The following is a 100727-nucleotide window of genomic DNA, read 5'->3' as shown; positions in this document are numbered from 1 at the left end:
CGGAGCTTGTCGAAGCATCTCTGCCGCTTCGTTGCTTGAGTCAACAACAACGAAGCGGCAGAGATGCTTCGACAAGCTCCGCCTGACGTTCTTTTTTTCTTTCTACCTCAAGCAGCCCCTAGGCCCCCTAGCCCTTGTAAAACATCCACTTGCTCAGCTCCTTGTAGCTGACCTTCTTGCCGTACATCAAAATACCCACCCGGTAGATGCGCGCCGCCACCCACACCGTGCCCACGAAGCCCAGCACCAGCAGCCCCAGCGACAGCGCCAGCTGCCAGCCCGGCACTCCAAACGGCAGCCGAATCACCATCGACACCGGCGAGGTAAAGGGTATCATCGACATCCAGAAAGCCACCGGCCCGTCGGGGTTGCGCAGCACCACCGAGAAGCCCAGGATGTAGCTCAGCAGCAGCGGCATCGTAATCGGGAACATGAACTGCTGGGTATCGGTCTGGTCGTCCACGGCCGCACCCACGGCCCCGAACAGCGCCCCGTAGAGCAAATACCCCCCTAGGAAGTACGCCAGGAAGCCAAACACGATGGTCCAGATGGGAATGTCGAGCTTCTTCACCTCATCCAGCGCCTTGCCCACCAGGTTCATGCGCTGGGCCGGGTTGGCCGACTGGCCCATAGAGCCCGTAGCGCTGTTCATGGCCGATTTCACATCATCGGGCTCGGCCGTGGCGCGGGGGCGGGCGGCCACCTCGGTGCGGGCCGCGTTGCCCACAAACAGCGGCGCCACCACGGCCGTGGCCCCATAGGAGAGCAGCCCCCACAGCAGAAACTGCGTGAGGCCCACCGCCGCAATGCCCAGCACCTTGCCCATCATAAGGTCAAAGGGCTTCACCGACGACAGCATCACTTCCATCACGCGGCTCGACTTCTCCTCCCCTATCCCGCGCATCACCTGCATGCCGTAGAGGAAGATGAAAATGTAAATGGCCACGGCCAGAAACGAGGCCACGCCCGTCGTCACGCCCGAATTGCTGCCTTTTTCGTGGCCGGCCTCGTCCATGCTCACCGCGTTCAGGTCTACTTTGGCGCGCAGCTGGTCGAGCTGGGTTTGCGAGAGGCCCACCTGCTGCATCTTCAACTCGGCGAAGGCATCAGTCACGGCCGCTTTCACGCGCAACTCCTTATCGAGGCTCACGTTGCCGAGACCGAAAAATTGCACGCCCTTGGGGTCTTTCGGGTCGATGCCGGCCGGCAAGTACAGCAAGCCGGCGTGCTTATCGCGCTGAAACGCCTTCTTGGCCTCCGCCAGCGAACCGGTGACGGGCAGAAACTGCAGCTTGGCCGTCGAGCCCTGCGTCAGGCGCCGGGCAATATTAAGGCCGCTGTCGTCGCGCACGTCTATCACCTCGGCCGACGAGTCGCTGAGGGCAATTTTGCCCACCACAATGCCAAAGGCGGCGATGAGCACCGGCACCAGCAGCGTGAGCACCACAAAGGCCCGCTTGCGCACCCGCGTCAGGTATTCGCGCTTGGCAACGAGTAAAAACTTGGAAGTCATATAGTTATTAGCAAGAAGGCGGTCATGCTGAGCGAAGTTGAAGCATCTCTACCGCGCAGTTTGTGAATCGTTCAATGTGGTGGCAGAGATGCTTCGGCTTCGCTCAGCATGACCGCCTGTTTTTATGCTTGCGAGGGCCCTAGGCCGTTTCCTCTACCAGCGTTTCGGGCATGGTTTCGCGCACGCGGCGGATAAAGATTTCCCCGATGCTCGGAATCTGCTCCTGAAAGCGATGCACCTCCACCGCGCCGGGCCCAATGAGGTAGCGCAGCAGGTCGTTGGGCGTAGTGCGGGCGTGCAGCTGAATGCGGGCGTAGAAAAAGCCATTTTCGCGCTCCTGCTGCTCCACCACCTCAAAGTCGGGGTGCACCACCAGCAGGCGGCCCTGGCCCTCTACCTCAAACGTATTGGTCTTAAACTGATTGCGAATGAGCTTCACCGGCCCGTCCAGCACCTTGTGGGCGCGGTTGATAAGGGCAATGCTGTCGCACATTTCCTCCACCGACTCCATGCGGTGCGTCGAGAAGATGATGGCCGCGCCCTCCTGCTTGAGCCGCAGAATCTCGTCCTTCACCAGGTTGGCGTTGATGGGGTCGAAACCCGAAAAGGGTTCGTCGAGGATAATTAGGCTGGGCTCGTGCAGCACCGTGGCCACGAACTGCACCTTCTGCTGCATGCCCTTCGAGAGGTCTTCCACGTTCTTCTTGGCCCAGTCTTTTATCTCGAAGCGCTCCAGCCACTTCTTGATGCGCTGCACGGCATCGGCCCGGCTCAGGCCGCGCAGCTGGGCCAGGTAGATGAGCTGCTCGCCCACCTGCATCTTTTTGTAGAGGCCGCGCTCCTCGGGCAGGTAGCCGATGTGGGCGATGTGGCTGGGATTCAGCTTCTCGCCCCGAAAAAAGACCTCGCCCGCGTCGGCGGCCGTAATCTGGGTGATGATGCGGATGAGCGAGGTTTTGCCCGCGCCGTTGGGCCCTAGCAGGCCAAACACGCTCTGGGCCGGCACGCTCAGGCTGACGCCGGCCAGGGCCGTGTGCTGAGCATACTGCTTACGCACATCGCGCACTTCCAGGATGGGGGTTGAAGGAGAAGCCATAGCCATTGGCAACAAGTAAGGTGTGGTGTAAAAGTAGTGGCCCGGCGCAACCAGCCGCCGCCCTAGGCCTCCAAGCGGCCTCAAACGGCTCCCAGGCAGTGAAAATGGGTACTTAAGTGGTCAGCTCGCCCTCGTTCAGCTCGCGCAGCTGGCTTTCGAGCCGGTCGAGGTGGCGGCCGTAGAGGCGCTGCAGGTACCAATGCGTGAAGCGAATGACCCCTAGCTGAAAAAGCACCCCCAGCAGTAGCGTTGCCCCAGCCACGTAGCCTATTAGTGGCCAGCGGGGCCCGGCGGCGCGCGCCAGCTCGTGCCCCAGGTAATAGCCCAGCACCACTAGCAGCGTCAGCGGGCCCGTCCAGATGGTGAGACGGTAGTAGAAAAGTAGCAACTGGCGCAGCCCCGCGCACAGCACCTGCAAGTGGCCTTTGATGCTCACTTCGGCCTGCTCCATCTGCCGCAGCAGCCGCAGCTGCCGGGCATAATACGCTCCCATGATGGCCACCAGCACCACCATCACCCCTATATATAGCCATCGAAAGAGCCCCCCCGGCAGCAGCAGCAGCGGCAGCAAGACAAATACCGGAGCGGCGATAATCTCGGCCCAGGCGTTGCGGCGCATCCGCTCAATAAGCCCTAGGGGAGCTTTGCCTAGCATGTGCGCTAAGCTGGCGGGCGGCGCCGGCTCGGACTGCTGCCACTGGCGGCGCAAATCATCAAGTTCCATAAATACAAGTAGTTAATGAGTAGACGCGGGCACCAGCAGGCGGCGCAGGCGCTCCTGCACGCGGTGCATTTTCACGCGCACGTTGTTTTGGGTAATGCCCAGGATGTCGGCCATTTCGTCGTAGGGCCGGTCCTCCAGGTACAGCAGTACGAAGGCTTTGTCCACGTCCGAAAGGCGGTTGATGGCCGCGTAGAGAGCCGCCATTTCTTCGGGTTCGTAGGCGCTGCTCTCGGTGGGCTGCGCCAGCGAGCGGGCCGCGTCGTCGTCCAGTCCCACCCGCGCCGGGCGGCGCGTGCGCTGGCGCAGGTTGCTGATGGCCACGTTCAGGGCAATGCGATAGAGCCAGGTGCTGAGCTTGGCATCGGGCTGGGGCACGTAGCGCGGCCAGGCCCGCCACAGCTGCAGCACTATTTCCTGAAATAAGTCCTGCCGGTCGTCGGCATCCTGGCAGTAGAGCCGGCACACGCGCCGCACCAGGGGCTGGTACTCGCGCAAAGCCGCCACAAAGTCAGGCGAGGGCGTAGCAGTAGGCATGGGGCAGCAGGCGGTGATGTCAGGGAGTTATTCGCCGCCAGCAAGGTATCATTACATCGCAGATTTAACGGATTTAACGGATTTCGCAGATACGGCGCTAAATTTCTTGACTATCATATAGTTAATAATCCTTACTGCTGCTAGCTAGAAGCTGCGGCCGTCTGGATGAAATGTGCCAGAGCACTCAGTAACTCCTTGCCATCCAGATAACTGCAGCTAGCAACACAAAAAAAGGCTGCCCTAGGGCAGCCTTCTCTCTACATCGCGTAGTCAGGCGCGACAGCGCCGTATCCGCGAAATCCGTTGAATCCGTTAAATCTGCGATTAAGCGAAGTACTCTTTTACCTTCTCAAAGAAACCCTTCTCGTTTTTGCCGGGGTGCGGGGCGAAGTTCTCCGAGTCGCGCAGCTTCTCCAGCAGCTCGCGCTCCTGGTTACTCACGTGCTTGGGCGTCCACACGTTGAGGTGGATGAGCTGGTCGCCGCGGCCGTAGCCATTCAGGTCCTTAATGCCCTTGCCGCGCAGGCGCAGTATTTTGCCGGGCTGGGTGCCGGGGTCCACCGTAATCTTCACCTTGCCCTCGATGGTGGGCACCTCCAATTTAGTGCCTAGGGCCGCATCCACGAACGAGATATACTGCTCGAACATGATGTTGTTGCCGTCGCGCTTCAGGAACTCGTGCGGCTCCTCCTCAATCTGAATCAGCAGGTCGCCAGGCACGCCGCCGCGCTCGGGGAAGTTACCTTTGCCGCTCATGCTCAGCTGCATGTCATTGGCCACGCCCGCCGGAATGTTTATCGGAATCACTTCCTCGTGCAGCTGCCGGCCCTCCCCCTTGCACACGTCGCAGGTCGTGCTGATGGTTTTGCCCTCGCCGTTGCAGGTGGGGCAGGTGCTACTGCTCACCATCTGGCCCAGCATGGTGTTCACCACGCGCTTTTGCTGGCCGGTGCCCTGGCAGGTGGCGCAGGTTTTCAGCTCGGTGCCGTTTTTGGCGCCCGTGCCGCTGCAGGGTTGGCAGGCCACGTAGCGCTTCACCTTAATTTTTTTCTCAACGCCGTTGGCGATTTCCTCCAGGTCGAGCTTCAGCTTGATGCGCAGGTTGGAGCCTTTCTTCACACGCCGGCCGCCGCGCTGCCCGCCGCCAAAGAAGCCTTCGAAGCCGCCGCCGCCGCCGAAGATGTCGCCAAACTGCGAGAAGATATCCTCCATGCTCGGGCCGCCGCCGCTGCCGGCGCCACCCACGCCCTGGTGGCCAAAGCGGTCGTAGCGCGCGCGCTTGTCGCTGTCGCTCAGCACCTCGTAAGCCTCGGCCGCCTCCTTAAACTTGTCCTCGGCCGTAGGGTCGTCGGGGTTTTTATCCGGGTGATATTTAATCGCCAGCTTGCGGTACGACGACTTAATCACGTCGCCTTCCGCGTTGCGGGCCACCCCTAATACTTCGTAATAATCGCGCTTTACGGTTGCCATTTTAGTAGAATTATAATGTCATTGCGAGCCCTAGCGAAGTAATCGCACCAGAACGAGATTTGATGCTATCGTTCTGGTGCGATTGCTTCGCTAGGGCTCGCAATGACAGAAATACATAGTGCTTACTGCCCCAGTACCACCTTGGCGTGGCGAATGACTTTATCGCCCAGGTAATACCCTTTTTCAATCTCCTCAACAATCTTGCCGCGCAATTCGTCGCTCGGCGCCGGAATCTGCGTGATGGCCTCGTGCAGCTCAGCGTCGAAGTCGCCACCTTTAGCATTCATGGGGGCTAGGCCCTTCTGCTGCAAGGTTTTAGTGAGTTTGTTATAGGTAATGTCCAACGCATTTTGCAGCGCAGCAGGGTCGACTACGCCTTGCGTGTGCTGCCGGGCACGGTCGAAGTCGTCGATAACGGGCAGCAAGGCCACCATTAGCTCCTGATTAGCGGTTTTGAAGAGGTCGGCGCGCTCTTTGGTGGTGCGGCGCTTGTAGTTCTCAAACTCGGCGGCCAGGCGCAAGTACTTGTCTTTGAGGTCGGCCAGCTCGCTGCTAGTCGTATTGTCCTCGCTCACGGCATTGGCGTCGGAGGTGGCGGCCTGGTCAGCGGCACTGTCGGTCAGCGGCTGGTCGGTGGGTTGGGTGTTATTGTCGTCAGTCATTTTCTGGAAAAAATGGCGGAATTTGCTAGCGAAAGAATTTCCCATACGGGCAGCCCGTCAGGGACAAGGAGTAGGCCAAAGGCCCTAGGGGTGACAAGTTGGCACGAAAGCTACTTCAGCTAACCAATTTCACAGCATCCATGCAATCGCTTCATCTAGATTTTACTACCCTTAATCAGCAGGCTAGATACGAGGCTTGGAACGATACCTTTGCTTATTGGCTGCTAGTGCTACATGACACTAGCAACCTCTACGCTCGGGATGCCGACGAGGCTCAATCTGCCATGTCATTACAGTTTGATGTAGAAGAACAAGCGGTAGCTGCTGAAGGAGTTGCCAGTAATGAGGAGTTGATTCCAACTGTTTTCGTGCCTATCGCGCCGGTAACGCTAGCACTTCGCTGGTCGCCATTTCCAGCCGCTGTCAAATCATTGGGTGCACCGGTCTATGCAGATAATAAGCGCGGCGATAGTCTGGCGGTTTTCACACCCCAGACACTACCCGCAGCATTTGATTCAACGCCAGATGAACAGCACTTTAGCTTCCTGCTTCGCCAGGCTTGTACTCATGCGATTAAAGCGAATGCATTAGTAATGTTAGTGGGTTCGCCGGGCTGGGACTACGATGAAGACGGTTTGTTAGCAGAAAATCCTGTTAGCCAGCAAGCAATGCGTGATTTTGGCTTTGTATACACTCTGCGCAAGCCTTCTTTTAGTTAGCATTTATACAGCGCCCACCAAATTATATCCTTCAGCGGCTAGATTTTTTTGCCAGTAATGCTGAAAATAAAGATAGTAGGCGGCACACCGGCCCACTACTCCACATCTACGTCGAGGCTGCCGGCCGTGATGGCGGTTGTCAGCTGCGCGTTGCTGGGGGCCACTGCCAATAGCTCGAAAGTGCCTTGCAAGGTGCGCTGCGCCGGGTCCCAGGCAGTGATGGTCAGCTGATTGACGGCCCCAGCGATAGGGGACTGCGGCGCTTGCGCTACTAAGCCGGTGGGCGTGGCTGCGTACTCCTGGTACATCGTGCCGCTGTAGTAGCGCCCTACTTGCAGCGCATAGGTACCCGACCCCCGAAACTTGCTGACTTGTAAAGTCAAATCGTGTTGCGGATAGCCATCAGGTTGATTTCGGCTGTCGATGGCGCGAATAGTCAGCGTACTATCGCCAGCTAGCGTCGCCGTTACGGGCAGCTTGGCCCCAAAAAGCGCGACGATAAACGTGCCAATATCGGCCGAGTTATTGGCTACCACGGGGCTGCCATTGGCACGGTACACGACCGTGGAGCTGCTATTGAAGCGGCCGGTGGGCAAGGCCGGCTCCACCTCGGTGGAGGTGAGGCGGCAGCCGGCCAGCGCCAGTAGCGCCAGCCCTTGGCCATACAGAATAGAAATGCGCACGGTGCGGGCGTGGTTAAGGGGTAACGGTATCGCCAAAGTGGCCGAGCCAGAGCGTGAGCATTCCGCCGAAAAGCGTGCGCTCGGGGTTGAAATTGGCTTGAAAGGCCAGTCCGAGGCGGGCCTGCTGGCGCGGCGGCGATAGCCAGCCTATTTCCAGCGGCAGCCCTAGGGCCTGGTAGTCGCGGTAAGCGTAGTAGTAGGTGCGCGAACCGACGAGGCCACTGTAGGCGGCCGTGTAGCGGCAGTCGCCCAGGTGCCGGCCGTAGAGGTAGCTCAGGCCGGTGCCGCCGTAGAGCAGCGTGCGGCCCAGCGGCACGCCGTAGCCGGCCATGGCAGCCACTTCCAGCTGCCGCGACTTCGTGTTTACGTCATCCAGAAAGCTGGACCCCGGGCCCGAGCCGGGCCGCCACCAGCGGTAGCGCACCCGCGCCAGCGCCAGCCAGCCCCGCTGCTGCCGCCCCGCGTGCACCTCCACGCCGTTGCCGACGCCCACGCCACCGCCCCAAGCGGGCGCATTCTGGGCTAGGCTGCCCAATGGCAGTAAGCATAGCAGCAAGTACAAGTGCTTCATCGTGGCGTCAGGTTAGTGCGAGTTAAAGCTCAGGCATTACCTTGATTCACGCAAGCTCAAAATGGTTGCTATCAGACTTCAGCTAGCGCGTGCGTGACCCATGCAGAAGCTGACTATTAACCAAATAGCCTGTTCCTCGCAAGACTTTGGCGCCGCTGCCTAACTATGCAGCGCCCGCCAAATCATATCCTTCAGCGGCTGAATGTTCTTGCCAGTAATGCTAGAAATGAAGATGGTGGGTGGCACATCGGACGGCAGCGAGGCGCGCATTTCGGTTTCCAGCTCCTCGTCCAGCATGTCGGACTTGCTGATGGCCAGCAGGCGCTTCTTGTCGAGCAGGTCGGGGTTGTGCTGCTCCAGCTCGCCCAGCAAAATGCGGTACTCAGCGGCGATGTCGGGACTGTCGCAGCTTATCATAAAGAGCAGCATGGAGTTGCGTTCAATGTGACGCAGAAACCGGGTCCCTAGGCCCTTGCCCTCGGCCGCACCTTCGATGATGCCGGGAATATCAGCCATCACGAACGACTGGTAGTCGCGATAAGCGACTACCCCTAGGTTGGGCACCAGCGTGGTGAAGGCGTAGTCGGCAATCTTGGGCTTGGCCGCGCTCACCACCGAAAGCAGCGTGCTTTTGCCGGCGTTAGGGAAGCCCACCAGGCCCACGTCGGCCAGTAGCTTCAGCTCCAAAATCACCTGCTCCTCGATGCCGGGCTCGCCGGGCTGCGCATACTGCGGCGCCTGGTTGGTGGCCGACTTGAAGTGGTCGTTGCCCAGGCCGCCGCGCCCGCCGGGCGTGAGGATGAGGCGCTGGCCTTCCTCGGTTATTTCCAGCTTCACTTCACCGGTTTCGGCATCGCGGGCCACCGTGCCTAGGGGCACCTGAATAACAATATCTTCGCCCTGGGCGCCGGTGCGCAGGTTTTCGCCGCCGCCCTGCCCGTCCTGGGCAAACAGGTGCTTGCGGTATTGCAGGTGCAGCAGCGTCCAGAGCTGCGAGCTGCCTTCCAGAATAATGTGGCCGCCGCGGCCGCCGTCGCCGCCGTCGGGGCCACCGTTGGGCAGGCCCTTAGCCCGGAAGAAGTGGTGCGAGCCCGCCCCACCCTTGCCCGAGCGGCAGGTGATTTTGACGTAGTCGATGAAGTTGTTATTAGCCACTTCTTGAAAATTAAGTCGATAAAAAAGAACGTCATGCTGAGCTTGCCGAAGCATCTCTGCTGCGCCACCGGGGGATGCCCCAACGACACCAAGCGAGATGCTTCGGCAAGCTCAGCATGACGTTCTTGCACATTATATAGGCAGTAAATGCCCCTACGCTTTCACCTCCTTGGTAGCGGCGGCCGGCACGTCCTGGTCGGTGCTGGGCTTGTGGCGGTCGATGATGGCCGAAATCTGGCCGAAGATGTCTTCAATCTCGCCGATGCCGTTGAGAGAGTGGAACTTACCTTGGCTGGCGTAGTGGCCAGCTACCTGGGCGGTTTCGGTGTTGTAGACCTGCACGCGGCGCCGAATCCTGCTTTCGTCCTGGTCGTCGGTTCGGCCGCTGGTTTTGCCGCGCTCCAGCAGGCGCTTCACTAGCTCCTCCTCCCCTACTTCGAGCGCCACCATCGAAGCCACGCCGGTGCTGTGACCAGCTAGCAATTTGTCGAGGCTCTCGGCCTGGGCCACGGTGCGCGGAAAGCCGTCGAAGATGAAGCCGGCGGCGGCTTTATTTTTCTCCAGGGCATGGCCAATCATACCAATAACCACTTCGTCGGGCACCAGCAGGCCTTCGTCCATCAGCTTTTTGGCGCGCAGGCCCAGCTCGGTACCTTCGGCAATTTGGGCCCGCAGCAGGTCGCCGGTACTCAGGTGCACCAGGTGGTACTTGGCGATAAGCTTCTGGCTTTGCGTGCCTTTGCCCGCGCCGGGCGGGCCGAAGAGAACGATATTGTGCATGGTGATAAAAGAACAGCGTGAGCACCACGGCAGGCCGCGGCAGCGCATGGGGTGGAAGCTTTGGTGGTTGACGCGCCGGCTAGCAAGCGCCTAGGCCGCCACGTACACGTCAGGCAGGTTGCGGCCCAGGCCGTCGTAGTCGAGGCCGTAGCCCACCACGAAGTCGTTGGGGATTTCTAAGGCAATATAGTTCAGGGCCAACGGGTAGCGTAGGCTGGCCGGCTTGAAAAACATGGCCGCTATTTCGATGGAGGCGGGCTGGTTGGCTTGCAGCGTGGGCAGCAGGTGGTTCAGGGTGGTACCCGTATCCACGATGTCTTCCACCAGAATGATGTCGCGCCCATGCACGTCTTCGCGCAGGCCCATTATTTCCTGCACCTGGCCCGTGCTGCCGGTGCCTTCGTAGGAGGCCACGCGGATAAACACGATTTCGCACTCGCCGGCAAAGCGCTTCAGCAGGTCGGTGGCAAACATGAAGCCGCCCGTGAGCACCACCACGAACAGCGGCCGGCGGCCGGCGTAGTCGGCGTTAAGGCGCTCGGCCAGGCGGTCGATGGCCGCGCTAATCTCGGTGGCCGACAGGTAGGGCCGAAACGACTTGTCGTGGAGCGTAATCAGGGAATGACCCATGCAGGTAAATAAGCGGCCTAGGGCCAAAGGGGCTGCAAAGATAGACCGCAGATTTAACGGATGTAACGGATGGCGCCGATACGCCCGCTAAAGCGGACTGACTACGCGGGCGGCGGGCGGGCTTTTGCGTGCGCATTGGCCCTAGGCTCGGGGGCGGGCCCAGGGCACGGCTGACCGCTGGCTAGCCGCCCTATAGGCCACTTATGCTCGCGTAAACAGTTCGTGCGGCGGGCGCAGGCGGCGCCATCCGCTCCGGCCGTTGCAGTTGCGGCCGGGCCATGCCGCGCTCGGCGGGAACCAGCCGGGCAATGTGCGGGGCAATGACGAGCGACACGATGCTCATGAGCTTGATGAGAATGTTCATGCTCGGGCCGCTGGTATCCTTGAAGGGGTCGCCCACGGTGTCGCCGGTTACGCTGGCTTTGTGGGCGTCGGAGCCCTTAAACTCCATCTTGCCATTTACTAGCACGCCCTTCTCGAACGACTTTTTGGCATTGTCCCAGGCGCCGCCGGCGTTGCTTTGGAACATAGCCATGAGCACGCCGCTCACCGTGACGCCGGCCAGCGTGCCGCCCAGCACCTCGGGGCCAAAGATGAAACCAATAATAATAGGCGAGAGCAGCGCAATGGCACCCGGCAGCACCATCTTCCGAATGGCGGCCTCGGTGCTGATGGCCACGCACTTCTCATACTCGGGCCGCCCGGTGCCCTCCATAATGCCTGGTATCTCGCGAAACTGGCGGCGCACTTCCTGCACCATCGCCATGGCCGCCTGGCCCACCGCCGTAATGGCCAGCGCCGAGAAAATGAACGGTACCATGGCGCCCACGAACAGCCCAGCCAGCACGCGCGCGTTCGAAATGTCGATGACGTCGATGTGGGCCGTGCCCATAAAGGCCGCAAACAGGGCTAGGGAAGTGAGCGCCGCCGAGGCAATGGCGAAGCCCTTACCGGTAGCGGCCGTGGTATTGCCCACGGCATCCAGGATATCGGTGCGCTCGCGCACTTCCTTGGGCAGCTCGCTCATTTCGGCAATGCCGCCCGCGTTGTCGGCAATGGGCCCGAAGGCGTCGATGGCCAGCTGCATGGCCGTGGTGGCCATCATACCGGCCGCCGCAATGGCCACGCCGTAGAGGCCCGCAAACTGAAAACTCAGGATAATGCCGCCCGCCAGCACCAGGATGGGCAGCACCGTGCTTTCCATGCCCACGGCCAGCCCCCCAATCACGGTGGTAGCGTGGCCGGTGCTGCTTTGCTGCACAATGCTGCTCACCGGGCGCTTGCCCATAGCCGTGTAGTACTCGGTGATGATGCTCATGAGCGTACCCACCCCTAGGCCCACCACCACGGCATAAAAGATGTGGTTGGCGTCGAACGTATTGCCGCGGATAGTAATGTCACCCGCCGGCAACATCCACTTTATCAAGACATACGAGAAGATGCCCGACACCACCACCGAAATGTAGTTGCCCAGGTTGAGGGCGCCCTGCACGCTGCCGCCCTCCTTCACCCGCACCGACAAGATGCCCACCAGCGAGGCCACAATGCCCAGGCCGGCAATGGCCATGGGCAGCAAAATGGGCGAGAGGCCGCCGAACTTATCGGCGTTACCCAGCTGCACCTCGCGGCCCAGCACCATGGTAGCCAAGATGGTAGCTACGTAGGAGCCGAACAAGTCGGCGCCCATGCCAGCCACGTCGCCCACGTTGTCGCCCACGTTGTCGGCAATGGTGGCCGGGTTGCGCGGGTCATCCTCCGGAATGCCGGCCTCCACCTTGCCCACGAGGTCGGCGCCCACGTCAGCCGCTTTGGTGTAGATGCCGCCGCCCACGCGGGCAAACAGCGCAATGCTTTCGGCCCCGAGCGAGAAGCCGGTGAGCACTTCCAGGGCCTTTTCCATCTCGGGGCCGGTGGCTAGCATGCTCGGCACGAACAGCTTGTAGAATACGATGAATAGCGACCCTAGGCCCAGCACCGCCAGCCCGGCCACGCCCATGCCCATTACCGAGCCGCCCGAAAACGACACGTTGAGCGCCTGCGTAAGCGAGGTGCGCGCCGCCTGCGCCGTGCGCACGTTGGCCTGGGTGGCGATTTTCATGCCGATAAAGCCCGCCGTAGCCGAAAACACCGCTCCAATTAGAAACGCGATGATGATAATGGGGCTGGACCGCTCGCCGGTGAAGCCCAGGTAGCCCAGAAACAAGCTGGCAATGAGCGCAAACAGCGCCAGCACCTTGTACTCGGCCTTGAGGAAGGCAATGGCCCCGTCGGCGATGTAGCCGGCAATGGTGCGCATGTGCTCGCTGCCGGCGTCTTGGCGGGCCACCCAGCCGGCGCGCACCCAGGTATAGAGTAAAGCAAACAGGCCCAGCGCGGGCACCGCGTAGAGGAATGGCGTCATAAGCCGTAAGGGTTGAGTGGGAAAGAGTTAGGCGGTAAATGTAAGCGCATTTACCGACCAGAAAACAATTTTTTCCCCTAAAAAACCCTATCCTTTAGCTACTGCCCTAGCCCTCGGCAACGATTGGGGGCTGGGCCCATACTATTCGCCCGGCCGCGCTTTGCGAAAATCGCCCCGCGAGAAGTACTTCTCGATGAGGCAATATAGCATAATGAAGAAGTAGCGGCTACCCATCTCCTTGATTTTCAGCTTCGACTCGCCGTATTTACGATTGGTCCAGGAGTTGGGCAGCACGGCGTAGCTGTAGCCCCGCACGATGGCTTTGAGCGGCAGCTCCAGGGTAAGATTGAAATGCGGCGACAAAAAAGGTTTGAGGCCTTCCATGGTGTGGCGGCGGTAGAGCTTAAACGCGTTGGTGCAGTCGTTGTATCGCAAGCGGAACACCGTCTTTACCAGCGTATTGGCCACGCGGTTGAGCAGCTTCTTGTGCACCGGGTAGTCTACCACGCGCCCGCCGCGCCCCCAGCGGCTGCCAAATACGCAGTCGTAGCCCTCGAGCAGCTTGCGGTAGAAGCGCACCAAATCGGCGGGGTCGTCCGAGAGGTCGGCCATCATCACGGCCACGCAGTCGCCCTGGTAGCGCTCCAGGCCGTAGCGCACGGCGTAGCCAAAGCCGTTGGGGCCGGGGTTGGTGTAGTAGCGCAGGGTGGGTAGCTCGCGGCTGAGCGCCTGCAGCTGCCCTAGGGTATCGTCCTTGGAGTTATCGTTGGTCACCACAATCTCGTGGTCAATCTGCTCGGCTACCAGCGTGGCGTAGAGCGCGCGCAGCGTTTCGGCGATGCTTTCGGCCTCGTTGTAGGCCGGAATAACGACGCTCAGTTTCATGGCAAAAAGGCGAAAAAAGGGCCCTAGGCCAGAATGGGCTTCAGCTGCGCCTCGTGGGCACGCAGCCAGCCATACACGTCTTCCACCAGCTGCTCAACCGAGCGCCGGGGCTGCCAGCCCGTCAGGGCCGTCACGCGGGAATTGTCGGTGAGGTAGAGGGCAATGTCGGCCTGCCGGTTCTCGGCTTGCGAGCTGATGGGCACCGTGTGGCCCGTCACGCGCTGGCACAGGGCCGTCAGCTCCTGCAAGCTCACGCTGGTGCCGCGGCCGCCGCCCACGTTCAGGGTGTGGCCATTTACCTGCCCCAGGTGCTGCAGCTGGTACTCCACCAAGTCAAACAAGTCGTCGATGTGCAGCACGTCGCGCACCTGCTTGCCGGTGCCCCCAAAGCCAAAGTAGCCCAGCGGCTGCTGCCAGAAGTGGCGCGCCACCCACAGCACCACCACCCCCTGGTCGACCTTGCCCATTTGCCAGGGCCCGGCCAGCACGCCGCAGCGATTGATAACGGTGCGCAGGCCGTAAAAATGGTGATATTCCTGAATCAGGTATTCCGAGCACAGCTTGGTAGCGCCGTAGAGCGAGCGGTAGCCCTCGAGCGGAAAGCCTTCGGCCAGCCCGGCGAGCGACACCCCCCCTAGGGCCTGCTCGGCGCTGATTTCAAACCGGGTGGCGGTTTCCTCTAGGCGTATCTGCTCAATTTGGTTGATGGGATAGATGCGGCTGGTTGACAGAAAGATGAACGCCGCGCCGTGCTGCCGAGCATAGTTGAGGCAATTGACGGTGCCACCCAGGTTGGTATTAATCAAGTAGTCGGGCGCCGAGGTAAGGCCCGCCAGCACCGACGGCTCGGCCGACGCCTCGATGAGCGCCTCCACGGGCGGCAGCGCATCAAAATCCTCCTTGGCGCGCACGTCGCCGTGCACAAACTCGACGCCCGCCGCCCGCAAGCGCGGCAGGTTCAGCTCCGAGCCGCGCCGCTTCAGGTTGTCGAAGGCAATGACGCGGCAGTCGGGGTGGTTTTGCTTGAATTGCAGGGCCAGCGCCGAGCCGACGAAGCCAGCGCCGCCGGTAATAAGTAAGGACTTCACTACTAACTAGTTGCTACGGTATTTACCCACAAAGATACGCCGACTGGCTGGGCGGCCGCCGCCTACAGCTCGCGCAGCAGCACCTGGTAAAGGGCCAGCATACTGGCAATGTCGGCTTTGTGCACTAGCTCGTGGGGGGTATGCACGTTTTCTTCGGGCGCCCCCACAAAGCACCAGTCCCAGGCCACGTCGGCGCGCTGCAGCTCCCGGCCATCCGAGCCGCCGTGCTCCTCCACTTCCAGCTGGTAGGGCACGCCGGCCGCCTCGGCCAGGCGCCGAATGCGCTCAACGTAGCTGCGGCGCGGAATGGCCGAGTCGCGCCGGGAGATGGCGCAGCCCTGCCCCGGCCGCACGCCCTCGCTAGCCCAGGTAATGTCGCAGATAAGAGCCTGCCGCACGCCGTACTGCTCATAAATAAAGCGCGCTAGGTAAGGCACCGAGCCGCCGCCGTGCTCCTCGCCGCACGAGAACGCCAGGATGCCGTGCTCCAAGGTTTCGGCCAGCTTTAGGGCCACCCACAGCCCTAGGCGGTTGTCGAGGTAGCAGCTCTGCACGGTGGTGTCGGTTTCGCGAAAGTCGCAGGCAAACGTGAGGCTGGTGCCCGGCGCCACCGCGCGGCTGAACTCATAGCCTAGGGCTTCGGTTTCGTCTCCGTCCTCATCCTCGGTTTTCGTCACGGCCAGCGTGCACGCTATTTTTCCTTGCGCATCCTCCCCCACCAGCTGGTAGCCGATTTCGGTTTCGGGCCCGCCAATGGGCACCAGCCCGCGCCCGTAGCGCACCATGAAGCCGATGCTATCGAGGTGGGTAAAGACGGCGGTGCGCGGCTGCCCAAATACCAGTACCAGGCAGTCTTGCAGGCGGTTTTCGTCGTGTACCACCAGCGGCGGCTGGCGCCAGCCCGGCCCGTGCTCGCGCACGTAGTCCAGCACAAATTGCGTGAGGCCGGCTTCCTCGCCCGAGGGGGCCGGAAACGCACACAGTGTCTTCAGTAAATGCATACCCTTAGCGCCGCTTCGGCGGCTTACCGGCCAAAGCTACCGTCGCTGCCGTATTTTCGCCAAGCTGAGGCGGGTCCACCCAGGGCCGGCCGGGGGCTTTCTTCTGCTTTGGCTGCTCGCTTAGTTATTCGTTTTTGGCTGTTGCTGTGGCTGCCGCTGGTTTTGCCGCTGCTAAGCCACGCCCAGCAGCCCACCCCCGCCCCGCGCGATACCACCATTCACCTGCGGAGCGTTGAGGTGCCGCCCATGCCCACCGTGGCCCTCGATACGCTGCAGGTGCTGCCCGGCGCCGTGGACTACAGCGGCTGGCTGCTGCTGGATAAGGACATTCAGCTGGAACTGGATGGCGCCGTGCAGAACCTCTACAACTGCAAGTACGACAAGGCCGAAAAGCAATTTCGCTCGCTGCGTCGCCGCTACCCCCACCACCCCATGCCCTACTTTTTGCTGGGCCTGAGCACCTGGTGGAAAATCTACCCTACCAACTTCCACGCTACCGAGTACGACCGGCTGTTCTACGCCTACATGGACACGGCCAATACGTACAGCGAGCGCCTCGTGAAGGCCGACCCGCACAACTACGAGGCATACTTCTTCCTGGCCGCGGCCAATGGTTTCAGTGGCCGCCTCAACTCCGAGCGCCACAACTGGGCGCGCGCCACGTTCAACGGGCGGCGAGCGCTCACCTACCTGCAAAAAAGCCGCGAAGCCAACGGCCTCAGCCCCGAGTTTTTATTTGGGGAGGCCCTCATCAATTATTACTCCCCCTGGATTTCCGAAAACTACCCCCTGCTGCGACCGGTGCTCCTATTCTTTCCTAAGGGCAGCAAGCAGGAGGGCCTGCGCCAGCTGCGCCAGGTGGCCGATAACGGCTTTTACACCAAGATAGAAGCCGAGAATTTTCTTATGAAAATTCTCTACAACGACGAGCACCAATCGGCCCAGGCTTTTCCCATTGCCCGCCGCCTAGCCCTGCGCTATCCCGATAACGGCTATTTCGCCCGCTTCTACGGCCTGCTTTGCTTCCAGAAAGGCGAGTTCGACGAGTGCGAGCGCGTCAGCCGCGACATTCTCACCAAGCTCAACGCGGGCATGCCCGGCTACGAAGCTACTAGCGGCCGCTACGCCAGCTACTACCTAGGCTACCTCGCGCAGTATAAATATAAGGACGTGGCCAAGGCTAAGGATTACTACCAGCGCTGCATCGTCTTTGCCGAAAGCAACGGCGATACCGACGGTGGCTACTTCCTCTTTGCCAACAACAGCCTGGCCAAAATCGCCGCCGCCGAGCACGATAATGCCGCCGCCCGCCGCTACTTCAATGTAGTGGCCGACAAAGCCGACCGCAAGTCGGACCAGTATAGGGAAGCCAAGGCGTGGCTTAAGAAGAATAAGGCGTAATTACGAGCAGCTATGGAATTACAGGACCTCTTCTTGACTCCTTTGTATTTAGGATTGTTTTATGCGCTGGCCTATGCCGTGCGCCCCCGGTTCACTAACAGCTATACTAAGAAATATTTTATCCCAGCCCTTACGGTCAAGTTTATCGGCGCTATAGGATTGGGATTGATTTACCAATTTTACTACACTGGTGGCGACACCTATAACTACTTCAACCAAAGCAAGGCAGTTTATCAGGCTTTAACAGAGGAACCCGCTGCTGGCCTGGCGCTGCTGTTTAATTCCAGCGGCAAATACACTCCTGAAATAGCTAAATATGCATCACAAATAAATTGGTTTAGCGCGCCTACCGAGTTTTTTGTTATTAAAATTAGCGGCTTTTTTAGTTTACTTTGTTTTGATACTTATACGGTTGTTGCGCTTTGCTTTGCCGTTGCAAGTTTCAGTGGCATGTGGGCGATGTATACTGCATTCGTTCGTATCTCGCCCGCAGCTTATAAGGAATTAGCAATTGCCGTTTTTTTCCTTCCTTCAGTCTTTTTCTGGGGTTCTGGCCTTATGAAAGACTCTTTGTGCATCGGGGCCCTAGGCTGGGTTTTCTACGGCTTTTACTACGGTATTATTCTTAGGCAGCACGTTGCACGCTCGTTACTGACCGGCGCTATTGGCATCTACTTTTTATCGCACTTGAAAATCTATATCCTCTTATCCTTTTTGCCACCCGCACTATTCTGGGTATTTAATGAATACAATCAAAAGATTCGCTCTTCCCTAGCGCGCAATTTAGCCCGCCCGCTGTTTATAGTATTTGGCTTAGGCGCTGCCTACTTGGGGGCTACCCGGCTTACTGCGGGTGATGAAAAATATGACGTAAATAAGATAGGTGAGCGCACAAAGATTAACGCTGCTTACCTCACCACTCAGGTTAGCAATGGCTCGGCTTACAATATTGGCGTTCTGGATGGTTCAGCTAGTTCACTCATAAAGGTGGCACCGCAAGCCATTATCGTCAGCATCTTTCGCCCTTTTTTATTCGAGGCCCGCAACCCCGTTATGCTCTTGTCGGCTTTAGAAGCCACGTATTTTTTATACCTGACTATTACTTTATTATTTCGAACAGGTATAGTCAAAAGCTTTCAGCTTATTGCCTCGCAGCCAATTTTGACGTTTTGCTTCATTTTTGCCATTGTACTGGCCATTGGAGTGGGCACTAATAGCGGCAATTTCGGCACCTTGGTTCGCTACAAAATTCCGCTGATGCCCTTCTACCTAGGCGCGTTGTTTATTATGCGCCAATTGCAGCTTACCCAGAAATCCCACTCCGGCCGCAAGGGACTTGCGGCGCGAAGTATCCGGCGCCTGGCTTATAGCTAAAAACTATATCACCGCCTGCGAAAGAAATTCACACTGGGGCGCTCCGTAACATAGTACAGCGCATAAGCAATGGCTACAATAATTGGTAGAATCCCCCAATAAATTCGGCTGTAAATAAATAGTTTACCGGTGTATAAAACTATCCCGGCGTAAAACAGCAGAAGTAAGGGATAGTGGTAGAGATAAAGCGAAAAGCTGAACTCGCCTATTTTGTGCAATCCCCGCACCAGCAGGTTATGGCTCCTGATGTGTCCGGCCAGCAGCACCGATACCGCCAGCACGGCCAGTACCCCCGCCACTACGGTGGAAGCTGTTGTTAGCTTAAGTAAGCTGAGGGCCACCAGCCCCAGCAGTAGCCCCCCTAGGCCGGGTAGCATCAGCCAGCGCGGCATTTTGGCTACCCTGGTCAGCCAGGTTGTGGTTATAACTATATCATACAGGGCAATGCCCGCCGCGAAATAGGCATTGTATGTTACAGCGAAGTGCGCTAACTCATTTACCTGTACGTCCCGCCAGTCGAGGTACAGCCCTACTATGAACAACCCCACCGACGCCGCATAGTACCAGCGTATCCACCTCAGGGCCAACGGTACCAGTAAATAAAAAAGCCCTTCGGGCAGTAGCGACCAATACACCACGTTGTCGCCCAGAAAGTGTTGGCCCAGTCGCACAAACCCTAGGGTTCGCACCGCGCCGGCCAGGTCGAAAGCCCGCAGCTCGGCCCAGGCCTGGGCGAGGGTAGTATTCAGCTCGCGGCTGGCGGTAGTAGTCAGCACTTGTGGCACTTGGGTGGCTAGCAACGTGAGTACGCCAGCAGCCAGCAGCAGCGATGTGATAAATGGCGGGTAAATTCGCTCGACGCGGTTGAGGTAGAACGCGCCGGCCGAGCGGTGCTTTTTATGCTGGGCATAGCGGATGAAAAATCCCGACAGCACAAAGAAGAAAATTACCATCTGGTAGCCCGCCGAACTAAGCAGGTCGAGACCAAACAGCAGGTAGTCGGCAATCGACCACGCAGCGCGAGGATGCGCTTCCAAGTACTGCCTCCCCCCTGCCCAAAGAATAAACTTGGCGTGGAACACTACCACGTAAAGCGCGCAAAAGCCGCGCAGGCAGTGCAAAATATCCAGTTGCTGGTAGCGCAATGGAGCAGCCGCAAGCTGATGGGGCGGCGCAGTAGCAACTGATTGAATAGGAGCGGTAAACATAAAGCTATGCTTATAAATGAGCTACATACTGGTAAACCTAAAGCGTCCTGCCAGGCCCTTTTCTACCGCTTATTTCGTTCTTCTTCAGTCAGCCTGAGGGGGCTGAAAGCCAGCTAGCTTCACCGCCATCCAAAACAATAAGTAATAGCCAGTAATGAGCGCGGGCACCCACGAGTGTCCCATCAATGAGAGTAGTAGGCTGACTCCCCCAATCAACAGGTAATAATTGACCTTATAAGCTGGCATTCGGCGACTGGGCATATGTAGTAAGTCTTTGCTATCCATATACATCAGCGTGCGATAAAACACGTAATTCAGGAATACTGGCGCCGCGATGAGCATCAACTGGCCGGCACTCAAGAAAATAAATACTGGCGCCAGATAGCGCATGAAAGCCAGGTTAAGAAAGGTCATTACCTTCAGCTCTTTGTCATTCAACGCGTTGTGCAGATAAAAAAACAACGCTAGCACTGCGTAAAAAGCCAGCCACAGCGGATTGCTAAGCACGCGCAGTTGCCAGCTGATGGCCCCGAAAGCCAGCAGCCGCACGCCAATCCACGCCATCACCACCGCGTCGGAAGGGTCGAAGTCTTTCACCCGCCGCCGGGGCTTCGCCTCCTTGCGCACGCTGTATACATCGTTGCCTAGGTAGCCAATTTCATAAATGGAAATAAAGGCCAGGTACGCCAGCGCGAAATGCCCTAGGCCCCCCCGCCAGTCGTAGCCCGTAAAGTAGATGAGCACCGCCAACGGCACCGCCCAGTCGATAATAAGGTAATACAGGTTGTATTTGAGCTGCTTTACCCGGCTGCCGTAGAAATAGGTATAAGGAAGTAAAAAGCGTAAAAACATCATCTGCTACTGCTAATTAGGTATAAGCCTCAATAAAATAGGGGGTTAGGTCTTGCCAAAAGCGCTTGGCCTCTGGGCGGTGCACTACCACGTAGCGGCTGGCAGCCCTGGCTACCAGCTCCCGGTCGGTAAAATTATCGGTAGCTACTGCCAGCCGGAGGGCGTCGTCGGAACCGGTTAGTTCAGCCAGCGCGTGGTGTTTCTGGCCCCCCAGTTCGCGGCGTAGCCGGCCGGTACTGCGCCCCTGCGCGTTGTATTCCAGCTCCGACGACACAAACTCTACTCCTAGCGCATCCGCAATAGCGGCCACGATAGGGTCAAGGCTGGCCGACAGCAGCACCACGCGCGGGCGGGCGCCGGCCAGCCCGGCCAGCAGCGCGTGCGTTGGGGCAATGCGCCGCTCACCTAGAAACTCCATTAGGAAGCGCTTTCCCAGGTCATACAGCTCTATCTTGGGCAGGCCAGTCAGCAGCCGCAGTGCTGCGGCCTTGGTGGCATCGGCCCCAGTGAGTTTCTGCCACGTAGCCAGCGCTAGGTAAACGGGCGACCACCGCCCGGTGAGTAGTCGCAGCAGTTGCTGTCGGCCGCGCCACCCCTTCCGCGCCAACACATACCGCAAGTAGTCGAAGGTGGTATTGGAGTAAAACAGCGTGTCGCACACGTCGAAGACAAAAATGTCTACGTCGGTGGCGGGTAAGGGAGGCGGCATAGGCATCAGGCAGCTAGCAGCGTTAGGTACACTTCCCGCAATTTGCGGTAAGTAGCATCAGGAGAAAATTTGTGCCGCACATAGGCCCGGCCGGCCTCGGCGAACCGGGCGCGCTTGGTAGGGTCGGCCGCCAACTCTACGATAGCGGCTGTCATGGCCGGCACGGCGCGGTTAGGCACTAGCAGCCCCGAGTGCCCATGCTCAAACAGCTCGCGCGGCCCTCCACAATCCGAGGCTATTAGCGCCGTACCGTAAAACAGCGCGTCGAAACACGTCAGCGAAAAGGCTTCGGTTTCCGAGAAATTTAGCAGTATATCGGCCGACTTGATAGCCTGCTCTACATCGCGCACGAAGCCGCCAAAACGCACCACATCGGTTAGGCCTAGCTCGCGCACTCGCACTTCCAGCCGCCGCTTAAACATCCGGTTTTTTTCCAGCCCCATATCGCCGCCGTGAAAATGCAGCCGCAGGCGCGGGTTTTGCGCATAGGCGCCCGCAAAGGCTTCGACCGCAAAGTCGTGGCCTTTTCCCTGAATGTAGTTGGCTAAGTACAGCAGCTTCAGTTCGCCGGTGCAGGCCCTTCCCTCGGGGCCGTCAGGCGCCGGCAGCGGGTACTGCTCGCGCTCAGGTAGTGGGTCGCCTATCACTTCTACGTGAGGCGCGGCCGGAAACGCCGCTCGCACGGCCTCCGACACGCATACTACCTGGTCGGCGTAGCGCGTGTCAGCTGCTATCCATAACTTTCGTAGTGGGGCCGGAAAGTTTTGGGGCAATAGCCGCACGTGCGTCAGTAGCTTAGGGCCACCGGCCCACTTCGCCACTATGCCCGTCAGGTTGAAAAAATCGTTGAGGTGCACCAGGGCCGCGCCCCGCTGCCGGGCCAGCCGGCGCAGCCGCCAGGCATTAGCTGCCAGGGCGGGCACGTAACGCAGCAAGTCAGCCGGCCGCTTGCTTATCTCTACGAATGGCAGCGTATGCACCACGTAGCCCTCGTCGGCTACCGTGGGCAGGGCCGCTGTACCGGTCGGCAGCACAAACTCAAAATCGAACTGCGCGCCGTACTCTGCTCGCAGCGCCCGCGTAGTATTCAGAATAGCTTTCAACGCCCCGGTTACGGCGATGCAGTTGTCAACTATAAGAATGCGGCGGGCGGCGGGCAAGTCAGAAGTAGTCATAGCAAAGCGCAAAGGTACCGGCAAGCCTCCGATAACAGCAGCCGCTACTCAACCAGTACCTGCTCGATTAGCTCCACCCAGCGCTGAAAAATCTTTTTATGCGTAAAGTCTTCCATTCGCCGCCGCGCCAACTGGCCTAGGCGCTGCCGCTCGGCCGGGTCCGTCAGCAGCTGCTCGATGGTATCGGTCCACACTTTCTCGTCGGCCTGCAGGGTATCAGCCTCCGTCAGCATGGGCATTAGCACGCCATACTCGGCCCACTCGGCCGTGCGGATGGGATTGGTGGGTGTGGCTGTGGTAGGCGACAGCATTTCGCGGGGACCGGTGGGGCAATCCGTCGTCACCACAGCCGCTCCGCATATCATGGCTTCGCCCAGCGCCAGTGGAAACCCTTCCCAACCCGATGGGAACACGAATAGGTCGGCCGGCCGGATAAATTTGAACGGGTTTTGCTGCAAGCCCATAAAGTACACGTCGTAGTCAGGCGTCAGCGGCTCCTGCTTCCACACTTCGTACACGCGCAGGCCCAGCGTCCGGGCTTTGCCGGTTAGCTCGTCGCGCAGCTCGCCATCGCCCACGAATACCAGCTTGGCCGGCCGGCGCTTGAGCAAATCGGCAAAAATCTGTAGCAGTGGTGCCTGGTTTTTCTGCACGGCCAGCCGTGCCGAAGTCACCAGCGTTGGGGCCACGTCGTACACGGCCTGCATATCGGCCGGCAGTGGCTCCTGGGCCTGCCCCCACACCCGCTCCACCTCAAAGGAGTTATGAATGGTGAGCACCTTGCCGGCCTCCACTCCGAAAGCATCGATAATCTCGGGCATAATATCGCGGCTCACCGTCACAATGCGGTCGGCCCGCCTGTATAGCGCCGGCATCATCACTTGCTTACGCAGCCAGCCCAGCGGCCCGCTGATGTTGCGGTCATGCACCTTCGAGCCCTGTATCAGGAGAATAATCTTTTCCTTGTCTTTGCTCAGCAGGTTCACGTAGTCAGCCCCTTCCAAATGGCTGATGCACACGTCGGCCTGCGTTTTTTGCTTTAGCGCCCGCAGCCGTCGCACCCGCTTCCAAAAGTTAGAGGCTTTGTCCAGCGTATTACCTCCCCCGGCCACCTCCATGTTTTCCAGCGGGTTGCCACTGGGGTAGATGTTCGGCTCATCAAGGTTAAATACTGCCTCGGTCACGTCGTAGCGCTTTTGCAGTTCCACGCTATGGTCGTGGAAAGCCCGTTGCGCTCCTCCCAGCCCTAGGTTAGGAATGACCATCAAGAGCTTTTTTCGTTGTTGCTTTTGCATATACTTTGGCCTCTTTAGCAGCTTATTTCGTGGTTTGTTGCAGGGGCGCCCGCAGTTTCTAAATTAAGTTTTTCGGCCGCTTACCAGCAAAAGCCATTTCTCTGGCTACAGGGCTATCCTTTGCTGGCCAGCAGTCAGCATAGTCTGCAGGCGGGTTTGTAACTCTTGGGGTGGCACGTAGAAGCCCGCCGAAAACCGTTGTGGGCTAGCTTTTCCTACCAAGCCATCGTAGGCAAAACCTAGCTGGGCCGCCATTAGCATATAGTGAAACGGGTAATAATCGCCCGGCGGAAATATCTCTAGCAGACTCATGGGTCTGCCGCCCCGAAACAACATATTCACCAGCCCTGCCCCGTGAATGCCTACCACGTAGCGGGCATTAGCCAGCGTATGTATCTGCTCGGCCAGCGTTAGTTCGTCAAAATCCAGCACTTCCAGTCCGGCCGCGCGGCACAGCTGCTCAATCTCGGCACCGTTTTCAATGTAGCGCAGCCGCTTGGGGCTACGGGTGATAAAAATCCGCCGCTCGGCGCCGGTGCGCGCTACATCGGCCGGCGGTGCCAGTTCCCGAATGCGGCCGTAGTAGCTTATAGTGTGCGTGAGCGGCTTGCAGAAGTAGGTCTTGCGGCTGCGCACGTACTGCTCGTCCTGTACCACCCAGGTGCGGTCGCGCAGATATGGGTGCTGCCGAAAATACTGAAAGTAGGCTCGCTTATACAAGGTTGCCGCTATCAGAATTGGTACGTCGGCCCCTACCCCAAGTTTCTCTTCTAAAAAGAAGAGCTTGGTCAGCACGTCATTGTAGAAGTGGTAATAATTCTCTTCGCCCGTATCGCGCAGCGAAATCAACTCCGCGTACTCCTCGGCTGGCTTGTCGCGCATGCGCAGCGCGGCCAGCGCCGGCTTGCGCAGATAATCCGCCCGGCTGAAGCCTAGGGAAGGATAAATTAATCTATTGTTGGCCGTGAGGGCCCAACCCGCGCGTGGCTCAATCAGGCACGGCTCATTATACACCAGTAGGTACTCATCCTGCGTCCACTCCTGCCAGATAGCAATCTGCTGCTGCAGACGCGCTTCTAGCGCTTTCGTCGCAATGACCACTCCTGCAAAAGGGTAGGCATCGCGCCGAATAATAAATTCCTGCGGCTTAAACACCCGCTCTGGAAACAGCAGCTTATCTACCGTAGCAATGCGCAGCTGATTGACCTGCCGGTGCGCGGCGTTGAGCACCACCCGTGGCAGTAGTTTCTTAAATAATTTTTTTAGCATATTTTTAAAACTCCTTGCCTCTTGGTATGGCTACTACCACAGTCTTCCGTTTAAATAGCCTTTCGGCAAGCCGCATTGAAGGCTCCTCCACCAAACGGTAAAAAACATAAGAGGCTAACACAGTTACCAATACACAAAAAAATAGTAATGCTATTTTCTGACCTAACGTCTGCACTGAAAAAAACCTTATCCACAGCGCTTCGGCTGTGGTACCCACTACTGTATGGAGCAAATAAAGCGAATAAGATATTTTACCTAAAAAACTGAATATTATTATATTTTTTTTAAAAAACAAAATAATAAATATAGTGCCAAATGCAAAAATTGCTGCTAACCAGTTTATCTCCACATACACCAAGACTAATCCTACTAAGGCAAATAAATAAAAAATCATATCACTCACCCGCTCCCTAAATTTCAGCCATAGCAATATACCAAGTAGAAAAACACTATTATATTCAAAGAATTGAACATCATGCAAATAGGGAGAATATTTAACCATGTTACACATGCCCCCCAGTATTATTAATGGCACGATACCTCGCTTCAACCATCCAAAGAGTAATCCGATAAGAATATAAAACTGAAACTCAACTGCTAACGTCCATAAAATACCATTGAGCCACCTAGCTGAGGTATATGGCACAATGTATAGTATATTAGTGAATAACTGAAAAGCTGTTAGGTCAGCCGTGTAGATGCGTTCGTGCTTTAGCACAAAATCAATAAATAATCGCTGTCCTACTGTTAGTATAATCATCAGAAACGATGGAGGCCAAATTCGCACCATCCGCTTACCCATAAAAGAAAAAAACTCATTGGATTGATAGTTTCCTCGATCAAGTGAATAGGGTATAATAAAACCAGATATAATAAAAAATATATCCACCCCTAGGTAGCCCCACGAAAAAAAAAGTGTAAGCTCAGTATTCTTTAAGCTAGGCAACACGCCAAACGTAAAATGTAGCAAGCAAACACTAAGCGCTGCTAAACCCCGCAGTAAATCGAGAGAATATAAATGAGGCTTAGCCTTAGGCTTGCCTAGATTAGTATCTATTGTAGCAACATTCATATCTACCCTATTTTATACAGCAAATTAGTTAGGCGTAGTTTTCTAGTATAAGCATACTACAAGAATTCAAAGCGAGTCAACTCCTCAATAATATTGTGAACCTGTCAACAGTAATTGCTTAAGAACACTTATAGTGAAGTAATTAAAGCTGTACAGCTACGGCAGGTGTTTAATGGAAGCCAAGAAACGCCGTCTCCCTACCACAGCCGGGTCAGCCAGGGCAGCTCGCCACAGGTAGCGTAGCGTTTGGGGCCGGTGCTGCTTGCTCAGGGCCAGGGTGAGGGCGATAAAGGTATAGCGGTCGGCTACGAACTGCCCCGTGTGGCCTGGGAAGCGCTTGGCAAACAATGTATTCTGGCGCACGAGCTGGCTGAATAGCTCGTCCCGCTGCCGCACCGTTTCGGGCACGATGGTATTGAGGCTACGACCACTGTGCTCACGCAGGCAAAACGTTTTCTCCCGAATGGCGTGAAACGGGTATTGGCTGGCCAGCTTCAGCCACAGCTCCCAGTCTTCGGCTGAAGCCAGCCGGCGGTCTTCCACGAACGGATTAGCCAGCGCCACATCGCGCCGCACGAATACGGTGTTGCAAGCCAGCGGATTGTCATACAACAAAAGCTCGTTGGTGCGGGCTGGCCACTGGTAGACTTCGGCAATAAGGTGGCTGTGCTCGTCCCGGCGCTCGTAGCCGGTGTGCACTACCTCTACCTCACCGTGCTGGTCGAGGTAGTCCTTCACTACCCGCAAATGATTGGGGTACATCTCATCATCCGAATCGAAGAAGTTGATGTACTGCCCTTTCGCGCGCTGGGCCCCGTAGTTTCGGGCGGCCCCACGCTCGCCGTTGTCCTTGCGGAAGTACCGTACCCGTGGGTCGGCGATGGCCGCCACTACCTCGGCGGTATTGTCGCGGCTACCGTCGTCCACTACCAGCAGCTCAAAATCGGTCAGCTCCTGCCGCAATATGGCTGCGATGGTCGCCCCGATAATATCGGCGCGGTTGTAGCAGGGCATTACAATCGAAAAGAAGGGAGCGGCAGGGTCGGCCATGCGGGCGCTGGTTAAGCTGCAAAGTTACGCCAGCGGCTTGCCCAGCAGCAGCTGCGTATACTGCCGCAGCAGCTGGCGCCGCTGCGCCTGGTCGCCCCGGCTTAGCCAGAAATTAGCCAGCTTGCTCAGGTATAAGGCTTTAGTGCGCAGCCAGCCGTACTCGCGGCGAAAGAATACGTCTTCGTTGCGCAGTATCATCAGGCCTTGGTTGAGGCGCTTCTCTTTTTTCGTGCTTTGGGAGAAATGGTGCAGCACGTGCGCCTCGGGCACGTATTTAATCTCGTAGCCGAGCTGCCGGACGGTGTAGCTCCACTGCAGGTCTTCGGCATACATGAAGAAGTCGTCGGCCAGCTGCTGGCCTGGCATCCGCTCCAGCACCTCGCGCTTGAAGTGGAAGTACGTCCCCCACACCCAGTCGGGATAAAGGGGGGTAGCATAGTCGAAAAACGTACCCTGCAGCACTTGTCCCTTGCGCTCGGCCGACAGCAGCTTCTGCAGCCTGGTTAACTCCAGCAGCTGCAGGCTCACCGACGGAAACCGTCCGCACGAGGGCTGAATAGCGCCCGTGGGGTACTCCAGCCGCGCCGTGGTCAGGCCTACCCTAGGCTCGGCCTGCAGCGCCCGGTAAGTGAGCGTCAGCGCATCGTTGAGGCAGGCCGCGTCGCTGTTAAACAGCAAAATTGTTTCGCCCACTGCGTGCCGGATGCCTAGGTTGTTGCCCTTGGCGAAGCCGGAATTGTCGGGGTTGCGCACCAGCTGGATGGTAGGGAACGCCTCCAGAAAGCGGCCAGGGTCGCATTCGGTCGAAGCATTGTCAACCACAATAATTTCGTAGCCGACGCCCCGCGTATGCGCCTGAATGGAGGTAATTGCTTCGCTGGTGAGCTGAAACGTATTGTAATTGATAATAATAACCGAAACCTGAACCATAAGACAAGTCGCGTGCGACGCGGCAAAGAACGAGCTTAATTAATAATCTCTTGAAACAGCTGCTCGTACTGCGCGGCACACGCTGCCACATCGTAGGTGGCGCGCAGCTCGCAAGCCGCCGCCCGGTGCTGGGTCAGCAGGTCTGGGTTTTCGACGTAGGCGCTCATGGCGGCCACCAGGTCGTCGCGCCTCGGCGTGGCATCGGGATTCATGGCTAGCAGGTGGCCCGCTACCTGGCCCGTAGGTGGGCAAACCATTTCGGGAATGCCTCCCAGCGGGCTGGCAATAACGGGCACCCCGTTCTCGAAAAACTCGATAATCGAAATTGGTTGGGCTTCCGAAAACCACGACGGAAACAGCCCTACCTGGCACTGGCGCATGTACGGGTGCGGCGTTTGCACATTGCCCAGGAAGTAGATGTCCGGGTACTGAACTTCATACTCGGCTCGCAGCGTACGCAAATATGGCCCGTCGCCCATGGCAATGAACGCAAAGCGGCGGTTTGGAAACCGGGCCTTTACCCGCACGTAGGCGGCCAGCGCATCGCCCCAGCCCTTTTGCTGGTTGCCCCGGCCCACCATGCCAAATACGAAGCTGCCGGCCGGAATAGGCAGCGGGACGGGCTCCTCCCCGACCGGCACGTAGCGCGGCACCCCATTGTAAATAACCTCTACCCGCGTAGTGATGGGTAGCCGGGGCGCGGGGGCCGCCTGCCGGGCATTTTCGTACTCGTTCTGGTAGTCGGTGGCCAAAATCTTTTCGCCGGCCCGCCGCTCGGCTTCGGTCGGCACCTCTACCAGCTTGCCGGTAAATAAGTCGGCCGTGTACTGCGACACGCCCACTACGGCCCTGGCCAGGTTAGCAGAAGGCACATAGGAGAATTCGCCTACCTTGATAAGCATGGAGTAGCCCTGGTGGTCGGTCACGACCGTAGGCACACCCGTTAGCTGCACAAGCTTAGTAATGCGCGATTTGGCTACCATCGGCTCGTGGCTATGCAGCACGTCAATACGATAGCGCCAGATGGCGTAGCGACCCAGCCAGGTCTTGGCCCGTTCGTGGATGGAGGTCTTAAAGCCCAGCTTCTGCCCTAGGGCGTTCAGCTTCCAGGCTATGGCATTAAACAGCGGGTAACGGTCCATCGCCACCAGTCGCACTGCTGGGCTCAGATACTGCTGCACCATACCGGGGTCCACCAGCTGCTCGTTCTGGTTGAAAAAGTACACGTTGTGCTTTTTCGCCAGCTCCGAAGCCAGCGCCAGCGCCAGCACGTGCGAGCCCGCCTTATCCAAGCAAAAAGTAGCGACTAGAATATTCATACCTGCAAAGATTAGCTTGCCCGTTGACCGGCCTGCCGCTCAAACAATGCCTCGTACTGCGCCACACATCTCGCCAGCGAAAACAGGGCCTGCCGCCGCCGGGCGGCCTGCTGGTGCGCCGCGTACAGGGCAGCGTCGGTGGCATAGCGCTGCATGGCGGTGGCCAGGGCCCCCACGTCGGGACGCTGACTGGCTGGGTCTAAGGGCGTCAGCAGGCCTGCGGCTTCGCCGCTGGCCGGGTCTTCCACTATCTCGCGTATGCCCCCCACGTTGGTCGCTACTACTGGTTTGTCATAAAATAAGTATTCGATAACAGCCAGCGGCAGGGCCTCGCCGGCGAAATAGGAAGGTAGCAAGCCTACGTCGAACCCGGCAACGTAGAAGTCCGGATTGGGCACCCGTCCCACAAAGTGAATGCCCGCTTCTCCCGCATACTGCGTGCGCAGCCCATCCAGGTAGTCGCTCCCGCCCACCAGCACCAGTTGCACGTCGCGGCTAGCCCGCGCCCGCAGTGCCCGGAACGCCAGAATGGCTGCCTCCCAACCCTTTTCGGCAATACCCCGCGCCACCATACCATACACAAATGCCCCGGCTGCGATGCCCAGTTGCTCGCGCATAGCCCCGGCCGCGGCCGGCGCATCTACCCTGATGCCGTTGAAGATAGTCTGCACGGGTGGCAGGTCGGCCAGCCCGGCCTGCAGCACGTCGCGGCAATAGTCCGATACCGTCACTATTGCGTCGGCCTGGCGCAGGGTGGGCGCAAAGCTCAGCGACCGGCCCTCGCGCACAAACATGGTATACTCGCCGTGCTCCGTGATAATAAAAGGGATGCCGGTGCCGCGCAGCACCGGCGCGCACAGCCGGTCAGCATAAGTGGCGTGGCTATTTACCAGCTCAATCTGGTAGCGCTTCAGGCAAGCCCGAAAATAAGCCTGCTGTGCCCATTCATATAGTGAATGGCGCAGCCCCAGCCGCTGCCCTAGGGCGTTGAGCTTATAGGCCCAGTAGCTGCGGCGCGGATGGTCGGCCATGGAGAGTACCCGCACACTTGGCGGCAGCAAGCGCTTGACTAGCGCCGCATCTACTAGCTCGGCCCGCTGGTTGAAGATAGTTACTTGGTGACCTAGCTGAGCTAATCCCGCCGCCAGGTTCATAGCTAAAATCTCGCCCCCCCCAACCTGTAAAGACCAGGTAGAAATTAAAATATTCATTGCTACCCACAAAAGTAGACTAAGAGGCTTTTAGAAGGCCTGGAGAACCAGCACGTCATGCTTACCGCAGCATTGCTACCACGCCCCTAGGGGGCATCCGGCAAAGATGCTTCAACAAGTGCAGCCCGGACAAAGCGCGAGTGCCTAAAACAGCTTCATTGCCAACGCAGGCATGCTGCAGGAACCATCAAAGCGTATACCCGTAGCTTTCAATAATTGGCTTCCAGAACTCGAAGCTATAGCGCCACCAGGCATGGCAGCCCATCGGCAGCTGCTCACCGTTGAGCTTATATAACACCTCTGGCCGTACTTCAAAGCTAAACTTTACCGCTTCCTCAATGGGAGCGATGGCGAAGCTCGGCGAATGGAGCGGCGCGACATCACTATAAAAGCGGTCTTCCGACAGGCTACACGCAGTTTGAATCGTGTAGTTCTCACTCGATAGGTTACGCAGCCAGCGGTAGGGAGTATTCGCGTAGGCCTTAATCAAGTTCCGTAGACCACTGGTGTAGTCAAAAGGATTTTTATAATAAATGCGCTTTAGCACCCGTGCTACGGCCGCAACCTTGCGCAGCGAAAACCCAGAGTTGCCGACTCCTACCAGCCTGGCGTCGGTGCCGGCTAGGTTATAGTCCTCAAACCACGGTGCACCAATGTAATCGTACCCCTTCTCGCACCAGGCGGCTAGCTCGTCTTTAAATACAAAGGCATCGGTCTCATACGTCAGCAGGTACTCGTAGCTGCTAAACAACCTATAGAAATACCTACTAAGCTTCAGTTTATTATAAGCCGCAATGTTACTCTGCCATTTTGGGTCAATGTAAATGACTTCAAAGCTTGGCACTACCTGCCGGTAGGCATCCAGGTTCAAGCCGCTGGGTGCCACAATTTTTATTGGGTAGTCACCTAGCACCTTAAAGCACTGTTGAAACGATATAAGCTCGTAGGGAATAGGCTTGGCCGAGTGAATAGGAATAACTATACAGACCTTATTCATTCACTTCTTTTTCTTGCAATTCGTGAATAACATCAACTACTCTATTAGCATGTTTAAACAGAAAAAGTGCGTACAATATATCAGCTTCATGCGGCAGAAAATAAACTACATTATTTTTTATTCTATGATACAAAAACCTAGGCAAAATAGTAAATTTATCAAACAATTTTTCAATTGCTATTTTCTGCCAATACGCTTTATTCATAAATAAATTATTACTATTCTTATTTAAGCAAGCCTTATAACCCTCAAATACCATCCATGAATAACTATATTGATGCCACATATTTATTAAATATTTTTTACTAATACGGCCGGCAGGCATATAATGATGTAATTTAAGCTTATTACTAGCTGCTATTTGATAACCTGCAAGCTTAAAAATAAAACATAATTCAACATCTCCACCCCCAACCACTTTATTACCAATCCTATCCGTCAGATAGAACTTATAGTTCAAGCGTTTTATAGCATTATATGCGTCTTTTTTAAATGCCATTCCAGCTCCTACTAGGTAGCGATAGCCTCCGAGCAATTGGAGTTCATTTTCGGCTTGATTTCCGATAGCATATGAATGCTCAAAATACTTTAGCCAAGCGGGCGGGGTTTCTTCATACACTCCGATGTTATTACCACCAACCGCCGCTATCTGCGTGTGTTGGCTTAAAATATTATAGGATTCATTTACATAGGCAGAATCTAGCCAATTATCATCATCACAAAAAATTAAAATATTATATGCAGAATATTCAATCCCTTTTTCACGAGCAGCTGATAACCCAGCTATGTTCTGCTCAACTACACGTAATTCAGCATTAACATCATACTTCTTCCATTCTTCTACTGCCACATATGCCGTATTATCAGTTGAATTATTATCTACTATTATAACCTCCCAAGGTATTTTAGGAGCAACTTTTTGATTTGCCAAATGCTTTATAGTGTCTGGCAATCTAATTGCACTATTATAGCAGCAAACAATAATTGAAACTCCATCCTTCATCAGATTATTATTAGGAATTTCGACCATTATTTAAATAAATTAAACTTTAACAGCTGCATGTAAATAATCTTACCAAGAATCTTGTAATTTTTTATTTTTATACCAGCAGTACCTACACCTTTAAAATATTCAGTCTTTAATTTATATGCAATTTCTTTTTCTACCCTAGCGTCATGAATCAAATATTTTAATTTTTTTATGAGCAAATCTTCTAATTGGATTCGCGTTATTATATTATAGCTTATTAATAAATTTAATAACCGCAAATATTCATAGTAATATACTCCGTTCTTATAAGATTTACCGCTAACATCTTTGTCATGTTTTCGAAAATAATTCAAAACTTTACCAGAGATATATACTTCTCCTTTCTGAGCAAATTCAATCCAAAATAGCCAATCCCCGCATAGCCTAAATTCTACATAATCTTTACTTATCAAAGAATATGTTTGCTTCCTAAATATACACATACTCGCATTAATGATAACATTATTTACGAGCATACTTTGCTGAACAAAATCAATTCCATTTAGAACAGTCTCAAATTTTTTAGCGCTTGTCTGCCACCATATATCACCGCTACTATGAACAACAATAGATTGACAAAAAGCAATAGTAGTCTTTTCATTTACACTTTTAATAAGTGTCTCTAATAGTGTTGGCTCACACCAATCATCACTTTCTGCAATCCAAATCCATTCTCCTTTAGCCAGTGAAATACCTTTTTCCCACTGCTTGAATGTAGAACCGCTATTTTTTTCATTATAAATAATATGACTGACTCTTACATTACCATTGTACCTATTAATAATTTCACGACTGTTATCAGTTGAATAATCATCCAAAATAATTACTTCGAAATTATCGTAGCTCTGCGATAGTACTGATTCAATCCTTTGTTCTATATATTCAGCATGATTATAATTAGGAATTATTACCGATACAAAATACATAATCAATGATTATTTATTGCACTAAGTGCACGAGCAGTAGCTTCTAAATACTTACGCCCCCAGCGTATACAGGGCTCTAAATGATTGCCTTCAGCCCATTCATTCCATGCATTAATAAAAATAAAATTTTCCTCTTTTGAGTATGGCTTGAATGTATTTACTATATTTCTAAGCCATTCTTCATATTTATCAGGGGTAGCCGCATCTACTATAGTTGCTCCTTGCTTCCTTCTAGCACTGTTATCCCAAGAAGGAGTAACTCCTGGAAACATCTTGTAGCCTACCCCTTTTCGAGCAATCATTTTATCAACCATCGCATCATAATCATAAATATTGTCTTTGTCGTAGTGCGGCTTATTACCTAATCTACGCATAAATTTTTCTTTTATTCCCCCCAACTGCTTAGCAGGCATATTACCCCAGTCTGGTTGAAAGTCAAGCGCAGCATCAAATCCGATATCATTAGGGTTATGATGCGCACCTAGGCTGTTAACTTGAATTAAGTATAAACCACTAATACCTGCTTGCTGAACTTCCTCCCGCCAAATCTTCGCGGTGTGTTTTGGGTCAGGAAGCAAATTAGTACGATAGACTATGAAAACGGGCTTACCATCAACTCGAATATATCTATCATCGGTAAATGCCGGAATCAGAGAGCGAATGTGCGCTCGGTCATCTTCTTCGCTGTAATCCTGCTTCAACAATACTTCTTGGTCTTGGCCGTCCCAACGTCTAGTCCAGTTTTCGTTAGCCCAGCACAAACAAAAGGGAAAGTCAGGTTTGCCTGATTGTAAAACAGCGTTAAATGGCTGTTCTAATATGCGTCTACCTGTAAACCAATAGTGATAATAGCAAAATCCATGTATACCGTACTGCTTAGCTAAATCAGCTTGTAATTGGCGAACTTCAGCAACCCGCAAGTCATAAAACCCTAAGTCGGTTGGTAACTGAGGTTGATAATGCCCTGGAAAACGAGCGGTTGATTTTGCTACGTTCGTCCACTCTGTAAATCCCATACCCCACCACTCATCATTTTCTTTTACGGGATGAAACTGAGGAAGGTATATGGCAAGTGCTCTAAGCTTGCTATTCAACTCAGAATTATACATTACAAATCTTATTTAAATAAGTATTTTGATTTATAAATACTTTCTTTTATCTTATAAAAAATATGAATAACCTTATTTTTAAAATTCAAATCACTAATTTCATATTTAAGAATTTTTTTTCTATCTTTAAAATCAAAATATGTATTTATAAAATTCTCAATATACTGAGAATTTGGAATGATTGATTTTGCGTAAACTAATGATTTTAAACCAGGTTCATCGTTTGCAATACCATTATCTTTCCATTGATTTAAGTAAGCTAACCTTACTTTTGACGGCTCAATTAATAATTCACAAGTTTTCATCCACCATATAAACCAAGCGCTTACAGAATAATGCTGCCCTTCTTGAGCAAATACTATTTGATGCTGGGCTATATAAAATGGAACATTATTAGAATAAATACCAAATGCAAAAGGCATATGCGGATATGCATTGCCAATATTATTATATCCAGGGATTAAGTATTTTTTTACGAATAAATCCGTCTTAAATATATTACAAGGCATGAAACTAGCAAATTTAAAATAAGCATATCCCATTGCCAATGATTCGCTTGGATTTTTATAATAGCCTCCATAACTCCAAATATCTTGTTTATGGGCCCCTACATGAATTAAATCAACTTTGCCTTCTTCTATTACTTTTAAGACATCATCGAAATGATTTAAATCAAAAACGTCATCATCACAAATAACCCATGTATACTCAAATTTACCATAATCGAATGCCCGCATAAAATTGGCATTCGGCCCAACATTTACATGATTAGTTACAATTTCTAAATTAGGTAAAATATTTTTTTTATTAGATACAACAAGCGCGGTATCGTCTGTAGAAGCATTATCTAATACAGTTATATGATACGACTTTAATAGAGAAGATGCTAAAAAATCTAACGTTTGCGCTAATAAATTAGCTCTGTTATAAGTTATAATAAATATGCCTAATTTATTTTTCATTATAATAAAAGGATACTATCAAGTATCAGCAAATTTTTACAAAGATGAACTTATAATAGTGGAAAATAAAATAATGGTGCTTACTATTGGATTAATAATAGCAAGCACCATTATCCCCTATTTCATTAAGTAATCCTTAATTATCTCTACCATATAATCGTAATGCTCTTCTTGTAAGCCGGGCCATACACCTAGCCAAAAGGAGCGGTTCATAACAGTATCGGTATTGGTAAGGTCGCCTACTACCCGGTGGTTTATGCCTTGGTAGGCAGGCTGGCGCAATAGGTTACCCGCAAACAAGAGTCGGGTACCTATTTTGCTGTTTTCCAAATGCTCTACCAGGTGGGCCCGGTTAATGGGGCTGTCATCACGCAACGTGAGGAGGAAACCAAACCAACTCGGGTCAGAGTTGGGCGTCGGCTCGGGCAGGATGAAGTGTTCCTCAAACTGCTTGAGCTTCTGATACAGCATCGCGTGGTTCTCACGGCGGCGCTGCACGAAGTAATCGGCTTTGTTGAGCTGGCTTAGGCCAATGGCGGCTTGCATATCGGTTACCTTCAGGTTGAAGCCGATGTGCGAATAGGTGTACTTATGGTCGTAGCCGTAGGGAAGCTCGCCTAGCTGCCAGCAGAAGCGTTTGTTGCAGGTATTGTCTTTACCCGGCTCGCAGTAGCAATCGCGGCCCCAGTCGCGGAAGCTCTCGGCCAGCATCTTAAGCCGGATGTTGTTGATGAGTACGGCGCCGCCCTCCCCCATCGTTATGTGGTGCGCCGGGTAAAACGACAACGTAGCCAAGTCGCCGAAAGTGCCGGTTTTCTGGCCGTTATACGTAGCCCCCAGCGAATCACAGTCGTCCTCAATCACCCACAGGTTATACTTCTTAGCCACCCGCATCACTTCGCCCAGGTTGAAGGGGTTGCCTAGGGTGTGGGCCATCATAATGGCTTTGGTCTTAGGCGTTAGGGCTTGCTCAATCAGCTCGGCCTTGATATTATAAGTCGGGATGTCGATGTCGATGAACACCGGCACGCATCCGAACTGAATCATAGGGTTGACGGTGGTTGGGAACCCAGCCGCCACCGTAATCACCTCATCACCGGGCTTAATAGCCCGCTCACCCAGCTTGGGCGAAGTCAGCGCATAAAAAGCCACCAGGTTGGCCGAAGAGCCCGAGTTTACTACCAGCGATGACTTAGCGCCGAAGTAGCGGGCCAGCTTCTGCTCAAACTTAGGCCCGAAGCGCCCGGTAGTCAACCAGCCATCCATCGTGGCATCTACCCCGTAAAGCAAATCTTCAGCATCCAGCACCTTACCGGTTACCGGAATGTAGTCCTGCCCCGGCACAATACGCTTGGTGATGTTCGGCAGAATGGCTTGTTTCAGCTCTTCAGCCAAGCGCTCATCAAAATTCTTATAGGTGGTGGTATCCTGCTTAGGCGACATAAAAAAGGTATAAAAACGGCGATACAGACCCCAAAGGTACGTTGCGCAGAGAAAGCGCTCAGGTACCTTCCATCTCCAGCGGCTTAGCAAACGGCTCCATCTCGGTGATGGGCCGGCCGAAAGCCAGCTTGGGGTAGCAGTTTACGTGGGTATCAATCATTACTTGCAGCAACGCCGGCTGCTGCGGATTTTGCCAGAGCCAGGCTGCCGCTTCCGCCACTTTATCCGGCTCACTCACCGTAAGCGTCGGGATGCCGTAGGCGGCGGCAATCTTGGTGAAGTCGGGGGCGCTGTAGCCCCAGTAGGTACTTTGGTAGCGCCCCTCAAAGTAGGAGTCCTGAAACTGCCGAATCATGCCCAGGCAGTTATTATTGAGCACTACTAGCTTGATAGGCAATTGATGGTGAGCGATGGTTTGCAGCTCCTGCATATTCATTTGGAAGCCTCCGTCGCCCGAGATAGTTACCACCGGCTGCCGGCCGGCGGCGAAGCACATGCCTAGGGCAGCCGGTAGCGCGTAGCCCATGCTGCCTAGCCCCCCCGACGTAAGAAATAGCTGCTCGGCGGTCAATTCCAGGCTTTGGGCAGCCCATTGCTGATGGTTGCCTACGTCGGCCAGATAGCCGGCGCCCTGGCCCGACCGCGACAGCGCGTGCATAAACTCATTGGGGTTGATGCCCACGATGCCGGGCTGCTCCTGCGTATCGGGCCACTGCGCTTGCAAGTCGCGCAGCTCGGCGCGCCACTCGGGGCGAGCGTCAAAGTCGGCAGGATTGTAGTAGCGGGCAGCGAGGGCGAAGAAATCGGCCAGGTCGGCTACGACAGAGCGGCAGCCAGTTACGCGATTGTTTATCTCAGCCGGGTCGCAGTCGACGTGGTAGATAGTGCGGCCCTCCTTGAAATACTTGGTGTCCGCCCCGGTCTGCCGGATGTCGAGCCGGGCGCCCAGCACCAGGATGAAGTCGCTGCTGCCAAGGGCCATGTTAGCCCAGCGGTTGCCGTAGGCCCCAATATAGCCCACCCGGTAGGGGTCGTCGTAAGTTAGTGCGTCGAGGCCCAGCAGCGAAGCCACCACCGGCACCTGCACGTGGCCCACAAACTCGCGGAACGCCGCCACCTGCCCGGCGGCGCGCACCCCCCGCCCCACCAGGATAAGCGGCCGGCTGGCGGCGGCCAGCGCCTGCGCCAGCTCGTCGAGCACGGCGGGCGTCAGCTCGGAGGGTACGCCCTCGCGGCCAACGCGCCGAAAGCCCGCAGTCGGCGCCGGGATATCACCGCGCTGCACGTTCATAGGAATATCCACCAGCACCGGCCCCGGCCGGTCGCCCAGCGCTACCCGGAAAGCCTCTTCCAGCACCTGCGGCAGCTCTAGGGCGTCTTTCACCTCGTAGCAGGCCTTGCAGACCGGCCGCGCCATGCTGGCGATATCAGTTTCCTGAAAACCCAGCTGCCGGATGCCCCGGTCTCCTTTCTGCTCGAACGTATTGACCTGCCCGGTAATAAACACCGCCGGCACCGAGTCGAAAAAGCACGAGGCAATCCCCGTCAGCAGGTTGGTTGCCCCCGGCCCGCTCGTCGCCATGGCCACGCCCGGCACGCCCGTAACCCGGCCGTAGGCATCGGCCGCGAAAGAGGCCGACTGCTCGTGGTGCATGCTCACGATATCGATAGCCGTAAGCTGTTGCAGCGAGTCGAGCATGTGGGTTATCATGCCCCCCGACATCTCAAAGATGTGCGTGACCCCCTGGGCTTCCAGAAACCGGGCGATGTAGTCCGATGCTTTCATAATGCGATAATTAAGCTTGCCTCACACGCAGCCAGTCAGGCATGCTGCCTCACGTAGGCCACTGCCGCCGCCAGAGCTTCGGCCAGCGGCGTTTGCCGGACCGAGCCGAAGACATGCTCAAATTTAGTGGAGTTCCCTTCCATGTGCATTACCTGGCCGGGTCGGTAAGGCAAGGCGCCGTAGTTGGCGCCTACCTGCGAATGGGTGATGGCAGCTAGCGTATCCACGATTTCGCGCAGGCCAGTAGCTTTATTCGCCCCGATGTTATAGATACCACTGTTGCCGGAAGCGGCCGCAAGCGTTTGAACGATGGCGCGGGCTAAATCGGGGGCAAACAAGTAGTCGTAGCGCTGCTCGCAGGCCGTCAGGTCGGGGGGCTGCCGCCGCAACAGGCTGGCGGCCACGAACGATACAAACCATTGCGCGTCTTCGCGCGGCCCGAACACCGCAAACACCCGCAGCCAGTACCACTCTAGCTGGTGAGCTTCGCAAAAGGCGCGCACGAGCTGTAAAGTAGCCACTTTTACTGCCCCGTAGGCCGCCGTTGGCAGGGCGGGATAGTCTTCATCAATTCGTCCTTCGAAGGCGCCGTACTCAGCCTGCGAGCCTAGCACCACTACTTTTCGCAAGGCTTCCTGGCTTACGGCCTGGAGCAGCTGCATGGTGAACGTAAGGTTACTAAGCTGGCTTTCCCAGTTATCGCGCTGCGCTACGCCGACGCCCAACCAAGCCGCGTGCACTAAGTAGTTAGGCTGCAGGGCGCGCAGCTGCTGCGGCCAATCGGCATCGTCGGTGCTAATCCACCGTAGCTGGTCGGCTACCTCCGCCACGCGCCACGTAGCCGACTGCGCTCGGCGCAGGGCCATCACCTCATAGCCCTGCGCCACCAGCTCTTCGGCCAGGTGCGAGCCGATAAAGCCAGTGGCCCCGGTGAGCACTACCCGTCCCTTGCTCATGAGGCAGCTGCACAGTACGCTTCTATATCGGCGCGCACTAGCTCGGTGGCCTGGGCACCCTCTGCCAGGGCCTTGTACCAGGCAATGGTAGTGCGGATGGACTCAGCGGCGCTAAAGTGCGGCTGCCAGCCAAGCTCATTCAGGGCCTTGCTGATGTCGAGCTTTAGCAAGCCAGCCTCATGTGGCTGGCCTGCTAAGGCAGGCATTTCATACTGGCCACTGCCCCAGGCACTCAGCGCCGTATCCACTAGGGCGCTCACCGGCAAGGCGTCTTGCAAATGCGGCCCAAAGTTCCAAGGACCGGCGTAGCGAGCCGGCTCGGCTGCCAGCCGGGCGCCCAACAGCAGGTAGCCACCCAGTGGCTCCAACACGTGCTGCCAGGGGCGCACTGCTTGCGGGTTGCGCACCTGCACGGGCTGGCCCTGGCCTAGCGCCCGCACAATGTCCGGAATAATGCGGTCCCTAGCCCAGTCGCCGCCGCCAATAACATTGCCGGCCCGCCCTACGGCCAGGCCTAGCTGGTGCCGCTCGTACTCGGCCGGGTTGAAGAATGATTGCGCGTAGCAGTTGATAACTAACTCGGCGCAGGCTTTGCTGGCACTGTAGGGGTCGTAGCCCCCTAGGCGGTCATTCTCGCGGTACGGGTATACCCATTCGCGGTTTTCGTACACCTTATCGGTGGTGATAAGCACGGCCGTGCAGGGCTTGCGCAGGCGACGGGCGGCGTCGAGCAGGTTGGCGGTACCTAGGGCATTGGTCGCAAAGGTTTCAACCGGCAGTTCGTACGATAGGCGCACCAGCGGCTGCGCCGCCAGGTGAAAGATAAAGTCGGGCTGAAAGTCCAGCAGCGCTTTTTCCAGGGCGGCCCGGTCATTTAAGTCAGCCAGTACCGATTCGCACAGCTGCTCACCCCCCAGCAACCCAAACAAGCTAGGTTGGCTATCGGGCGGAAGCGCGTAGCCTTTGACGGTAGCCCCCAACAGGTGCAGCCAGTACAGCAGCCAGCTACCCTTAAAGCCAGTGTGGCCCGTTAGAAAGACCTTTTTGCCGGCATAGGCCGCCCGTAGCTGGGCCATACTCAGGCCAGCGGCTGGGGCCTTAGGGGTAGCGGCTACCATATTTTCCAAGGGGCTTTGTTTTCGCGCCACGCTTGGTCCAGCTCCGTGCGGTCGCGTAGCGTATCCATTGGCTTCCAAAAGCCGTGGTGCTTATAGGCTTGCATCTGGCCAGCGCGGGCAATCTCTTCCATGGGGCCGCGCTCCCAGATGGTACTATCACCCTCTTTGATATAATCCAGTACCTGCGGCTCGCACACAAAGAAACCCCCGTTAATCCAGGCACCATCCCCTTTGGGCTTTTCCGCGAAGGAATGAATGGTGTCATCGGGGCCTAGGTCGAGCGCCCCGAAGCGCCCGCTCGGCTGCACGGCGGTTACGGTGCATAAGTGCCCATGCTGCTTATGGAAAGCTACTTCGGCGGCAATGTTAATGTCAGATACCCCGTCGCCATACGTCAGCAGAAAGGGCTCATTATTCAGGTGGGGCTGCACGCGCTTCAGCCGGCCACCCGTCATCGTTTCCAAGCCGGTATCAACTAGGGTAATAGTCCACGGCTCAGCATAGGAGTCGTGCACTTTAAGTGAATTCTCTTTTAAGTTAATCGTTACGTCTGACTTATGCAGGTAATAATTTGCAAAGTATTCTTTAATAACGTAGCTCTTATAGCCTAGGCAGATAACGAAATCATTAAATCCGTGCGCGGAGTAGATTTTCATAATATGCCATAAGATGGGCATATCACCAATCTCCACCATCGGCTTTGGTTTAAGCACGGTCTCTTCGGACAAACGGGTACCAAGGCCGCCAGCTAATATTACAACTTTCATTCGTGAAATAGCTATACCTACAAAATTCAAATATTAATTAATTCAATTTAGCTGTCATCCAACTCATTTTAGGTCGCAGTAAGCCAATCCAGTCGCCCCCAAACTCTTTCCGCATCTCACCGGTATCCGTAACCACAAAAGAGAGCGCATTTTCCACAACAGATGTTTGAGTTACGTCAAGTGGGACTAAAAACGCGCTAATACTGTAGGCCTTCTCATTCAAGAAATTACCCGGAATGGTAAGTACAGAAACGTATTTACCCTTTTTTAAAGGCTTGCCAAAGTTCTCATCCACATTAACCGTGGCGGATGGACCGTTAAAAGTGGCAAATATCACCGTACCTACATTGTCCAGCAAATGAATGCTAGGGTAAATCAGCGAATCATCAACTGTTACCACATATTCCAAACGCACCTGGACATCTTTCTTAATATCAATGCTGCTGGTAATTTCCCCGCCTACCAAAATGCTGATATTTGAAAAATAAGCTTGCGGGCATTTATTGGCGTACACTATGTCACTCCCGGCTATTTCACCAGCGTTCTGCCTGCCGAATGAAATGTATTCCTCAATAATCTGCTCAGTTGGACCAGCATTATGCAACATGCCATTTCGCATGAATACGCAGCTCGTGCACAGATTAGATATTGCCGCCATGTTATGGCTCACAAACAGAATAGTGCGGCCATCATTACGGCTTACATCCTGCATCCGGCCTAGGCACTTTTTTTGAAATTCCGCGTCGCCAACTGCTAATACTTCGTCCACTATCAGAATCTCCGGCTCCAAGAAGGCCGACACGGCAAAGGCCAGCCGCACGTACATACCGCTGCTGTAGCGCTTTACGGGCGTATCGATATAGCGCTCTACTCCCGAGAAATCTACAATCTCATCAAACTTGCTTCGAATTTCCGTCTTGGTCATGCCTAAGATGGCCCCATTCAGGAAAATATTTTCCCGACCGGTAAGCTCGGGGTGAAATCCAGTACCAACTTCCAGCAGCGAGGCAATGCGGCCATCAACTTTAATGCGGCCAGTAGTAGGCGAAGTTACCTTCGATAAAATCTTGAGCAGCGTTGACTTGCCGGCCCCGTTACGGCCGACGATACCAAGCACTTCGCCCTTCTTTACCTCGAAGCTAACGTCGCGCAAAGACCATACGTAGTCGCTGCTACCCTTACTCGTGCGGTCGTTTACTTCCCCTACTTTGGCGAAAGGGTCTTCCTTGCCCCGAAGCTTGGCAAACCACCGGTTTAAGTCGTGCGCTAGGGTACCAGTCCCAATCTCACCGAGCCGATACTGCTTGCCTAATTCTTCAACCTTGATTGCAATGTCACTCATAGTGCACTTATCGCCTATTACTGCCCGCTAAGCCTCAAAGTTTAGCGGCTGAATTTTCCAGAAAAAGCTAAGCTAGACAGTATCCGTAAAGCTCTTCTCTACTTTATTGAAAATAACGGTTCCTGCCAGCAGCACCACCAGTGTTGCCAGCGTGCTATAGCCTAGGTATAGCCAGTTGAAGGTGCCCGGCCCCAGAAAGCCTACCCGAAACGTTTCGACGATGGCGCTCATGGGGTTTGCCAGAATTAGCCAGTGATACTTAGCGGGCACCGTTGAAAGCGGATAAATGACCGGCGTAGCGTATAAGGCTAGCTGCACGCCAAAGGTGAGCAGCATGGCCAAGTCCCGATACTTGGTGGTAAGAGCGGTGAAAATCATTCCCAGCCCTAGCGACAGCATGCCCATTAGCATGACAAGCAACGGGGTGAGTAGTGCCACCCACGAAGGATGAATAGCGGAACTAGTGAACAAGTAGAAAACCCATACCAGCAGAAACAAGCCGAATTGAATACTAAATCGAACAAGATTTGATATAACAATGGACAATGGCAAGGCAAGCCGAGGAAAATATACTTTACTTAGCATCGCGGCATTAGTTGTGAATACCGTGGCTACTGCCGTCAGGCTCTGGGAAAAGTAGCCCCACACGGTATTGCCCGCGAGGTAGAAAATGAATTGTGGGATACCATTGGTACTCAAATTGGCTACCCGCCCAAAGACAATGTAGAACGTAATCGTGGTAAGCAATGGCTGAATAAACAGCCAGAGTGGCCCTAGAATAGTCTGCTTGTAATTTGACACAAAATCGCGTCGCACGAATAGCACTACCAAATCGCGATAGCGCCATACATTAGCCAAACCTAAATCGAGCAGTTGCGTCTGCGGTTGAATTACTTCAGTCCAGTCTCCTTCCTGAGCAGGAGTAGCAGACTGGGTAGGTGCCGTTTTAATTAAAACCTCGGTAGTTTCCACTTCTTTCGAATATAAGTTTCTAGGCTGCTATGCTACCTATAGCCAGCTGCCAGTTAGCCGGGGGCAGCTCCTACCAGCACTTGCTATCATAGCTACCGGAGGTCTTAGTAACCTCGCAAAGATACGAAGCAGGCATTGGTCAGCCCATTGAGAGCCGCCTAGGGCCATGGGCACGGGCTATTTGGGTAGCATCGCGAGCACAGTAGCCAGCTCGTCGGTATCCACCAGCACGTCGGCGAACAGCCTAGCGGTATTCGACTCCACAATCTCGTAGGCCACCGAGTAATAGCCAATTGACAAGTACGTAGCTAACCGGTAATACGTCAGGTTATTAATCTCTGCGCTCATCATCTCAATTACCTGCGTGCCAGGCTGCATGAATACCAGGTTAGTTAAGTTGGCCCCGTGCACGCCCAACACGACGGCGGCCTGTTGCATCAGGGCTACCTGCTCGCGGAAGCTCATGCCTTCAAAATAAACCACTTCAAACTCGTATTGCTTCACCAGTGTCTGCACGGCTTCTTCGTTGAGCAAGCGCCGTGCATTTGCCCGCGAGCGCGAGATGTAGAGACGACGGTGTGGCTGAACTTCCGGTAACTGAAGCGCGGCCACTACTTCACGCCGTATTTCGTTGATAACGCCGCCTTCTTCATAACCATAAGTCAGTCCCCAGTGCGAAGGCGTCGCGTATGGGATAAGCAGGTTGGGCACCTTTAAAACAGCGTCTTTGGTAATCCCCACCAGCTTGGTAAACCCAAAGATTGCCGCACTAACCCTAATATATTCTGGGGTGGGCTCGGGCACCAGCAGCGCGCAGCCGGGGTACTTTTCGCGCAGGGCTAGCAGCCGGGGTAAGGTTTCAATTATCCAGTGGTAGTAGTTGATTAACGAGTATTGATTGTAGGCCAGGGCCACAATCGCTTCTTCCGGTGGCAGCTGCTTTACTTTCCCGAGCCACTGCTTCAGCAGAAAAGTATCCTGGAAGGATGATTCACTGCCAGGATGCAGCGTAGGCGAGAAGAGACTAAAGTTTTTGAATACCGCGCCCTGCTGCGCAACGTATACGTCATTCAAAACGAATACCGCAGCAGTTGCTGGCGCAAAGATATTTCTATAGTCATCCTGCTGCCTTTTAGCAAGTTGCCCGAAATTAAGGGGCAACGCATACGCAGGGCTTAATGCGGGCAACGATACTGAATATATCTGGGTGGCTTTTAGGGCAGGTACTACCCGCACCAACCCTCGCACAAGGGCATCTGCGGCGTACTTAATTGGTTTTGCAACCAACCGCTGCATAAGCAAGCTCATAAGCAAAAAACTACTACTTGGAATCGACAGCGAACCGAAACTGTCTTAATAGTTGAGCTAGAAGCTACTAGCAGCTAGCTGAAAAATAAAAAATATGCCGTATTGGGTTAAACGAAGCATTTTGACTGATGATTTTGCGCGGACGAGGCCACCAAAATGCTTCGTTTAACTCACTACAACGTGTTTTTTAGTTACTAGACTTGTTCCCAAACAAGAAAAAGTAAAAAGAACGTCATGCTGAGCTGGCCGAAGCATCTCTACCGCGTAAGTAATTCCAACGATTGAAGTTAGTTACGCGGTAGAGATGCTTCGGCCAGCTCAGCATGACGTTCTTTTTACTTTTTCTTGTTTGGGAACAAGTCTACTGTCAATGCTTTCTTAGAACTTACGCAAAATTGTCTGTCATTGCGAGCGCAGCGAAGTGGAGTGTGGCAACTGCACCGAAATGATACCTAGAGAGGTTTCGGGAACAGTGTACAAGCAAGGTGTACCGTGGACGCTGACTCCAAAATTGCTGCAAACAATTTATTATGGTGCAATTGCTTCAGGTTGCTCGCCATGACAATCGGTTTTGCATAAGTCCTATTTGTTAGTGAAGTGCTATGGGCGGTGTAAGTGGTACTTTAGCCCTGGCTAGGCACACTATTCCTAAAAATTGTACTAATAGGCAGGCCAATTTACCTCTTCAACGGTAGCTACAGAATTGTCCAGGAATCAGGCACTACGTCGGCAGCTTGCACTTGGAGGATGGCCAGCCACTGGCTGGGCGCGATTACCAGCTTGCAGGGGTTCGAAGTCAACCAGGCCCCCCACCAGCTAAAGGAGCTGTTGGCCACGATATGGTGCCGGCAGCAGCTCATCAGAAATAAATCTTTATAGCTATCAGCGCCGGTATTATGGTCGAGGAAAGTGCACGCAGCCTCACCAAAGTTAAGGTGCTGCCGGGCCCAATGAATGTCATCGGAAAATACGTAAAAAAGCGGGCTGGCCACTTCCGTCTTCACTTTCTCGATAGCCGCCTGATAATAGGCTAGCGGGGCTGGCTTGTGCACTTCATTGTTTATGTAGTCACCGCGGCGCACGTGCAACGACACCGAATTCACCTGCATCAACTCCTGGCTGAGCTGGAAATTGTGGGCGTCGGTTTCGATGCCCAATGGCCGAAACAGTCGGCGTAGCTCATCAGCGATAGCAGTAAAATATTTTTCATTCTGCCAGTCGCCGTCTACATATAGTAGCTGGCCGGTGCTAGAGAGAATTGTTGGGTCGAAGTGCATCGGCACGCGCTCTTGGCAGTAGGTATAGGCTGGTGTTAAGCCCAGCAGCTTTCGACCTCGATTATAGGCTTTATAAGTCCTATTGTGGTTAAACGCATTAATCCGTGCTAGGTCAGCGCTAGTCGCTGTTGGCACTTCACCCAAGAATAATGGCAGTTCAAATTTGCGGGCTGCTTCCTGCCCTCTGGGTGGCCGGTCATACGCAGACAGCTCTACTCGTAGTTCAGTGTTGTTGCGTAGTGCGCAGGCTCTACCCGCCGCATATTGAAACATTTGGTTACCAAGCCCTCCGCTGATTCTGACTATTACCATTACTATCTGCGCAAAATATCCGCCGCTATATTTTTCAGTCTAAACATAATCTGCAAAGATACGCGAGGTCAACTCAGGGTATGTTGCTAGTGATGCAGGTAGTAGCCTATTCACATTTTCCGCTACTTGAGCGCCTAGGTAATACGCAAGAGCAGTTAGCCCTGACATCACGCCTCGTAAGTTTCCTGCGGAGTTATTCCTTTCTAAGAGGCGAGGTAGAAAGTCAGTTGTAGATAGCCAATTCAATGCCTACAGCAGTTTCAAGGGCGGTGTACAGTAGGGGCGGGGCCTGCCCCACCCGTCGCCTGCACCATTTAATCACTTTCGTTTACTCGCAGGGCAGCGGCGCTAACGGCGGGCGGGGGCCAGCCCCGCTCCTACTGTACCCGGACTACGATTCGCTCTAACCTTTAGGAGGTATATAGCGCAGCTTTTACGCCAGCTATTAGCATTTTTGTAGTCCGGGTAAGGTTTGTCGAGTTGCCTAAAGCAATTTTGAAGAAAGTACGCAGATGGCCTGACATTGCATCTCCCCCCGGACCTCCCTTTCAAACAAGACAGGAGACACGGTGGCGAAACCAATAGCAGTATTAGGCTCGTCTAGCTTTTTCGGAGAGGAGTTGGGATGAGGCCTTGCGCACACTAAACAGCTATAATGGCAAAATAGACTTGGAAACGGCAGCCGTTACTTGGCAGCCGCTTGCTCAAAGGCGCCTGCGTATACCGCCCGAACGCCTTCTTCCAACCCAATGCGGGCCGCCCAGCCGTGCCCGGCCAGCTTGCTCACATCCATTAGCTTGCGGGGTGTGCCGTCGGGGTAGTCGCTGTTGAAGCGGATACTGCCTTCGTAGCCTACGGTGCGCTGCACTAATTCGGCCAGCTCGCGGATGCTGAGGTCGGTGCCGGTGCCGATGTTTACCAGGCCGGGCTCGTTATAGTTCTCCAGCAGCCAGTAGCAGGCGTCGGCCAGGTCATCCACGTGCAGGAACTCGCGGCGGGGGGTGCCGGTGCCCCAGACCTCTACTTCGGGGGTGCCGGCTTCCTTGGCCTCGTGAAACTTGCGTAGCAGCGCGGGCAGCACGTGCGAGTTTTTGAGGTCGTAGTTGTCGTGCGGGCCGTAGAGGTTAGTAGGCATGGCCGAGATATAGTTGCAGCCGTACTGGCTGCGGTAGGCATCGCAGAGCTTGATGCCAGCAATCTTGGCTACAGCGTAGGGCTCGTTGGTGCTTTCTAGTTCGCCGGTCAGCAAAGCATCTTCTTGCAGAGGCTGCGGAGCCAACTTAGGGTAGATGCATGATGAACCTAGGAAAAGCAGCTTCTTCACCCCGTTCAAATATGAGTGGTGAATGACGTTGCTCTCAATCATGAGGTTGTCATATAGAAACTCAGCTCGGTAGGTGTTATTAGCTTGAATGCCCCCTACTTTGGCCGCAGCCAGCACCACGTACTCTGGCTTTTCTTGCGTAAAGAAGGCCGCTACGGCCGCCTGGTCACGCAAATCAAGCTCGTTGGAAGTGCGGGTTACGAAATTAGTGAAACCTGCTTTTTGCAGCCGCCGGATGAGGGCCGAGCCTACCATGCCACGGTGGCCAGCCACGTAAATTTTTGCGTCTTTTTCCATTACTGTGGGTATCGTTACCAGCTAGGTTATGTATATAGAACGTCATGCTGAGCTCGCCGAAGCATCTCTCCCGCGTGAGTAATCCTAACGTTTGGAAGTACTTACGCGGAAGAGACGCTTCGGCGAGCTCAGCATGACGATTTTTTCTTTACTGCTTTGCTCCCCGCCTACTCGTAGGCATTCGGAATAGCATAGCCGCCCGCTTGCAGGTGAGCATCGCGCTGGAACAGCTTCAGATCGGCCTGCACCATTTCCTGCACCAGGGCTTGCAGGTCGTACTGGGGCTCCCAGCCTAGCTTAGTTTTAGCCTTAGTGGGGTCACCAATTAGCAGTTCTACTTCGGTGGGGCGGAAATAGCGCTCGTCAATCTGTACGATTACCGTACCCACGGGCAATTGAAACTCGGGGTTAGCGCACGCCGTCACTGTTCCCATTTCATTGATGCCCTCCCCATTGAATTCTACGGTAATACCCAGCTCAGCAAAGGCTAAGCGCACGAATTCCCGCACGGTTGTAGTCACACCAGTGGCGATTACGAAATCCTCGGGCTCATCTTGCTGCAGAATACGCCACATAGCTTCCACATAGTCTTTAGCGTGGCCCCAGTCGCGCTTGGCATCGAGGTTACCCAGGTAGAGCTTCGGCTGCAGGCCTAGGGCGATGCGAGCGGCGGCGCGGGTAATCTTACGGGTTACGAAGGTTTCGCCCCGCAGCGGGCTTTCGTGGTTAAACAGAATGCCGTTGCAGGCATACATGCCGTAAGCCTCGCGGTAGTTCACCGTTATCCAGTAGCCGTACAGCTTGGCTACGGCGTAGGGCGAGCGCGGGTAGAAGGGCGTCGTTTCCGACTGCGGAACCTGCTGCACCAGCCCGTACAGTTCCGAGGTACTAGCCTGGTAGATGCGCGTCTTCTGCTCTAAACCCAGGATGCGGATGGCTTCCAGCAGACGCAGCGTGCCGATGCCGTCCACGTCGGCAGCGTACTCGGGGGTATCGAATGATACCTTCACGTGCGACATTGCCCCTAGGTTATAAATCTCATCGGGCTGCACCTGCTGCACAATGCGAATTAGGTTTGTCGAGTCCGACAGGTCACCGTAGTGAAGCACGAACCGCACCTGGCTTTCGTGCGGGTCTTGGTAAAGTCCATCAATGCGCTCCGTGTTAATAAGCGATGAGCGACGCTTGATGCCGTGTACCTCATAGCCTTTGCTGAGTAGCAGCTCAACCAAGTAAGCGCCGTCCTGACCGGTTACCCCTGTAACGAGTGCTCGTTTCATAGTACTGTAAATAAGAAAGTTAGCTGAATGCAAAATCAGTAAATAACCTGAATTTGCTGTGTAAGAAAAAGGTGTTTGATAAGCAAGATAAGCGCTGTCAGCGCATTAATCTGCAGCGTCAGGGTTCGTCCCCACCTAAATACCGAGGACCTCATAGCTCCCGTTATACTTGGGCGTTTCCTCTACCTGGCTGGCGTAGCTGTTTCTAAATCACGCTTCCACAATTTAACTCTCGGGGTTATTGCCACTTGTTTCCGGTTAGGCTGCCCCGCCTAGGGCTGGCCATCCGCGAAAATCCTGATTGCCTGCGCTACTCTGGCTACCATTTCTTCCGTCATGCCGGGCCACAGCGGCAGGCTCAGGCAGGTTGCGGCTAGTTCTTCGGCAATTGGCAGGGCTCCCTTGCCTAGCCCCAGGCTGGCGTAGGCGGGCTGCAGATGCGGCGGCACCGGGTAGTGCACCAGCGTTTCAATGCCGGCCGCCGCCAAGTGCTGCTGCAGGGCCGCGCGCCGCGCCGTGCGCACTATGTACAGGTGCCATACCGGCTCGGCGCCAGCAGCCACAGTGGGCAGGCGCAGGCCCAGAATGTCGGCTAAGTAGTGCCCGTACCAGGCGGCCAGCTGGCGTCGCTGCTGGGTCCAGGTGGTCAGGTAGGGCAGCTTCACGCGCAGCACGGCGGCCTGCAGCTCGTCGAGGCGCGAGTTGTAGCCAAGGGTTTCGCTGACGTAGCGCTGGTCAGTGCCATAATTGCGCAGCTGCCTTAGCTTATGGGCTAGCGAAGCATCGTTGGTAGTCACGGCCCCGCCGTCGCCTAGGGCCCCCAAGTTTTTGCTGGGATAGAAGCTGGTAGCATTTGCCTGCCCGAAGCTGCCGGTGGGCTGACCTTGCCAAGTAGCACCCTGGGCCTGGGCATTGTCTTCCACCACCCACAAGCCGTAGCGGGCGGCCACCTCCAAAATGGTCGTCATCTCACAGGGCTGGCCGTAGAGGTGCACTGGCAGCACACCCCGCGTGCGCGGCGTGATGGCGGCCGCCAGCCGGGCCGGGTCGAGGTTGCTGGTGCGCGGGTCGGGCTCTACCGGCACCGGCACGCCGCCCGCTTGCGTCACGGCCAGCCAGGTGGCTACGTAGGTATTGCTGGGCACGAGTACCTCGTCGCCGGGCTGCACGCCCAGCGCCCGCAGCGACAGATGCAGCGCATCCAGGCCGTTGCCCACTCCTACGGTGTACGCCACGCCGCTCACTTGGCTGTATTCGCGCTCAAAGCCTGCTACCTGCTCACCCAGCACAAACCACTGCCGGTCGTATACGCCAGCCATCGCCGCCAGCACCTCCGCTCGAATGGCTTCGTGCTGGCCCGCGAATGACAAAAAGGGAATGTGCATTGGAAGCTGCAAGAAATCAAAGTTAGCAGCGCAGTGGGTATTCCCTCCTTTTTTGGAGAGCTGGTAAAGTGGGTAAAGGAAGGAGTTCCACCAGTACCATTCTCCGCTTGCCATTACCCAACGGCCAATGAGCCAATATGACCCCATAAAAAAACTGCCTGCCGTCTGAGGTAGCTCGGACGGCAGGCAGTTTTAAGCGGGAGCAATGGGATTACTTTACGTGCTCCTTGAAATACTCCAGCGTGCGCTTGAGACCTTCGGCGCGGTCTATTTTGGGCTCCCAGCCCAGGATTTCCTTGGCTTTGGTAATGTCAGGGCGGCGCTTCTGAGGGTCGTTTTCGGGCAATGGGTGATAGCTGGGTTTGAACTCTACTCCCGTTAGGCGAGCGATTTCTTCGCCAAATTCCTTAATGGTGATTTCCACCGGGTTACCGACGTTCACTGGCATGGCGTAATCGCTGAGCAGCAGGCGGTAGATACCATCCACCAAGTCGTCGACGTAGCAAAAGGAGCGCGTCTGCGAGCCGTCGCCAAACACCGTCAGGTCCTCGCCGCGCAGGGCCTGCGACAGGAACGCCGGCAGCACGCGGCCGTCGTCGAGGCGCATGCGGGGGCCGTAGGTGTTGAAGATGCGCACGATGCGCGTCTCCAAGCCGTGGTGGGTATGGTAGGCCATCGTAATGGCCTCCTGGAAGCGCTTGGCTTCGTCGTAGCAGCCGCGCGGGCCCACCGGGTTCACGTTGCCCCAATACTCTTCTACCTGCGGATGCACCTCAGGGTCGCCGTACACTTCCGACGTGCTGGCAATCAGCATCCTAGCCCCCTTCACCCGCGCCAAACCCAGCAGGTTATGTGTGCCTAGCGAGCCTACTTTTAGCGTCTGAATAGGAATCTTCAGGTAGTCGATGGGCGAAGCGGGCGAGGCAAAGTGTAGAATGTAATCGAGCTTACCGGGCACGAACACGAACTTGCTTACGTCGTGGTGGTGAAACTCGAAGTCTTCGCGCTTAAACAAATGCTCGATGTTAGCCAAGTTACCCGTTACCAGGTTGTCCATGGCAATAACGTGGTAGCCCTCGGCCAGAAACCGGTCGCATAAGTGCGAGCCCAGAAAACCGGCTCCCCCGGTAATGAGTACGCGTTTTTTTTCTTCAGCCATTTTAGCGAAGCTGTGAGCTAATAGCTGCTAGCTGTTAGCTGTTAAAGTGAATGAAATACTAGCGAAGAGCCAATAGCTAGCAGCTATTGACTAACAGCTGATAAACTAAGCGACTGGCTCTTTATGGTCAGTCTTTACCCCAATGCAATGGTAGGTGAAGCCTAACTCTTTTAGCTCAGCGGCATCGTAGATATTGCGGCCGTCGAAGATAGCTTTTTGCTTGAGCAAGCGCCCTACTACCTCAAACGAAGGCGAGCGGAACTCGGGCCACTCGGTTACCACCAGCAGCGCGTCGGCATCTACCAGGGCCTCAAACTGGTCTTTGGCGTAGGTGATGCGGTCGCCGAGCGAGTGCTTGGCTTCGGCCACGGCTACCGGGTCGTAGGCCGATACCGTAGCGCCTTCGGCCAGCAGCTTTTCGATAATCACCAGTGAAGGTGCTTCACGCATATCATCGGTCTTGGGCTTGAAAGACAAGCCCCAGATGGCGAACTTCTTGCCGGCTAGCTCGCCGCCAAAATGCTTTTTCACCTTGCTGAATAGCACCTCTTTCTGCGCCTCGTTCACGCCTTCCACGGCTTGCAGCACCTGCATCTGGTAGCCGTTTTCTTGGGCCGTCTTGATGAGCGCCTTCACGTCTTTGGGGAAGCACGAGCCGCCGTAGCCAATGCCGGGATAAATAAACTTGGTACCAATACGGGCGTCGGAGCCAATGCCCTGCCGCACTTTGTTCACGTCGGCGCCCATGATTTCGCACAGGTTAGCAATATCGTTCATGAACGAAATCTTCGTGGCCAGCATCGAGTTGGCCGCGTATTTCGTCATTTCGGCCGACGGAATGTCCATGAAAATAATCGGGTGGCCGTTGAGCAGGAAAGGCTTATAAAGGCGGCGCATCACCTCTTCGGCCCGCTCCGACGCTACGCCCACCACAATGCGGTCGGGCTTCAGGAAGTCGTCGATAGCGGCACCTTCTTTGAGAAATTCCGGGTTGGAAGCCACGTCGAAGTCGATGCTGGCGCCGCGCTTGGCTAGGGCGCCTTCCACTTCGGCGCGCACTTTGGCGGCCGTGCCCACCGGCACCGTGCTCTTGGTCACGATGACCGTGTAGTTGTCCATGTTCTCGCCCATGCCACGGGCCACGGCCAGCACGTATTTTAGGTCGGCCGAGCCATCCTCGCCGGGCGGGGTACCCACGGCAATGAAGGCCACGTCGGCACCTTTGATGCTCTCGGCCAGCGACGTGGAGAAGTGCAGGCGACCCTGCTTCACGTTCCGCGCTACCATCTCCTCCAGGCCCGGCTCATAGATAGGCAGGATTCCGTTGCGGAGGTTGGTGATTTTTTTCTCATCGATGTCGATGCAGGTTACATCAATGCCCACTTCGGCAAAGCACGTACCCGTAACCAGCCCGACGTAGCCGGTGCCTACTACCGCTATTTTCATAAGTTAACTAAGTGAAAAAAAAGGTGTTATTGTCTTGAATAATAAAATGCGGAAGCACTGATAAAAGCTTACGAATGCTGTAAAGGTAAAGCCCCTGTTACTTTACCGCTGCTGGCTCGCGTAGTATTCGCAGTTTAAACTGGCGTTGAATTGCTTCGGTCCGTTCTGCCGGGCTTAATCCCTCGAAGCGGTAAGCCGGAAAACTGCCGAAATAAGGCTGCTCCAGCAGCTGGCGGGCAGTGGGCTTCGGCAGGTAAGCTGGCTGGCGGGTAGCGGCCGTGAGGGGATATAGCAGCGCAAAATTGACCAGTACCGTCACGCTATCGGCTGTAGCACGCGCAGGCGGGCAGGCTTCCGGCGCCGGCATCCCCGCGCCTTGCACGGGGTAAAGCAGGTCGTTGGCTACTTTCACCTCCGTGTAGTAGCGCAGCTGCGTGGGGGGCAGGCACCCTAAGTGGTAGCGCGCTACCAGGTCGGGCGGATACACTAGCTGCTGAAAGTCATGGAAGAATTGGCCGTAGTGCACCACGCCTAGCAGGCAGGCGGCAATGGCCAAGGCCGTAGCCCAGGTGGCGCGGCTACGGGCCAGGGGCACCACAGCCGCCAGCACCAGCCAGGGCAGGTAAAGGTGGAGGAGGCGCCCGTACCACACGATGCGGTGCCCGAGGGCGGCGGCCGAGGCATGGGCCAAAAAAAGAAGTGCGGCGGCCAGTAACAGGCGCTGGCGGGGCGCGCTGGGCACGAGCGCCACCCAGCCTACTTGCATCATCGCCCTAGCCGCTTGCCAAAGCGCTACGGCCAGCAGGCCTAGCAACGCTATTCCCAACCAGCTTTCTACCTGCCATAAGTACTTGAAAGCAAACGTATACCCCTCCTCAGGAGAACCCTGCAGAATGTGTAGCGACAAATCGTAGCTTACGGCCCAGAACGGCGGCGCCCCACCCAGGCGACTCAGCCCCTCGGCAACCAGCAGCGGCAGGGCAAACCCCGCGCCCAGCAGCAGCAAGCGTCCCGCGTGCTGCACCACCCACGGCAGCGGCCGCCGCCAATCGAGCAAAGGCGCTACCAGCAGCACTGGCCCCGCGTAGTAGCCTGGGTAGGTGAGCCACAGCAAGCCCGCGCCTAGCCCCAGCTTCATCCAAAACCAACCCCTAGGGCCCGGTGGCTGCCGCAATACCCAGGCCAGCAACCCCATAAACAGCAGCAGAGCACCGTCGTAAGGCGCTACGTGACGCACGTACAAGCTGGTGTTGGCAAGGCTGGCGTAGAGCACGGCCACTACCAGCGCCCAGGAAGTGGATGCCGGCAGGTCGGCCAGTAGCCGCTGGCTTATCCGATAGAAAAAACAGGCCGTCAGTACTGTAGCTACCCAGTTGAGCCCCGTTGGCACCAGCAGTGTGGGATAACCAAACAGGGACCAGCCAGCCCACCGGTGCAGCGCCAACTGCACGGCCGCGGGCAGGCAGCGCCACAAAGCATCCAAAGGCCGGGCGTCGGTCATGGACAAGTCGTAGGCTACGGCGTGCCAGTTGCCGTGCACGGCGGCCCGCACGGCAGCGAAGGATTGCAAGTAGCGACGCTCGTCGTAGTCGGACAGCGTACCTCGCCCGAGCAGTAGCAGGCGCGTGAGCAGCAACGCGCCCCAAGTAGCCGCAAGTAGCTGCTTGACAGTCCGCGTATCGAACCAGTCGGGTCGGGCAGGCCGCCAGCCAGGCGCTATCACTGCGACTGGTCTACTACGCTGAAGCATGTACCAAGGGAAATGGCTGGTTTCGGCAGCAAGGCCTAAAAAGGCTGAGTTGAGCTAACTGCCCTTTAAAGTACCGCTTCGCTACGCCATGTATTTCTTCCACCAGTACTGGAATACCAGTAGGCCCCAGATGCGGGCGTGGGCATCGCCGGGATTGTTCGAGAAGAGCTGCTTTTTGAGCTTCTGCACCTCGGCCACCTCAAAGATGCCCTGGCCGGCCACGAAGTCGTCGGCCAGCAAGTCCTGCTCGATGAGGGGGCGCAGCTCGCCGCGCATCCACTTCAGCAGGGGAACTTCGAAGCCGTGCTTGGGGCGGTCATATAGCTCGGGCGGTAGCAGGGGGCGGAAGGCATCCTGCACGATGCGCTTTTTCATGTCGCCGTTCACCTTGCTGCTCACGGGCAGCGAAAAGGCGAAGTTTACCACCTTATAATCCAGAAAAGGCGTTCTGACTTCTAGCGAGTTAGCCATGCTCATCAGGTCTACCTTGGTGAGCATGTCGTAGGGCAGCACCAGCAGCGTATCGGTTAGCAGCACCTCGTTGAGGTCACCGTCGGCGTGAATGTTTTCCAGAATATCCTTGCGGCGCTTGGCGGCCAGCTTCTTGCCCACCTTGCGGCGACTAGCGGGGCTAAGTAGCTCGCTGGCTTGCTTTTCGCTGGCAAAGCTGGCCCAGTCCCAGTAGCGGTCCTTAGGCCCCGAGAGCATGCCGCGCGAGAAGCGCTGAAACTGGCGAATTTTATTGCCGAAATACGAGTTACGCGATTTGGGCAGGATGTCCCACAGCAGGTTGAAGCCCGTAACGGCCTCGGCCTTGAAGCCGCCCTGCCGCACCCGAAAGTCGCCCATGTGCTTGTTGTAGCCGCCGAATAGCTCGTCGGCCCCGTCGCCGCTCAGCGCCACCGTTACGTGCTGGCGGGTGCGCTGGCTGAGCACGTGCACGGCCAGAGCCGACGAGTCGGCAAAGGGCTCGTCGAAGTAGTCCAGCATCTGAAACAAATGGTCGTACAAGTCTTGGTTGCTGAGCGAGAACACCGTGTGGTTGGTGCCGTGCATCTTGGCCACTAGGTTGGCGTACTTCGTTTCGTCGAAGAAGGGCTCGTCGCGGTAGCCGATGCTGAACGTATTGAGGTGCGGCGTGTGGCGGGCGGCCAGCGCCGTAATAACGCTCGAGTCGATGCCACCGCTCAGGAAAGACCCTAGGGGTACGTCCGACACCAGGCGGCGCTCCACCGACTCGTCCATCAGCTTCACCAGCTTGGCCTGCTGCTCCTCGTAGGTGAGCTTGTTTTTGGCGACTTCCTTGGGGTCGTAGGGGATTTTGTACCAGCGCTTGCGCACCACTTTCTCGCCCTGCATAAACAGGTAGTGGCCGGGCAGCAGCTTCTTGATGCCCTTGAAAATGGTGGCCGGGCCCGGAATGTAGTTGAGCTGCAAATATTGGCTCAGGGCCACGTAGTCGAGCTTGCGCGGCACCCCTAGGGCCAGCAGCGACTTCAGCTCGGAGCCGAAAATTAGGTGGTCTTCGTCGCGGTAGATGTGCAGCGGCTTCACGCCGTAGCGGTCGCGGGCGATGAAGAGCGAGTTTTCCTCTTTGTCGTAAATCGCGAAGCCGAAGAAGCCGTTGAGCTTCTTGATAAACCCACGCCCTTCACTGATATAAAGGTTCAGAATAACTTCCGTATCAGTCTGGGAGTTAAACTGGTAGCCTTTTTTGACCAGCTTGGCGCGCAGCTCGCGGTAGTTAAAAATCTCGCCGTTGAAAACGATGGTGTAGCGGCCCGAGGCGTCGGTCATGGGCTGGTTGCCATCGGCCGAGAGGTCGAGAATGGCCAGGCGCCGAAAGCCCAGGCCTACGCTGTCGTACACGAAATGCCCTTGCGAGTCGGGTCCCCGGCGCACAATAGCGTCGGTGGCATCCTGCAGGCGGGCCAGGGCCAGGCGGCCGGTATCGGAGAAGGCGTAAACGCCGGTTATTCCACACATAGCTTATCGGGCAAAGATAACCCGCGGCGCGAACCGAAGGATAGCATACGCCCAGGGGCATCGGGCATTTTGCCGTAGCCTAGGGCCACCAGGTAGCAGCAGCCGGGGGTTACTACTTGGGCCCGGCGGCGCAACCCCCACCCCCCAGCCGTAGTAAAGTCCCTAGCCAGGCACTTCACCCGGCCTCACTAGCCCCTTCCCCACCTCAATTCCATGGATTTACAACAGCAATTTGAAGCTGCCGCCCAGCAGGTAAACAACCTCTCCGACGCCGAAGCGGCCAAGCACATGACCGACCTTTACGGCCTCTACAAGCAAGCCACCGAGGGCGATGTGAATATGCAGCCCGGCGAAGTAGCCGCCACCGAAGCCGATAAAGCCAGCGGCCCGGCCGGCTTGTCGCAGGCCCAGTGGGAGTCGTGGGACAAGTACAAGGGTACCAGCGAGGACGATGCCAAGCGCCAGTACGTGGCCAAGGTAGCCGAGATAACCGGCGGCCCAGCCGGCGCCAGCGGCACCGAGGCCGGCGCCGTAGCCACCGACGACCACACTGGCGCTCCCGACGCCCCTAGGGTCCAAACCGCCGAAAAAGAGAACGACACCACCGCGCCCCAGCCCGGCTTTGGCCCCGGCCAGGCCACCGGCGGCTTGCGCGGCGACATTACCGCCGGTGCGCCCTATGGCGGTGAGGACGCCCTGAAAGGCGCGCAGTAGGGCATATAGTTAAAAAGCCCGTCAGGCTCATCTGGCGTCCGTTTGTCGAAGCATCTCTACCACGACGTAATAGTTCGGTAGAGATGCTTCGACAAGCGGACGCCAGATGAGCCTGACGGGCTTTTTAACTTATATATTACAAATACTTGCGGTATAAATTCCATAGAATGCGCCGGTCCAGCTCGCTTAGCTCGGCGCCGGTTTCGCCGGGCACGAAGTGGCGCTTGAAAGCCTGCGTGGCGGCCGGCAAGTCGCGCGTGTCGTAGCCGATTACGCGCAAGGCTTCAGCCGGCGAGGGGCCCGCCAGGTGCCCTAGGGAGTCGGCGGCGAAAGGGGCCGCGGTGGTATCGGTCAGCACCGCCGCGTCGTACCAGAGGCCAAAGCCGCGGGCCGCCAGCCGCTGCCAGGGAAAGAGGGCGCTGGGGTCATTTTTGCGCACCGGCGCAATGTCGCCGTGGCCGATGAAGTTAGTAGCCGGAATGTTATAGCTCTTTTTCAGGTAGGCCAGCACCCGCAGCAAGCTCGTTAGCTGCGCCTCGGCAAAAGGCTCCGTACCATTGTTATCCAGCTCAATACCAACGGATACCGAGTTAATATCGGTGATGCCGCCCCAGCGCGACACGCCCCCGTGCCAGGCCCGCAGGTAGTCGCTGAGCATATGGTAGGTTTTGCCGTCGCGTCCAATCACGTAGTGGGCACTTACCTGCGTCTTTACCAACGTAAACGTCTTGAGCGTCTGCGCGGTACTGTCCTGTGCCGTGTGGTGGATAATGACGTAGTTGGGCTTGCGCAGGTTAAAGTTGACCGTGCCCACCCAGTAGGGCGTGGGCGGCAGGCTATCGATAGGCGGCTGCGGCGGCTGGGACATCAGCTGCCGGGCCAGCGCCTTCACCTGCTGGCGGTACACGCGGTTGGTGGCGGTGTAGGGGTTGCGCACGCAAGCGGCAGCCAGCAGTCCTAGGGCCAAAGCCGACCAAAAAGGTAACAGTTTCTTCATAACGAAGCCCCAAAATAAAGCCCCGGCTGCGATGGCAACCGGGGTTTAGTTAGTTTCAACAAGTAATCAGGCTGAATGCAGCCGAAATATTGCTACCGCTTCAACCGAGTCGTTTAACAACGTGGCGGAGATGCTTCGACAAGCTCAGCCTGACCGCCTGTTGAATACCGACACTTGGCTACTTAGCGTAGGCTACCGAGCGCATCTCGCGGATGACCGTGACTTTAATCTGGCCGGGGTACTGCATCTCCTTCTCGATTTTTTGCGAAATCTCGAAGCTCAGCTCGCCGGCGCGCTCGTCGCTCACGTTTTCGGCGTCCACTATCACGCGCAGCTCGCGGCCGGCTTGGATGGCGTAGGTCTGGTTGACGCCTTTGAAACCGCTGGCCGTTTCCTCCAGCTGCTTGAGGCGCTTGATGTAGCTCTCCATCATCTCGCGGCGGGCGCCGGGGCGCGAGCCCGAGATGGCGTCGCAGGCCTGCACAATGGGTGAGATAAGGGCCGTCATCTCTATCTCGTCGTGGTGGGCGCCGATGGCGTTCACCACGTCGGGGTGCTCTTTGTACTTTTTCGCCATTTCCATCCCTAGGATGGCGTGGGGCAGTTCGGGTTCCTCGGTGCTCACCTTGCCAATGTCGTGGAGCAAGCCGGCGCGGCGGGCATGCTTCACGTTGAGGCCCAGCTCGGCGGCCATGGTAGCACAGAGGTTGGCTACTTCGCGGCTGTGCTGCAGCAGGTTCTGGCCGTAGCTGCTGCGGAAGCGCATGCGGCCCACCATCCGAATCAACTCGGGGTGTAGGCCGTGAATGCCGAGGTCGATAACCGTGCGCTCGCCAATCTCGATGATTTCTTCCTCGATTTTTTTGGTCGTCTTGGCCACGATTTCCTCCACGCGGGCCGGATGAATACGCCCGTCCTTCACCAGCAAGTGCAGGGAGAGGCGGGCAATCTCGCGCCGCACCGGGTCAAAGCCGGAGATGATAATGGCTTCCGGCGTGTCGTCCACGATAATCTCGACGCCCGTGGCCGATTCTAGGGCGCGGATGTTGCGGCCCTCACGGCCGATAATCTTGCCTTTCACGTCATCGCTCTCGATGTTGAACACCGACACGCAGTTCTCGATGGCATGCTCCGAGGCCGTGCGCTGAATGGTTTCGAGCACCACCTTCTTGGCATCTTTGGTGGCCGTGAGCTTAGCCTGCGCCACGGTGTCTTTGATGTAAGAAGAAGCTTGCAGCTGCGCCTCATTGCGCAGGCTTTCAACCAGCTGCTCGCGAGCTTCGGCGGCGGTGAGGCCGGCCACGCGCTCCAGCTGGCCCTGTACTTCGGCCAATTGCTCGTCGGCCTCCTGGCGCTTGGCTTGCAGCTCGGCCACGGCAGTTTCGTGGCGGGCCTGGCGCTTTTCTTCCTGCTGCTCCAGGCGCTGGCGCTGGTGCTCGGCGTCGGCCTGGGCTTTTTCGCGAGCGGTTTCCAGCTCTTTTTCCTTGCGCTGCACCAGCTCCAGCTGCTTCTCAGTTGCGTCGGTGAGGTGCTTGATGCTTTGCTCCTGGGCCAGCACACCCTGACGGCGCTCGGTTAGCTCCTGCTCCAGGGCCAGCTTCAGGCGCTGGCTTTCGGCTTCAAACTCGCGCCGCTGGCGCTTCTGCTCTTGCTCGTACTCGTTTTTGAGGTTGCGAAACTTGTCTTTCGACTGCTGAATGCGCTCGTCGCGGGTGCGGGTGGCCGTGGCCTCGGCTTCTTCCAGTAGTTGGCGGGCGCGGGCCTGGGCCTCGCCCTCGTGGTCTTGCCTGGCTTTGGCAGCCAGCTGGCGGCCCACCACCAGGCCAACCACTAGGGCCAGCACGGCGGCTATCGCCACGTATATCATTGAGTTCATGTAGGATATGGAATTGAGTGGGAGTCAACACCATAGCCGCGTCAAAAAACCCGTGGCCCACCCCATCCGCCGGTTGCGGCAGGGGCTAGGGCCGGTCGGGCCAACGAAGGGGTGGGTGCTAGGCTGCTACCAAAGCCCTAGGGCCTTATGCAGCCAGCACCACGCCAGCCAGCAGCTCATCGAGGCGCGTGAGGCGCTCGGCAAGGGCTGCATCGGTTCCATCCTTTTCGCTGCTGACTTTCAAGGAGTCAGCCATCGTGGTAAAGGCTACCATCGCCAGCAGGTCTTGTTTGTCCTGGATGCCATACTGCTCCCGGAACTCGCGCAGCCGCTCGCTGAGCTGCCGGCCGGCCAGGCGCAGGCGCTCCTCGTCGGCCACGGCCACCCGCATGGGGTAGTCGCGCTCGGCAATGCGAATTTTTATGGCTAGCTCGTTCATCAGGGAGTAGGTGGCAGGTGCATCATCAGAAGGCAGGTTATTCCCTCAAATAGGCAAGGCACTTATCTAGTTCGCGGATGTATTCGTTGAGGCGTTGTTTCAGCTCGTTGGCCTGGGTGGGTTCCCCGCCGGCTATAGTCTGCACAAGTTTAACAATGTTTTCCTGGTTTTGGTACTCGCGCAGCTGCTTTTCGCGCTCGCGCCCATCGGCCCGCAGGTGCTCGATGGTTACCAGCGCGTCGGCCAGCTCCTCGCGCACCTGCTGATAGGCAGCCACTAGCGTGGTTACCTGCCGCTCCAGGCGGTCGAGTTGCGCAAGCTGCTGGGATGAAACCACCGGAAACAAAAAAAGAGTGAGGGTGCGAAGGTAACGCCCGCCGCCGCCCCAAAAAAAGCCCGCCGCGGTTGGCGGCGGGCCCCAGGTATGGCCGAGGCTAAGGCCCTAGGCCCCGCCCTTCTTCTTGGTTTTGATTTTGCGGCCGTTCTCTTCGGTTTTCACTTTGCCGTCGGGCAGGGCGTCGGCGGCGGGCGCGGCGGTAGGCGTAGCAGCGGCCGGCGCCGCAGCAACTACCGGCTGGCCATCAGCAGTCAGCTCCTGCACGTCGTAGCCCAGCTCGCCTAGGGCCGGGAAGGCCTTGGCGCGGTCGCCTACTACCACAATGTACATCTTATCGGCGGGCAGGTATTTCTGGGCCGAGGCCTGCACGTCTTCCTTCTTCAGCGCCTTCAGAATGGTGCTTTGCTGGTTCACGTAGTCGGGCTGCAAATTGTACTCGACCAGGCGCGCGAGGAAGCCGGCTTTCTGCTGACCGGTTTCGTAGCGCAGCGCGTCGCTCTGGCCCACCGAGCTTTGCAGGAAAGCCAGTTCCTCATCCGAGATGCCGTTGCGGTAGTTCTGGATTTCGCTCATAAACTCCTTCACCGAGGCGGCGGTGGCATCGGCGCGCACGCCGGCCTGGGCGGTGTAGGGGCCGAAGTAGCGCGTGCCCTGGTAGCCCGAGCGGGCGCCGTAGGTGTAGCCCTTGTTCTCGCGCAAATTCAGGTTGATGCGCGAGTTGAAGGCGCCACCCAGCAGGTAGTTGCTCAGATAGGCCTTATAGTAGTCGCCGGTCGCGTCGTAGGGCAGCCCCGTGAGGTAGCCCACCCGGATTTCCGACTGCGCCGCGCCGGGCTTGTCGATAAAGTAAATCTTGGTTTTATCGGGCTGCGCGGCGGCCGAGGCTACGGGCAGCGTCACGGGCTTGGCCTGCCAGCTCTTCAAGAACCCTAGGGCCGGCTCCACAGCCGCCTGGTCCTGGTCGCTCACCACGGTGAGGAAGCTGACGCTGGGCGAGTAGTACTGCTGGTAAAACTGCTTTACGTCGTCGAGCGTGAGACTCGTCACGCTGGCCGTAGTGCCAATGCTAGGCACACTCATAATATCGTTGCTGCCGTAGAGCAGGCGCGCGTACTCGTTGTTGGCGATGGTGACAGGCTGCGTTACCTGGTTGGCAATACCTTGCAGCGTGCGCTGCTTGAGCCGGTCAAAGTCACCCTGGTCGAAGCGCGGGTGCAGCAGGCGCTGGTCGAGCAGGGCCAGGGTGGCGGGCAGGTTCTTGGTTAGCGTCTGCACGTACACCGTCGTGTTGTCGTCGCCGGCAAATACCTGCACGGTGCTCCCGAGGCGGTCAAGGGCGGCCGACATCTCCTCGCTGGTATACTTCTCCGAGCCCTCGTTCAGCATTTGGGCCGTCAGACTGGCTATGCCGGCCTTGTTCATGGTTTCGAGCCGGTGGCCACCCTCAATGGTCAGCAGCATGGTGCTGACGGGCAGCTCCGTGTTCTTTGTGCCAATGACTTTCAGCCCGTTAGCCAGCTTATCCTGCCAGATGGCGGGCACTTTCACCACGGGGTTGGCGCCAGCGGCGGGCTGCTTCGAGCGGTCAAACGTGTCGGTAGCCTTCACGTATTTCAGGCCGTCGTAGCCGTAGTTGGGAGCCACGTAGCCGGCCGGCGAGGCGGTGTAGTTGTCCTTGGCGGCCACGTCGGCGGCCTTGCCCTTGGGCACCACGCTCAAAATAACGGCGTGCTTGCCGCGGATATACTTGTCGTACACGCGCTGCACGTCGGCCTTGGTGAGGGCGCGCAGGTCTTTCAGCTCTTTAGGCAGGCGGTTGGGGTTGCCGAAGAACGTCTGGTTGGCGGCCAGCTGGCTCACCTTGCCGCTCACGCTGCTCAGGCCGTTAATCAACTGGGCTTCGGTGCTGGCTTTAAAGCGGGCCACCTGCTCGTCGGTGGGGCCGGTTTTTTGAAATTCGGCCAGTGTCTTGCGGAAAATAGCCTCGGTGCTGTCGAGGCGCGTGGTGGGCACATCGAGGGCAACCAGCGTGAACTGGCCGCCTAGCTCCGAGTTGCTTTGGTAGGCCGAGGCCTGCACCGCCTTCTGGCTCTTTACCAGATTCTTATAGAGCAGCGAAGTTTTGCCGCCGCCAATAATATCGGCCAGCGCATCGAGCGCCGTTTCGTCGGGGTTGCCGTGGGGCACCGTCGGAAACACCATCTGCAGCATCGGGAAGCGCACGTTGTCTTCGTAGCTCACGTAGCGGTCGGCCGTGATGACGGGCTCGGGCAGCTTCTGCACCGGCACGGCGGGCCCGCGCTTAATGGGGCCGAAGTACTTTTCTACTTCCTTCACCACCTGAGCGGTATTCACGTCGCCGCCCACGGTGAGGGTCGCGTTGTTGGGGCCGTACCAGCGCAAAAAGAAGTTCTTCAGGTCATTCACGTCCGACTTGTCGAGGTCGGAGAGGTAGCCAATCGTGAGCCACGAGTACGGGTGGCCGTAGGGATACAGCGTTTTCACGATGTACTCGCTGGCCAGGCCGTAGGGGCGGTTGTCGTAGTTCTGGCCACGCTCGTTTTTCACGGTAGCGCGCTGAATCTCAAACTTTTTCTGGCTCACCGCATCCAGCAGGAAGCCCATGCGGTCGGCTTCCAGCCACAGCGCCGTTTCGAGCTGGTTGCTCGGCACGGTTTCGTAGTAGTTGGTGCGGTCCTGGTTGGTGCTGCCGTTGAGGGTGCCGCCAGCGGCCGTCACCAGCTTGAAATGCTGCTGGTCGCCCACGTGGTCGGAGCCCTGAAACATCATGTGCTCGAAGAAGTGCGCGAAGCCCGACTTGCCAATCTGCTCGCGGGCCGAGCCCACGTGATAGGTCACGTCCACGTGTACCAGCGGGTCGGAATGGTCCTCGGTTACTACCAGCGTTAAGCCATTGGGCAGCACGTACTTCGAATACGGAATTACCAGCTCACCGGGCTTCTGGGTTACTTTCTCTATCAGCCGCGCGCCGCCGGCGGTGGCCGTGGGCGCCGCCTTCACGGTGGGCGGCTTGGGGGTGGTGGGCTTGGCGCCGTTAGGCTTCAGGGGCTTAGCCGCAGGCTGCTGGGCTAGGGCCGGCAGCGTGGAAAACGTCAGCCCCAGGCCGCACAGCCAGGGGTAGAGAGCGCGTACTTTCATATAGAGAAAAAAGGGTGAGAGCTTAGGCCGGTTGACCAGCGCACAATGTTACTCGTCAAGGAGCATTTTGCATTACATCAAGCTTTCATCTGGCAGATTATTTACGCCAGTCTGGCAACCTTTTCCGCAGTGGGCTGACCTAGGGTGTCTTAGCAACCAAAAAGCCCGTCATGCGGAGCTTGCCGAAGCATCTCTATTGCACGATACTGCGCGGTAGAGATGCTTCGGTAAGCTCCGCATGACGGACGTTTTGGTTTTAAGATACCCTAGGGTAGCAACAACTAGTATCTCGCTACCGACTACTTGCGAATGAGCGCGCCGGCTTGCTTCTCAAACTGCTGCATCAGCTTTTGCATCACCTGGTCGATGGCTTGGTCGGTGAGCGTTTGGCCGGGGTCTTGCAGCTGGAAGCTGACGGAGTACGACTTCTTGCCCGCTGCCAGGCGCTCGCCCTCGTACACGTCGAACACGTTGATGGCTTGCAGCAGCTTCTTCTCGGTTTTTTGGGCAATGCTGCGCAACTGCTCGAAAGTCACGGCCTTATCGACTACCAGCGAGAGGTCGCGGCGCACCTCGGGGAAGCGGGGCAGTTCGCGGGCGGTGAGGGTACCCTTGTACTTTTTCAGCAGCCAGTCCCAGTCCAGCTCGGCGTACCACACGGGCTGGCTCACGTCGAGGCGCTTGAGCACAACCGGCGACACGGCCCCTAGGGCCACTGCGGGCTGATTTTGGAGCAGTAGCGTGAGGCCGCCGGCCAACCCGAGGTGCTGCACCGGCTGCGAGGCGGGTGCCTGGTGCCCCAGGGCCGCCAGCACCTGCTGCACCGCCCCGGCCAGGTCGTGAAAGGTGGTCTTGCGCGAGGGCTGCTGCCAGGTTTCGGCGGCGGCGTGGCCAGTCAGGTACAGGGCTAGCACGGTGCGCTCCTTATACTTGCCGCCCTCGGTTTGCTCATACGTTTTGCCAAACTCGTAGAGCTTGAGGTCGCGCTGGCGGCGGTTGATGTTGTGGCGCACCACCTCCAAGCCCGAGTGCAGCAGCGAAGGCCGCATTACGTTCAAATCCTGGCTGTTATAATTCAGGATGCGCACCAGCGCGGCGTCGCGCTCCTCGCCCTGCTCAAAGTAGAGCGAGTTGGTGAGCGAGTTGGTAATGATTTCCTGGTAGCCCTGACCGCTGAGCAGGGCAGCTACTTTCTGACGCACCACCTCGGGGTCGGGGCTGGGGAAGCCCGACAGGAACGAGGCCGAATTATGGGGCCGCAGCGCCACGTTGTTGAAGCCGTAGATGCGCAGGATTTCCTCGATTACGTCGGCCTCGCGGGTCACGTCTACGCGGTAGGGCGGCACCTCCAGCTGCCACACCGGCCCTAGGGCCTCCTGGGTTTCGGCCTCAATGCGGATATCGAGGCCGTGCAGAATTTCGCGGATGCGCCCCTCCCCTATTTCCTGGCCGATGAGCTTGTGCACGCGGTCGAGGCGCAGCGTAACCGGGCTGGCCGGAATGGAATGCGGGAATACGTCCACGACCGGCGCGGCCAGGCGGGCGCCCGCCACTTCTTGCAGCAGCAGGGCGGCGCGCTGCAGGCCAGTGGGCACCATGTAGGGGTCGGTGCCGCGCTCGAAGCGGAACGAGGCGTCAGTTTTGAGGCCGTGGGCCTGGCTGGTGCGGCGCACCACGGCCGGCGCGAAGTAGGCGCTTTCCAGAAATAGGCGGGTGGTCGTGTCGCTCACACCCGACACTTTACCCCCAAACACGCCGGCCAAGGCCATGGGCGCGCCGTTGGCATCGGCAATGACCAGGTCGCTGGCGCTCAGCGTGCGGGCCACGTTGTCGAGGGTCACGAACAGCTCGCCGGCTACCGCCCGCTTCACCCGCACCTGGCCGCCCGTGATGGCGTCGGCGTCGAAGGCGTGCAGGGGCTGGCCCAACTCGTGCAGCACGAAGTTGGTGACGTCCACCACGTTGTTGATGGGTGAGAGGCCGATGCTGCGCAGGCGCCCCTGCAGCCACTCGGGCGAGGGGCCCACCCGCACGCCCTCCAGCAGCAGGCCGGCGTAGCGCGGGCAGGCCTGCTCGTCTTCAATCACCACTTCAATGCCCGCACCCTCCCTAGGGGCCGCGAAGGCGCTTACGTCGGGCAGGTGGGCGGGCTCACCCAGCAGGGCGCGCAGCTCGCGGGCCACGCCGTAGTGCGAGGCCGCGTCGGCCCGGTTGGGCGTGAGGCCGATTTCAATCTCGGTATCGGCGCCCAGGTTGAAGTACTCGGCAGCGGGCGTACCGTCGGGCAGGTCGGTATCGAGCACCAGAATGCCGGCGTGCGAGGTGCCGAGCCCAATCTCGTCCTCGGCGCAAATCATCCCCTCGGAGGCCGCGCCGCGAATCTTGGACTTCTTGATTTTGAACGGCTCGCCCACCGTGGGGTGCAGCGTGGCGCCCTCCAGGGCCACCACCACGCGCTGGCCGGCGGCCACATTGGGGGCGCCGCACACAATCTGGCGCGGGGTGTCGTCGCCCACGCTCACGGTGGTGAGGCTCAGCTTGTCAGCGTCGGGGTGGCGCGCGCAGGTGAGCACCGTGCCCAGCACCACGCCGCGCAGGCCGCCGGGCACGCGGTCCACGTCCTTGAGGTGCTCTACTTCGAGGCCCGAGCCGGTGAGCAGCGCGGCCACTTCGGCTACCGGCAAGGTGGTGGGGAATAAGGTTTTAAGCCAGTCGAACGAGATAGTCATTTGCCAGAAGCGGCCGCCAAACGGGGCCAGCCGCACGGGGCAAAGGTACGGGCCGGCGGGTGGGCCACCCGCCAAAACCACCCCGCGTATCTTTAGCCAGCATTTTACTTTAACCGCGATGAGCTACTATCCCGAAGCCCCGTTGATTCTGCACGGGGCCGTCGTTGCCAGCTTCAGCGACGACGAGTTTTTTGATTTCTGCCAAGCCAACCCCGACCTGCGCATGGAGCGCACTGCTCAAGGGGAAATTATCATTATGACCCCAGCCGGTTTTGTATCCAGCGCCCAGAGCCTTGAGGTTGCCCGCCAGCTTGGCAACTGGAACAAAAAGACTAAGCTCGGCCGGGTGGCCGATTCGTCGGCTGGGTACGTCCTGCCCGATGGCGCCACGCTTTCGCCCGATGCCTCGTGGGTAAGCCTGACTAAGCTAGAAGATGTTTCGCTGACCAGCCGCCGCAAATTTCTGCACCTGTGCCCCGAGTTTGTGGTGGAGGTGATATCGCCTACCGACCGCCTGGCCGATGCCCAAGCCAAAATGGCGCAGTGGCTGGCCAACGGCGCGCAGCTCGGCTTGCTACTGACCGACAGCCCGGAAACAGCCTACATCTACCGCCCCGGCCAGCCAGTCGAAGAGATGCAAGGATTTGATAATGAGCTGAGCGGCGAGCCCGTACTACCGGGCTTTACCCTGGATTTGCGCGAGCTGCGCGAGGCAGCCGCCTAGGGATGGTATTGCTGCTCGCCGGCCAGCACGGGCACCGACAGGCGGCTTTCACTAGGGGGCTTGGGGCAGCTGTAGTGGTGGTTGTAGGCGCAGAAGGGATTGTAGGCGGCGTTGAAATCCAGGGTTAGCTCGGTGGCAGCGGGCGCGGGCAGCGGCAGGTCGAGGTAGCGGCCGGCGGCGTAGGTCTGCTGGCCGTTGGTGGGGTCGGTGAAGGGCACGAACAGCTCATTGGCGCCGCCTAGGCCCTGCTTTTGCAGCAGCAGCAGTTTTTGGGGCTGGCCGCCCAGCTCAAATTCGGCGGTGCCGTAGCGTACGTAGGCATCGGGCTTGCCGGCGCTGGTGAGGGCTAGGGGCTCGGGCGTGGGCACGGCGGCGCGCACCAAGCGGGCCGTCACGCGGTAGGCTTCGTCGGGCTTGAAGTAGCGCAGGCCGCCGAATGCCGCCCGCTGGGCGCTATCGAGGGGCGAGCCGGCGTCGGTGCGGAAGGCCTGGTCTTTCTGCTGGCGGGCCTGGCGCACCTGCGCGGCGTAGGTGGGGCTGGGCGCCAGCGGCGGCGGGGTGGCGTCCGGCGAGGCCTGCCAGCTGTAGTAGAAAAGGCCAATTACGGCGAGCAGTAGCCCTAGGAGCAATAGTTTACGCATTGTTGGAGCGAGTAACTCCCGCCCTTCGGCAGGGTTTTGCCCCGCAAATATGCCCTAGGGTCCGGCAACGAAACAGCCAGATACAACTTAATGGCGCGACCAGCGGGCGGGTGCGACCCGTCCCTACAGCAGGCCCTCGTCGGCGAAGCTGTAGTAGCCGTGGTCGGTGTAGATGAGGTGGTCGAGCACGGGCAAATCGAGGAAATTACCGGCTTCCTTGAGCTTTTTGGTGAGCCCAATGTCGGCGGCGCTGGGCTGGCGGCTGCCGCTGGGGTGGTTGTGCACCAGAATGAGGCTGCTGGCTAGGTTTTCGAGGGCCTGCTTGAAAATAAGCTTGGGGTCGGCCACGGTGCCGGCCACCCCGCCGCTGCTGATTTTCTCCTGCCGCATTACCACGTTGGCGCGGTTGAGCAGCACCACCCAAAACTCCTCGTGCGGCAGGTCTTGCAGCTGGGGCCGCACCAGCTGGTAGATGTCGCGCGAGCTGGCGATGGTGACGCGCCGGCCCGCGCCGCTTTCCTTGCGGCGGCGGCCCAGCTCCAGGGCGGCCATCACGGTAATGGCCTTGGCGGGGCCCACGCCGGGGTGGCGGCAGAGCTGCTTGATACTGAGCCGGGCCAGCTCGTTGAGGTCGCCGTTCACGGCTTGCAGCATCAGCTTGCCCACGTCCACGGCCGTGAGCCTAGTGGTGCCCGAGCCTAGCAGAATGGCAATCAGCTCGGCGTCGCTGAGGGCAGCGCGGCCTTTTTGCATCAGCTTCTCGCGGGGGCGGTCCTCTTCAGCCCAGCTTTTGATGCCCAGGCTGGGCGGGACGTAGGCGGCCGGGGCGGGCCCTACGGCCGGGTCGTCTTCTAGCGGTAAATCAGTCGGTTCGGATATGGTGGCACGCATATACTGTCGAGTTATATCCGCTAAAATAAAGCATTTGCCCGGCCTAGCCGTTAGCCAGCCAGCTAACCAAACGGCCGGCGGGCCGTTCTTCTGCCCATTATGGCGCGTCAACTTCTTTTCTGGGGCATTTTTCTGCTCATCATTCTGGCCGAGGTGTACGGCTACCTGGCCGTGCGCACGGTACTCAACCTGAGTAGCAACGCCGCCCGCTGGGGCCTGGGCATAAGTTATTGGGTGCTCACCCTAGGGCTGTGGGCGGCGGCCATGTGGGCCATCAACAACCGCCAGCACCCGTCGGCGCTCAAGAGCTACCTCACGGCCCTGCCGCTCATCTTGCTGGCGGCCAAAGTGGTTGTGCTAGTGCCCATGCTACTCGAAGACCTGACCCGGCTGGGCCGCTGGGCGCTGGGCGGACAGTCCCGCCCACCTTTAGCTACCGCTGACGGCATTGCCCGCAGTGAGTTTGTGAGCCGGCTGGCCCTAGGGCTAGGGCTGGTGCCGCTGGCGGCCATGCTCTGGGGCCTGGCGCGCGGCAAAACCGACTACCAGGTGCGCCGCCGCACCCTACGCTACCCCAACCTGCCGGCCGAGTTCGACGGCTTCAAAATCTTGCAAATCTCCGACTTGCATACCGGCTCGTTCAACGGCGAGCTGGAGCCGCTGCAGCGGGCCGTGGCCCTCATCAACGCTCAGCAGGCCGACCTGGTGGTGATGACCGGCGACCTGGTGAACAATATTGCTACCGAGGTGGAGCCGCACATCCCCACGCTGGCGGGCATCAAGTCGCGCCACGGCTACCCGATTTTCTCTATCCTAGGCAACCACGACTATGGCGACTACGTGCAGTGGTCCAGCCCCGCCGCCAAGCGCGCCAACCTGCAGCGCCTGGCAGATAACCACGCCCGCATTGGCTGGCGGCTGCTATTGGATGAGGCCCACCCCATCAAGCGCGGCGATGCCGAAATTGCCGTGCTGGGGGTGCAGAATTGGAGCAGCCACCCCAACTTCCCCAAGCACGGCAACCTGCCCAAGGCCCACGCCGCCAGCGGCAACGCGCCCTTCAAGCTGCTGCTCTCGCACGACCCCTCGCACTGGGAGGCGCAGGTACTTGACTATAAAGATATTGACCTGATGCTGGCCGGCCACACCCACGGCATGCAGTTCGGCCTCAACCTGCCGCACCTCAAGTGGAGCCCCGTGCAGTACTCGTACCCACAGTGGGCGGGCACCTACCAGCAGGGCCAGCAGCGGCTGTACGTGAACGTGGGCCTGGGCTACCTGGGCATTCCCATGCGGGTAGGCTTCCTACCCGAAATTACCCTTATTGAGCTACGCCGGGCCTAGGGCAGTAGCCTAACTGCAAGGCACGGCAACGCAGAAACTCACATGCTTATTTTGCGTTTAACATCTTCCAAATCACCTTTTTTTCTTTCTCATGAAATCTTCCTTGCTGCTGCTGGCTGGTTTTGCCGCGCTTTCGCTGAGCTCGTGCTCGTCGAACTCTACTACCGAAACCGCCACCACCACTACGCCCGCCGACTCGACCGGCGCCACTGCTACCACCACTACCACGCGCACCTACACCGACGCTGACTACCGCTCGCGCGGCGACCGCATGGCTACGCGCTTTGCCTCGCAAAACAAGATTAGCGATGCCGCGACCCTGGCCAAGCTGAAGACGGCCTACTACAACCGCGCCAAGCGCTACGACGAGATGATTGCCAAGTTTAAGGCCGATACGGCCGGCATGGCCACCGCCAAACGCGACTACATGAAGGCCAACGACCAGGAATTCCAAACCATCCTGCTGGTGCCGGCCCAGTACCAGGCCTACCAGTCGTCGCAAAACGACTATGACGAGGCCAACAACCTCGACACCACCGACCAAACGGCAGCTGCTTCGTCGGCTACTATGCCCTCGGCCGATAGCACTTCCAGCTCCATGTCTACTTCGTCGAGCAGCAATATGAATAGCGGCACGAGCGGCAGCGGCACGCCTACTACGGCTGGCAAAGTGATGCGCGCCAATGGTATGCTGGGCCCCGACAACACGGTGGAGAAATCGAAAACCAAGCTGGAGAACGGAGCCAAGGTGAAGGTGAAAGATGGCGACGTAAAAGTGAAAACTGCCGACGGCGAGAAAATGAAGATGTAAGCCCTAGGCGGCAAAAATTGCCGGCTAGCCGGCAAAGAGCCCGCGTCTGCAACGACGCGGGCTCTTTTTTGCTCTTTTGGTAGCAGCTTTGTTAACTAAACCGCGTATTTGTCTTTTGTGAAGCTACTCTCTGCCCTTATTCCCACCCGGTGCTTGCTCTTCGTAGTGGGGTGGCTGGTGCTGGCGGCCCTAGGGGCCCCGCGGGCCTGGGGGCAGGCCGGCAGCCCGCCGCCCACTATCCGGGTAAGCGGCACGGTATCGGTAGCGGGCAGCCGCGACCCCGTGCCCGGCACCACCGTGCAGGTGCGGCGCACCCGCAGCGGCGTGGCGGCCAACGCGCAGGGTGATTTCCTGGTTACGGCGCTGGCTACCGACACTATCTTGTTTCGGGCCGTGGGCTTCAAGCCGTACTTGCTGGCCCTAGGGGGCACTAGCCTCTCGCAGCTAGTGGTGCAGGTTTCACTGGTGCCCGACCCAGTGCAGCTGGGCGAAGTGAAGGTGACGGCCGACCGGCCCGACCGCGCCAGCATCAACCGGGCGTTGCGCAACATGAAGCGCCCCGCCCCACCAGTGGTTAAGATTCCTAAAAAAGCCCCCCCGCCCAAGCCGCTTTTCCCCGTCGATACGACGGGCCCCAAGGTGGTGGCCCCCAGTATTGCCACCTCCAACGTGGACTGGCTGTATGAGCAGTTCTCGCGCGAGGGCAAGCAGCGCCGCAAGGTAGAGCAGCTAAAGGCCCAGGAAGCTGCGGAGAAAGCCCAAAAAGCACGCGCCGAGTATAACAAGTCGTTTAAAGACAACCGGGGCTACGAATAAGCAGCTTCTCTAGGCGCCCACGCCCAACGCGGCGGCCCATTCGCGCGTAAGGAAAAGCCATGAAAATTGGGTATCCCTGCGTGAATGAAACGCTTGATTGCAGCGCGGCGCGCACCTTCCGGCTGGCCTCCTACTCGCCCGAGCGATTAATAGAAACCGTAGCCAGCAACCTGGCCTGCCTGCGCCGCATTTTGGAGTGGAACGTGGCGCACGGCCTGCTTTTTTTCCGCATGGGGTCTGACATCGTGCCCTTCGGCTCGCACGAGGTGAACACCTTTCCCTGGCAAACGCACTTTAAGAGTGAGTTTCGGGCCTTAGGCGAATTCATCAAGCAAAACGGGATGCGGATTTCCTTCCATCCCGACCAATTTGTGGTGCTCAACTCGCCCGACCCCGCCATTGTGCGGCGCAGCGTAAATGAGCTGGTGTACCAGGGCTCGATGCTGGATTTGATGGAGCTGGACAGCACGGCCAAACTCCAAATCCACGCCGGCGGGGCCTACGGCGACAAGGGCCTGGCCCTAGCCCGGTGGGTCGAAACCTTTCACCAGCTGCTGCCCGCGGCCGTGAAGGCTCGCCTGGTGGTAGAGAACGACGACCGCCTGTACAGCCTGCGCGAGTGCCTGAGTTTGTACGACGAAACGGGCGTGCCCATCCTGTTCGATAATTTTCACCACGAGTGCCTTAACCACGGGGAACCCATGCGCCTGGCCCTGCGCCTGGCCGCCGCCACCTGGCACCCCCAGCGCGACGGCGTGCTGATGATGGACTACAGCTCGCAGGCGCCCAACGAGCGCCGCGGCAAGCACACAGATACGCTAGTGCCCGCGCTGTTCGAGCAATTTCTAGACGACCTAGCGGGGCTGGATGTGGACATGATGTTCGAAATCAAGGACAAGGAAGCCAGCGCCGTAGCGGCGGCTCAGCTGCTGCGCGCGCGGGGCCTGCTGGCGCCCGCGCCGGCCGGCTATGTGCCGCCCACCTTCGTGCCCGCCACCCTTGATGCCGCTGGCAAGCGCGTGGCACCCAATAGCAAGACGCGCAAGCCCGCCGCGGCCCCGGCCGCCAAAGCCAGCCCTAGGGCAGTCGCCAGCAAGCAGTCCTCACCCAAGCCTCCCCAGTAACTGTACGCCTTTTCTTTCTTACCCAGCTTTTTCTTCCAATGAACGACCTTCTGCACGCAACCCTTTCGGGGCTGCAAAACGGCCTGATCAGCTTACCCCTTGGCTCGGCCATGGACAACACCGAAACCTGGCAACAGCAGTTTCTGCAAAGTGGATTGCCCGAATACCAAGACATTGCCCGCGAGATGGGCAATTTGCAATCGCTGCTCACCAGCGGTAGCCTCAGCGCCACGGCCATCGGCAACTCGCTCACCATGCTCGGTGACCAAACCAGCCAGGCAAGCCACCACGCGCCCGCCGACCTCAAAGCCGACCTGCTTAAGCTGGCTGATGTGTTACGCGCCCACGGCCACGGCCTGCTGGAGCACAGCGCCAAATAGCTAATGCTAGCCACCCGGCCCTAGGCCCCTTGGTACGCAAAATGGCCCGGCTTTCTACGTGAGAGCCGGGCCATTTTGCGTACCAAGGGGCCTAGGGCCGGGTGGCTACATGTTGGTTTTCATCTTGCCGTTCGGCATGGTGTCTTTCATTTTTTTGCGCTTCATGCGGCGGTCACTGCGAGCATCGCTATTCGGCGAGCCTTTGGTGAAGGCTTCGCTCGGTGTCACATTGCCTTTAGGGTCGGGGGTGGGGGCGGCCATGCCGCTGGGCACGGCGCTGGGCGAGGCAGTGCCAGCTGGGCCTGGTGTGCTGGGCACGGTGGTGCCGGGCGTGGTTTGGGCAAAAGCAGCGCTACAGCTAAGCAGGCCAGCGGCCAGGGCTAATTGGAAGATTTTCATGAGAAGAGGGAAAATAAAAAAAGTAGTGTGGTAAGCCTGTTGGCTTTTCGGCAGAGGTTAATTAGCCTAGCCGACACTAGTAGAAGTAGCCTTGTTTTGGCGCGCCGCCTTGCGGTGCTGCCTTCTAGGGTCCGTGGCGCGGTTGTTGCGCATCTGATTGCGATACTGCTGGCTCTAGTGCTGGCCGGCCGGTCCTACATTGGCCGAGGCAGTTACGCTGCCCGATATGGGCCCGCTGGTAGTGCTGGTACCGGGGGCAGCTTGGGCTAGCGCCTTACCACCGGTGAGCAGCGCAGCGGCCAATATAGGATGAGAAACACGCATAAAAGCAGTTGTTAAGAGCGTAACCAGGCAATCTTCTTACTTCAAAAAGCTGCCTATGGTTGTGGCTGGGGCAGCGAAGCATCGTTGATGGGCTGGGCCGGGCGGCGCTGCACCACCGTGCTGGAGCCCACGCCCCGGCTGGGCACCACCTCAGTCGATTGGCGCGAGCGGCGCTGCGGAATCAAGGGTTGCTCGCGCACATCGGGCACGGCAGTAGGCGACACGTCGGGGGTACCACTGGTGGGCACCCCTACGCTCACGGGCAGGCGGCTGGGCTGTGCATCGTAGCTCGAAACCGTGCGCTGCACCTCCGATGGGCCCTGAATGGTGCTTTGGTCGAGGGCGGCATTGGCGGGCGGCACGGCCGTTTGGTTGTAGGCCCCACCCCGCATCGGGGCCGTAGCATTGAAGGGCACCGTTTGGGCGTGCGCGGCAGTCGCCACCAAGCCGAACAGAAGTAAATAGGCTTTCATAAAGCTTTATACGCTAAATGGTTACTGCCGAAAAAAGCCGGCTGGCCTATTGGGCCAGCCGGCTTTCGACTTATACGGTAGTGGCGGCCGAAAGGCTACTACATTTTGGTTTTCATCGAGCCGTCCGAGTTGGTTTTGCTCTTCATACCTTTTTTCGACATGCGTTTGTTGCTACGCATCGAGCCTTTGTCCATGCCGTTCATGTTGCCCATGCGGTCAGTAGTCGAATTCATGGTGCCGGTGCTCGTCGTGGTACCATTATTCATAGTGCCATTGTTCATCGTGCCGGTCTGGGGCGTGGTAGTGGTAGGCGTCGTTTGGGCAAAGGCAGCGCTGGTGCAAAGGGCAAAAGCGGCGGCGAGAATCAGGGAAGCTTTCATGGGAAAGGGAATTAAATTTAAAAGGGAAGCTGCTGACTGCAGCCGGTTGGGTGTATACGCCTTAAGTGACAGATAGTTGGGGCTTTAGCTAACTAGAGCAAACCAAATAAGCGCTTTTTTCAACGGAATAATTAATCAGTTCTAAACGTAATCAAGTAGTTACCCTCGGTAGTGTCCAGTCACATTTTTCAGAAATAAATACAAAAAAAGCCGGCTAGCTTATTGCTAACCGGCCCTTATGCAATGCCCTACCTGCGCAGGACCTAATCAACTACATTTTCGTTTTCATGGTGCCGTCGGCGTTGGTCTTGGTTTTCATCTTCATAGTGCCATTTTTCGAGCCGCGGTTCATGCGCCGGTTCATCTTATCCATGCGCTTGCTATCGGGGCTTTGCTGCGTCGTGGTGGGGTCGCCAGCGCTAGGCATGTTGGAAGGGTTGCCGGTAGTAGCGCCGGGCGTAGTGCCAGGAGCAACGGTTTGGGCAAAGGCAGGGACGGTGGCCAAGGCCAAAGCGGCTAGTAATAGGGTGGCTTTCATAAAAGTAGGGAGTGTAAGGGCATTCTGGCTGCGTACCAGCTGTCTTGCGCTTGTATACGGGGCTGCCCGCTAGCTGTTTGCCGCCGGCCAGCCAGCCAGGTAGCCTATCTGCCGGTCACCTTTCCCCGAGCACCATTTTAGCAACTAGCCATCAAATACTTACTCTTATAATTATCGAGCTTACTAAACTGCTTAAGTTAAGGTAATAAAGTGCTGGCTGCCAACGCTTAGCCAATTATTTGCCGGGCGGCGCGGCCTAGGGCTGTTCACTAAGCTAATCTCACTGTTTGCTGCTGGCCGCCTAAGTCAGCTCTTTGCGAGAGTCGTCGAGGTAGCTAGGGATATCTGACCGCGTGAGGTTTTTGCTATATGGCTAACCGCGGCATAGCAGTATAAATGTGTTGGGTTCTGTAACCCTTCCTATATAAGCTTCGTTCTATCTAGTAGAATCTGCGTACAAGTACGTAGTTTAAAAGTTTGTTTTCATAGCACAGAAAGACCCGCCGGTATCCAGTGGGTTTTTTTATGGGCTGCTCTATCCGCCTTTAAAAGCACGAAGCCAGCAGCTCCGTGTAAGCGCTTGAGGTAGCCACATGCGGGGCAACAGGTTATCGGTTTACAATAATGTGGCTGAAGTCTGCTCCCAGCCACTGCTGACCATCCGACTGAGCAGTAATTTTCTTTGCGTTTTGGACGCGCTGCCCTAGGTGTGTTGCCGGGGTAAAAAGCCCCGCCTGGTACTCTAGACGGCGGTCAAAAGCGGGCAGATAGTCCGGAAACGTTTGGGGCTTATTCATTCGCCTTCTACGCAGGCCACCCCAGGTTGGGTTGCGCTGGCCATTGTGGGTAAAATAGCCCCTAGAGAGCTAAGGCTGGCGGCCGCTGAGAAAGCACCAATGCAATTTTCTTACGTGGCCAAAGCACTGCAGGGCATGCTGCTTGGCAAGCTCGGCCGCTGGCGCTTGTAGCTTAAAGGTCGTTAAACTTGGCCTGGGCGCAAAAATAAAAAACCCTCTCTACGAAGCGCAGAGAAGGTTTCAATGGAGATGCAGGGCATAGTTAACGGCGTAAAGTATATTGGCATGGCCGGATTTAAACTTTAAGTCGGATTGCTCATTTCTAGCGCCCAGGTGCGAGCTTCCGTCAAGTCCGTGAAATAGCGTATTTCGTAAGGTAATTGAGGGATAGTGCGTTTGTACATATCGCCTAGTAGAAGGTTGTTCATGGGCGCTACGGGAGCCAAGAGCGCAAACCGTTGCAGGCCAGCCTGCGCGAGTGCGGGTAGAATATCATGTTCTGCCCACTGCAAATCCGCGGGTCGCACGGCTCCCAACAAACGGTCATCACCTAGCCACGCTTTTACCTGAAATTGCTGCGTCAACGCCAGGGCCTGCTGGGCCGCCGCGCGAAAATCTGCACTACCCGCGTAGCTCTGCCAGCTTAGCTCCAGCATAGGAGCTGGGCTGTCGTGCAGGTAAATTGTCAGGTAGGGGGCAGTAAAGAGGGTTTTCACGAAAAGTAGGGTTAGAACGGGGCGGTGGCCCAATGGCGAGCGGCCTCAATACTGTCGAAATACTGACTGGTGAGCTGCGTACCGGGAATGACTGTAGCTACCAAAGCATTCACGCCCATACGGTTCATTGCGTCGTGGGATTCCACCACGGCAAAGCGCTGGCCGCCTAGCTTATGCATGCCATTAAACACCTGGTCCCCACTCCATTCTAAATCCGCTTGCCGTAGGGCGCGTAGCAGCCGGTTATCGGCCACGAGGGCTTTGCCCTGGTGCTGACGCATCAGGCGCATCAACTCCTCGATAGATGCCCGAAAGTCAGTACTGGGCACAAAATTGAGCCACTGCAACTCCAGCGTACAGTGCGTGGTTTGGTGCAACAAAATGTTGAGGTAGGAATTTTGGTAGAGTGTCGTCACGAACTAGAAATGACCGTCTGGCCTAAGAAAGTGCGGGTTTCGGTGGAGAAATCGGTCATTGCTTGACTACTGTTTTACTAGAAAACATAAAAAATGCCTCTAGCGCAGTGCTAGAGGCATTTCAGTGGAGATGCAGGGATTCGAACCCTGGTCCAGACAAGGAGGCCGACGTGCTTTCTACGTGCGTAGTCAGGCTTATTTTATTCGTGACGCGCCGGGCACCAGCCAGGCCTATAGCGCGTCCTTATCCGCAGTTGAGTTTCGCCTGCCAATCACGGCTCTCGGCAGGCTATCCGTTACTTACGACGCGCCGAACTCCCGGGCGCAATGGAAAAGCCCGGGCGGCACGATGACGTGCGTAGTTCTAAACTAGGCAGCCATGGCGTAGCTATACTCGCCAGTTGTTGTTTGGTAGATTTTTTAGCGGGAGAGCTTCCACCACCTCCCGGCACGCTTACCCGCGACATGCACAAGCTGTCAATTCCGGTCATCCCCAAAATAGAAAGAACGAGGTCCATCTCCGCGGAGCTGGGGCGCAAAGATACGCGCCATATGAGGCAAAGGTTTGGAAGCGGCTTTTTGTTCCCTAGGCCCGCCGGCGAAATTATGTGGCTGGCGCAGGTGTTTTACTGCCAGCGGCTTGGCTTTTGCCCAGTACTTGCCAGCCGGCTTGGGGCTGGCATAGGCCCGGCAGCGAAGGTATCTTTGTGGAGTATCGCGTATGGAAAATTTTGTTGTTTCGGCCCGTAAATACCGTCCGGCCACGTTTCGCAGCGTGGTGGGGCAGCAGCACGTCACTACCACCCTGCAAAATGCCATTCAGAGCCAGCATTTGGCGCAGGCATTCCTGTTTTGCGGGCCTAGGGGCGTGGGCAAAACCACCTGCGCCCGTATTCTAGCCAAGACGATAAACTGCACCAACCTCACGCCCGAAGCCGAGGCCTGCGGGCAGTGCGCCTCGTGCGTGGCCTTTCAGGAAAACGCCTCCTTCAACGTACACGAGCTGGATGCGGCCTCCAACAACTCGGTCGAGGATATTCGCTCGCTGGTAGAGCAGGTGCGCTACGCGCCGCAGCAGGGCCGCTTCAAGGTCTATATTATCGACGAGGTGCACATGCTCTCGAACGCGGCCTTCAACGCGTTTCTGAAGACGCTGGAGGAGCCGCCGAGCTACGCCATCTTTATTCTGGCCACCACCGAGCGCCACAAGATTATCCCCACCATCCTGAGCCGCTGCCAGATTTTTGACTTCAACCGCATCCGGGTGGAGGACATCCGGGAGCACCTGCGCTACGTGGCCACCAGCGAGGGCGTGGCGGCCGATGACGACGCCCTGCACCTGCTGGCCCAAAAGGCCGACGGCGGCCTGCGCGACGCGCTGTCGATGTTCGACCAGCAAGTAACCTTCGCCGGCAACAACCTGACCTACAAAGAGGTGGTGCAGAACCTGCACATCCTCGACTACGACTACTATTTCAGGCTGGTGGACGCGCTGCTGCGCGAGAACCTCTCGCAGGCGCTGCTGCTGCTCGACTCGGTAATGCAACAGGGCTTCGACTTGCACAACTTCGTGGTGGGCACGGCCGAGCACCTGCGCGGGCTGCTGGTGTGCAAAGACCCCGTAACGGTGCAGCTGCTGGAAGTATCGGACAACATTCGGCAGCAGTACGTGCGCCAGGCCCAGGCGGCCCCCCTGCCCTTCCTGCTCTCGGCCCTGAACCTGGTGAGCCAGTGCGACCGCGACTTCAAGCAAGCCAAAAACCAGCGCCTGCACGTAGAGCTGGCCCTGATGAAGCTGGCTTACCTAAATGGCGCTGTGCAGTTTGTGCGCGACCTGACGCCCGCCAGCAACGGCCACGCCGCGCCAAACGGCGAGGCTAAAAAAAAAACTAGCGGCCTAGACGACGGCGCGGGCCAGCCGGCAGCCCTAGGGGCGGCCGCGCCCGCCAGCAGCGCCGTGCGCGAGCCGGCCCCCGTGGCCGCCAGCAGCGGCTACGCGGCCCCGCCCGCCCCTAGCCCGCCCGCCCAGCCGCTGGTGCATGCGCCCGTCCCCGCTGATGGCCCCGAGCCGCTGCCCGTAGAAAACGGCGTAACCGAGCTGCACCCCACGCCCAGCATTGAAGCCACGGCCGAGGAACCGGTGACGCCACGCCACCAGTTGCGCGATACTTTGCCGCACGTGGCCGCCGGCCGCCCCAGCATGCAGGGCCTGGAGCCCACCCAGCGCCCCACCGACGTGCGCCCCGGCACCATCGCAGCGCCATCGGTGGGCGCCCTGCCTAAGCTGCCTAGCCTAGGTAGCCGCCTGCCGGGCCTGCGCGATGTAGGCACGCCGGCGGCTCGCGCCACTACTTCGGCTGCCGCGGCGGCCCCTGCGCCCGAAGTGCCCACCGGCCCGCTGCCGCCCATTGCGCCCGAGCTGCTGCAGCGGGTGTGGCAGCAGCTGGCCGACGAGCGCCGCGCCCAAGAGAAGATGAGCGAGTACACGGTACTTAACCGCCCCGTGGCGGCCAATGAGGCGCACGTCATTACGCTTTTGGTTGATAACCCGGTGCAAGTCACGCAGTTCAACGATTTCCGAGCTGAGTTTACCGTGGAGCTGCGGCGGCGCACCGGCCACCCCGGCCTCACGGTGCAGACGGAAGTAGCTACCGCCGCGCCCACCGCCCGTAAGCTCTATACGTCCAATGACAAGTTCAACTTCCTGGCCGAGAAATACCCTGCTTTGCAGGAAATGAAGCAACGCCTGGGGCTGGATGCGGACTTTTAATTATTGCGCCAGATGGTAAGCAGGGGCCTAGGGTACCAGGCGGCCCCTAGGCGCTGGCCGAGCCTGCTACTGCTGCTGGCACTCGCCGCCTGCGGCCCCGCCCCGCCCCCGGCCTTGCGCATCAGTGTCGTAGGCGATGTGCTGCTGGCCCGCGCCGTGCCTGCCGCCCTGGCCCGCGACAGCGCCGCCCTGCGCCAAACCGCGCGGCAGTTGTGGGCCGGCAGCCGCTACGTGCTCGGCAACCTGGAGTGCCCGCTGACAGATACGGCGCTTCCGGCCAGCAAAGCCATTGTTTTTCAAGGTAATCCGCGCTGGGCCGGGTGGCTGCGCGGCCTAGGGGTTACGCACGTATCGCTGGCCAACAACCACACCCTCGACCAGCGCCTGCCGGGCCTGCAAGCCACGGTTCGCGCCGGGCGGGCGGCGGGGCTGGGCGTGCTGGGCTACGAGCCTGATTCGCTGGCCGGCTGCCTGCCCACCGTGCTGGGGGCCGACAGCAGCGTGGTGGCATTTGCCTACTCGGCCTTTGGGCAGGCCGGGGCCGGCGAGGGCTGCGTGTGCGGGCGCGAGGCGGCGGCGCTGTGCGAGCGGGTGGCGACCTACAAAACCCTGTTTCCGGAGCGGGCGGTGCTGGTGTACCTGCACTGGGGCACCGAGTACGCGGCGCAGCCCAGCGCCCGGCAGCGCCAGCTGGCGCACGACCTCGTGGATGCGGGCGCGGCGGCCGTGGTAGGCGCGCACCCGCACGTGGTGCAGCCGGTGGAGTTTTACCGGGGCCGGCCCATCGTATACAGCCTGGGCAACTTCCTTTTCGACCAGCGCGGCGGCGCCACGGCCCTAGGGGTGCAAGTCGATTTCGAGGTGGCTCACGGCTGGGTCACGGCCACTACCCTGCGCCCGCTGCGCCTGGCCGGGGCCGTGCCGCAACCCGCTGAGGCGGCCGCCCGGCAGCAGCTACAACAGCGCCTGCTGCCGGCCGATAGCAGCGCCCAACTCCTGGCCCAGGCGCCGGGCAGTTGGCTGGCGCGCGCCATGGCCGCCCCCTCGCCCTCCGATTCGCTGCCCGCCTACCTGGTGCCGCACCTGGTGCTGGGTGGCCCGGCCGGGACGCGCACGCAGGTGCGCCTGCGGTATTTGCCCCGCGCCCGGCAGTACCAGGTGCAAGCGAGCGCCGGCGCGGGCGAAGGCCGCGTGCTGGCCCTAGGCTTCCCGGTGTACCGGCTGGCGCAGGGCGACGTGGACAACGACGGCCGCCCCGACTTGCTGGTGGGGCCGGTGAAGCGCACGCGCCTCGATGCCACCGTGCGGCGGCGCCTGTTCGTGTATTGCCTCGACAGCACGGGCCGGCTGCAACCTCGCTGGCGCGGGTCGCGGCTGCTGTTCGAGCTGGTGTTTTTTCGGGCCTGGACTACCGCCGGGCGCACCTACGTGCTGAGCATCGAGCGCGAGCCGGCGGGCAGCTACTGCGTTGGGCAGTATTATTGGCAGGGCTTTGGACTGGTGCTCGATAGGTTTCGGGCGCGGCGGCTGGGGCGAGCGGCGGCGTACCGGGCTTTTGTGCAGCCGGAGCGGTAGCGCGCCCGGCCGCGCCCTAGGCCCGCACGCCCGTTCTTGCTTATTCAATGGCCCGCAAACCGTTACTCATAGCCCTGGGCGTAGTCGCCCTGGCGCTGCTTGCCCTAGGGATTTTCTGGCTGCGCCGTCCGGCGCCCACTCCGCCCGCGGTTACTGCTGGCGGTAGCGGTACTGCTGCGCCGGCCGTTTTTTCGACCACCACCCAGGACAACGGCTTCGGTGAGCAGGTGGCGGTGGTGCTCGCGGACGACAAGGGCCAGCTGGCGCGGTTCTACCAGCGGCCATACATTAAGGAGTTTTACGGCGCGCAAGACGGCGAGCTGGTAACCGAAAACCAAGCCGGTGCGGAAATCACCCACCACGCCGCGCTGCCGCCTTTCGACTACCAGCAGTCGCTGGCCGGCAAGTCGTACCTCGACTTGCTGCTGCTGCGCAACGAGCTGTACGCCCGCAACGGCTACTGCTTCATGAACAGCACCGTGCGCAACTATTTCGACAAGCAGAAGTGGTACCAGCCGGTGTGGCAGGAAGACTCGGTGGATGCTACCTACCACTCGCTACGCGAGGCCGGGCCGCTGCCGGTGTATTTGAACAAGCAGGAGGCGGCGTTCGCCCAAAAGATTCACGCCCAAGAGCTGGTGCTGCTGGCGCACCGCGTGGCCCCGCAAGGTGGCTTCCCGATGCTGGGGCTGGATTACGTGGTGAACCAGCGCGAGGAAACCCTGACGCCCACCATGCGCCCGGTGCTAGCGCGCCACAACTTCGTTATCGTGCCTACCCGTGAGGAGCAGCTATTTTACCTCTACGACCAGAACGAGTACACTTTCACGCCCAACTTCATCACCACCGACCTCGTGTTGCAGCTCCTGCACAAGTACTTAAATGGTATTTTGAGCGACGTGGAGGAGGAGCACCTGGCGCCCGTGGTGGCCCAGATGCTTGGCCAGGGCGCCACCCAGGCCCAGGCCCTAGGCCGCCAAAGCCAGACGCCGCAGGCCCGCGAGGCGGCCGACTGGGCCGCCGCCTACTACGCCATCGGCCGCAACCTGCTCACGGGCAGCACCGCGCCCGTGGCCGGCACCTACGCCAGCCAGGTAGCCACCGAGGTAGCCCTCGGCACGGCCGCCCAGGGCAAAGGCTCGCTGTTTTTACAAGATTCGCTGTTTGAGTACCAGGCCTTGAAACCGCGGGGCATGTACACCCGCAACGACACCACGCGGCGCTATTTCCGCACGGTGAAGTGGCTGAACACGGCCCCCGTTTTTCTGGATACCGACGCTGGCTTGCTGCACGCCGTGGCGCTGGCTAAGGCGCTGGCCGCCAGTCCGCCGGCCGCGGTGGGCTTCGCCACCCTCACCCACGTGCTCGACGTGCTGGTGGGCGACGAGGACAACCGCTCGCTCACCAATCTGCTCCAGATTTTGCAGCGCGACTACGCCGGGCAGTCGCTCGACCAGCTGGCGGCGCCAGCTACCCTGGCCCGCCTGCGCCAGCAGCTGGTGGCCGCCGGCACCGACCGCATCCAAGCCAAGGGCGCCACGGATAAGGCAGCGGAAGCCCTAGGGCGGCCCACGCTGCTCTTTACGGCCGGGCGCTACACGTTTGATGGCGAGATACTGTCGCGCCTTACCGAAGTGCTCAAGCCCAAGCCCAAGCGACCGTTTCCGAAGGGGCTGGATGCGTTCGCCGCCTTCGGCAACCGCCCGGCGCAGGATATTTTGCTGAACCAGTACCACGAGGCCGCCACCTGGCCGGCCTACCCCGATACACTGCGGGCGTTGCAGCGGCAGTTTGCCGGCCGCACTAACTTCGACCAGAACCTTTACACCAAAACCATGCAGGTGCTGCTGGGCCTCAACGCGCCCGGCCCCGACGCTAACCCGCCCTATTTTGCCCGCACGTCGGCCTGGCAGCGCCGCAACCTGAGCACCGCCCTGGCCGGCTGGGCCGAGCTGAAGCACGATTTGCTGCTATATACCGAGCAGCCCATGGCCGCCGAGATGGGCGGCGGGGGCGGCGGTCCCCCCGCCCCTCACCACCTGGGCTACATCGAGCCGAACCTGCCCTTCTGGGAGCGCTCGCTGGCGCTGCTGGCTTTCCAAAATGCAGCCCTGCACCGCCTGCACGCCAACACGCCCCACCTCGACAGCCTCAACCAGCACATCAGCCAGCTGGTGCGCAGCTTGCAAGCCCTGGCTAAGAAAGAAGTCGCCCACCAACCGCTAACCGCCGCCGAAATGGACAACCTAAGCGGCATCGGCGGCGAGGTGGAGGCCCTGACCCTGGAAACCCTGAAGCTGACCAGCACCGACCCCCTACCCGACCGCGAGCGCCACCTGGGCACCGTGGCCGACGTGTACGCCAACAACGGCACCGTGCTGGAAGAAGCAGTGGGTGCGGCCGACATCCTCTACGTGGTGGTGGAAATAAACAACACGCCGGTGCTGGCGCGGGGCGCTATGCTGAGCTACTACGAGTTCACCAGCCCCTCGCGCCTCACCGACGAGGAGTGGAAAGCCCAACTGCTGCGAGCGGCCCCGCCCCGGCCGGCGTGGCTGCGCGACTTGCTAGTGACGGTGCCCGCCCTGAACAAAAGCAACGGCAACACCTCGGTGGGCGGCCAGACCCAGTACGACTAGGCCGCCCGCCGCTTGCGCCAGCAACGACCCCGCCGACTCGGCCGTAGCAGGAAAAATCCTTTTCCTCACCACCGCCCATGCCAGCCGTCACTGATAATACCCTAGGGGGCCGCCTGCCCCTGCTCGCCCCCGACGACCTCACCCATGACCAGAAGAAGCTATATAACAAGCTGGACGACACCCTAGTACAGTGGGCAAAGAAGTCGGGCTTCCAAGCCAAAACCGACGACGACAAGCTTATCGGCCCCTTCAACCCCATGCTGCGCAGCCCGCAAGTGAGCCTCGGGATGCTGGAGTTGCTGGACGCCGAAACCAAGCACACCACCCTCAGCGAAAAAGTGCGCCAGGTAATTATCCTGACCGTGGGCGGAGTGTGGCAGGCCGCCTACGAGCTGTACGCCCACGCCGCCGTGGGCCGCAAAGCCGGCCTCGACGAGCCAACTATTGCCGCCCTGGACGCCGGCCAGACGCCCGCCACCCTGGCCCCCGACGAGCACACGGCCCACGAGTTTACCCGCCACCTCACGGCCGAGTACCGCGTGCCCGAAGACGTGTACCAGCAAGCCCTCGCCACCTTCGGCGAAGAAGGCGTGGTAAATATGATTTACCTGGCCGGCAACTACATGAGCACCTGCGCCTTGCTGAACGCCTTTGCGGTGCCCGCGCCGAAAGAGTAAAAGCTGTCAATCAGTAGGCAAAAAAGACGGTCATGCTGAGCCTGCCGAAGCATCTCTACCGAACACTACAGGCGCGGTAGAGATGCTTCGACAAGTTCAGCATGACGCTTCTTCTACACTTTGCGGCTAAGCCACCTGCCCGATGCCGAACAGCAGCGTGAACACCAGCGTGCTCAGGGCCATTTGCTTGAGCAAGGGGTCGAGCTGCATCGACTCCTGGCGGGCCAGCACCTGGCAGCCGTTGAATAAGAACAGCGGCAGGCTCAGCAGAAACAGCCACTGCCAGGGCGAGTGGTAGTTGAGCAGCACGTAGCTTGTGGCCGCGCCCACCCCTAGGGCCAGCAGCAGCAGGTGGTAGCGCCGGGCGCGCTGCGGCCCCAGGCGCACCGGCACCGTAATCTTGCCCGCCAGCTTGTCGCTCACGATGTCGCGGATGTTGTTGACGTTTAGCACGGCCGTGGCAAAGCAGCCTAGGGCCGCCGCGGGCAGCAGCACGGATAGCGGCAGGGTGCGCGCTTGCAAAAAATAAGTGCCGCACACCCCCACAATGCCAAAAAATAAAAATACCGACACGTCGCCCAGGCCAGCATAGCCATAGGGCCGGCTGCCCGCCGTGTAGTTGACGGCCGCCCAGATGGCGCAGAGGCCCAGCACGAAAAACGCGCCCAGCACCCACAGCCCCTCAAAGCCCAGGGCCACCAGCAGCAGCCCGATGCCGCTGAGCAGCGCCGCCCCGCCGAAGCCCCACATGGCCCGCTTCATCTGCTCGGGCGTGATGGCGCCGCTTTGCACGGCCCGTAGCGGTCCTTGGCGGTGTACGCTATCGGCCCCGTTCTGCGAATCGCCGTAGTCATTGGCCAGGTTGCTCAGTATCTGGAGCAGAATGGTAGTGAGGGCCGCCATACCCACTACCGCGCCGTTGAAGTGCCCGGTAGCCTTGGCCAGAAAGCCGCCCGTGAGGATGCTAGCCAAGGCCAGCGGCAGCGTGCGTGGGCGAAAAGCGGATATCCAGGGAGACATACTTAATTAGCAATTAGCAAAATAGAACGTCATGCTGAGCTTGCCGAAGCATCTCTACCGCGTCGCCTAGGGCTATTGTTCGGTAGAGATGCTTCGGCAAGCTCAGCATGACGTTCTAGCAGCCACTATAAATACCTTACTTCTTTTCGATGTCGGCCACCAGCTCGGGGCTTAGGGGCTTCACTTTTGAAGGGTAAAACTTCACTACGTGACCCTGCTCATCCACCAAATACTTGCAGAAATTCCAAGTAGGAGCTTCACTCACGGCGCCATTCTTTGCCTTGTCGGCCAAGAACTTATACAGCGGCTGGGCATCATCGCCCTTCACCGGAGCGGTGTCAAAAAGCGGAAACGTTACCCCGTAGTTCTTCTCGCAAAAGGAAGCTACCTCGCTATTAGAGGCCAGTTCCTGATTGAAGCTGTTGCTGGGGAAGCCCAGCACCGTCACTTTATTGGCGTATTGCTTCGACAGCTCCTCCAGCTCTTTGTACTGAGGCGTGAAGCCGCACTTGGAGGCGGTGTTCACGATGAGCAGCTTTTTGCCTTTGTACTGGCTCAGCTTCACATCTTTGCCGTCGATAGTTTTCACCGTGTAGTCGTACACGGTGCCGGGGCCGGCGGCCGGCTTAGCGGTGGGATGTGGGGCCGTAAAGGCTAGGCCAACGGCAGCCGCGGCCAGGGCGAACAGGGGAAGTTTCATGGGTGGTTTGCTGAAAAAAGGATTGGTAGCCGCTCATAACCAGCGCGGCCACTTAAAGTTACGGCTTGGCGGCCGGCTTAGCTGCTGCTCCTGGATGCTCACTCGCAGTTCTTGGCGCCAGCCGGTGCCCTAGGGCTGCTGCTTGGGCGGGGTGGCGTTGCTGGCGGGCGGGGGCGTGGTGCTAGTGGGCGGCGTAGTGCCCGTAGCGGGCGCGGTGCCGGCGGCCGGTGCCTGGCCGGCGCCCAGCAAGTCAATCAGGTTGAGGGGCGCGAACTGGGCCGTATCGCCGGGCTGCACGGCGCGCATGGTATCGCGCACGGCCGTCACAATGTAGCTGCGCGCCGGGTCCCGCAGGCTTACCGAGTAGCTTAGATTATCGCGCTGACCATTGGTAATCAAGCCTTTGTTGAGCATAATATCGGCGATGAAGCGGAAGTACCAGCGCGTGGGCCCGCGCAGCTCGCCGTATTGGTTGAACGACTCTTTATAGTACTTGGGCTTCGGAATGATGCTGGCCAGGTAGATGCACTCGCCCAAGTTTAGCTCGTTGGGGCGCTTGGCGTAGTAAAACAGCGCCGCCTCGCGAATGCCGTACACCCCGCGCTTGCCGCTGGGCCAGCGGTAAGCCGTGGGGCCCCACTCCACGATGTTGAGGTAAATCTCGAACATGCGCTCCTTGGTGAGCGTGTGGGTGCGCTCGACTAGCCAATTCTCAATCAGCCAAACCATTAGCATCTCCTCGGCTTTGCGGCCCACGGTTTTCTCGCGGCTCAAAAACACGTTCTTCACCAGCTGCATACTCAGCGTGCTGCCGCCGCGGGCAAAGCGCTTTTCCTTGATGTCGGCAATGGCCGCGTTCACAAACGCTTTTTCCATGAAGCCGTGGTGCCGAAAAAACTGCGGGTCCTCGGTGGTTTGAATAACAGCCGGCATGAAGTGCGACACGTCGGCGTAGGGCGTGAAGTCGGGATTGCTGGGACCCACCAGGAAGGTGCGCAGCGAATCGCCCTTGTCGTTGTAGGCCGTGAAGGGAAACTCGCGCTCCAGCATGCTCAGGTCTTCGGCCCCAAAGTGCTGAATGGTAAAGTCTTTGCTCGGCACCAGCGATGACTGCAGCTTCAGGCTATCTACCTGCGCCAAGTCAACGCTGGCTTGCAGGTGGTAGGCCAGCGTGCCGGTGCCCGCCGTGCCGGCCACCACGTCGAACATGCCCTCGGGCAGCGAGTTGAAAAAGGCGTTGGTGGCCGTGGGGTCCGAGTCCACTTTGAGGCTCACCGCCAGCCGGGGCTTCAGGCGCACCGCGATTTCGGGGTGCACCACAATCTGGTTGAGCACGGCGCGCGAGCCGGGGTCGAGGCTGAACGTACCCCGCCCTAGGGTAGCCACGAAGTCCAGCTCGCCGTGGTGCACTACAATATCGCTGCTGGCCAGGCGCTTGTGAAAAAAGCTGAAGTTGCGCGCCGCTACCGAGCCGCGCACCGTCAGCTGTCCGCCCGTGCGGTCGTCGGCCTTGAAGTCTTTGCCCGTTAGCTGCACCCGAATGGTATCGAACGACACCAGCGCGCCATATTTGCGCGCTACGTAAGGTACTTGCACCGAGCCGTTTACGCCGTACAGGCGTAAGTTCAGGGCATTGTCGCCGGGTTCGATGGTGCCGCTCACACCCAGTTCGTTCACCACCGAGTCGACGCTGGCCCGCATCCGGCCCTGCACCTCCCCGCCGGCGATGCTAAGCGCGGGCATAGTAAGCATAATGGCGTGGCGTGGGCTGGTGTAGCTCACCAAAAAGCCCCGGAAAGCGGCCTCGCCGGGCACGCTGCCGAAAGCCGCGTCGAGCACCTGGTTGAGCAGCAGGCCGTAGTTGCGCCCGAGGGCCGTGTCGCGGCGCACGACGGGCGCGGCACGCTGCTTTTTCAGCAAAAAGCCGAAGTTATTGCCGCCCGCCGCGTCTTTATGAGCCGTGAGGCGGGCCTGGTCAATCTGCAATTCGCTTAGCACGGCCCGCGCTACGAAGATGGAGCGGAAGCTGAGCGACGCTTCCAGGCGCCGGGCCGTGAGCAGGGTATCGCCGGCCGCGCTGGGGCTGGCAGCGGCCGTGGGCACCAGGCTCATGCCACCAATCTCCACCGTTTTGAGGCCCGTAAACCGGGCCGGCCCTAGGGTCAATACCACTGGGTACTTACGCTCAACGCGGGTTTTTACTTCGCGCAGGGCGTATTGCAGCAGCTGCTGGCGCTTCCACAGAAACACGGCTAGCGCCAGCACCAACACGGCCGCGAAGCCAACTCCGGCGTAAAGAACTCTTTTTTTAGCTAAAGCGGATAAGCGCATATCCGCAAAGGTAAGGAGGGTTTTAGGGCCTAGGGCTTTGAGGCGCGGGCCAGGGCCGGGGCGGCGGGCCAAACTGCTTGCCCCGTGCGCTGGCCTGGCCGCAGCCGTTAGTTTTGCGGGGCCTTTTCGTTCAGCCCAGGCCTAGCTCCCGCTCATGCTCACCGCCCTTTCGCCCCTCGATGGCCGCTACCAGCGCCAAACTGCCCCGCTCAGCCCCTATTTTTCGGAGCTAGCGCTGATGCGCTACCGGGTGCGGGTCGAGGTAGAGTATTTTATTGCCCTGTGTGAGTTGCCGCTGCCGCAGTTAGCGGGCGTACCGGCCAGCACGTTCCCGGCGCTGCGGGGCCTCTACGAGCAGTTCGGCGAAACCGAGGCCCAGCGCATTAAAGCCCACGAGGCCGTGACCAACCACGACGTGAAAGCCGTGGAGTACTACTTGCGCGACGAATTCACCAAGCTGCAGCTAGGTGATTACCTGGAGTTTATTCACTTCGGCCTCACCTCGCAGGATGTCAACAATACGGCTATTCCGCTCAGCCTGAAAGAGGCAATGACCGGCGTGCTGCTGCCGCGCTTCAGCGCGCTGCGCCAGCAGCTGGCCAGCTTGGCCGACGGTTGGGCCACCGTGCCCATGCTGGCCCGCACCCACGGCCAGCCCGCCTCGCCCACCCGGCTGGGCAAGGAGTTGCAGGTGTTCGGGGCCCGGCTCGACGGGCAGCTGGCCCTGCTCGCTCAAGTGCCCTACGCGGCGAAGTTTGGGGGCGCCACGGGCGGCTTCAACGCGCATTTCGCGGCCTACCCCGGCACCGACTGGCACGGCTTTGCCGACCACTTCGTGCAGCAGACCCTAGGGCTAACGCGCAGCTTTCCTACCACCCAAATTGAGCCCTACGATAACCTGGCCGCGTTTTGCGACGGCTGGAAGCGGCTGAATACCATCTTGCTGGATTTGTGCCGCGACGTGTGGCAGTATATTTCGCTAGGCTATTTCAAGCAGACGCTAAAGGCGGGCGAGGTAGGCTCGTCGGCCATGCCGCACAAGGTCAACCCCATCGACTTCGAGAATGCCGAAGGCAACCTGGGCGTGGCCAACGCCTTACTGGAGCACTTCGCCGCTAAGCTGCCCATCTCCCGCTTGCAGCGCGACCTCACCGACTCGACGGTGCTGCGCAACCTGGGGGTGCCCCTAGGCCATATTCTCATCGCCCTAGGGGCCATAGCGCGCGGCCTGGGCAAGCTGGCGCTGGATGAAAGCGCCCTGGCCCGCGACCTGGATGCCAACTGGGCCGTGCTGGCCGAGGCCATCCAAACCATCTTGCGCCGCGAAAATTACCCCGACCCCTACAACGCCCTCAAGCAGCTTACGCGCACCGGCGAGGCCATTTCGGCCGCCACCCTCGCCACCTTCGTGGAGGGCCTAGGGGTGCCCGAGCACGTGAAGGCCGAGTTGCGCCAGCTCACGCCGGCCACTTACGTGGGGCGCTAGCCTTAGCCGCTTTTCCTAAGCTTCTCCTTCTCCCCCTGTCTTATGCTGCCGTTTCCCGTTCTGCTAGCGCTACCCCAGGGGCCCACCGTGGCCGTGTACGACTCGGGCAGTTCTGGCCCAGTACTGCTGCTGCTGGCCGGCAATTCGCTTTCCAGCGCCAGCACGTATGGCGCCCTGTGGGCCGAGCCGGCGCTGGCAGGCTATCGGCGGGTGGCTTTCGACTGGCCGGGCTGCGGGGCTTCGCCCTGGGCGCCCGCTTGGTATGGCTTGGAGGCACCTGCGCGGGTGTTGGCGCTCGTAGTGGCGACGCTAGATTTACCGGCTACCGTAGTGGTAGGCCACTCGCTGGGCGGCCACTTGGCGCTGCACGCGCTGCCGCGGCTGCCGCTTGTGCGCGGGTTGCTGCTGGTGGGCACCCCACCCCTAGGGGCGGCAGCCGACTTTGCTCACGCCTTCTTGCCCGAGCCGCGCATGGGGTTGCTGTACCAAGCCGAATTGTCGGATGCCGAGCTAGCGCAGCTACTGCCGGCCCTGCTACAGCCCGCAGCCCCCGCCAGCCAACAAGCCCCGCTAGCCGAAGCGCTGCGGCAGAGCGACCCCGCTTTTCGCCCCGCGCTGGCCGCCGCCATCGGCGCGGGCGTACCCGATGAGCAGGCTATTCTTCGGGCCACCGCCGTGCCCGTAGCATTTGCCTTGGGCGAAGCCGATGCCTTGGTAAGTGCTGCCTACCTAGGCGCTACGGCGGCGCCCACCCGCTGGGGGGCGCTGGTGCACCTGGTGGCCGGGGCGGGCCACACACCCATGCTGGAAACCCCCGCGGCGTTTGCCACACTTCTGGCAGAATTTGCTGCCGCAGTGCTGCCGCGCTAGCTGGCCACCGGGTCGAGGAACTGGAGCAGATGGTGCAGACTGCGCGAGCCAAGCTTGGCCAGGGCATTGCGGCGGTGCGTGCCCACGGTGTGCTCACTCACGAAAAGCTGCTGGGCAATCTGGTGGCTGGTCAGGCCCTGCGTCACTAGCTGCATCACTTGCTGCTCGCGCGCAGTTAAGTATTGGCTGGGCACGGAGGCGCGGCTGCCGGGCCACAAAGTCCGTAAAATCGGGGTGATTGAGGTGAAAGCGCACATCGGTGGTGTGCTTGTGCGCGGTTATGTCGGTAAGAATAGCGGCCACCAACACCGGATTGCCAGTTTCGGGCTCTTGCTCCAGTACTGAATTATGGCGCAGTACGCGCCGACAGCTTCCGTCAGGGCGGCACAAGCGGTAGTCGATGGAGGCCACGATGTCGGGGCCGATGCTGCGGCGATAAGCGTATATAAATTGGTTGAAGAGCCGGGTAGCTTCCTGCACGATGGGCAGGTCGTCGGGATGGATGAGGGCAAAGTTGCGCTCGCCAGTGAACTCCGCTACGGGCACGCCAGTCAGCTTCGCCACGCCCTCCGACACGTAGCACATCATCCGGGCCCGGTGGTCATAGATGTATACGCCCTGCATACCCAGCAGCAGCCGAGCCAGCTGCTGGCCCCAGTGCGAGCCGGCCGCCAGTGCTGCTGGGGCATCGGGATGCGCATACACGGCCGGCTGCCACACCTGCGAGGTAGCATAGGAGAAGGACTGTGCGGCGTGCATAGGCAGGCAATGCGAAGATGAATAACCGATGAGTTAGCAAAATACGCACGCTATTTGTACCCCTACAACCAACCCCTCGGCAGGCAGACCTGCTACGAGGTCGGTTGTAGGGGCCACAGCTCTTCTTAAAATCGACCATTAGCAGCCAGCGCTGGCGGATAGACCATCCCGTTTATACTGGCGGCAAGCACGCGCGCCGTTACTTTTGTTACCTTATCTGAGGCTTTTTCCCGTGCCCGAATTCCTTTCCGACATCCCCGTTCGCCCCGACTGCCGTTTTTTCCGCGGCGACTTGCCCTGCCGCCCCAACAAGGAGCACGGCTATATGTGCGGCGACTGTCCCGCCTACGACCCGGCAGGCAAGCGCGTGCTGCTCATCAAGCTCGGAGCCATCGGCGACGTTATCCGCACCACGCCGCTGCTGCGGCGGCTGCGCCAGGAGCACCCCGGCTGCTACATTACCTGGCTCACGCTGACGCCCGCCATCCTGCCGCAGGGCCAGATTGAGGAGATTCTGAAGCTCGACTTTGCCAGCGCGCTGCAGCTGCAGGCCCGCCGCTTTGACATTGCCATTAATCTGGATAAGGAAAAGGAAGCCTGCACCTTGTTGCGCAACGTGCAGGCCAACAGCAAGTTCGGCTACACGCTGCGCGAGTACGACGGCGTGCCCTGGCCCATCAACGAGCTAGCCAACCACAAGTACCTCACCGGCGTGTTCGACCAGCTAAGCATTGGCAATACCAAGCCTTACGTGCAGGAAATTTTTGAGCTGTGCGGCTTCGATTTTCGGGGCGAGGAGTACGTATTCGACACCCACGAGGACAAGGGCTACGACTGGCACCAGCTGCCGCCCGCCAGCGCCGGCCCGCGCATCGGCCTCAACACCGGCTGCGGCGACCGCTGGACCACCCGCCTCTGGAGCACTGAGAAGTGGATAGCCCTGATACAGCAGCTGCAAGCCGCTGGCTACGCCCCGGTGCTGCTGGGCGGCGAGGCCGAGCACCCGCGCAACCTGGAGCTGCAAGCCGCCACCGGCGCCGCCTACCTCGGCACCTTCCCCCTACCGCAGTTCATCAACCTGGTAAACCAGATGCAGGGCGTCGTTACGCAGGTAACAATGGGCATGCACATCAGCATCGCGCTGCGCAAGCCCACCATTTTGATGAATAATATCTTCAACCCCCACGAGTTCGACCTCTACGGCCGGGGCCAGATTGTGCAGCCCAACCGCCAGTGCGTGTGCTTTTACCGCGGCACCTGCCGCCTAGGGGTCAGTTGCATGGAAGAGCTACCAGCCGAGAAGGTGTTCGAGGCGGTGCTGGAAAGTGTGCCTCTGTAGCACCAAGCTCCAGCTTGGTGTGCTATCCGGACAAGTCGCTCAACGGCGCACCAAGCTGGAGCTTAGTGTTACAGCCCCGCCACTTCCTTCAGCGCGGTCACCATCACGGGCCACGAAAATTGCTGCTTCACGCGGCGCGTGCCTTCCTCGAAAAGGGCTTGCTTTTCGGGGTGGGTGAAAAAGTCAACTAGGGCATCGGCAATGGCAGCGGCCCTAGGGGGCACCACGTAGCCTACCTCGCCGTGGGGTATTAGCTCGGCCAAGCCGCCCACGTTGGTTACCAGCATGGGCCGTTCGAAGTGGTAAGCCACCTGCGACACGCCGCTTTGAGTGGCATTTTTGTAGGGCTGCAGCACGATATCGGCCGCGCAGAAGTAGTCGGCCACGCGCTCGTTCGGAATAAAATCCGTGGCCCGCACTAAGCGGCTCTCCAGCTTATAGCGCTGAATGATTGCCTCATACGGTGCGGCGTCTTCGTAAAACTCGCCCGCCAGCAGCAGCTTCACCGGCAGGGCGGCCAGGCGCGGGTCGGCCCAGGCTTCGAGCAGCAGGTCGAGCCCCTTATAGGCCCGAATAAAGCCAAAAAACAGTGCGTAGCGTGTGGCATCGCCAGGCAGGCCTAGGGCCGCCAGCGCGGTGGAGCGCGGCTTTATCGGCCCAAAATTATCGTAGAGCGGATGTGGCCGGTACAGCGCTGGCTTTTGCCCAAAGCCCAAGGCCTGCAAATCTGCTAGCACCGACCGGCTCATCGTCACAAAGCCATCACAAGCACTTAGAAAATAGCGCGTTAGCAATTTATCGCCGAGTCGCTTCTCGTGCGGAATCACGTTGTCGGTGATGGCTACTACGCGAGTGTGGCCGTTGCCGCGCACCAGCCGCGCCACCGTGCCCAACGCCGGCCCCATAAAGGGCAGCCAGAACCGAAACACTACCAAGTCAGGTTGCTCGCGCCGCAGCAGCCGCCCCAGCGCCACCCACGACAGCGGGTTCACCGAGTTCAAACTCACCTCAATAGCCAAGTCGGCCGGGGCAGCCTCGGTGCTGTACTGCGTTTGCCCCGGAAACAGAAACCCCGGGTATTGCAGCGAAAACGTCACCAGCCGCGCTTCATCGCCCGCCGCGCAGAATGCCCGCGCCAGCCGCTCGTTATAAGTAGCCAGCCCCCCGCGCAAAGGATAGGCCGGACCGATAATCACAACTTTCATCGCAAGGTTTCGCGCACCAGGTAGTCGTTGCGCTTCGGGCCGTTGAGCTGCACCAGCTCCCCTAGGAAACCAGCCAGGAATAGCTGCATCCCCACTATTACAGCCACTAGCGCCAAAAAGAACAAGGGCTGGTCGGTTACGTTACGCGCCTTTAGGTTGTGAATGGCCAGCCACCATTTTTCGCCCACCAGCCACAGCGTCAGCACGGTGCCGATAAAGAAGGAAAGTGTGCCTAGGGTACCAAAGAAGTGCATGGGCCGCCGCCGAAACTTACCCACGAACGTGATGCTGACCAAGTCCAGAAACCCGTACACGAAGCGCTCCAGCCCAAACTTCGTCACGCCGTACTTACGCTCTTGGTGCTGCACCACCTTCTCGCCTATCTTCTTGAAACCGTTCCACTTGGCAATGACCGGGATGTAGCGATGCATCTCGCCGTATACCTCGATTGCTTTCACCACCCGGCTATCATACGCCTTGAGCCCGCAATTAAAATCGTGCAGCTGAATGCCCGAGATGGCCCGCGTAGCCGCATTAAACAGCTTGGTAGGCAACGTTTTGGATAGCGGGTCATAGCGCTTTTGCTTCCAGCCGCTCACCAGGTCGTAGCCGTCTTCGGTTACCATGCGGTATAGCTCCGGCAGTTCCTCGGGCGAGTCTTGCAGGTCGGCATCCATAGTGCACACCACCCGGCCGCGCGCCGCGTTAAAGCCTACGTTCAGTGCGGCCGACTTGCCATAATTACGGTTGAAGCGGATACCGCGTAGGGCCATATCCTGCCCCGCCAGCGCCTCCACAACGGCCCACGAGTCATCGGTCGAGCCGTCATCAATCAAAATAACCTCGTAGGAAAGCCCTCGCGCCGTCAGCACCCGCTGAATCCAACGCGTCAATTCGGGTAAGGACTCCGCCTCGTTGAGCAGCGGAATAACGATGGAAAGCTCTACAGGAAAGCCAGCAGTCTTATTCAAATTCAGGTTTCGCGTTTTTTATAAAAGCTGACGTTATCAAGCTAATTATCAAGCCAAAGATAATGGAGCCCACCAGCGTGCTACCGGCCATAAAAGGCGGTTTCATAAACTTCGCGGTCATGGCCATTCCTTGCTCAATCTGCTCGTCGCTCAAGTTATTTTTTGCTTCCATACCCTGGCGGGCCTTCTCTAGCAGCTGGGCTATCATTTCAGGTGCTATCACGCTCAGGTAGAAGTAGATAAAAATAGCGCTTAGCAGCCCCATCACACAGGCCGCTACTGTTCCCACGCTAACACCTTGCCCAAAACTCATGAAGCCCGCATTGCGCAGCTTAAACTCGCGCTGCGCAAAGGCAATCCCTCCGATGCTAACCGCCAGTGAGATAATGCGCACCGCCCAGCTATCCTGCCACTGCATGGTGTACGACACAAAGGAGATTAGCACGCTCAGCAGCCCAATCAGCAGGCCATAGCGCAGTCCCACCGAAGTGGTCGAAGCGGTAGTCGTTGCAGCCGTAGATTCCATAGAAGTAGTAGATTGAAGGGTGAGCCTGCAAAGTACTACTCCCGAAAAAATATTCCGCCCGGCACCGCTAGCGCCAAGCCAAATAGCAGTGTTACGGTGAAGTTGCTGATGGCAAAATCAGCGATGGAAAGCTGCGCTATTTTGGCTAGCTGCTGCTGTTCTAGGGTTGAGTTGCGGTCCTGCTTGGGCCGGGCACTCAACTCTGCCAGGGTTATTTCGCGGGCTTCCCTTCGGTTTAAGTCCACTAGCTTTTTTTCGCCCGCCCCGCTAGCCAGGCCCACCACGCTGCTAGCCGAAATAAGCGCGGCCAGCAGCACTACCAAGCCCCCTAGGGTCAGTTGGCGGCCTATACCGGGCTTTTCGGGGGCTAGGCGTTGGCGTAGCCGCCACTCGGCAGCCACTGCCAGTAGCGGCACCACCAGCTGCGCCAGCATCACCTTAGGGCCGAAAGGGTTGTTGCCCGTGGCGTATAGGCCCAGCATCCAACTGGCGCACAGCAGGCCGCCGGCCACCCCGAAGCGCAGGGCCATACGCCCTACCAAATCCGACGAGCCAGCGGCCGCAGGTGAGGGTGTGAGTTGCGAGGCAGGTTTCATAAGCTAAAAAACGGCGCAAGATACATTTTTGCTGGCCTTGCTAACTGCCTGCCGGGCGCAAAGCTTGCGCCCGCCGCCCCCAGCGCAGCACAGCACTTTCGGCTAGCAGGCAGGCTAGGGCCAGCAACAGGCAGTAGCGCCACAGCGGCTGGCCAGTTTGCTCAGCGCGATAGTTTCGTAAGGCTGCAGGCTGCTCATCAACATCCAGCACATGCACATTAGGGCGATTTGGGCCTACTAGCTGGCGCAATTCTGCCACCGAATATGCCGCTAATTCTGACTCTTTCTTATTCCCGTTAAATGCTAGCGTAGCTACTGGCTTGCCTTGGCGCTGCAGTTGGTAGAAGCCAGGCTTTGTTAGTTCGCTAGGTATCTCTAGTTGCAACTTTTGCCCTAACAGGCGCTGGCCGGGCACCAAGGTTACGCTGTCGCGCACCAATCGATAATCAGCTTCGCCGGCGCTGGCCAGCTTCGCTGCAGGTACCCGCAACTCTATTCGTTGCTGCCCCACTCGGTAAGCAAGCGGCTGGTCATTGCGGTAGCTCAGCATAGCCAAGCGGTAAAGCACTGGCACAAATAAGGCATGCCCAGTGAAGTCCGAGTATTTCTTATCAAAGGGCGCCGAAAACACATACACGCGACCCGGTCCCTGTTCAAACTCGGTTAAAAAGCCCATGCCGTCACGCAACCGCAGAATGTCAGTGCCTCCATTTGCGAGCCGTAGCACTGGGCTCACTTCGGGCATTGCTACCTGCCGCGGCTGCGCACCAAATACGTCCTTAAAAAACGGACTCTGCAAATTGGGGCTTGCTAGCTCCTGCGGTACCAATTGCCCGGGGCCACTGTTCTCCCATTGCGCTCTTCCCACCCCTAGGGCCTGCAACAGCTGTCCATATGCTTGGTGCGCTTGCGGTAGTGCCGGTGGTACTATTACTATACTACCGCCGCGCTGCACTACGCTAACCAGCGCTGCCCGCAGTCCAGCATCTAGCTCTAATGGTTCACTAAGCAGCACTAGGTTCGCTTGCTGCAGTTTACCAAAATTCACCTGTTGGGTACGCGTATAGCTATAGCGGAATAGGGGCTCATTTTTATAGGCGGCTTGTGTAAGCGGCGCTGGCCCTACTTCTACCACCTGTATCGCATCAGTTGGCTGCAAAATAAAATCATACGTGTTATCAAAGGTTACCGGCTCGTCAGCTAGCATCACTTGGCCCGTTACTAATTTCTCATTTGGCAGTTGCAGTTGCACTACTTTTTCAACTAGTTGCCCTACTGCTACCGTTGTTTGCAAAGCCGCCATTTGTCGGTTACCCACAAACACCTTGACCGGGCAATTAATCACCGGCTCACTTCCTCCATTACGTAACCTAATATGGAGGTCAAAATTCACCCTAGGCCGCACAAACGCATCATTTAGCCACACACTGTCTATATAGATATTACCGGTTGGCTTACCCTTTTGGGGCACTAGTACTATTTCTCGTTTTTTTGATAGCTGCGTAAACTCACTAATTGAAGCTTCATCCTTTTGGAAATCACTTAATACATAGAGAGTTCCACCTTTATCTTTCTCCCAGGCCTGCTTCACTGCTGGTAACCCCCATCCTACTGTTTGGCCACGCTGGGTATAATTCTCCAGAGCCGCACGAAATGCATTTTTTGCTACTCCTTGACCAGAATACCCTAGTAGCTGTATTCGCATATCGCTTGGGTAATTATCCCCAAGTGTGTTCGCCATTGCTACTGCTTTATTCGCTAGGCTACCCTTATCATCTGTCAATAGCTGCATACTAGGCGAGTTGTCTGCGAATACCTGCACTTGCGGCGCACTTGCTACCTGCGCAGTTAGCGGAGCGGGTAAGTATGGCTGGCAGAAAAGCAGCACTAGGCTTACCACTGCCAAAATGCGCAACCCTAGTACTATCCAGTCTTGTAAGCGTCGTCGTCCAGTCTTAGACTCAATCTCTCGAATGAATCCTGTATTTGTAAACCGTATCCGCTGCAGACGTCGTAACTGTAATAAATGAATTAGCAGGGGAATACTAGCTCCTAGCAAGCCCCATAAAAAACCAGGAAATAGTAGGTGCATATAATAGTAGGCCTGAAGCCAACAGTATATAGGTAAACTCTGCTTACAAACGAAAATAGCCCTTACGCAATTGCTGATTAAAGCAAATTACGTAAGGGCTATTAAAGCAAAGGTTGGCGGCGACCGACTCTCCCACCGGTGAAGGCAGTACCATAGGCGCACCGGGGCTTAACGGCTCTGTTCGGAATGGGAAGAGGTGAACACCCGGGCTAAAGCCACCATTGCTGGCGTTGATTACGGGTTCAGGTAATCAGCAAAACCGTTGACACAAGGCAGAAGAAGAAAAGAAATACGTTAGCAGGGTGTCATGTGGAAGCGTTCGGTTCCTTAGTACCGCTCAGCTATGCTATTTCTAGCTGTACACCTGCGGCCTATTTACGTGATAGTCTCTCACGAACCTTCAATTGGGATATCTCATCTTGAGGGGAGTTTCGCAC

89 protein-coding genes, 2 rRNA genes and 1 other RNA gene are annotated in these 100727 nt (G+C 58.1%); 17 read left to right on the top strand and 75 right to left on the bottom strand.

Going from position 1 to position 100727, the window contains the following annotated elements; all coding sequences use genetic code 11:
• Nucleotides 1-127 precede the first annotated feature (127 nt).
• From HHL22_RS23070 to HHL22_RS23045, 6 genes are all read right to left on the bottom strand, one after another.
• Nucleotides 128-1513 (bottom strand): ABC transporter permease, encoded by a 1386-nt coding sequence (locus tag HHL22_RS23070; protein ID WP_169533795.1) that lies wholly within the window; start codon nt 1511-1513, stop codon nt 128-130.
• Between the two features lie 139 nt (nt 1514-1652).
• Complete coding sequence (locus tag HHL22_RS23065) at nt 1653-2609, bottom strand: ABC transporter ATP-binding protein (RefSeq protein ID WP_169533794.1); 957 nt, start codon at nt 2607-2609, stop codon at nt 1653-1655.
• A 112-nt stretch (nt 2610-2721) separates the two neighbouring features.
• Complete coding sequence (locus HHL22_RS23060) at nt 2722-3333, bottom strand: hypothetical protein (RefSeq protein WP_169533793.1); 612 nt, start codon at nt 3331-3333, stop codon at nt 2722-2724.
• A 12-nt stretch (nt 3334-3345) separates the two neighbouring features.
• Nucleotides 3346-3867: an RNA polymerase sigma factor gene (locus HHL22_RS23055; RefSeq protein ID WP_169533792.1), complete on the bottom strand. Its 522-nt coding sequence runs from the start codon at nt 3865-3867 to the stop codon at nt 3346-3348.
• Between the two features lie 324 nt (nt 3868-4191).
• Complete coding sequence (dnaJ, locus tag HHL22_RS23050; RefSeq protein ID WP_169533791.1) at nt 4192-5337, bottom strand: molecular chaperone DnaJ; 1146 nt, start codon at nt 5335-5337, stop codon at nt 4192-4194.
• 122 nt (nt 5338-5459) lie between these two features.
• Nucleotides 5460-5999, bottom strand: a complete 540-nt coding sequence (locus HHL22_RS23045) for a nucleotide exchange factor GrpE (protein ID WP_169533790.1) — start codon at nt 5997-5999, stop codon at nt 5460-5462.
• A 140-nt stretch (nt 6000-6139) separates the two neighbouring features.
• Between HHL22_RS23045 and HHL22_RS23040 the strand changes: the two genes are divergently transcribed.
• Nucleotides 6140-6718 carry a hypothetical protein gene (locus HHL22_RS23040; protein WP_169533789.1) on the top strand — a complete coding sequence of 193 codons (579 nt, stop codon included), beginning with the start codon at nt 6140-6142 and terminating at the stop codon, nt 6716-6718.
• 95 nt (nt 6719-6813) lie between these two features.
• On the opposite strand, the gene HHL22_RS23035 is transcribed toward HHL22_RS23040, so the two are convergent.
• The 9 genes from HHL22_RS23035 to HHL22_RS22995 form a co-directional block, all read right to left on the bottom strand.
• On the bottom strand, nt 6814-7401 hold the full coding sequence (locus HHL22_RS23035; RefSeq protein ID WP_169533788.1) for a hypothetical protein: 588 nt from the start codon (nt 7399-7401) through the stop codon (nt 6814-6816).
• Nucleotides 7402-7414: 13 nt separating this feature from the next.
• A complete protein-coding gene (locus HHL22_RS23030) occupies nt 7415-7972 on the bottom strand; it encodes a hypothetical protein (protein ID WP_169533787.1) in 558 nt (185 codons plus the stop codon).
• 159 nt (nt 7973-8131) lie between these two features.
• Entirely contained in the window at nt 8132-9127 is a 996-nt protein-coding gene (obgE, locus tag HHL22_RS23025) for a GTPase ObgE (protein ID WP_169533786.1), read from the bottom strand.
• A 153-nt stretch (nt 9128-9280) separates the two neighbouring features.
• Nucleotides 9281-9907, bottom strand: coding sequence for an adenylate kinase (locus HHL22_RS23020; RefSeq protein ID WP_169533785.1), 627 nt, complete (start codon nt 9905-9907; stop codon nt 9281-9283).
• 90 nt (nt 9908-9997) lie between these two features.
• Nucleotides 9998-10537: a phosphoribosyltransferase gene (locus HHL22_RS23015; protein ID WP_169533784.1), complete on the bottom strand. Its 540-nt coding sequence runs from the start codon at nt 10535-10537 to the stop codon at nt 9998-10000.
• 190 nt (nt 10538-10727) lie between these two features.
• A complete protein-coding gene (locus HHL22_RS23010; protein ID WP_169533783.1) occupies nt 10728-12938 on the bottom strand; it encodes a sodium-translocating pyrophosphatase in 2211 nt (736 codons plus the stop codon).
• A 141-nt stretch (nt 12939-13079) separates the two neighbouring features.
• Nucleotides 13080-13823 (bottom strand): glycosyltransferase family 2 protein, encoded by a 744-nt coding sequence (locus HHL22_RS23005; RefSeq protein WP_169533782.1) that lies wholly within the window; start codon nt 13821-13823, stop codon nt 13080-13082.
• A gap of 23 nt (nt 13824-13846) precedes the next feature.
• Nucleotides 13847-14911, bottom strand: a complete 1065-nt coding sequence (locus HHL22_RS23000) for an NAD-dependent epimerase/dehydratase family protein (protein ID WP_169533781.1) — start codon at nt 14909-14911, stop codon at nt 13847-13849.
• Nucleotides 14912-14973: 62 nt separating this feature from the next.
• Nucleotides 14974-15912 (bottom strand): M20/M25/M40 family metallo-hydrolase, encoded by a 939-nt coding sequence (locus HHL22_RS22995; protein WP_169533780.1) that lies wholly within the window; start codon nt 15910-15912, stop codon nt 14974-14976.
• Nucleotides 15913-16020: 108 nt separating this feature from the next.
• Here HHL22_RS22995 and HHL22_RS22990 point away from each other — a divergent pair, with 108 nt between their 5' ends.
• Both HHL22_RS22990 and HHL22_RS22985 read left to right on the top strand, forming a co-directional pair.
• Nucleotides 16021-17313 (top strand): tetratricopeptide repeat protein, encoded by a 1293-nt coding sequence (locus tag HHL22_RS22990; RefSeq protein WP_241738255.1) that lies wholly within the window; start codon nt 16021-16023, stop codon nt 17311-17313.
• Between the two features lie 12 nt (nt 17314-17325).
• Entirely contained in the window at nt 17326-18687 is a 1362-nt protein-coding gene (locus HHL22_RS22985; RefSeq protein WP_169533779.1) for a hypothetical protein, read from the top strand.
• A gap of 8 nt (nt 18688-18695) precedes the next feature.
• On the opposite strand, the gene HHL22_RS22980 is transcribed toward HHL22_RS22985, so the two are convergent.
• The 32 genes from HHL22_RS22980 to asnB form a co-directional block, all read right to left on the bottom strand.
• Entirely contained in the window at nt 18696-19832 is a 1137-nt protein-coding gene (locus HHL22_RS22980) for an acyltransferase family protein (RefSeq protein WP_169533778.1), read from the bottom strand.
• 147 nt (nt 19833-19979) lie between these two features.
• Nucleotides 19980-20750 (bottom strand): hypothetical protein, encoded by a 771-nt coding sequence (locus HHL22_RS22975; protein WP_169533777.1) that lies wholly within the window; start codon nt 20748-20750, stop codon nt 19980-19982.
• Between the two features lie 13 nt (nt 20751-20763).
• The gene (locus HHL22_RS22970) at nt 20764-21456 is read right to left on the bottom strand and encodes a haloacid dehalogenase-like hydrolase (protein ID WP_169533776.1); all 693 of its coding nucleotides are present in this window, start codon (nt 21454-21456) and stop codon (nt 20764-20766) included.
• Between the two features lie 5 nt (nt 21457-21461).
• The gene (locus HHL22_RS22965) at nt 21462-22631 is read right to left on the bottom strand and encodes a glycosyltransferase family 4 protein (protein WP_169533775.1); all 1170 of its coding nucleotides are present in this window, start codon (nt 22629-22631) and stop codon (nt 21462-21464) included.
• Between the two features lie 44 nt (nt 22632-22675).
• Nucleotides 22676-23926, bottom strand: coding sequence for a glycosyltransferase (locus HHL22_RS22960; RefSeq protein WP_169533774.1), 1251 nt, complete (start codon nt 23924-23926; stop codon nt 22676-22678).
• Between the two features lie 105 nt (nt 23927-24031).
• The gene (locus tag HHL22_RS22955; protein ID WP_169533773.1) at nt 24032-25195 is read right to left on the bottom strand and encodes a glycosyltransferase family 61 protein; all 1164 of its coding nucleotides are present in this window, start codon (nt 25193-25195) and stop codon (nt 24032-24034) included.
• Nucleotides 25196-25199: 4 nt separating this feature from the next.
• Nucleotides 25200-26267 carry an acyltransferase family protein gene (locus tag HHL22_RS22950; RefSeq protein ID WP_169533772.1) on the bottom strand — a complete coding sequence of 356 codons (1068 nt, stop codon included), beginning with the start codon at nt 26265-26267 and terminating at the stop codon, nt 25200-25202.
• A 156-nt stretch (nt 26268-26423) separates the two neighbouring features.
• The gene (locus HHL22_RS22945; protein WP_169533771.1) at nt 26424-27317 is read right to left on the bottom strand and encodes a glycosyltransferase family 2 protein; all 894 of its coding nucleotides are present in this window, start codon (nt 27315-27317) and stop codon (nt 26424-26426) included.
• Nucleotides 27318-27341: 24 nt separating this feature from the next.
• A complete protein-coding gene (locus HHL22_RS22940; protein ID WP_169533770.1) occupies nt 27342-28247 on the bottom strand; it encodes a glycosyltransferase family 2 protein in 906 nt (301 codons plus the stop codon).
• Between the two features lie 35 nt (nt 28248-28282).
• Nucleotides 28283-29566, bottom strand: coding sequence for a glycosyltransferase family 4 protein (locus tag HHL22_RS22935; RefSeq protein ID WP_169533769.1), 1284 nt, complete (start codon nt 29564-29566; stop codon nt 28283-28285).
• Nucleotides 29567-29577: 11 nt separating this feature from the next.
• The gene (locus HHL22_RS22930) at nt 29578-30777 is read right to left on the bottom strand and encodes a glycosyltransferase family 4 protein (protein WP_262888419.1); all 1200 of its coding nucleotides are present in this window, start codon (nt 30775-30777) and stop codon (nt 29578-29580) included.
• A 187-nt stretch (nt 30778-30964) separates the two neighbouring features.
• The gene (locus tag HHL22_RS22925; protein WP_169533767.1) at nt 30965-31648 is read right to left on the bottom strand and encodes a DUF5672 family protein; all 684 of its coding nucleotides are present in this window, start codon (nt 31646-31648) and stop codon (nt 30965-30967) included.
• 118 nt (nt 31649-31766) lie between these two features.
• Nucleotides 31767-32804, bottom strand: coding sequence for a glycosyltransferase (locus HHL22_RS22920; protein WP_169533766.1), 1038 nt, complete (start codon nt 32802-32804; stop codon nt 31767-31769).
• The gene (locus tag HHL22_RS22915; protein WP_169533765.1) at nt 32804-33730 is read right to left on the bottom strand and encodes a glycosyltransferase family 2 protein; all 927 of its coding nucleotides are present in this window, start codon (nt 33728-33730) and stop codon (nt 32804-32806) included. Before HHL22_RS22915 ends, HHL22_RS22920 begins: the two co-directional genes overlap by 1 nt.
• Nucleotides 33731-33732: 2 nt before the next feature.
• Nucleotides 33733-34839 (bottom strand): glycosyltransferase WbsX family protein, encoded by a 1107-nt coding sequence (locus tag HHL22_RS22910; protein ID WP_169533764.1) that lies wholly within the window; start codon nt 34837-34839, stop codon nt 33733-33735.
• An 8-nt stretch (nt 34840-34847) separates the two neighbouring features.
• Nucleotides 34848-35801, bottom strand: coding sequence for a glycosyltransferase family 2 protein (locus HHL22_RS22905; protein ID WP_169533763.1), 954 nt, complete (start codon nt 35799-35801; stop codon nt 34848-34850).
• Nucleotides 35802-35918: 117 nt separating this feature from the next.
• A complete protein-coding gene (gene rfbH / locus HHL22_RS22900; RefSeq protein ID WP_169533762.1) occupies nt 35919-37244 on the bottom strand; it encodes a lipopolysaccharide biosynthesis protein RfbH in 1326 nt (441 codons plus the stop codon).
• 58 nt (nt 37245-37302) lie between these two features.
• Nucleotides 37303-39030, bottom strand: coding sequence for a thiamine pyrophosphate-binding protein (locus HHL22_RS22895; protein WP_169533761.1), 1728 nt, complete (start codon nt 39028-39030; stop codon nt 37303-37305).
• 35 nt (nt 39031-39065) lie between these two features.
• Nucleotides 39066-39986, bottom strand: a complete 921-nt coding sequence (locus tag HHL22_RS22890; protein WP_169533760.1) for an NAD-dependent epimerase/dehydratase family protein — start codon at nt 39984-39986, stop codon at nt 39066-39068.
• A complete protein-coding gene (gene rfbG, locus HHL22_RS22885) occupies nt 39983-41104 on the bottom strand; it encodes a CDP-glucose 4,6-dehydratase (protein ID WP_241738259.1) in 1122 nt (373 codons plus the stop codon). Before rfbG ends, HHL22_RS22890 begins: the two co-directional genes overlap by 4 nt.
• Nucleotides 41098-41871, bottom strand: coding sequence for a glucose-1-phosphate cytidylyltransferase (rfbF, locus tag HHL22_RS22880; protein ID WP_169533759.1), 774 nt, complete (start codon nt 41869-41871; stop codon nt 41098-41100). Before rfbF ends, rfbG begins: the two co-directional genes overlap by 7 nt.
• A gap of 37 nt (nt 41872-41908) precedes the next feature.
• Nucleotides 41909-43213 carry an ABC transporter ATP-binding protein gene (locus tag HHL22_RS22875; protein WP_169533758.1) on the bottom strand — a complete coding sequence of 435 codons (1305 nt, stop codon included), beginning with the start codon at nt 43211-43213 and terminating at the stop codon, nt 41909-41911.
• 72 nt (nt 43214-43285) lie between these two features.
• Nucleotides 43286-44185 (bottom strand): ABC transporter permease, encoded by a 900-nt coding sequence (locus HHL22_RS22870; RefSeq protein WP_317172737.1) that lies wholly within the window; start codon nt 44183-44185, stop codon nt 43286-43288.
• A 177-nt stretch (nt 44186-44362) separates the two neighbouring features.
• Nucleotides 44363-45493 (bottom strand): glycosyltransferase family 61 protein, encoded by a 1131-nt coding sequence (locus tag HHL22_RS22865; protein ID WP_169533757.1) that lies wholly within the window; start codon nt 45491-45493, stop codon nt 44363-44365.
• 695 nt (nt 45494-46188) lie between these two features.
• Nucleotides 46189-47043, bottom strand: coding sequence for an alpha-1,2-fucosyltransferase (locus tag HHL22_RS22860; RefSeq protein ID WP_169533756.1), 855 nt, complete (start codon nt 47041-47043; stop codon nt 46189-46191).
• Nucleotides 47044-47767: 724 nt separating this feature from the next.
• The gene (locus tag HHL22_RS22855) at nt 47768-48703 is read right to left on the bottom strand and encodes a GDP-L-fucose synthase family protein (protein WP_169533755.1); all 936 of its coding nucleotides are present in this window, start codon (nt 48701-48703) and stop codon (nt 47768-47770) included.
• Nucleotides 48704-48870: 167 nt separating this feature from the next.
• Nucleotides 48871-49983: a GDP-mannose 4,6-dehydratase gene (gene gmd / locus HHL22_RS22850; RefSeq protein ID WP_169533754.1), complete on the bottom strand. Its 1113-nt coding sequence runs from the start codon at nt 49981-49983 to the stop codon at nt 48871-48873.
• A 272-nt stretch (nt 49984-50255) separates the two neighbouring features.
• Nucleotides 50256-51368 (bottom strand): DegT/DnrJ/EryC1/StrS family aminotransferase, encoded by a 1113-nt coding sequence (locus HHL22_RS22845; protein ID WP_169533753.1) that lies wholly within the window; start codon nt 51366-51368, stop codon nt 50256-50258.
• A 211-nt stretch (nt 51369-51579) separates the two neighbouring features.
• Nucleotides 51580-52527 carry a UDP-glucuronic acid decarboxylase family protein gene (locus tag HHL22_RS22840; protein ID WP_169533752.1) on the bottom strand — a complete coding sequence of 316 codons (948 nt, stop codon included), beginning with the start codon at nt 52525-52527 and terminating at the stop codon, nt 51580-51582.
• 105 nt (nt 52528-52632) lie between these two features.
• Nucleotides 52633-53973, bottom strand: a complete 1341-nt coding sequence (locus HHL22_RS22835) for a UDP-glucose dehydrogenase family protein (protein WP_169533751.1) — start codon at nt 53971-53973, stop codon at nt 52633-52635.
• Nucleotides 53974-54070: 97 nt separating this feature from the next.
• Nucleotides 54071-55609 (bottom strand): hypothetical protein, encoded by a 1539-nt coding sequence (locus tag HHL22_RS22830; RefSeq protein WP_169533750.1) that lies wholly within the window; start codon nt 55607-55609, stop codon nt 54071-54073.
• A gap of 195 nt (nt 55610-55804) precedes the next feature.
• Complete coding sequence (asnB, locus tag HHL22_RS22825; RefSeq protein ID WP_169533749.1) at nt 55805-57709, bottom strand: asparagine synthase (glutamine-hydrolyzing); 1905 nt, start codon at nt 57707-57709, stop codon at nt 55805-55807.
• Between the two features lie 213 nt (nt 57710-57922).
• Here asnB and HHL22_RS22820 point away from each other — a divergent pair, with 213 nt between their 5' ends.
• Nucleotides 57923-58423: an acyl-CoA-binding protein gene (locus HHL22_RS22820; RefSeq protein WP_169533748.1), complete on the top strand. Its 501-nt coding sequence runs from the start codon at nt 57923-57925 to the stop codon at nt 58421-58423.
• Between the two features lie 136 nt (nt 58424-58559).
• Here HHL22_RS22820 and HHL22_RS22815 read toward each other — a convergent pair whose 3' ends face one another.
• The 6 genes from HHL22_RS22815 to pheT all read right to left on the bottom strand — a co-directional run bounded on the left by HHL22_RS22815 (nt 58560) and on the right by pheT (nt 67960).
• Nucleotides 58560-59420, bottom strand: a complete 861-nt coding sequence (locus HHL22_RS22815) for an N-acetylmuramoyl-L-alanine amidase (RefSeq protein ID WP_169533747.1) — start codon at nt 59418-59420, stop codon at nt 58560-58562.
• A gap of 178 nt (nt 59421-59598) precedes the next feature.
• Nucleotides 59599-61287: a ribonuclease Y gene (rny, locus tag HHL22_RS22810; RefSeq protein ID WP_394354472.1), complete on the bottom strand. Its 1689-nt coding sequence runs from the start codon at nt 61285-61287 to the stop codon at nt 59599-59601.
• Between the two features lie 154 nt (nt 61288-61441).
• On the bottom strand, nt 61442-61735 hold the full coding sequence (locus HHL22_RS22805; RefSeq protein WP_169533745.1) for a cell division protein ZapA: 294 nt from the start codon (nt 61733-61735) through the stop codon (nt 61442-61444).
• Nucleotides 61736-61772: 37 nt separating this feature from the next.
• Nucleotides 61773-62072: a hypothetical protein gene (locus tag HHL22_RS22800; RefSeq protein WP_169533744.1), complete on the bottom strand. Its 300-nt coding sequence runs from the start codon at nt 62070-62072 to the stop codon at nt 61773-61775.
• Between the two features lie 105 nt (nt 62073-62177).
• A complete protein-coding gene (locus HHL22_RS22795; RefSeq protein ID WP_169533743.1) occupies nt 62178-65231 on the bottom strand; it encodes a M16 family metallopeptidase in 3054 nt (1017 codons plus the stop codon).
• Nucleotides 65232-65530: 299 nt separating this feature from the next.
• Complete coding sequence (pheT, locus tag HHL22_RS22790) at nt 65531-67960, bottom strand: phenylalanine--tRNA ligase subunit beta (RefSeq protein WP_169533796.1); 2430 nt, start codon at nt 67958-67960, stop codon at nt 65531-65533.
• A 118-nt stretch (nt 67961-68078) separates the two neighbouring features.
• On the opposite strand from pheT, the gene HHL22_RS22785 reads away from it, so the two are divergent.
• The gene (locus HHL22_RS22785) at nt 68079-68684 is read left to right on the top strand and encodes a Uma2 family endonuclease (protein WP_169533742.1); all 606 of its coding nucleotides are present in this window, start codon (nt 68079-68081) and stop codon (nt 68682-68684) included.
• Here the strand turns inward: HHL22_RS22785 and HHL22_RS22780 are convergent.
• Both HHL22_RS22780 and radC read right to left on the bottom strand, forming a co-directional pair.
• On the bottom strand, nt 68681-69325 hold the full coding sequence (locus HHL22_RS22780; protein WP_169533741.1) for a DUF1684 domain-containing protein: 645 nt from the start codon (nt 69323-69325) through the stop codon (nt 68681-68683). The two genes, HHL22_RS22785 and HHL22_RS22780, sit on opposite strands and share 4 nt — an antisense overlap.
• 123 nt (nt 69326-69448) lie before the next feature.
• Nucleotides 69449-70216 (bottom strand): RadC family protein, encoded by a 768-nt coding sequence (gene radC / locus HHL22_RS22775; protein ID WP_169533740.1) that lies wholly within the window; start codon nt 70214-70216, stop codon nt 69449-69451.
• A gap of 99 nt (nt 70217-70315) precedes the next feature.
• Between radC and HHL22_RS22770 the strand changes: the two genes are divergently transcribed.
• The 5 genes from HHL22_RS22770 to HHL22_RS22750 all read left to right on the top strand — a co-directional run bounded on the left by HHL22_RS22770 (nt 70316) and on the right by HHL22_RS22750 (nt 74691).
• On the top strand, nt 70316-71560 hold the full coding sequence (locus HHL22_RS22770) for a metallophosphoesterase (protein ID WP_169533739.1): 1245 nt from the start codon (nt 70316-70318) through the stop codon (nt 71558-71560).
• 91 nt (nt 71561-71651) lie between these two features.
• Nucleotides 71652-72371 (top strand): hypothetical protein, encoded by a 720-nt coding sequence (locus HHL22_RS22765; protein WP_169533738.1) that lies wholly within the window; start codon nt 71652-71654, stop codon nt 72369-72371.
• Nucleotides 72372-72488: 117 nt separating this feature from the next.
• Entirely contained in the window at nt 72489-73187 is a 699-nt protein-coding gene (locus HHL22_RS22760; RefSeq protein WP_169533737.1) for a carboxypeptidase-like regulatory domain-containing protein, read from the top strand.
• Between the two features lie 59 nt (nt 73188-73246).
• A complete protein-coding gene (gene uvsE / locus HHL22_RS22755) occupies nt 73247-74311 on the top strand; it encodes a UV DNA damage repair endonuclease UvsE (RefSeq protein ID WP_169533736.1) in 1065 nt (354 codons plus the stop codon).
• Between the two features lie 38 nt (nt 74312-74349).
• Nucleotides 74350-74691 (top strand): hypothetical protein, encoded by a 342-nt coding sequence (locus tag HHL22_RS22750; RefSeq protein ID WP_169533735.1) that lies wholly within the window; start codon nt 74350-74352, stop codon nt 74689-74691.
• A 105-nt stretch (nt 74692-74796) separates the two neighbouring features.
• On the opposite strand, the gene HHL22_RS22745 is transcribed toward HHL22_RS22750, so the two are convergent.
• The 8 genes from HHL22_RS22745 to ssrA form a co-directional block, all read right to left on the bottom strand.
• Nucleotides 74797-75090, bottom strand: a complete 294-nt coding sequence (locus tag HHL22_RS22745) for a hypothetical protein (protein ID WP_169533734.1) — start codon at nt 75088-75090, stop codon at nt 74797-74799.
• 174 nt (nt 75091-75264) lie between these two features.
• The gene (locus HHL22_RS22740) at nt 75265-75414 is read right to left on the bottom strand and encodes a hypothetical protein (RefSeq protein ID WP_169533733.1); all 150 of its coding nucleotides are present in this window, start codon (nt 75412-75414) and stop codon (nt 75265-75267) included.
• A gap of 53 nt (nt 75415-75467) precedes the next feature.
• Nucleotides 75468-75887 carry a hypothetical protein gene (locus HHL22_RS22735; protein WP_169533732.1) on the bottom strand — a complete coding sequence of 140 codons (420 nt, stop codon included), beginning with the start codon at nt 75885-75887 and terminating at the stop codon, nt 75468-75470.
• A 98-nt stretch (nt 75888-75985) separates the two neighbouring features.
• The gene (locus HHL22_RS22730) at nt 75986-76267 is read right to left on the bottom strand and encodes a hypothetical protein (RefSeq protein ID WP_169533731.1); all 282 of its coding nucleotides are present in this window, start codon (nt 76265-76267) and stop codon (nt 75986-75988) included.
• A 271-nt stretch (nt 76268-76538) separates the two neighbouring features.
• Nucleotides 76539-76805 carry a hypothetical protein gene (locus HHL22_RS22725; RefSeq protein ID WP_169533730.1) on the bottom strand — a complete coding sequence of 89 codons (267 nt, stop codon included), beginning with the start codon at nt 76803-76805 and terminating at the stop codon, nt 76539-76541.
• Nucleotides 76806-77904: 1099 nt separating this feature from the next.
• Nucleotides 77905-78318, bottom strand: coding sequence for a hypothetical protein (locus tag HHL22_RS22720; RefSeq protein ID WP_169533729.1), 414 nt, complete (start codon nt 78316-78318; stop codon nt 77905-77907).
• Nucleotides 78319-78329: 11 nt separating this feature from the next.
• Entirely contained in the window at nt 78330-78734 is a 405-nt protein-coding gene (locus HHL22_RS22715; RefSeq protein WP_169533728.1) for a hypothetical protein, read from the bottom strand.
• Nucleotides 78735-78856: 122 nt separating this feature from the next.
• Nucleotides 78857-79229: a transfer-messenger RNA gene (ssrA, locus tag HHL22_RS22710) on the bottom strand.
• A 226-nt stretch (nt 79230-79455) separates the two neighbouring features.
• Between ssrA and HHL22_RS22705 the strand changes: the two genes are divergently transcribed.
• From HHL22_RS22705 to HHL22_RS22690, 4 genes are all read left to right on the top strand, one after another.
• Complete coding sequence (locus HHL22_RS22705) at nt 79456-81504, top strand: DNA polymerase III subunit gamma/tau (protein WP_169533727.1); 2049 nt, start codon at nt 79456-79458, stop codon at nt 81502-81504.
• A 12-nt stretch (nt 81505-81516) separates the two neighbouring features.
• Nucleotides 81517-83079 (top strand): CapA family protein, encoded by a 1563-nt coding sequence (locus tag HHL22_RS22700; protein ID WP_169533726.1) that lies wholly within the window; start codon nt 81517-81519, stop codon nt 83077-83079.
• A gap of 47 nt (nt 83080-83126) precedes the next feature.
• Entirely contained in the window at nt 83127-85718 is a 2592-nt protein-coding gene (locus HHL22_RS22695; RefSeq protein ID WP_169533725.1) for a DUF3160 domain-containing protein, read from the top strand.
• A gap of 77 nt (nt 85719-85795) precedes the next feature.
• A complete protein-coding gene (locus tag HHL22_RS22690; RefSeq protein WP_169533724.1) occupies nt 85796-86395 on the top strand; it encodes a carboxymuconolactone decarboxylase family protein in 600 nt (199 codons plus the stop codon).
• A gap of 126 nt (nt 86396-86521) precedes the next feature.
• Here HHL22_RS22690 and HHL22_RS22685 read toward each other — a convergent pair whose 3' ends face one another.
• From HHL22_RS22685 to HHL22_RS22675, 3 genes are all read right to left on the bottom strand, one after another.
• Nucleotides 86522-87415 carry a 1,4-dihydroxy-2-naphthoate polyprenyltransferase gene (locus HHL22_RS22685; RefSeq protein WP_169533723.1) on the bottom strand — a complete coding sequence of 298 codons (894 nt, stop codon included), beginning with the start codon at nt 87413-87415 and terminating at the stop codon, nt 86522-86524.
• A 136-nt stretch (nt 87416-87551) separates the two neighbouring features.
• Nucleotides 87552-88115 carry a glutathione peroxidase gene (locus HHL22_RS22680; protein WP_169533722.1) on the bottom strand — a complete coding sequence of 188 codons (564 nt, stop codon included), beginning with the start codon at nt 88113-88115 and terminating at the stop codon, nt 87552-87554.
• A 129-nt stretch (nt 88116-88244) separates the two neighbouring features.
• On the bottom strand, nt 88245-90446 hold the full coding sequence (locus HHL22_RS22675) for a transglycosylase domain-containing protein (protein WP_169533721.1): 2202 nt from the start codon (nt 90444-90446) through the stop codon (nt 88245-88247).
• Between the two features lie 154 nt (nt 90447-90600).
• Between HHL22_RS22675 and purB the strand changes: the two genes are divergently transcribed.
• On the top strand, nt 90601-91932 hold the full coding sequence (gene purB / locus HHL22_RS22670) for an adenylosuccinate lyase (protein WP_169533720.1): 1332 nt from the start codon (nt 90601-90603) through the stop codon (nt 91930-91932).
• A 42-nt stretch (nt 91933-91974) separates the two neighbouring features.
• Nucleotides 91975-92802: an alpha/beta fold hydrolase gene (locus HHL22_RS22665; RefSeq protein ID WP_169533719.1), complete on the top strand. Its 828-nt coding sequence runs from the start codon at nt 91975-91977 to the stop codon at nt 92800-92802.
• On the opposite strand, the gene HHL22_RS22660 is transcribed toward HHL22_RS22665, so the two are convergent.
• Together HHL22_RS22660 and HHL22_RS22655 are read right to left on the bottom strand one after the other, a co-directional pair.
• On the bottom strand, nt 92799-92957 hold the full coding sequence (locus HHL22_RS22660) for a response regulator transcription factor (protein ID WP_241738254.1): 159 nt from the start codon (nt 92955-92957) through the stop codon (nt 92799-92801). The two genes, HHL22_RS22665 and HHL22_RS22660, sit on opposite strands and share 4 nt — an antisense overlap.
• A complete protein-coding gene (locus HHL22_RS22655) occupies nt 92896-93561 on the bottom strand; it encodes a PAS domain-containing protein (RefSeq protein WP_169533717.1) in 666 nt (221 codons plus the stop codon). Before HHL22_RS22655 ends, HHL22_RS22660 begins: the two co-directional genes overlap by 62 nt.
• Nucleotides 93562-93793: 232 nt before the next feature.
• Here HHL22_RS22655 and HHL22_RS22650 point away from each other — a divergent pair, with 232 nt between their 5' ends.
• Entirely contained in the window at nt 93794-94900 is a 1107-nt protein-coding gene (locus HHL22_RS22650; protein ID WP_169533716.1) for a glycosyltransferase family 9 protein, read from the top strand.
• 68 nt (nt 94901-94968) lie between these two features.
• Here the strand turns inward: HHL22_RS22650 and HHL22_RS22645 are convergent, their stop codons facing one another.
• The 7 genes from HHL22_RS22645 to HHL22_RS22615 form a co-directional block, all read right to left on the bottom strand.
• Complete coding sequence (locus HHL22_RS22645) at nt 94969-96105, bottom strand: glycosyltransferase (protein WP_169533715.1); 1137 nt, start codon at nt 96103-96105, stop codon at nt 94969-94971.
• Nucleotides 96102-97082: a glycosyltransferase family 2 protein gene (locus HHL22_RS22640; RefSeq protein ID WP_394354471.1), complete on the bottom strand. Its 981-nt coding sequence runs from the start codon at nt 97080-97082 to the stop codon at nt 96102-96104. Before HHL22_RS22640 ends, HHL22_RS22645 begins: the two co-directional genes overlap by 4 nt.
• A complete protein-coding gene (locus HHL22_RS22635; protein WP_169533713.1) occupies nt 97069-97602 on the bottom strand; it encodes a DUF4199 domain-containing protein in 534 nt (177 codons plus the stop codon). Before HHL22_RS22635 ends, HHL22_RS22640 begins: the two co-directional genes overlap by 14 nt.
• Before the next feature lie 35 nt (nt 97603-97637).
• Nucleotides 97638-98198, bottom strand: coding sequence for a DUF4199 domain-containing protein (locus HHL22_RS22630; protein ID WP_169533712.1), 561 nt, complete (start codon nt 98196-98198; stop codon nt 97638-97640).
• Nucleotides 98199-98238: 40 nt separating this feature from the next.
• On the bottom strand, nt 98239-100290 hold the full coding sequence (locus tag HHL22_RS22625; RefSeq protein WP_169533711.1) for a BatA domain-containing protein: 2052 nt from the start codon (nt 100288-100290) through the stop codon (nt 98239-98241).
• Between the two features lie 111 nt (nt 100291-100401).
• Nucleotides 100402-100513 (bottom strand): 5S ribosomal RNA (gene rrf, locus HHL22_RS22620).
• An 83-nt stretch (nt 100514-100596) separates the two neighbouring features.
• Nucleotides 100597-100727 (bottom strand): 23S ribosomal RNA (locus HHL22_RS22615); the annotation flags it as partial.

Source organism: Hymenobacter polaris (assembly GCF_012927305.1).
In the GTDB taxonomy this organism is placed as follows: Bacteria; Bacteroidota; Bacteroidia; order Cytophagales; family Hymenobacteraceae; genus Hymenobacter; species Hymenobacter polaris.
The sequence above is the reverse complement of the archived record's forward strand: the minus strand, read 5'-3'. Positions and strand labels throughout refer to the sequence as shown.

Coding starts and splice junctions, on each gene's coding strand:
- HHL22_RS23070 (WP_169533795.1), bottom strand. CDS start 1,513: ATGACTTCCAAGTTTTTACTCGTTGCCAAGCGCGAATACCTGACGCGG.
- HHL22_RS23065 (WP_169533794.1), bottom strand. CDS start 2,609: ATGGCTTCTCCTTCAACCCCCATCCTGGAAGTGCGCGATGTGCGTAAG.
- HHL22_RS23060 (WP_169533793.1), bottom strand. CDS start 3,333: ATGGAACTTGATGATTTGCGCCGCCAGTGGCAGCAGTCCGAGCCGGCG.
- HHL22_RS23055 (WP_169533792.1), bottom strand. CDS start 3,867: ATGCCTACTGCTACGCCCTCGCCTGACTTTGTGGCGGCTTTGCGCGAG.
- dnaJ (WP_169533791.1), bottom strand. CDS start 5,337: ATGGCAACCGTAAAGCGCGATTATTACGAAGTATTAGGGGTGGCCCGC.
- HHL22_RS23045 (WP_169533790.1), bottom strand. CDS start 5,999: ATGACTGACGACAATAACACCCAACCCACCGACCAGCCGCTGACCGAC.
- HHL22_RS23040 (WP_169533789.1), top strand. CDS start 6,140: ATGCAATCGCTTCATCTAGATTTTACTACCCTTAATCAGCAGGCTAGA.
- HHL22_RS23030 (WP_169533787.1), bottom strand. CDS start 7,972: ATGAAGCACTTGTACTTGCTGCTATGCTTACTGCCATTGGGCAGCCTA.
- HHL22_RS23020 (WP_169533785.1), bottom strand. CDS start 9,907: ATGCACAATATCGTTCTCTTCGGCCCGCCCGGCGCGGGCAAAGGCACG.
- HHL22_RS23015 (WP_169533784.1), bottom strand. CDS start 10,537: ATGGGTCATTCCCTGATTACGCTCCACGACAAGTCGTTTCGGCCCTAC.
- HHL22_RS23010 (WP_169533783.1), bottom strand. CDS start 12,938: ATGACGCCATTCCTCTACGCGGTGCCCGCGCTGGGCCTGTTTGCTTTA.
- HHL22_RS23005 (WP_169533782.1), bottom strand. CDS start 13,823: ATGAAACTGAGCGTCGTTATTCCGGCCTACAACGAGGCCGAAAGCATC.
- HHL22_RS22995 (WP_169533780.1), bottom strand. CDS start 15,912: ATGCATTTACTGAAGACACTGTGTGCGTTTCCGGCCCCCTCGGGCGAG.
- HHL22_RS22985 (WP_169533779.1), top strand. CDS start 17,326: ATGGAATTACAGGACCTCTTCTTGACTCCTTTGTATTTAGGATTGTTT.
- HHL22_RS22975 (WP_169533777.1), bottom strand. CDS start 20,750: ATGATGTTTTTACGCTTTTTACTTCCTTATACCTATTTCTACGGCAGC.
- HHL22_RS22970 (WP_169533776.1), bottom strand. CDS start 21,456: ATGCCGCCTCCCTTACCCGCCACCGACGTAGACATTTTTGTCTTCGAC.
- HHL22_RS22965 (WP_169533775.1), bottom strand. CDS start 22,631: ATGACTACTTCTGACTTGCCCGCCGCCCGCCGCATTCTTATAGTTGAC.
- HHL22_RS22960 (WP_169533774.1), bottom strand. CDS start 23,926: ATGCAAAAGCAACAACGAAAAAAGCTCTTGATGGTCATTCCTAACCTA.
- HHL22_RS22955 (WP_169533773.1), bottom strand. CDS start 25,195: ATGCTAAAAAAATTATTTAAGAAACTACTGCCACGGGTGGTGCTCAAC.
- HHL22_RS22950 (WP_169533772.1), bottom strand. CDS start 26,267: ATGAATGTTGCTACAATAGATACTAATCTAGGCAAGCCTAAGGCTAAG.
- HHL22_RS22945 (WP_169533771.1), bottom strand. CDS start 27,317: ATGGCCGACCCTGCCGCTCCCTTCTTTTCGATTGTAATGCCCTGCTAC.
- HHL22_RS22940 (WP_169533770.1), bottom strand. CDS start 28,247: ATGGTTCAGGTTTCGGTTATTATTATCAATTACAATACGTTTCAGCTC.
- HHL22_RS22935 (WP_169533769.1), bottom strand. CDS start 29,566: ATGAATATTCTAGTCGCTACTTTTTGCTTGGATAAGGCGGGCTCGCAC.
- HHL22_RS22930 (WP_262888419.1), bottom strand. CDS start 30,777: ATGAATATTTTAATTTCTACCTGGTCTTTACAGGTTGGGGGGGGCGAG.
- HHL22_RS22920 (WP_169533766.1), bottom strand. CDS start 32,804: ATGGTCGAAATTCCTAATAATAATCTGATGAAGGATGGAGTTTCAATT.
- HHL22_RS22915 (WP_169533765.1), bottom strand. CDS start 33,730: ATGTATTTTGTATCGGTAATAATTCCTAATTATAATCATGCTGAATAT.
- HHL22_RS22910 (WP_169533764.1), bottom strand. CDS start 34,839: ATGTATAATTCTGAGTTGAATAGCAAGCTTAGAGCACTTGCCATATAC.
- HHL22_RS22905 (WP_169533763.1), bottom strand. CDS start 35,801: ATGAAAAATAAATTAGGCATATTTATTATAACTTATAACAGAGCTAAT.
- rfbH (WP_169533762.1), bottom strand. CDS start 37,244: ATGTCGCCTAAGCAGGATACCACCACCTATAAGAATTTTGATGAGCGC.
- HHL22_RS22895 (WP_169533761.1), bottom strand. CDS start 39,030: ATGAAAGCATCGGACTACATCGCCCGGTTTCTGGAAGCCCAGGGGGTC.
- HHL22_RS22890 (WP_169533760.1), bottom strand. CDS start 39,986: ATGAGCAAGGGACGGGTAGTGCTCACCGGGGCCACTGGCTTTATCGGC.
- rfbG (WP_241738259.1), bottom strand. CDS start 41,104: ATGGTAGCCGCTACCCCTAAGGCCCCAGCCGCTGGCCTGAGTATGGCC.
- rfbF (WP_169533759.1), bottom strand. CDS start 41,871: ATGAAAGTTGTAATATTAGCTGGCGGCCTTGGTACCCGTTTGTCCGAA.
- HHL22_RS22875 (WP_169533758.1), bottom strand. CDS start 43,213: ATGAGTGACATTGCAATCAAGGTTGAAGAATTAGGCAAGCAGTATCGG.
- HHL22_RS22865 (WP_169533757.1), bottom strand. CDS start 45,493: ATGAGCTTGCTTATGCAGCGGTTGGTTGCAAAACCAATTAAGTACGCC.
- HHL22_RS22860 (WP_169533756.1), bottom strand. CDS start 47,043: ATGTTTCAATATGCGGCGGGTAGAGCCTGCGCACTACGCAACAACACT.
- HHL22_RS22855 (WP_169533755.1), bottom strand. CDS start 48,703: ATGGAAAAAGACGCAAAAATTTACGTGGCTGGCCACCGTGGCATGGTA.
- gmd (WP_169533754.1), bottom strand. CDS start 49,983: ATGAAACGAGCACTCGTTACAGGGGTAACCGGTCAGGACGGCGCTTAC.
- HHL22_RS22845 (WP_169533753.1), bottom strand. CDS start 51,368: ATGCACATTCCCTTTTTGTCATTCGCGGGCCAGCACGAAGCCATTCGA.
- HHL22_RS22840 (WP_169533752.1), bottom strand. CDS start 52,527: ATGGCTGAAGAAAAAAAACGCGTACTCATTACCGGGGGAGCCGGTTTT.
- HHL22_RS22835 (WP_169533751.1), bottom strand. CDS start 53,973: ATGAAAATAGCGGTAGTAGGCACCGGCTACGTCGGGCTGGTTACGGGT.
- asnB (WP_169533749.1), bottom strand. CDS start 57,709: ATGTGTGGAATAACCGGCGTTTACGCCTTCTCCGATACCGGCCGCCTG.
- HHL22_RS22820 (WP_169533748.1), top strand. CDS start 57,923: ATGGATTTACAACAGCAATTTGAAGCTGCCGCCCAGCAGGTAAACAAC.
- HHL22_RS22815 (WP_169533747.1), bottom strand. CDS start 59,420: ATGAAGAAACTGTTACCTTTTTGGTCGGCTTTGGCCCTAGGACTGCTG.
- rny (WP_394354472.1), bottom strand. CDS start 61,287: ATGATATACGTGGCGATAGCCGCCGTGCTGGCCCTAGTGGTTGGCCTG.
- HHL22_RS22805 (WP_169533745.1), bottom strand. CDS start 61,735: ATGAACGAGCTAGCCATAAAAATTCGCATTGCCGAGCGCGACTACCCC.
- HHL22_RS22795 (WP_169533743.1), bottom strand. CDS start 65,231: ATGAAAGTACGCGCTCTCTACCCCTGGCTGTGCGGCCTGGGGCTGACG.
- pheT (WP_169533796.1), bottom strand. CDS start 67,960: ATGACTATCTCGTTCGACTGGCTTAAAACCTTATTCCCCACCACCTTG.
- HHL22_RS22785 (WP_169533742.1), top strand. CDS start 68,079: ATGAGCTACTATCCCGAAGCCCCGTTGATTCTGCACGGGGCCGTCGTT.
- HHL22_RS22780 (WP_169533741.1), bottom strand. CDS start 69,325: ATGCGTAAACTATTGCTCCTAGGGCTACTGCTCGCCGTAATTGGCCTT.
- radC (WP_169533740.1), bottom strand. CDS start 70,216: ATGCGTGCCACCATATCCGAACCGACTGATTTACCGCTAGAAGACGAC.
- HHL22_RS22770 (WP_169533739.1), top strand. CDS start 70,316: ATGGCGCGTCAACTTCTTTTCTGGGGCATTTTTCTGCTCATCATTCTG.
- HHL22_RS22765 (WP_169533738.1), top strand. CDS start 71,652: ATGAAATCTTCCTTGCTGCTGCTGGCTGGTTTTGCCGCGCTTTCGCTG.
- uvsE (WP_169533736.1), top strand. CDS start 73,247: ATGAAAATTGGGTATCCCTGCGTGAATGAAACGCTTGATTGCAGCGCG.
- HHL22_RS22750 (WP_169533735.1), top strand. CDS start 74,350: ATGAACGACCTTCTGCACGCAACCCTTTCGGGGCTGCAAAACGGCCTG.
- HHL22_RS22745 (WP_169533734.1), bottom strand. CDS start 75,090: ATGAAAATCTTCCAATTAGCCCTGGCCGCTGGCCTGCTTAGCTGTAGC.
- HHL22_RS22740 (WP_169533733.1), bottom strand. CDS start 75,414: ATGCGTGTTTCTCATCCTATATTGGCCGCTGCGCTGCTCACCGGTGGT.
- HHL22_RS22735 (WP_169533732.1), bottom strand. CDS start 75,887: ATGAAAGCCTATTTACTTCTGTTCGGCTTGGTGGCGACTGCCGCGCAC.
- HHL22_RS22730 (WP_169533731.1), bottom strand. CDS start 76,267: ATGAAAGCTTCCCTGATTCTCGCCGCCGCTTTTGCCCTTTGCACCAGC.
- HHL22_RS22725 (WP_169533730.1), bottom strand. CDS start 76,805: ATGAAAGCCACCCTATTACTAGCCGCTTTGGCCTTGGCCACCGTCCCT.
- HHL22_RS22705 (WP_169533727.1), top strand. CDS start 79,456: ATGGAAAATTTTGTTGTTTCGGCCCGTAAATACCGTCCGGCCACGTTT.
- HHL22_RS22700 (WP_169533726.1), top strand. CDS start 81,517: ATGGTAAGCAGGGGCCTAGGGTACCAGGCGGCCCCTAGGCGCTGGCCG.
- HHL22_RS22695 (WP_169533725.1), top strand. CDS start 83,127: ATGGCCCGCAAACCGTTACTCATAGCCCTGGGCGTAGTCGCCCTGGCG.
- HHL22_RS22690 (WP_169533724.1), top strand. CDS start 85,796: ATGCCAGCCGTCACTGATAATACCCTAGGGGGCCGCCTGCCCCTGCTC.
- HHL22_RS22685 (WP_169533723.1), bottom strand. CDS start 87,415: ATGTCTCCCTGGATATCCGCTTTTCGCCCACGCACGCTGCCGCTGGCC.
- HHL22_RS22680 (WP_169533722.1), bottom strand. CDS start 88,115: ATGAAACTTCCCCTGTTCGCCCTGGCCGCGGCTGCCGTTGGCCTAGCC.
- HHL22_RS22675 (WP_169533721.1), bottom strand. CDS start 90,446: ATGCGCTTATCCGCTTTAGCTAAAAAAAGAGTTCTTTACGCCGGAGTT.
- purB (WP_169533720.1), top strand. CDS start 90,601: ATGCTCACCGCCCTTTCGCCCCTCGATGGCCGCTACCAGCGCCAAACT.
- HHL22_RS22665 (WP_169533719.1), top strand. CDS start 91,975: ATGCTGCCGTTTCCCGTTCTGCTAGCGCTACCCCAGGGGCCCACCGTG.
- HHL22_RS22660 (WP_241738254.1), bottom strand. CDS start 92,957: ATGCAGCTAGTGACGCAGGGCCTGACCAGCCACCAGATTGCCCAGCAG.
- HHL22_RS22655 (WP_169533717.1), bottom strand. CDS start 93,561: ATGCACGCCGCACAGTCCTTCTCCTATGCTACCTCGCAGGTGTGGCAG.
- HHL22_RS22645 (WP_169533715.1), bottom strand. CDS start 96,105: ATGAAAGTTGTGATTATCGGTCCGGCCTATCCTTTGCGCGGGGGGCTG.
- HHL22_RS22635 (WP_169533713.1), bottom strand. CDS start 97,602: ATGGAATCTACGGCTGCAACGACTACCGCTTCGACCACTTCGGTGGGA.
- HHL22_RS22630 (WP_169533712.1), bottom strand. CDS start 98,198: ATGAAACCTGCCTCGCAACTCACACCCTCACCTGCGGCCGCTGGCTCG.
- HHL22_RS22625 (WP_169533711.1), bottom strand. CDS start 100,290: ATGCACCTACTATTTCCTGGTTTTTTATGGGGCTTGCTAGGAGCTAGT.